Origin of the sequence: Sphingomonas sp. (assembly GCF_035910975.1) — a bacterium.
Classification (GTDB): domain Bacteria; phylum Pseudomonadota; class Alphaproteobacteria; order Sphingomonadales; family Sphingomonadaceae; genus Sphingomonas.
This window is the reverse complement of sequence record NZ_JAMHWM010000012.1, coordinates 1-110701: the sequence shown is the minus strand read 5'-3', so window position 1 is coordinate 110701 and position 110701 is coordinate 1. Positions and strand designations below refer to the sequence as shown.

General features: G+C 68.0%; 114 protein-coding genes and 1 tRNA gene (1 of these 115 cut by a window edge). 72 read left to right on the top strand and 43 right to left on the bottom strand.

The window, feature by feature from the left end; translation table 11 throughout:
- A protein-coding gene (gene putA / locus VYI76_RS03195; protein ID WP_326523324.1) for a trifunctional transcriptional regulator/proline dehydrogenase/L-glutamate gamma-semialdehyde dehydrogenase crosses the window boundary here: on the bottom strand, positions 1 to 3399 show its 5' portion. Its footprint begins 195 nt before the window's first position; 3399 of the gene's 3594 nt are visible here — the first part of the coding sequence; its start codon is at positions 3397 to 3399; its stop codon lies beyond the left edge, outside the window.
- 83 nt (positions 3400 to 3482) lie between these two features.
- Here putA and VYI76_RS03190 point away from each other — a divergent pair, with 83 nt between their 5' ends.
- Positions 3483 to 3962 (top strand): Lrp/AsnC family transcriptional regulator, encoded by a 480-nt coding sequence (locus tag VYI76_RS03190; protein WP_326523323.1) that lies wholly within the window; start codon positions 3483 to 3485, stop codon positions 3960 to 3962.
- A 127-nt stretch (positions 3963 to 4089) separates the two neighbouring features.
- On the opposite strand, the gene VYI76_RS03185 is transcribed toward VYI76_RS03190, so the two are convergent.
- From VYI76_RS03185 to VYI76_RS03170, 4 genes are all read right to left on the bottom strand, one after another.
- The gene (locus VYI76_RS03185; protein ID WP_326523322.1) at positions 4090 to 5019 is read right to left on the bottom strand and encodes an electron transfer flavoprotein subunit alpha/FixB family protein; all 930 of its coding nucleotides are present in this window, start codon (positions 5017 to 5019) and stop codon (positions 4090 to 4092) included.
- A gap of 97 nt (positions 5020 to 5116) precedes the next feature.
- Positions 5117 to 5866, bottom strand: coding sequence for an electron transfer flavoprotein subunit beta/FixA family protein (locus VYI76_RS03180; protein ID WP_326523321.1), 750 nt, complete (start codon positions 5864 to 5866; stop codon positions 5117 to 5119).
- A gap of 48 nt (positions 5867 to 5914) precedes the next feature.
- The gene (gene sucC, locus VYI76_RS03175) at positions 5915 to 7114 is read right to left on the bottom strand and encodes an ADP-forming succinate--CoA ligase subunit beta (protein WP_326523320.1); all 1200 of its coding nucleotides are present in this window, start codon (positions 7112 to 7114) and stop codon (positions 5915 to 5917) included.
- A 62-nt stretch (positions 7115 to 7176) separates the two neighbouring features.
- A complete protein-coding gene (locus VYI76_RS03170; protein WP_326523319.1) occupies positions 7177 to 7482 on the bottom strand; it encodes a hypothetical protein in 306 nt (101 codons plus the stop codon).
- A gap of 24 nt (positions 7483 to 7506) precedes the next feature.
- On the opposite strand from VYI76_RS03170, the gene VYI76_RS03165 reads away from it, so the two are divergent.
- From VYI76_RS03165 to VYI76_RS03150, 4 genes are all read left to right on the top strand, one after another.
- Positions 7507 to 8019, top strand: a complete 513-nt coding sequence (locus tag VYI76_RS03165; protein ID WP_326523318.1) for a sterol desaturase family protein — start codon at positions 7507 to 7509, stop codon at positions 8017 to 8019.
- Positions 8016 to 8399, top strand: a complete 384-nt coding sequence (locus tag VYI76_RS03160; RefSeq protein WP_326523317.1) for a hypothetical protein — start codon at positions 8016 to 8018, stop codon at positions 8397 to 8399. Before VYI76_RS03165 ends, VYI76_RS03160 begins: the two co-directional genes overlap by 4 nt.
- Entirely contained in the window at positions 8399 to 9157 is a 759-nt protein-coding gene (locus tag VYI76_RS03155; RefSeq protein WP_326523338.1) for a sulfite exporter TauE/SafE family protein, read from the top strand. The genes VYI76_RS03160 and VYI76_RS03155 overlap by 1 nt, the downstream gene beginning before the upstream one ends.
- 109 nt (positions 9158 to 9266) lie before the next feature.
- Complete coding sequence (locus VYI76_RS03150; RefSeq protein ID WP_326523316.1) at positions 9267 to 9536, top strand: PilZ domain-containing protein; 270 nt, start codon at positions 9267 to 9269, stop codon at positions 9534 to 9536.
- 3 nt (positions 9537 to 9539) lie between these two features.
- Here the strand turns inward: VYI76_RS03150 and VYI76_RS03145 are convergent, their stop codons facing one another.
- The gene (locus tag VYI76_RS03145) at positions 9540 to 9932 is read right to left on the bottom strand and encodes a hypothetical protein (protein WP_326523315.1); all 393 of its coding nucleotides are present in this window, start codon (positions 9930 to 9932) and stop codon (positions 9540 to 9542) included.
- A gap of 46 nt (positions 9933 to 9978) precedes the next feature.
- Entirely contained in the window at positions 9979 to 10206 is a 228-nt protein-coding gene (locus VYI76_RS03140; protein ID WP_326523314.1) for a hypothetical protein, read from the bottom strand.
- A gap of 96 nt (positions 10207 to 10302) precedes the next feature.
- On the opposite strand from VYI76_RS03140, the gene VYI76_RS03135 reads away from it, so the two are divergent.
- The gene (locus VYI76_RS03135; protein ID WP_326523313.1) at positions 10303 to 12123 is read left to right on the top strand and encodes an ABCB family ABC transporter ATP-binding protein/permease; all 1821 of its coding nucleotides are present in this window, start codon (positions 10303 to 10305) and stop codon (positions 12121 to 12123) included.
- Here the strand turns inward: VYI76_RS03135 and VYI76_RS03130 are convergent.
- Positions 12120 to 13025, bottom strand: a complete 906-nt coding sequence (locus VYI76_RS03130; RefSeq protein ID WP_326523312.1) for a hypothetical protein — start codon at positions 13023 to 13025, stop codon at positions 12120 to 12122. The genes VYI76_RS03135 and VYI76_RS03130 overlap by 4 nt on opposite strands.
- A gap of 88 nt (positions 13026 to 13113) precedes the next feature.
- Here VYI76_RS03130 and recQ point away from each other — a divergent pair, with 88 nt between their 5' ends.
- Genes recQ through VYI76_RS03115 form a run of 3 tightly spaced genes read left to right on the top strand, consistent with a single transcriptional unit; the run spans position 13114 to position 15738 of the window.
- Positions 13114 to 14883, top strand: a complete 1770-nt coding sequence (gene recQ, locus VYI76_RS03125; protein ID WP_443018892.1) for a DNA helicase RecQ — start codon at positions 13114 to 13116, stop codon at positions 14881 to 14883.
- The gene (locus VYI76_RS03120; RefSeq protein WP_326523311.1) at positions 14880 to 15311 is read left to right on the top strand and encodes a TIGR01244 family sulfur transferase; all 432 of its coding nucleotides are present in this window, start codon (positions 14880 to 14882) and stop codon (positions 15309 to 15311) included. The genes recQ and VYI76_RS03120 overlap by 4 nt, the downstream gene beginning before the upstream one ends.
- 7 nt (positions 15312 to 15318) lie before the next feature.
- Positions 15319 to 15738, top strand: a complete 420-nt coding sequence (locus VYI76_RS03115) for a hypothetical protein (RefSeq protein ID WP_326523310.1) — start codon at positions 15319 to 15321, stop codon at positions 15736 to 15738.
- Positions 15739 to 15744: 6 nt separating this feature from the next.
- Here VYI76_RS03115 and VYI76_RS03110 read toward each other — a convergent pair whose 3' ends face one another.
- Positions 15745 to 17067, bottom strand: coding sequence for an MFS transporter (locus tag VYI76_RS03110; protein WP_326523309.1), 1323 nt, complete (start codon positions 17065 to 17067; stop codon positions 15745 to 15747).
- A 155-nt stretch (positions 17068 to 17222) separates the two neighbouring features.
- Here VYI76_RS03110 and cyoA point away from each other — a divergent pair, with 155 nt between their 5' ends.
- The 7 genes from cyoA to VYI76_RS03075 are packed head-to-tail and all read left to right on the top strand — an operon-like array spanning position 17223 to position 23962.
- Complete coding sequence (gene cyoA, locus VYI76_RS03105) at positions 17223 to 18398, top strand: ubiquinol oxidase subunit II (RefSeq protein WP_326523308.1); 1176 nt, start codon at positions 17223 to 17225, stop codon at positions 18396 to 18398.
- A gap of 16 nt (positions 18399 to 18414) precedes the next feature.
- The gene (gene cyoB, locus VYI76_RS03100; RefSeq protein ID WP_326523307.1) at positions 18415 to 20430 is read left to right on the top strand and encodes a cytochrome o ubiquinol oxidase subunit I; all 2016 of its coding nucleotides are present in this window, start codon (positions 18415 to 18417) and stop codon (positions 20428 to 20430) included.
- A complete protein-coding gene (gene cyoC / locus VYI76_RS03095) occupies positions 20427 to 21056 on the top strand; it encodes a cytochrome o ubiquinol oxidase subunit III (RefSeq protein ID WP_326523306.1) in 630 nt (209 codons plus the stop codon). The genes cyoB and cyoC overlap by 4 nt, the downstream gene beginning before the upstream one ends.
- On the top strand, positions 21053 to 21430 hold the full coding sequence (gene cyoD / locus VYI76_RS03090) for a cytochrome o ubiquinol oxidase subunit IV (RefSeq protein ID WP_326523305.1): 378 nt from the start codon (positions 21053 to 21055) through the stop codon (positions 21428 to 21430). Before cyoC ends, cyoD begins: the two co-directional genes overlap by 4 nt.
- A 38-nt stretch (positions 21431 to 21468) precedes the next feature.
- Positions 21469 to 22146: an SURF1 family protein gene (locus VYI76_RS03085; protein WP_326523336.1), complete on the top strand. Its 678-nt coding sequence runs from the start codon at positions 21469 to 21471 to the stop codon at positions 22144 to 22146.
- On the top strand, positions 22146 to 23432 hold the full coding sequence (locus tag VYI76_RS03080; protein ID WP_326523304.1) for an ATP-binding protein: 1287 nt from the start codon (positions 22146 to 22148) through the stop codon (positions 23430 to 23432). The genes VYI76_RS03085 and VYI76_RS03080 overlap by 1 nt, the downstream gene beginning before the upstream one ends.
- The gene (locus VYI76_RS03075; protein WP_326523303.1) at positions 23429 to 23962 is read left to right on the top strand and encodes a response regulator transcription factor; all 534 of its coding nucleotides are present in this window, start codon (positions 23429 to 23431) and stop codon (positions 23960 to 23962) included. The genes VYI76_RS03080 and VYI76_RS03075 overlap by 4 nt, the downstream gene beginning before the upstream one ends.
- Before the next feature lie 7 nt (positions 23963 to 23969).
- Here the strand turns inward: VYI76_RS03075 and VYI76_RS03070 are convergent, their stop codons facing one another.
- On the bottom strand, positions 23970 to 24230 hold the full coding sequence (locus tag VYI76_RS03070; protein WP_326523302.1) for a DUF3297 family protein: 261 nt from the start codon (positions 24228 to 24230) through the stop codon (positions 23970 to 23972).
- A gap of 74 nt (positions 24231 to 24304) precedes the next feature.
- Entirely contained in the window at positions 24305 to 24673 is a 369-nt protein-coding gene (locus tag VYI76_RS03065; protein WP_326523301.1) for a hypothetical protein, read from the bottom strand.
- A 134-nt stretch (positions 24674 to 24807) separates the two neighbouring features.
- Between VYI76_RS03065 and VYI76_RS03060 the strand changes: the two genes are divergently transcribed.
- The 4 genes from VYI76_RS03060 (at position 24808) to amaB (ending at position 29986) form a co-directional block, all read left to right on the top strand.
- Complete coding sequence (locus VYI76_RS03060; protein WP_326523300.1) at positions 24808 to 25209, top strand: EVE domain-containing protein; 402 nt, start codon at positions 24808 to 24810, stop codon at positions 25207 to 25209.
- Positions 25209 to 27386, top strand: coding sequence for a thiamine pyrophosphate-dependent enzyme (locus tag VYI76_RS03055; RefSeq protein ID WP_326523299.1), 2178 nt, complete (start codon positions 25209 to 25211; stop codon positions 27384 to 27386). The genes VYI76_RS03060 and VYI76_RS03055 overlap by 1 nt, the downstream gene beginning before the upstream one ends.
- Before the next feature lie 120 nt (positions 27387 to 27506).
- Positions 27507 to 28508, top strand: a complete 1002-nt coding sequence (locus VYI76_RS03050; protein WP_326523298.1) for an ACP S-malonyltransferase — start codon at positions 27507 to 27509, stop codon at positions 28506 to 28508.
- Positions 28505 to 29986 (top strand): L-piperidine-6-carboxylate dehydrogenase, encoded by a 1482-nt coding sequence (gene amaB, locus VYI76_RS03045; RefSeq protein WP_326523297.1) that lies wholly within the window; start codon positions 28505 to 28507, stop codon positions 29984 to 29986. Before VYI76_RS03050 ends, amaB begins: the two co-directional genes overlap by 4 nt.
- Here the strand turns inward: amaB and VYI76_RS03040 are convergent, their stop codons facing one another.
- Positions 29987 to 30457, bottom strand: coding sequence for a MucR family transcriptional regulator (locus VYI76_RS03040; RefSeq protein ID WP_326523296.1), 471 nt, complete (start codon positions 30455 to 30457; stop codon positions 29987 to 29989). It abuts the gene before it with no gap.
- Between the two features lie 250 nt (positions 30458 to 30707).
- Between VYI76_RS03040 and plsY the strand changes: the two genes are divergently transcribed.
- From plsY to VYI76_RS03025, 3 genes are read left to right on the top strand one after another with little or no spacing between them, the layout of a single operon-like run.
- Positions 30708 to 31295, top strand: a complete 588-nt coding sequence (plsY, locus tag VYI76_RS03035) for a glycerol-3-phosphate 1-O-acyltransferase PlsY (protein ID WP_326523335.1) — start codon at positions 30708 to 30710, stop codon at positions 31293 to 31295.
- Positions 31288 to 32370, top strand: coding sequence for a DNA-processing protein DprA (gene dprA, locus VYI76_RS03030; protein WP_326523295.1), 1083 nt, complete (start codon positions 31288 to 31290; stop codon positions 32368 to 32370). Before plsY ends, dprA begins: the two co-directional genes overlap by 8 nt.
- Before the next feature lie 43 nt (positions 32371 to 32413).
- Positions 32414 to 33016 carry a hypothetical protein gene (locus tag VYI76_RS03025; RefSeq protein WP_326523294.1) on the top strand — a complete coding sequence of 201 codons (603 nt, stop codon included), beginning with the start codon at positions 32414 to 32416 and terminating at the stop codon, positions 33014 to 33016.
- On the opposite strand, the gene VYI76_RS03020 is transcribed toward VYI76_RS03025, so the two are convergent.
- Entirely contained in the window at positions 32983 to 34794 is a 1812-nt protein-coding gene (locus VYI76_RS03020; RefSeq protein WP_326523293.1) for an AcrB/AcrD/AcrF family protein, read from the bottom strand. The genes VYI76_RS03025 and VYI76_RS03020 overlap by 34 nt on opposite strands.
- Positions 34795 to 34945: 151 nt before the next feature.
- On the opposite strand from VYI76_RS03020, the gene VYI76_RS03015 reads away from it, so the two are divergent.
- Positions 34946 to 35362, top strand: coding sequence for a GtrA family protein (locus VYI76_RS03015; protein WP_326523292.1), 417 nt, complete (start codon positions 34946 to 34948; stop codon positions 35360 to 35362).
- Positions 35363 to 35372: 10 nt separating this feature from the next.
- Positions 35373 to 36101, top strand: coding sequence for a class I SAM-dependent methyltransferase (locus tag VYI76_RS03010; protein ID WP_326523291.1), 729 nt, complete (start codon positions 35373 to 35375; stop codon positions 36099 to 36101).
- 16 nt (positions 36102 to 36117) lie between these two features.
- Here the strand turns inward: VYI76_RS03010 and VYI76_RS03005 are convergent, their stop codons facing one another.
- Positions 36118 to 37158, bottom strand: coding sequence for a glycosyltransferase family 2 protein (locus VYI76_RS03005; protein WP_326523290.1), 1041 nt, complete (start codon positions 37156 to 37158; stop codon positions 36118 to 36120).
- A 155-nt stretch (positions 37159 to 37313) separates the two neighbouring features.
- Between VYI76_RS03005 and VYI76_RS03000 the strand changes: the two genes are divergently transcribed.
- The 3 genes from VYI76_RS03000 to tldD all read left to right on the top strand — a co-directional run bounded on the left by VYI76_RS03000 (position 37314) and on the right by tldD (position 42112).
- Positions 37314 to 39578 (top strand): TonB-dependent hemoglobin/transferrin/lactoferrin family receptor, encoded by a 2265-nt coding sequence (locus VYI76_RS03000; protein ID WP_326523289.1) that lies wholly within the window; start codon positions 37314 to 37316, stop codon positions 39576 to 39578.
- 13 nt (positions 39579 to 39591) lie between these two features.
- Entirely contained in the window at positions 39592 to 40572 is a 981-nt protein-coding gene (locus tag VYI76_RS02995; protein WP_326523288.1) for a DUF6607 family protein, read from the top strand.
- A gap of 115 nt (positions 40573 to 40687) precedes the next feature.
- Positions 40688 to 42112, top strand: a complete 1425-nt coding sequence (gene tldD / locus VYI76_RS02990; RefSeq protein WP_326523287.1) for a metalloprotease TldD — start codon at positions 40688 to 40690, stop codon at positions 42110 to 42112.
- 5 nt (positions 42113 to 42117) lie between these two features.
- On the opposite strand, the gene VYI76_RS02985 is transcribed toward tldD, so the two are convergent.
- Positions 42118 to 42414, bottom strand: a complete 297-nt coding sequence (locus VYI76_RS02985; protein ID WP_326523286.1) for a CcdB family protein — start codon at positions 42412 to 42414, stop codon at positions 42118 to 42120.
- Positions 42414 to 42659, bottom strand: a complete 246-nt coding sequence (locus VYI76_RS02980) for a type II toxin-antitoxin system CcdA family antitoxin (protein WP_326523285.1) — start codon at positions 42657 to 42659, stop codon at positions 42414 to 42416. The genes VYI76_RS02985 and VYI76_RS02980 overlap by 1 nt, the downstream gene beginning before the upstream one ends.
- Before the next feature lie 34 nt (positions 42660 to 42693).
- Between VYI76_RS02980 and VYI76_RS02975 the strand changes: the two genes are divergently transcribed.
- The 4 genes from VYI76_RS02975 to VYI76_RS02960 all read left to right on the top strand — a co-directional run bounded on the left by VYI76_RS02975 (position 42694) and on the right by VYI76_RS02960 (position 45239).
- On the top strand, positions 42694 to 43251 hold the full coding sequence (locus VYI76_RS02975; protein ID WP_326523334.1) for a pyridoxamine 5'-phosphate oxidase family protein: 558 nt from the start codon (positions 42694 to 42696) through the stop codon (positions 43249 to 43251).
- A complete protein-coding gene (locus tag VYI76_RS02970) occupies positions 43251 to 43451 on the top strand; it encodes a putative signal transducing protein (RefSeq protein ID WP_326523284.1) in 201 nt (66 codons plus the stop codon). The genes VYI76_RS02975 and VYI76_RS02970 overlap by 1 nt, the downstream gene beginning before the upstream one ends.
- A 142-nt stretch (positions 43452 to 43593) precedes the next feature.
- Entirely contained in the window at positions 43594 to 43932 is a 339-nt protein-coding gene (locus tag VYI76_RS02965; protein ID WP_326523283.1) for a P-II family nitrogen regulator, read from the top strand.
- Positions 43933 to 43946: 14 nt separating this feature from the next.
- A complete protein-coding gene (locus VYI76_RS02960; RefSeq protein ID WP_326523282.1) occupies positions 43947 to 45239 on the top strand; it encodes an ammonium transporter in 1293 nt (430 codons plus the stop codon).
- Between the two features lie 63 nt (positions 45240 to 45302).
- On the opposite strand, the gene VYI76_RS02955 is transcribed toward VYI76_RS02960, so the two are convergent.
- On the bottom strand, positions 45303 to 45743 hold the full coding sequence (locus tag VYI76_RS02955) for an MAPEG family protein (RefSeq protein WP_326523281.1): 441 nt from the start codon (positions 45741 to 45743) through the stop codon (positions 45303 to 45305).
- Positions 45744 to 45924: 181 nt separating this feature from the next.
- On the opposite strand from VYI76_RS02955, the gene rpmF reads away from it, so the two are divergent.
- The 5 genes from rpmF to VYI76_RS02930 all read left to right on the top strand — a co-directional run bounded on the left by rpmF (position 45925) and on the right by VYI76_RS02930 (position 48890).
- Positions 45925 to 46104, top strand: coding sequence for a 50S ribosomal protein L32 (gene rpmF / locus VYI76_RS02950; RefSeq protein ID WP_326523280.1), 180 nt, complete (start codon positions 45925 to 45927; stop codon positions 46102 to 46104).
- Between the two features lie 32 nt (positions 46105 to 46136).
- A complete protein-coding gene (gene plsX / locus VYI76_RS02945; RefSeq protein ID WP_326523279.1) occupies positions 46137 to 47171 on the top strand; it encodes a phosphate acyltransferase PlsX in 1035 nt (344 codons plus the stop codon).
- Positions 47168 to 48133 carry a beta-ketoacyl-ACP synthase III gene (locus tag VYI76_RS02940; protein WP_326523278.1) on the top strand — a complete coding sequence of 322 codons (966 nt, stop codon included), beginning with the start codon at positions 47168 to 47170 and terminating at the stop codon, positions 48131 to 48133. Before plsX ends, VYI76_RS02940 begins: the two co-directional genes overlap by 4 nt.
- Before the next feature lie 92 nt (positions 48134 to 48225).
- A complete protein-coding gene (locus VYI76_RS02935) occupies positions 48226 to 48525 on the top strand; it encodes an integration host factor subunit alpha (RefSeq protein WP_326523277.1) in 300 nt (99 codons plus the stop codon).
- Between the two features lie 11 nt (positions 48526 to 48536).
- Complete coding sequence (locus VYI76_RS02930) at positions 48537 to 48890, top strand: MerR family transcriptional regulator (protein ID WP_326523276.1); 354 nt, start codon at positions 48537 to 48539, stop codon at positions 48888 to 48890.
- A 181-nt stretch (positions 48891 to 49071) separates the two neighbouring features.
- On the opposite strand, the gene VYI76_RS02925 is transcribed toward VYI76_RS02930, so the two are convergent.
- The 4 genes from VYI76_RS02925 to VYI76_RS02910 all read right to left on the bottom strand — a co-directional run bounded on the left by VYI76_RS02925 (position 49072) and on the right by VYI76_RS02910 (position 55435).
- Entirely contained in the window at positions 49072 to 49611 is a 540-nt protein-coding gene (locus tag VYI76_RS02925; RefSeq protein ID WP_326523275.1) for a SixA phosphatase family protein, read from the bottom strand.
- Between the two features lie 137 nt (positions 49612 to 49748).
- Entirely contained in the window at positions 49749 to 51020 is a 1272-nt protein-coding gene (locus tag VYI76_RS02920; RefSeq protein WP_443018891.1) for a DUF445 domain-containing protein, read from the bottom strand.
- Between the two features lie 46 nt (positions 51021 to 51066).
- Positions 51067 to 54219 carry an efflux RND transporter permease subunit gene (locus VYI76_RS02915; RefSeq protein WP_326523273.1) on the bottom strand — a complete coding sequence of 1051 codons (3153 nt, stop codon included), beginning with the start codon at positions 54217 to 54219 and terminating at the stop codon, positions 51067 to 51069.
- Between the two features lie 25 nt (positions 54220 to 54244).
- Positions 54245 to 55435: an efflux RND transporter periplasmic adaptor subunit gene (locus tag VYI76_RS02910; RefSeq protein ID WP_326523272.1), complete on the bottom strand. Its 1191-nt coding sequence runs from the start codon at positions 55433 to 55435 to the stop codon at positions 54245 to 54247.
- Between the two features lie 226 nt (positions 55436 to 55661).
- On the opposite strand from VYI76_RS02910, the gene VYI76_RS02905 reads away from it, so the two are divergent.
- Together VYI76_RS02905 and VYI76_RS02900 are read left to right on the top strand one after the other, a co-directional pair.
- Positions 55662 to 55922, top strand: a complete 261-nt coding sequence (locus tag VYI76_RS02905) for a GlsB/YeaQ/YmgE family stress response membrane protein (RefSeq protein WP_326523271.1) — start codon at positions 55662 to 55664, stop codon at positions 55920 to 55922.
- 83 nt (positions 55923 to 56005) lie between these two features.
- Positions 56006 to 56728: an SIMPL domain-containing protein gene (locus VYI76_RS02900; protein ID WP_326523270.1), complete on the top strand. Its 723-nt coding sequence runs from the start codon at positions 56006 to 56008 to the stop codon at positions 56726 to 56728.
- Between the two features lie 35 nt (positions 56729 to 56763).
- On the opposite strand, the gene VYI76_RS02895 is transcribed toward VYI76_RS02900, so the two are convergent.
- The 8 genes from VYI76_RS02895 to VYI76_RS02860 form a co-directional block, all read right to left on the bottom strand.
- The gene (locus VYI76_RS02895; protein ID WP_326523269.1) at positions 56764 to 57516 is read right to left on the bottom strand and encodes a FliA/WhiG family RNA polymerase sigma factor; all 753 of its coding nucleotides are present in this window, start codon (positions 57514 to 57516) and stop codon (positions 56764 to 56766) included.
- Complete coding sequence (gene flhA / locus VYI76_RS02890) at positions 57513 to 59594, bottom strand: flagellar biosynthesis protein FlhA (RefSeq protein WP_326523333.1); 2082 nt, start codon at positions 59592 to 59594, stop codon at positions 57513 to 57515. The genes VYI76_RS02895 and flhA overlap by 4 nt, the downstream gene beginning before the upstream one ends.
- A 32-nt stretch (positions 59595 to 59626) precedes the next feature.
- On the bottom strand, positions 59627 to 60508 hold the full coding sequence (locus tag VYI76_RS02885) for a lytic transglycosylase domain-containing protein (RefSeq protein ID WP_443018890.1): 882 nt from the start codon (positions 60506 to 60508) through the stop codon (positions 59627 to 59629).
- A 168-nt stretch (positions 60509 to 60676) separates the two neighbouring features.
- Positions 60677 to 60991: a flagellar protein FlgN gene (locus VYI76_RS02880; protein WP_326523267.1), complete on the bottom strand. Its 315-nt coding sequence runs from the start codon at positions 60989 to 60991 to the stop codon at positions 60677 to 60679.
- Positions 60978 to 61274, bottom strand: coding sequence for a flagellar biosynthesis anti-sigma factor FlgM (gene flgM / locus VYI76_RS02875; protein WP_326523266.1), 297 nt, complete (start codon positions 61272 to 61274; stop codon positions 60978 to 60980). Before flgM ends, VYI76_RS02880 begins: the two co-directional genes overlap by 14 nt.
- An 84-nt stretch (positions 61275 to 61358) precedes the next feature.
- Entirely contained in the window at positions 61359 to 61901 is a 543-nt protein-coding gene (locus VYI76_RS02870; RefSeq protein ID WP_326523265.1) for a flagella basal body P-ring formation protein FlgA, read from the bottom strand.
- Positions 61898 to 62395, bottom strand: a complete 498-nt coding sequence (locus tag VYI76_RS02865) for a flagellar motor protein MotB (protein WP_326523264.1) — start codon at positions 62393 to 62395, stop codon at positions 61898 to 61900. Before VYI76_RS02865 ends, VYI76_RS02870 begins: the two co-directional genes overlap by 4 nt.
- Positions 62392 to 63048, bottom strand: coding sequence for a motility protein A (locus VYI76_RS02860; RefSeq protein WP_326523263.1), 657 nt, complete (start codon positions 63046 to 63048; stop codon positions 62392 to 62394). The genes VYI76_RS02865 and VYI76_RS02860 overlap by 4 nt, the downstream gene beginning before the upstream one ends.
- Positions 63049 to 63342: 294 nt before the next feature.
- On the opposite strand from VYI76_RS02860, the gene VYI76_RS02855 reads away from it, so the two are divergent.
- The 15 genes from VYI76_RS02855 to VYI76_RS02785 all read left to right on the top strand — a co-directional run bounded on the left by VYI76_RS02855 (position 63343) and on the right by VYI76_RS02785 (position 75155).
- Positions 63343 to 63690: a flagellar basal body rod protein FlgB gene (locus tag VYI76_RS02855; protein WP_443018889.1), complete on the top strand. Its 348-nt coding sequence runs from the start codon at positions 63343 to 63345 to the stop codon at positions 63688 to 63690.
- Between the two features lie 6 nt (positions 63691 to 63696).
- Entirely contained in the window at positions 63697 to 64107 is a 411-nt protein-coding gene (flgC, locus tag VYI76_RS02850) for a flagellar basal body rod protein FlgC (protein WP_326523262.1), read from the top strand.
- Positions 64108 to 64110: 3 nt separating this feature from the next.
- Entirely contained in the window at positions 64111 to 64791 is a 681-nt protein-coding gene (locus VYI76_RS02845) for a flagellar hook assembly protein FlgD (RefSeq protein ID WP_326523261.1), read from the top strand.
- A 33-nt stretch (positions 64792 to 64824) separates the two neighbouring features.
- Positions 64825 to 66126, top strand: a complete 1302-nt coding sequence (locus tag VYI76_RS02840; RefSeq protein WP_326523260.1) for a flagellar hook protein FlgE — start codon at positions 64825 to 64827, stop codon at positions 66124 to 66126.
- A 29-nt stretch (positions 66127 to 66155) separates the two neighbouring features.
- The gene (flgF, locus tag VYI76_RS02835) at positions 66156 to 66905 is read left to right on the top strand and encodes a flagellar basal-body rod protein FlgF (protein WP_326523259.1); all 750 of its coding nucleotides are present in this window, start codon (positions 66156 to 66158) and stop codon (positions 66903 to 66905) included.
- 22 nt (positions 66906 to 66927) lie between these two features.
- Positions 66928 to 67716: a flagellar basal-body rod protein FlgG gene (gene flgG / locus VYI76_RS02830; RefSeq protein ID WP_326523258.1), complete on the top strand. Its 789-nt coding sequence runs from the start codon at positions 66928 to 66930 to the stop codon at positions 67714 to 67716.
- Between the two features lie 113 nt (positions 67717 to 67829).
- Positions 67830 to 68474, top strand: a complete 645-nt coding sequence (locus tag VYI76_RS02825; RefSeq protein ID WP_326523257.1) for a flagellar basal body L-ring protein FlgH — start codon at positions 67830 to 67832, stop codon at positions 68472 to 68474.
- An 11-nt stretch (positions 68475 to 68485) separates the two neighbouring features.
- Positions 68486 to 69580, top strand: a complete 1095-nt coding sequence (locus VYI76_RS02820) for a flagellar basal body P-ring protein FlgI (protein WP_326523256.1) — start codon at positions 68486 to 68488, stop codon at positions 69578 to 69580.
- Positions 69577 to 69930, top strand: coding sequence for a rod-binding protein (locus VYI76_RS02815; RefSeq protein WP_326523255.1), 354 nt, complete (start codon positions 69577 to 69579; stop codon positions 69928 to 69930). The genes VYI76_RS02820 and VYI76_RS02815 overlap by 4 nt, the downstream gene beginning before the upstream one ends.
- Complete coding sequence (gene flgK, locus VYI76_RS02810; RefSeq protein WP_326523254.1) at positions 69927 to 71276, top strand: flagellar hook-associated protein FlgK; 1350 nt, start codon at positions 69927 to 69929, stop codon at positions 71274 to 71276. The genes VYI76_RS02815 and flgK overlap by 4 nt, the downstream gene beginning before the upstream one ends.
- Before the next feature lie 12 nt (positions 71277 to 71288).
- On the top strand, positions 71289 to 72197 hold the full coding sequence (gene flgL / locus VYI76_RS02805) for a flagellar hook-associated protein FlgL (RefSeq protein ID WP_326523253.1): 909 nt from the start codon (positions 71289 to 71291) through the stop codon (positions 72195 to 72197).
- A 136-nt stretch (positions 72198 to 72333) separates the two neighbouring features.
- A complete protein-coding gene (motA, locus tag VYI76_RS02800; protein ID WP_326523252.1) occupies positions 72334 to 73197 on the top strand; it encodes a flagellar motor stator protein MotA in 864 nt (287 codons plus the stop codon).
- Between the two features lie 178 nt (positions 73198 to 73375).
- On the top strand, positions 73376 to 74290 hold the full coding sequence (locus VYI76_RS02795) for a flagellar motor protein MotB (protein WP_326523251.1): 915 nt from the start codon (positions 73376 to 73378) through the stop codon (positions 74288 to 74290).
- 115 nt (positions 74291 to 74405) lie between these two features.
- Positions 74406 to 74900: a Dps family protein gene (locus VYI76_RS02790; RefSeq protein WP_326523331.1), complete on the top strand. Its 495-nt coding sequence runs from the start codon at positions 74406 to 74408 to the stop codon at positions 74898 to 74900.
- Positions 74901 to 74969: 69 nt separating this feature from the next.
- Positions 74970 to 75155 (top strand): DUF1328 family protein, encoded by a 186-nt coding sequence (locus VYI76_RS02785; protein WP_326523250.1) that lies wholly within the window; start codon positions 74970 to 74972, stop codon positions 75153 to 75155.
- Here the strand turns inward: VYI76_RS02785 and VYI76_RS02780 are convergent.
- Positions 75136 to 75978: a metallophosphoesterase gene (locus VYI76_RS02780; protein WP_326523249.1), complete on the bottom strand. Its 843-nt coding sequence runs from the start codon at positions 75976 to 75978 to the stop codon at positions 75136 to 75138. The genes VYI76_RS02785 and VYI76_RS02780 overlap by 20 nt on opposite strands.
- A gap of 209 nt (positions 75979 to 76187) precedes the next feature.
- Here VYI76_RS02780 and VYI76_RS02775 point away from each other — a divergent pair, with 209 nt between their 5' ends.
- From VYI76_RS02775 to VYI76_RS02760, 4 genes are all read left to right on the top strand, one after another.
- Positions 76188 to 77780, top strand: a complete 1593-nt coding sequence (locus tag VYI76_RS02775) for a cisplatin damage response ATP-dependent DNA ligase (protein ID WP_326523248.1) — start codon at positions 76188 to 76190, stop codon at positions 77778 to 77780.
- Positions 77781 to 77874: 94 nt separating this feature from the next.
- Positions 77875 to 80838 carry a M16 family metallopeptidase gene (locus tag VYI76_RS02770; RefSeq protein WP_326523247.1) on the top strand — a complete coding sequence of 988 codons (2964 nt, stop codon included), beginning with the start codon at positions 77875 to 77877 and terminating at the stop codon, positions 80836 to 80838.
- Positions 80835 to 81521, top strand: a complete 687-nt coding sequence (locus VYI76_RS02765) for a DJ-1/PfpI family protein (protein WP_326523246.1) — start codon at positions 80835 to 80837, stop codon at positions 81519 to 81521. The genes VYI76_RS02770 and VYI76_RS02765 overlap by 4 nt, the downstream gene beginning before the upstream one ends.
- Positions 81522 to 81624: 103 nt before the next feature.
- Positions 81625 to 82701, top strand: coding sequence for an alkene reductase (locus tag VYI76_RS02760; protein WP_326523245.1), 1077 nt, complete (start codon positions 81625 to 81627; stop codon positions 82699 to 82701).
- Here the strand turns inward: VYI76_RS02760 and VYI76_RS02755 are convergent.
- The 9 genes from VYI76_RS02755 to VYI76_RS02715 all read right to left on the bottom strand — a co-directional run bounded on the left by VYI76_RS02755 (position 82674) and on the right by VYI76_RS02715 (position 89241).
- Positions 82674 to 83099: a hypothetical protein gene (locus tag VYI76_RS02755; RefSeq protein ID WP_326523244.1), complete on the bottom strand. Its 426-nt coding sequence runs from the start codon at positions 83097 to 83099 to the stop codon at positions 82674 to 82676. The two genes, VYI76_RS02760 and VYI76_RS02755, sit on opposite strands and share 28 nt — an antisense overlap.
- A complete protein-coding gene (locus tag VYI76_RS02750; RefSeq protein ID WP_326523243.1) occupies positions 83096 to 83605 on the bottom strand; it encodes a GNAT family N-acetyltransferase in 510 nt (169 codons plus the stop codon). The genes VYI76_RS02755 and VYI76_RS02750 overlap by 4 nt, the downstream gene beginning before the upstream one ends.
- Positions 83606 to 83634: 29 nt before the next feature.
- Complete coding sequence (gene ribH / locus VYI76_RS02745) at positions 83635 to 84054, bottom strand: 6,7-dimethyl-8-ribityllumazine synthase (protein WP_326523242.1); 420 nt, start codon at positions 84052 to 84054, stop codon at positions 83635 to 83637.
- Between the two features lie 24 nt (positions 84055 to 84078).
- The gene (gene ribB / locus VYI76_RS02740) at positions 84079 to 85218 is read right to left on the bottom strand and encodes a 3,4-dihydroxy-2-butanone-4-phosphate synthase (protein ID WP_326523241.1); all 1140 of its coding nucleotides are present in this window, start codon (positions 85216 to 85218) and stop codon (positions 84079 to 84081) included.
- Positions 85202 to 85807 carry a riboflavin synthase gene (locus tag VYI76_RS02735; RefSeq protein WP_326523240.1) on the bottom strand — a complete coding sequence of 202 codons (606 nt, stop codon included), beginning with the start codon at positions 85805 to 85807 and terminating at the stop codon, positions 85202 to 85204. The genes ribB and VYI76_RS02735 overlap by 17 nt, the downstream gene beginning before the upstream one ends.
- Positions 85807 to 86748: a bifunctional diaminohydroxyphosphoribosylaminopyrimidine deaminase/5-amino-6-(5-phosphoribosylamino)uracil reductase RibD gene (ribD, locus tag VYI76_RS02730; protein ID WP_326523330.1), complete on the bottom strand. Its 942-nt coding sequence runs from the start codon at positions 86746 to 86748 to the stop codon at positions 85807 to 85809. The genes VYI76_RS02735 and ribD overlap by 1 nt, the downstream gene beginning before the upstream one ends.
- A gap of 14 nt (positions 86749 to 86762) precedes the next feature.
- Positions 86763 to 87149, bottom strand: coding sequence for a hypothetical protein (locus VYI76_RS02725; RefSeq protein ID WP_326523239.1), 387 nt, complete (start codon positions 87147 to 87149; stop codon positions 86763 to 86765).
- 17 nt (positions 87150 to 87166) lie between these two features.
- The gene (locus tag VYI76_RS02720; RefSeq protein ID WP_326523238.1) at positions 87167 to 87826 is read right to left on the bottom strand and encodes an energy transducer TonB; all 660 of its coding nucleotides are present in this window, start codon (positions 87824 to 87826) and stop codon (positions 87167 to 87169) included.
- A gap of 83 nt (positions 87827 to 87909) precedes the next feature.
- Positions 87910 to 89241 (bottom strand): glutamate--tRNA ligase, encoded by a 1332-nt coding sequence (locus tag VYI76_RS02715; RefSeq protein WP_326523237.1) that lies wholly within the window; start codon positions 89239 to 89241, stop codon positions 87910 to 87912.
- Between the two features lie 91 nt (positions 89242 to 89332).
- Here VYI76_RS02715 and VYI76_RS02710 point away from each other — a divergent pair, with 91 nt between their 5' ends.
- The 13 genes from VYI76_RS02710 to VYI76_RS02650 all read left to right on the top strand — a co-directional run bounded on the left by VYI76_RS02710 (position 89333) and on the right by VYI76_RS02650 (position 106263).
- Positions 89333 to 90268 (top strand): ribose-phosphate pyrophosphokinase, encoded by a 936-nt coding sequence (locus tag VYI76_RS02710; RefSeq protein WP_326523236.1) that lies wholly within the window; start codon positions 89333 to 89335, stop codon positions 90266 to 90268.
- 146 nt (positions 90269 to 90414) lie between these two features.
- The gene (locus VYI76_RS02705) at positions 90415 to 92598 is read left to right on the top strand and encodes a TonB-dependent receptor (RefSeq protein WP_326523235.1); all 2184 of its coding nucleotides are present in this window, start codon (positions 90415 to 90417) and stop codon (positions 92596 to 92598) included.
- A gap of 170 nt (positions 92599 to 92768) precedes the next feature.
- Positions 92769 to 94925, top strand: coding sequence for a sodium-translocating pyrophosphatase (locus tag VYI76_RS02700; protein ID WP_326523234.1), 2157 nt, complete (start codon positions 92769 to 92771; stop codon positions 94923 to 94925).
- A 245-nt stretch (positions 94926 to 95170) separates the two neighbouring features.
- Complete coding sequence (locus tag VYI76_RS02695; protein WP_326523233.1) at positions 95171 to 96898, top strand: DNA methyltransferase; 1728 nt, start codon at positions 95171 to 95173, stop codon at positions 96896 to 96898.
- Between the two features lie 19 nt (positions 96899 to 96917).
- Positions 96918 to 97325, top strand: coding sequence for a hypothetical protein (locus VYI76_RS02690; RefSeq protein WP_326523232.1), 408 nt, complete (start codon positions 96918 to 96920; stop codon positions 97323 to 97325).
- A 405-nt stretch (positions 97326 to 97730) separates the two neighbouring features.
- Complete coding sequence (locus tag VYI76_RS02685) at positions 97731 to 98972, top strand: dicarboxylate/amino acid:cation symporter (protein WP_443018893.1); 1242 nt, start codon at positions 97731 to 97733, stop codon at positions 98970 to 98972.
- Between the two features lie 68 nt (positions 98973 to 99040).
- Positions 99041 to 100153: an ABC transporter ATP-binding protein gene (locus VYI76_RS02680; protein ID WP_326523231.1), complete on the top strand. Its 1113-nt coding sequence runs from the start codon at positions 99041 to 99043 to the stop codon at positions 100151 to 100153.
- A gap of 91 nt (positions 100154 to 100244) precedes the next feature.
- Complete coding sequence (locus VYI76_RS02675) at positions 100245 to 101249, top strand: LacI family DNA-binding transcriptional regulator (RefSeq protein ID WP_326523230.1); 1005 nt, start codon at positions 100245 to 100247, stop codon at positions 101247 to 101249.
- Positions 101246 to 102517, top strand: coding sequence for a sugar ABC transporter substrate-binding protein (locus VYI76_RS02670; RefSeq protein ID WP_326523229.1), 1272 nt, complete (start codon positions 101246 to 101248; stop codon positions 102515 to 102517). The genes VYI76_RS02675 and VYI76_RS02670 overlap by 4 nt, the downstream gene beginning before the upstream one ends.
- Positions 102514 to 103392, top strand: coding sequence for a carbohydrate ABC transporter permease (locus tag VYI76_RS02665; protein WP_326523228.1), 879 nt, complete (start codon positions 102514 to 102516; stop codon positions 103390 to 103392). The genes VYI76_RS02670 and VYI76_RS02665 overlap by 4 nt, the downstream gene beginning before the upstream one ends.
- Positions 103389 to 104204 carry a carbohydrate ABC transporter permease gene (locus VYI76_RS02660; RefSeq protein WP_326523227.1) on the top strand — a complete coding sequence of 272 codons (816 nt, stop codon included), beginning with the start codon at positions 103389 to 103391 and terminating at the stop codon, positions 104202 to 104204. Before VYI76_RS02665 ends, VYI76_RS02660 begins: the two co-directional genes overlap by 4 nt.
- Entirely contained in the window at positions 104201 to 104920 is a 720-nt protein-coding gene (locus VYI76_RS02655) for an alpha/beta hydrolase-fold protein (RefSeq protein ID WP_326523226.1), read from the top strand. The genes VYI76_RS02660 and VYI76_RS02655 overlap by 4 nt, the downstream gene beginning before the upstream one ends.
- Entirely contained in the window at positions 104917 to 106263 is a 1347-nt protein-coding gene (locus VYI76_RS02650; RefSeq protein WP_326523225.1) for a GH1 family beta-glucosidase, read from the top strand. Before VYI76_RS02655 ends, VYI76_RS02650 begins: the two co-directional genes overlap by 4 nt.
- Before the next feature lie 114 nt (positions 106264 to 106377).
- On the opposite strand, the gene VYI76_RS02645 is transcribed toward VYI76_RS02650, so the two are convergent.
- On the bottom strand, positions 106378 to 107001 hold the full coding sequence (locus VYI76_RS02645) for an LON peptidase substrate-binding domain-containing protein (protein WP_326523224.1): 624 nt from the start codon (positions 106999 to 107001) through the stop codon (positions 106378 to 106380).
- Entirely contained in the window at positions 106998 to 107909 is a 912-nt protein-coding gene (locus tag VYI76_RS02640; protein ID WP_326523223.1) for a tetratricopeptide repeat protein, read from the bottom strand. Before VYI76_RS02640 ends, VYI76_RS02645 begins: the two co-directional genes overlap by 4 nt.
- A gap of 150 nt (positions 107910 to 108059) precedes the next feature.
- Between VYI76_RS02640 and VYI76_RS02635 the strand changes: the two genes are divergently transcribed.
- A tRNA-Gly gene (locus VYI76_RS02635) sits at positions 108060 to 108134 on the top strand.
- 144 nt (positions 108135 to 108278) lie between these two features.
- On the opposite strand, the gene VYI76_RS02630 is transcribed toward VYI76_RS02635, so the two are convergent.
- Both VYI76_RS02630 and VYI76_RS02625 read right to left on the bottom strand, forming a co-directional pair.
- Positions 108279 to 109751: a deaminase gene (locus VYI76_RS02630; RefSeq protein WP_326523222.1), complete on the bottom strand. Its 1473-nt coding sequence runs from the start codon at positions 109749 to 109751 to the stop codon at positions 108279 to 108281.
- Between the two features lie 765 nt (positions 109752 to 110516).
- Positions 110517 to 110701, bottom strand: a 185-nt coding sequence (locus VYI76_RS02625) for a transposase (protein ID WP_326523221.1), incomplete at its 5' end; no start/stop codon positions are given.

Here is a 110701-nt window from a genome sequence, read left to right as displayed (position 1 = left end):
GCCTTCGACCAGCGCGACGGCGGGTGCGGTTGTGGCGGGCGCGAGGCGCGCGGCGACGCTGGCGGGCAGGTCCGCGGGCAGCGCCATGTCATCCACCACAGCGCTGCACCCCGCCGCGAGCACGGCGGCGAGTTGCCGGTAGAGCCCCGTCGTCGTCGCCGGCCGCAGCAGCACGGCGCCCCGCGCGTGCAGGCTGTAGAGGTTGCGTTCGCCGACGGGGCCGGGCAGCGTCACCTCCATCCCCAACGCGCAGCCCTCGCCGCAGCGCCGCGCGGCCGCCGCGTCCGCGCTTGCCCCGCTCTCGTCGAGCCAGCGGGCGAAATCGGCCAGCGCCGGATCGGTCCGCGACCCGGCCGATGCGGCCGGCGCGGCCTGTACCAGCCGGCGCAGATAGAGCGGCCCGCCCGCCTTGGGCCCGGTACCCGACAGCCCCCGCCCGCCGAATGGCTGCACCCCCACTACCGCGCCGATGACGTTGCGGTTGACGTAGAGGTTGCCCGCCGTCACCCGCGAGGTGACGTGCGCGACCGTCTCGTCGAGCCGCGTGTGCAGGCCGAAGGTCAGGCCGTAGCCGGTGGCGTTGATCGCATCGATCAGCCGGTCGAGCGTCTCGCGGCGGTAGCGGATGACGTGCAGGACGGGCCCGAACACCTCGCGCTCCAGGTCGTCGATGCGGTCCAGTTCGATGATCGTCGGGGGGACGAAGGTGCCGTGCCGTGCCTCGTCGGGCATCGCGAGCTGTTCGACCGGTCGGCCTTTCGCGCGCATCGCGGCGATGTGCGTATTGATGGTTTCCCTGGCCTCGGCGGAGATGACCGGGCCGATGTCGATGGCCAGCCGATCGGTATTGCCGATGCGCAGTTCGTTGAGCGCGCCCTTCAGCATCGCCAGCGTGCGATCGGCCACCTCCTCCTGCAAACACAGGATGCGCAACGCCGAGCAGCGCTGGCCCGCGCTGTCGAAGGCGGAGGCGATCACGTCGCCCACCACCTGTTCGGCCAAGGCCGAAGAATCGACGATCATCGCGTTCTGCCCGCCGGTTTCCGCGATCAGCGGGATCGGCTTGCCATCGGGTGACAGGCGCCCGGCCAGCTGTTTCTGGATCAGCCGCGCAACCTCGGTCGAACCGGTGAACATCACCCCCGCCGTCTCCGGCGCGCCGACCAGCGCCGCGCCGATCCGCCCGTCGCCAGCGATCAGTTGCAGTGCGTCGGCCGGCACGCCGGCCGCGTGCAGGATACGCACGGCCTCGGCGGCGATCAGCGGGGTTTCCTCGGCCGGCTTGGCGAGTACGGGATTGCCCGCGACCAGCGCCGCGGCGACCTGGCCCGTGAAGATCGCCAGCGGGAAGTTCCAGGGCGAGATGCACACCACCGGCCCGAGCGGCCGCGCATCGCCCTGGGCGCGCGCCTGTTCGGCGTAGTAGCGCAGGAAATCCACCGCCTCACGCACCTCGGCGATGGCGTTGGTGATCGACTTGCCCGCCTCCCGCACGATCAGCCCGAGCAAGGTCGGCATTCGCGCCTCCATTGCATCGGCCGCCCGTTCGAGCATCGCGGCGCGCTCCGCGATCGGCGTCGTGGACCAGCGGGATCGCACCGCTCTGGCGACCGCCGCCGCTGCTTCCTGTTCCGAAACATCATGGACAGTGCCGACGACGTCGCGGTGGTCCGCGGGGTTCAGCACCTCGCGTGCCATGCCACCCTCGCCCGCCCTCCACGTCAGGCCGGCGCTTTCCTTCAGCGCCTCGGCCAGCGCCGCCAGCGCTGTTTCGTCGCTCAGGTCGATACCGGAAGAGTTTCGCCGCGCGCCGTACAGGTCGGACGGCAGCGCGATCGCATCGTGCCGGGTGCCCGGCACCGCCTCGGCGCGAACCGCATCGGCCGGATCGGCTATCAGGTCGTCGATCGACACGTCCGGATCGGCGATACGGTTGACGAACGACGAGTTCGCACCATTCTCCAGCAGGCGCCGGACGAGATAGGCGAGCAGGGTTTCGTGCGTCCCCACCGGCGCGTAGATGCGGCACGGCCGGTCCAGCTTGTCCGGACCGACTACCTCTTCATACAGCGGCTCGCCCATGCCGTGAAGGCACTGGAACTCCCAGTCCCCTGGCGCAAACTCCGGCCCGGCCATCTGGTGGATGGTCGCCAGCGTCTGCGCGTTGTGCGTTGCGAACTGTGGGAACACCGCATCGCGCGCGTCGAGCAGGCGGCGTGCGCAGGCGATGTACGACACGTCGGTGTGGACCTTGCGGGTGAACACCGGGAAGTCCGCCAGCCCATCGACTTGCGTGCGCTTGATCTCGGCGTCCCAATAGGCGCCCTTGACCAGCCGCACCATGATCTGCCGTCCGGCGCGCCGCGCCAGATCGACGATCCAGTCGATGACGAAGGGACAGCGTTTGCCATAGGCCTGGACGACGAAGCCCAGCCCGTTCCAGCCCGCCAGATCCCCATCGAGCGCCAGCGCCTCCAGCAGGTCGAGCGACAGTTCCAGCCGGTCGGCCTCCTCGGCATCGATGTTGAGCCCGATGTCATGGCGTTTCGCCAGCACCGCCAGCGATTTCACGCGCGGCAGCAGCTCGGCCATCACCCGTCCGGCCTGCGCGCGGCTGTAGCGGGGGTGGAGCGCCGACAATTTGATCGAGATGCCCGGCCCCGCATGGATGCCGCGCCCCGCCGAGGCGCGGCCGATCGCATGGATCGCGCTCTCGTAGTCGGCGAGGTAGCGTGCCGCGTCGGCCGCCGTCGTCGCCGCCTCGCCCAGCATGTCGTAGCTGTAGGAAAAGCCCCCAGCCTCCATACGGCGCGACCGCTTCAGCGCCTCGCCGATCGTCTCGCCGGTGACGAACTGCTCGCCCATCATCCGCATGGCGAGATCGACGCCGCGGCGGATCACCGGTTCGCCCGCGCGCGCGATCAGGCGCGTGAGCGCGGCGGTGAGGCCGCGATCGTCGGCGCTTTCGACCAGCTTGCCGGTCACCACCAGCCCCCAGGTCGCGGCATTGACGAACAGCGATCGCTCGCCGCCGACATGGCTTTTCCAGTCGCCGTCGGCGATCTTGTCGCGGATCAGCGCGTCGCGGGTCGCGTTGTCCGGAATGCGCAGCAGCGCCTCGGCCAGGCACATCAGCGCGACGCCTTCCTGGCTCGACAGCGCATATTCCTGCACCAGCCCCTCCACCCCGCCGCCACGCTTCTTGGCCCGGAGCGCGACGATCAGCGCGCGTGCCGTCTCGCGGGCGGCGGCGCGGATGTCGTCGGGCAGCGTCGCCGCCGCGATCAGCGGATCGAGTGCCTCGGGCTCCGCGCGGCGACAGGCGGCGGTGATCGCGCGGCGCAGTGCGGTCTGTTCGGCGATCGGTGGAGCGAAGCTGGCGAAGGGCGGGCGGGTCATGCTAGCGCCATAGCAGATACGCGCGCGGCGGTTCGTCTCAAGTTGGCGTTCTACCTTGCCGGATCACCCGGAGGATCGACAAGATGCAGGCGATCGGCACCATTAATCCCGATTTTCCGGTCGAACTGGATCGGTTCGACCGGCGCATCCTCGCGGTGCTCGCGGAGGACGGCCGGATCAGCGTGACCGACCTCGCGGCAAAGGTCGGCCTGTCGAAGACGCCTTGTCTGACACGGATGCGCCGCCTGATCGATACGGGCGTCATCATCGGCTTCCGCGCGAGGATCGACCCGGCGCGCCTGGGCCTGGAGCATGTCGCCTTCACCGAGGTGAAGCTGTCCGACACGCGCGAGGATGCGCTCCGCGCGTTCAACGCCGCCGTGCTGCGCATCCCGGAGGTGGAGGAGTGCCACATGATCGCGAGCAGCTTCGACTATCTGCTGAAGGTGCGCACCGCCGACATACGGCGCTATCGCACGGTGCTGGGCGAACAGATCTCGCAACTGCCGCACGTCGCCAGCACCTCGACCTTCGTCGCGATGGAAACCGTCACGGACAAATAGCCACCGCATGTGGCAACCCGATCCGCTCGCCCAGGCCGGCCTCCAAAAGCCAGCCCCGAATCAGCCCGGAATCATGCCGCCAGCCTTTGGCCACGAAGCTTTGCGCGCACAGGGCGCTTTTTGCTCCCTACAGCTTCGACGTCAGCTCCGGCACCACCTTGAAGAGGTCTCCGACGAGGCCGATGTCGGCGACCTGGAAGATGGGTGCGTCCTCGTCCTTGTTGATGGCGATGATGGTCTTGGAGTCCTTCATGCCGGCGAGGTGCTGGATCGCGCCGGAGATGCCGACCGCGATATAGACTTCGGGGGCGACGATCTTGCCGGTCTGGCCGACCTGATAGTCGTTGGGGACATAGCCCGCATCGACCGCCGCGCGGCTGGCGCCGACCGCGGCGCCCAGCTTGTCGGCGAGCGGCTCGATGATCTGGGCGAAGTTCTCGCCGTTCTGGAGCGCGCGACCGCCCGACACGATCACCTTGGCGCTGGTCAGTTCGGGGCGTTCGAGCTTGGCGATCTCCGCGCCCGTGAAGCTCGACACGCCGGCGTCGCCGGTCGATGCCACCGCTTCGACGGTGCCCGAACCACCTTCGGTCGCCGCCTTCTCGAACGCGGTGCCGCGCACCGTGACGACCAGCTTGGCGTCCTTCGTCTGCACCGTCGCGATCGCATTGCCGGCATAGATCGGCCGCGTGAAGCTGTCCGGTCCCTCGACCGACAATATGTCGCTGACCTGCATCACGTCGAGCAGGGCGGCGACGCGCGGCGCGATGTTCTTGCCGTTGGAGGTCGCCGGCGCGACGAAGGCGTCGTGGCCGTCCATCAGCGACTTGACCAGCGGCGCGACATTCTCGGCCAGCGCATGGGCATAGGCCGCGTCGTCGGCGACATGGACCTTGCCGACACCGGCGATCCTGGCCGCCGACTGCGCGACGCCGTCGACGCCTTGCCCTGCGACCAGCAGGTGCACTTCGCCAAGCTTCGACGCGGCAGTGACCGCGGCCAGCGTGGCATCCTTGACGGCCGCGCCGTCGTGTTCGACCCAAACCAGAGTCTTCATGATCTTATCCTCCAACCCGTTCGCCCTGAGCTTGTCGAAGGGCTGTACTTCTTGAGAAGAAAGGGCAGGGCTTCGACAAGCTCAGCCCGAACGGTGCCTAGTTCGCGACGCCCAGCGCCTTGAGCTTGCCGACCAGTTCATCGACGTCCGCGACCTTGACGCCGGCGGTACGCTTGGCCGGCTCGACCACCTTGAGCGTCGTCAGGCGCGGGCTCACGTCGACGCCGTAGTCGGCCGGGGTCTTCTGCGCGAGCGGCTTGGACTTGGCCTTCATGATGTTGGGCAGCGACGCATAGCGCGGCTCGTTCAGGCGCAGGTCGGTGGTCACCACCGCCGGCAGCTTCAGCGTGTCGGTTTCCAGGCCGCCGTCGACTTCGCGCGTCACCGCGACGCTGCCGTCCGACACCTCGACCTTGCTGGCGAACGTGCCCTGGCCCCAGCCGGTCAGCGCGGCCAGCATCTGCCCGGTCTGGCCGTTGTCGTCGTCGATCGCCTGCTTGCCCAGGATCACCAGGCCGGGCTGTTCCTCGTCGCAGATCGCCTTCAGCAGCTTGGCGACGCCCAGCGGCTCGACCTTCTCCTCCGAGGTGACCAGGATCGCGCGATCCGCACCCATCGCCAGCGCCGTGCGCAGCGTTTCCTGCGCCTTCGCCTCGCCGATCGAGATCGCCACGATCTCCGTCGCGACCCCCTTTTCCTTCAGGCGGATCGCTTCCTCGACCGCGATCTCGTCGAACGGGTTCATGCTCATCTTGACGTTGGCAAGATCGACACCCGAACCGTCCGCCTTCACGCGGGGCTTCACATTATAGTCAAGCACCCGCTTGACCGGAACCAACACCTTCATCGCATCACTCTCCAAACAGCTTCGAACGCTTCCCGGGGAGGGGCAGCTTCACGCCGCCTTCTTCACCTCGGCAACGATCTTCTGCGCGGCGTCGCCCAGGTCGTTCGCGGGAACGATCGCGAGCCCCGACGTGCGCAGGATTTCCTTGCCCTGTTCGACATTGGTGCCCTCCAGCCGAACGACCAGCGGCACGCTCAGGTTCACTTCCTTCGCCGCGGCCACGATGCCTTCCGCGATGATGTCGCAGCGCATGATGCCGCCGAAGATGTTGACCAGGATACCCTTCACGTTCGGATCGCCCAGGATGATCTTGAACGCCGCCGTCACCTTTTCCTTGTTGGCGCCGCCGCCGACGTCGAGGAAGTTGGCCGGGAACATGCCGTTCAGCTTGATGATGTCCATCGTCGCCATGGCGAGGCCGGCGCCGTTGACCATGCAGCCGATGTCGCCGTCGAGCTTGATGTAGGCGAGGTCGTACTTTGACGCCTCCAGCTCCATCGGGTCCTCTTCCGACTCGTCGCGCAGTTCGGCCAGGTCCTTGTGGCGGAACATCGCGTTCGAATCGAAGCCGACCTTGGCATCGAGGACGAGCAGGTTGCCCTGTTCGGTCAGTGCCAGCGGATTGATCTCGATCTGGCTGGCGTCGGTCGTCTCGAACGCCTTGTACAGCGACGCCGCGACCTTCGCCGCCTGCTTCGCCTGATCGCCCGACAGGTTCAGCGCGGCGGCGACCGCACGGCCGTGGTGCGGCATGAAGCCGGTCGCGGGATCGACGTCGAAGGTGTGGATCTTCTCCGGCGTCGAATGCGCGACTTCCTCGATGTCCATCCCGCCCTCGGTTGAAACGACGAAGGCGATGCGGCCGCTGGCGCGATCGACCAGCAGCGCGAGGTAGAATTCCTTCGCGATGTCGGCGCCGTCGGTAACGTACAGGCGGTTGACCTGCTTGCCGGCCTCGCCCGTCTGGATCGTCACCAGCGTATTGCCCAGCATGTCGGTGGCGTGGGCGCGCACCTCGTCGAGCGAGAAGGCGAGGCGGACGCCGCCCTTTGCATCGGGGCCGAGTTCCTTGAACTTGCCCTTGCCGCGCCCGCCGGCGTGGATCTGCGACTTCACGACATAGAGCGGCCCGGGCAGCTGCTTCGCGGCCTCGACGGCTTCCTCGACGGTGAAGGCGGCATGGCCCGCCGCGATCGGCGCGCCATATTTCGCCAGCAGTTCCTTGGCCTGATATTCGTGGATGTTCATGGGAAGCGCGCCGTCCTTGTCTGGTAAAGATCGGGGATCGAGGGGCCTAAAGCACAGCCCGCCTAGCGCGACAACCCCGAGGCGCAGAGCGCGGCGGAGCTGGTTGCAACCGATACGATTTCGGGGTCGCCCAGCGAGCGCAGCCGGTAGAGGAACTGCGAGACGGTCTGCGATCCCCCCACCTTGGGCAGGCCCGCCATCCGGCGCAACTGGAGCAGGCTCAGCCGGTCGACCATCCGTTCCGCCATGCACGCCGACAGCGGCCTCGACAGCCCGGCCGACTCGAGTCCCGTACGCAGCCGGGCCTCCGGCGCCGCGCAGGCGGCGAGTGGCAGACAGGCCAGCAGGATCAGGCGTCGCATAAGCATCACCGGATCGCTATATCGCGCAACATGCACTGGGCAACCGGCCTTTCCCTGTTCTTCGCAACCGTGATTTTCATGGAAGGCTTCGCCTATGTCATGCATCGCTGGGTGATGCACGGGCCGGGCTGGTTCCTGCACCGCAGCCATCATGTGCCGCGCAAGGGCAATTGGGAACTCAACGATCTTTACGCGGTGATCTTCGCGGTGCCGTCGTTCGTGTTGCTGCTGGGCGGGGTTCAGCTCGGCTGGTGGCCCGGCTGTACGTGGATCGGCGCGGGGATCGCGGCCTATGGTGCTATCTACTTCGGCTTCCACGACGTGATCGTCCATCGGCGCATCGCGACGCGATATCTGCCGAAGTCGGCGTATATGAAGCGGATCGTCCAGGCCCACCGGTTGCATCATGCCGTCGAGACCAAGGCGGGGACGGTCAGCTTCGGCTTCCTGTGGGCGCCGCGGCCCGAGTCGCTGAAGGCGGAACTCAAGCGTCGCGAGCATGCGGGCGTGCGGCGGCCGCGCGCGGCAGAGCCGGCTGAATGAGGCTGCTCGACTGGCTGGCGCATACCGCGATGCTGGCGCTGGCCGGGCTCGCCACTTTGTCGCTGATCGGATCGCTGGCGAGCGTCTCGAACAGCGCGCTGGGTGACGTGTTTCCCGGAAGGGTCGCGGCGGCGAACCACGAACAGCCGACCGCGGACATCGAAATCGTCGGCGCCGCGCTCCGCCGCGAACGACCGGAAGCGCAGCCGCCGGTCCTTCGCGAGATCGTCGCGGCCGCACCCGACGCCGCCACGGCTGGCGAGAGCGAGATCGCGCGCTGGCTGAAGGCGCTGACCTATGCCGTCGTCGCGCTCGCCGCGATCGCCGCCGCCGGGGTGATCGCGCTGGTCAGGATCGGCAGCCGGATCGCCTCGCGCTGATCGACGCATCGACCTTCGGCCCGGCCTTCTGGGCGCTGGCGATCCCGGCGGTCATCCTGCTCGGCCTGTCGAAGGGCGGGTTCGCCGGGATGGGCGCCTTGTCGCTGCCGATGATCGCGCTGGCGGTGTCCCCGGTGCGCGCGGCGGCGATCCTGCTGCCGATCCTGATCGTGCAGGATGTGGTGAGCGTGTGGGCGTTCCGTCGTGACTGGGACGGTCATGTCCTCGGCTGGATGTTGCCCGGCGCAGGTGCCGGCATCGCGCTTGGCTACTTCTTCGCGGCGTCGGTGGATGCCGATCTGGTGCTGGCGGCGGTGGGGGCGGTGTCGGTGGCGTTCGGCGCCTATCGTTTGTGGGCCGATCGCCGCGGCGCGAGCCGGGCCGCGCGCGGATCGCCGGGCTGGGTCGGCAGCCTGCTCGGCGTCGCATCGGGCTTTACCAGCCAGATCGCCCATGCCGGCGGTCCGCCGTTCCAGCTGTGGGTGTTGCCGCGCCGCCTGCCGCGCGACGTGCTGGTCGGGACGACCGCGATCTTCTTCGCGATCGTCAACTGGGTGAAGGTGCCCGCCTATCTCGCGCTCGGCCAGTTCACGGTCGCGAATCTGGCCACCGCCACCGCGCTCCTGCCGGTCGCGGTGGCCTCGACGATGGCGGGCGTGTGGCTCGTCCGCCGGGTCGATCCCGCGCGCTTCTATACCGCGATCTACTGGCTGATGATCGCGGTCGGCATGAAATTACTGTGGGACGGGCTCGGCTGACCGCTTGTCGTCAGCAATTCGTAAACCATTTTGCGGGCATGTGCTTGGCGTGGGTATCGGTCGTGCCTCGGCGCAGGCTCTGAATGGAGCCGATGCGGAAAATCGCGCCATGCTGCGGCGGGCGGTGCTGCTCGACGCGCGCGTGCGCGACAGGTCGGCGGCGCGTTTCTCGATTCGGGTGGTCGATCTGTCGATGACGGGGTTTCGCGCCGAAACCGCGTTTGGCGTGCGTCCTGGGACACTCATCTGGATCACGCTGCCCGGGCTTCAGGGCCTGGAGGCGGAGGTCGCCTGGCACCGCGGCGAATATATCGGCGCTGCCTTTCGCCAGCCACTGCACCCCGCAGTGTTCGATCACATCGTTTCGCTCACGCGCTGACGCTCACGCGGGGGGACGCGGCAGGTGCAGCGCCGCCCAGGCGCCCAGCGCCGGTGCCAGCACGGTCGACAGCTGCATCCACAGCGGCGCTGGAATCTGCAAGGCGTTGTAGATGCCCGCGCCTGCGATCAGGCCGCCGATCAGCCACGCCGCCGCCCGCCACCGCGTGATCGCTATCGCGGTCCATCCGCCGGTCAGCGCCCCGGCGAACCACGCCGCGACCACGAACAGCGCGGCGGCCGCCGGCATCGCGGCAATATAGTCAGCCACGGCGGCAGGATCATTCATCGCCATCCCCGACGGCGGTGGATAGACGCGGTGCCCGACGAACTCCACCAATGCCACCGTCAGCATCGCCACGATGATGCCGGCGAGGATTCCAAGAACCTTGCGCATCGCCCGTTCCCTTCGGCCGCGAGGCTACACTGTCTCGCGCGCGAAATCAGCCCCTGGGCGGGGCGCCGTTCTGGGCGTAGAACTCGCCGAGCTGCCGGCACACCGCCTGGATGACGGGGAATGACAGGTCGGCATGGCGCGGCAGGACGATCGGCAGTGCCGCCTGGCATTGCGTCGCCGTCGTGTAGCGGACCGGCTCGACGCGCGCCTGCTGACAGTCGATGCCGCTGTCGCCGCACCCCAGGATCGCAATGACGTAGTAGAGCGGTTCCATCGCAGTCCCTTTCCGCGCGTACCAACCCATGACGCGATGGGCCGGTTCCGCGCAGCGCCGGGTTGCGATGCGCCGGCTTGACCTTATCTGAACGTCATGCCCCCCGCCGCACCCGCGGGCGCCGACCGGCCGCTCGCCGCGACGCTCGCCCGTTTCCTTCCCTATCTCTGGCCCGCCGACGCGCCGGGGCTGCGCGTGCGCATCGTCGCCGCGATGGGCTTCATCCTGCTGTCGAAGCTGGTGCAGGTGTACGGCGCCCCCTTCGCGCTGCAGGGTGCCGTCGATCGCATGGCGTCGGGCGACCGCGGGCTCGCCACCTTCGTCGTGCTGCTGGTGATCGGCTATGCCGCCGCGCGCTTCGGCACCGTGGTGTTCGACAACCTGCGCAACGCGGTGTTCGAGCGGGTTGGGCAGGATGCGGCGCGGCGGCTGGCGGCGCAGGTGTTCCGCCACCTGCACAGCCTGTCGCTGAGCTTCCACCTCGAACGCCGCACGGGCGCGGTGACCAAGGTTGTCGAGCGCGGGACCAAGAGCATCGACACGATGCTCTATTTCCTGCTGTTCAACATCGCGCCGACCATCCTCGAACTCGCGCTGGTGCTCGGCATCTTCTGGACGCGGTTCGGCGTCTGGCTGGTCGTCGGCACGGTGGTGATGGTGGTCGTCTACATCGCCTTCACCCGCATCGTCACCGACTGGCGCGCCGCCCTTCGAGAACGCATGAACGACCTCGATACCGGCGCGGTCGCGCACGCGGTCGATTCGCTGCTGAACTTCGAGACGGTCAAATATTTCAATGCCGAGGATCGCGAGGCGAAGCGCTACGCCCGCGCCGTCTCCGCCTATGCCGACGCTGCGGTGAAATCGGAGAATTCGCTCGCCTGGCTCAATGTCGGGCAGGCGTTCATCACCAACCTGATGATGGCGGGCGGCATGGCGCTGGTCGCCTGGGGCTGGGCGTCGGGGCGCTTCTCGCCGGGCGACGTGGTGCTGGTCTCGACCCTGCTCGCCCAGCTGTTCCGCCCGCTCGACCTGCTCGGCATGGTGTATCGCACGGTGCGGCAGGGGGTGATCGACATGGGGTCGATGTTCGACCTGATCGATACCACCGCCGACGTCCAGGACGCGGCGGACGCCCGGCCGCTGGCGGTGGACCGTGCGCATGTGCGGTTGGAGGACGTGCGCTTCGGCTATGGCGACGGGCGCGAGATACTGAAGGGGATCGATCTCGACATCCCCGCCGGCCACACCGTTGCGGTGGTCGGCCCGTCGGGCGCGGGCAAGTCCACGCTCGCGCGGTTGCTCTATCGTTTCTGGGACGTCACCGGCGGCCGCATCACGATCGACGGACAGGACATCGCGGGCGTCACCCAGGAATCGCTGCGCGCGGCGATCGGCATCGTCCCGCAGGACACGGTGCTGTTCAACGACACGATCGGCTACAACATCGCCTACGGCCGCGAGGGTGCGACGCCGGGCGAGATCGACGCGGCGGCGCGGGGGGCCGCGATCGCGCCGTTCATCGCGCGCCTGCCCGACGGCTATGACACCCGCGTCGGCGAACGCGGTCTGAAGCTGTCGGGCGGCGAGAAGCAGCGCGTTGCGATCGCCCGCACGCTGGTGAAGAACCCCCCGGTCCTGATCCTCGACGAAGCGACCAGCGCGCTCGACAGCCGGACGGAGGCGGAGATCGTCGCCACTCTGGAGACGATCGAGCGCGGCCGCACGACGATCGTCATCGCGCACCGCCTGTCGACCGTCGTCCACGCCGATCGCATCGTCGTGCTCGACGCCGGTCGCGTGGCGGAAGAAGGCACCCACGCCGAACTGCTGCGCCGCGGCGGCCTCTATGCCGAGATGTGGGCGCGCCAGGCCGCCGAACAGGCTCGCGCGGAGGCGGCGGCCGAGACGGCCTAGGCGCAGCGCAGGCGGACGAGCTTCGTCCGCTTGTCGAAGGTGATCGACGAACAGCGTTCCAGCGCGTCGGCACCCACGGTGATGCGGTCGCGGCTGCGGTCGCGCTGGCCCTTGGCGGTCACCACCACTTCCTCGGGATCGGGCGCCGTGCCCTCGCCCGCGATGCCGTCGGCATTGCCGAAATCGGTGGTGCGCACGTCGATCTGCGTCAGCGACAGCGGGCCTATTGCCAGCGGGCGCCCCAGCGTCATGCGCCGCACCGGCCGCTCGACCCCGAAGGCGATCTCGGCGGGGCGCCGCGCTTCCGCCAGCGTGCCGGCGTTGGCCCGCGCCAGCGTGAGCGCTGTTCCCGCGCTGGTCATCGTGTCGCGGCGGCGCAGGTCGAAACGGATGCGTACCGGCGCACCGTCGATCTCGACCTGCGCGAACAGCCCCACCGCGCCGCCGAACACGCCGCCGCCATCGACCAGCGGCAGCGCGTGCTCGCGCTCTCCGGGCACGGCCGCGCGCAGCACGAAGCGGACGACATCGTCCTTCAGCCCGCCCGGTCCCACCGCGCCGTCGACGCCGGTGATATAGGGGCGCTCGGTCCAGCCGATCCGCTTCTTCTCGACGCCGCTGCCCAGATCGACGCGCACCACGGCGGTGCGCCCCGGCACGCGCACCGGGCCGATCAGCCACGCCATCGCGAACGGGCCGGGCCTGAGCTGCGCGCGTTTCGCCATCTCGCCGCTGACCATCACCAGCGACGGCGCGCCGGGATCGACCAGCAGTTGCGCGGGCAGCCCCGCGACGGTCGCGGGAACGATCGATCCGACGCGGATGACGCGCTCTGCCGGCGGCGCGGCGCCGATGGTGAGGATGAGCAGGACGGCGAGCGCGGCGCGGGCGGGGAGAGGCATCGCGCCACGCTCGCCGCTGACGATGTCGGGATCACGGCATTATTGCGGCCGGTTGTCGCCCGTGCCCGCGGTCCCTACAGCACCGCGCGTGACCGCCGCGCTCGACACCCTCCACACCATCTTCGGCTTCAACGATTTCCGCGGGGTGCAGGGCCGCGTGGTGAACCGCGTGCTCGCGGGCCAGTCGACGCTGGCGGTGATGCCGACCGGCGCGGGCAAGTCGCTGACCTATCAACTGCCGGCGGTGATGCTGGAGGGGACGTGCGTCGTCGTCTCGCCGCTGATCGCGCTGATGCACGACCAGTTGCGCGCGGCCGAGGCCGTCGGCATCCGCGCGGCGACGCTCACCTCGGTCGATCAGAACCGCGCCGAAACGCGTGGGCGCTTCCTCGATGGCGATCTCGACCTGCTCTACATCGCGCCCGAACGCGCCTCGACCCCCGATTTCCGCGAACTGCTCGATCGGGGCCGTGTCGCGCTGTTCGCGATCGACGAGGCGCATTGCGTCTCCGAATGGGGGCATGATTTCCGCCCCGACTATCGGCTGTTGCGCCCGCTGCTCGATCGCTTTCCGGATGTGCCCCGCCTCGCGCTCACCGCGACCGCCGACGCGCATACCCGCGCCGACATCCTCGACCAGCTCGGGATTTCCCATGATGGGCTGATCGTCGCCGGCTTCGACCGGCCCAACATCCGCTACCTCATCTCCCCGCGCGACAACACCACGCGCCAGATCGCCGACCTGATCGCCGGCTCGCCCGGCCCCGGCATCGTCTATGCCCAGACCCGCGCCGCGACCGAGAAGCTGGCCGAGGCGCTGGCGAAGACCGGGCGGCCGACCCGCGCCTATCACGCCGGGCTCGATCCCGACGTCCGCGCGCGCAACCAGGCCGATTTCGTCGCGTCGGAGGACATGGTGATCTGCGCCACCGTCGCGTTCGGCATGGGCATCGACAAGCCCGACGTCCGCTTCGTCGCCCATGCCGGCCTGCCCAAGTCGATCGAGGCCTATTACCAGGAAACCGGCCGCGCCGGCCGCGACGGCGATCCGTCGGTCGCGCACCTGTTCTGGGGCGCCGAGGATTTCGCTCGCGCCCGCCAGCGCCTTGGTGAGGTCGAGCCGCAGCGCCAGGCCGGTGAGCGCCAGCGACTTGCCGCGCTCGCGGGGCTGGTCGAGACGACCGGATGCCGCCGCGCGGTGCTGCTGCGTCATTTCGGAGAGCAGCCCGCCGACGCCTGCGGCAACTGCGACAATTGCCTGAACCCGCCGGCCGGCATCGACGCGACCGAGACCGCGCGCAAGTTCCTGTCCGCCGTATTCCGCACCGGCCAGATGTTCGGCACCGGCTATATCGAGAGCATCCTGACCGGCCAGTCGACCGAGCGCAGCCTGATGAACGGGCACGAGGACCTGAGTGTGTTCGGAATCGTGGATGCCGAGGAATCCGTGCTGCTGAAACCCGTCGCCCGCGCGCTCCAGGCGCGCGACGCGCTGCGTGCCAATCCGCACGGCGGACTGGAATTCGGCCCCGCCGCGAAGGCGCTTCTGAAGGGCGAGGCGGAGCTGTCGCTGGTCGTCCCGCCGAAGCGCGAGCGGCGGCGGCGCGGCGGCGGCACGGGTGGCGAGGCCAATCCGGTCGGCGATCCGCTGTTCGACGCGCTGCGCGAACGCCGCCGCACGCTGGCGAAGGACGGGGGAGTGCCGCCCTATGTCATCTTCCACGATTCGGTGCTGCGCGAGATGGCGGGCGCCCGCCCCGCCAGCCGCGACGCCCTGTCGCGCATCTCGGGCGTTGGCGCACGCAAGCTCGACGCCTATGGAGAGGCGTTTCTGTCGGTCATCAGGGAGTTCGCATGATCCGCCGTATCGACGACCATGTGAGCGTCGCCCCCCAGATCACCCCCGAGGAAGTCGCCGCGATCGCGCAGGCGGGCTTCGTCGAGATCGTCAACAACCGGCCTGATGACGAGGAGGGCGGCCAGCCCTCGGGCGCTGAGATCGCGGCGGCGGCGGCGGCGGCGGGCATCGCCTATCGCGCGATTCCGATCACGCATGCCGGCTTCTCGGGCGCCCAGGTCGAGGCGATGGCGTCGGCGCTGACCGCGGCGGCCGGGCCGGTGCTGGCCTATTGCCGGTCCGGCACGCGCAGCGCGCACCTCTGGGCGCTGGCCCGCGCGCGGATGGGCGACGCGCCGCAGGAGCTTACCGGCAAGGCCGCGGCGGCCGGCTACGACATCTCCGGCATCCGCGCGATGCTCGACGCGCTGGCCGCGGGCGGCCGGTGAGGCGGCGGTGACGCTGACCCAGCTCGCCGGGTCGCTCGTCGCGATCCTCGTGCTCGCCTGGATCGCGCGGTTGCTCAAGCTGGGGGAAAGCCGGATCACCGATCCCGCGCGCGCCGCCGAATTCGCGGAGGAGGCGCTGGCGGGGTTCCGCGCCGGCCGCGCGATCGTCGGCACCGACGGCGCCGCCGCGCTGGTCGCCGGCGATGCCGGGATCGCCCTGCTCAAACGTCATGGCGCGCGGATCGCCGTCCGCCGCCTCGTGCCCCCGCTCCACCTGCGCGTCGCGGTGGAAGGGGTGACGGTGGAAAGCGGCGAGCGGCTGTTCGGCGCGGCTATCCTGTTCGGCGTGACCGAGGGCGAGGTTCGCGCGCTGGAGGCCGATGCCGGTGCGGCGCGCCCGGTGGTGACCGTGCTGCGCCCGCACTGACGGCGCCTACTCGATCCGGCGACCCAGCTCGCGGTTGAGGGCAAGCGCCGCCAGCGTGCAGATCGCGCCCGACAACAGATATCCGCCCGCTGCCAGCAGCCCGAATTCATGCGACAGCCACAGCGCGACGGCGGGTGCGAAGCCCGCGCCGAACAGCCAGGCGAGATCGGACGTCAGCGCCGATCCGGTGTAGCGATGCGCCTGCGAGAAGCGCGACGACAGCGCGCCGGAGGACTGGCCGAACGACAGGCCGAGCAGCACGAAGCCGAGCAGCATGAATGCCGCCTCGCCGGCCTCGCCCGCGTCGAGAAGCTGGGGTGCGAAACCGCTGAACGCCGCGATCGCCGCCGCGGTCGCGCCCAGTACGCTGCGCCGGCCGAAACGATCGGCGAGCAAGCCAGACGCTATGATCGCGCCCACGCCCAGCGCCGCCGCCACCGCCTCGATCAGCAGGAACCGGGCCGGTGTCTCGTCGGTGAACAGGAACACCCACGACAGCGGGAACACCGTCACCATGTGGAACATCGCAAAGCTGGCGAGCGGGGCGAAGGCGCCGATCGCGATCACCCGCCACTCGCTGCGGATCGTCTCCAGGATCGGCGCCGGCTGCAGTTCGCGGTTCTCGAACAGGCGGGCATATTCGGGGGTCACCACGATGCGCAGCCGCGCGAACAGCGCGACGACGTTGATCGCGAAGGCGACGAAGAACGGGTAGCGCCAGCCCCACGACAGGAAGTCCTCGGCCGGCAGCACCGCCGTCAGGAAAGCGAACAACAGGCTGGCGACGATCAGGCCGAGCGGCGCGCCAAGCTGGGGGATCATCGCATACCAGCCGCGCCGCTTCTCCGGTGCGTTCAGCGCCAGCAGCGAGGCAAGCCCGTCCCACGATCCGCCCAGCGCGACGCCCTGCCCCATTCGGAACAGCGCCAGCAGCAGGACGGAAGCGATGCCGATCGAATTATAGCCGGGCAGGAAGGCGATCGCCGCAGTCGATCCGCCGAGCAGGAACAGCGCGACCGTCAGCTTCGCACCGCGACCATAGGCGCGGTCGATCGCGGAGAAGATCAGCGTCCCCACCGGCCGCGCCATGAAGGCGAGCGCGAAAACACCGAAGGAATAGAGCGTACCCGTCAGCGGATCGACGAAGGGGAAGACGAGCTGGGGAAACACCAGTACCGATGCGATCGCGTAGACGAAGAAGTCGAAGAACTCCGACGTCCGCCCGACGACCACGCCGATCGCGATTTCGCCGGGCGCGATGCGGTGGCCGTCGTCGTGCAGTTCGCGGGCGTCGCGTTCGGGCCGGGTTTCGGGAACACTATCCGTCATCGCCTTTTAAGACTCGCGCGTCCTTGCCCGTCGCTGGTGCCACCGGTCGAAAGCCGATATGCCGTTCCCGGCGCCTTTGCGCCACCTGACATGCGCAGGGGATTGGACAAAATGTCCTATGTGCAGTGCAGCACGCCGGGCGTAGCGCCGCGATCATGACCGGCCGACCGTCCCGCATTCCGTCCGCCGTCCGCACCCTCGGCGCTGGGCTCGCTCTCGCGAGCCTGTCTGGTTGCGGCATGGTCGTGCTCGATCCGGCGGGCGATGTCGCGCGGCAGCAGGGCAATCTGATCGTCGTGTCGACGGTGTTGATGCTGCTCATCATCGTGCCGGTCATGGCTCTGACCGTGTTCTTCGCCTGGCGCTACCGCGCGGCCAACAAGGAGGCGACGTACAAGCCTGACTGGGACCATTCGACGCAGCTCGAACTGGTGATCTGGGCGGCGCCGCTGCTCATCATCATCTGCCTGGGGGCGATCACATGGGTGGCGACCCATCTGCTCGATCCCTATCGCCCGCTGGCGCGCACCGCGCCTGGCGCCCCCGTCGCGGCCGCCACCCGCCCGCTGGAGGTGCAGGTGGTCGCACTCGACTGGAAATGGCTGTTCATCTACCCCGAACAGGGCATCGCGACGGTCAACGAATTCGTCGCGCCGGTCGACCGGCCGATCCGTTTCCGCATCTCCGCCTCGTCGGTGATGAACAGCTTCTACATCCCCGCGCTGGCCGGCCAGATCTATGCGATGCCGGGGATGGAGACCAAGCTGCACGGCGTGTTCAACCAGACCGGCGACTTCACCGGTTTTTCCGCCAACTACTCGGGCGCAGGCTTCTCCAACATGCGCTTCGCCGCGCGCAGCGTGACGGCGGGCGATTTCGCGGCCTGGGCGGCGGCGACGAAGGCGGGCGGCGAGACGCTCGACCGGATGGCCTATCTGAAGCTCGAGCGGCCAAGCGAGCGCGAGCCGGTGCGCCGCTTCGCCGCGGTCGAACCCGCGCTGTTCGATGCGGTCGTCAACCTGTGCGTCGATCCCGGCAAGATGTGCATGCACGACATGATGTCGATCGACGCCGCCGGGGGCCTGGGTGTCGCCGGAGCGTGGAACGTCCGCACGCTCGCCTATGACAAGTTCGCCGCGCGCGGCACCGGCGCGCTGCCCGAACGCCGCTATGTCGAGGCGGTGTGCACCGCGCCGCTGATGGCCAAAAGCGACGCGCCGGAACTTCCCGGAAGTCTTGCGCCGCTGACCGGCCTCGGCCTGTCGCGGCCGCAGCGCACGCCGCTCGCCACCGCTGCGATCGACCGGCCGGCCGGCCGGCCCGCTTCCTGATTTCCGAGATTTCGCGATGACGCCGCACCCCGCACCCGAAACCGGCCCGATCCTCGGCCGCCTTTCGCTCGATTCGCTGCCGCTGCACGAACCGATCCTCGTCGCGACCTTTGCGGTGGTCGTGCTGGGCGGCGTCGCGCTGCTCGGCGCGATCACCAAGTATCGGCTATGGGGCTGGCTGTGGCGCGACTGGTTCACCAGCGTGGATCACAAGAAGATCGGGATCATGTACATGATCCTGGGCCTCGTCATGTTCCTGCGCGGTTTCGCCGACGCGATCATGATGCGGCTGCAGCAGGCGATGGCGTTCGGCGGGTCCGAAGGTTATCTGAACGCGCACCATTACGACCAGATCTTCACGGCGCACGGCGTCATCATGATCTTTTTCGTGGCGATGCCGTTCATCACCGGCCTGATGAACTATATCGTCCCGCTCCAGATCGGCGCGCGCGACGTCAGCTTCCCGTTCCTCAACAATTTCAGCTTCTGGATGACGGCGGCGGGCGCAGCGCTGACGATGGTGTCGCTGTTCGTCGGCGAATTCGCGCAGACCGGCTGGCTCGCCTATCCGCCTTTGTCGGGCATCGCCTACTCACCCAGTGTCGGCGTCGATTACTATATTTGGGCGCTCCAGATCGCGGGCGTCGGGACGACCCTGTCGGGTATCAACCTGATCGTCACCATCCTGAAGCTGCGCGCGCCGGGCATGGGGCTGATGAAGATGCCGGTGTTCACCTGGACATCGCTGTGCGCGAACATCCTGATCGTCGCCAGCTTCCCGGTGCTGACGGCGGTGCTCGCGTTGCTCAGCCTCGATCGCTACGTCGGCATGAACTTCTTCACGAACGATTTCGGCGGTTCGCCGATGATGTACGTGAACCTGATCTGGATCTGGGGCCACCCCGAAGTCTACATCCTGATCCTGCCCTTGTTCGGCGTGTTCAGCGAAGTCACCTCGACTTTCTCCGGCAAGAAACTTTTCGGCTATACGTCGATGGTCTATGCGACGGTGGTCATCACCATCCTGTCCTACGTCGTCTGGCTACACCATTTCTTCACGATGGGGTCGGGCGCCAGCGTCAACAGCTTCTTCGGCATCACCACCATGGTGATCTCCATCCCGACCGGCGCCAAGCTCTTCAACTGGTTGTTCACCATGTACCGTGGGCGCATCCGTTTCGACCTGCCGATGATGTGGACGATCGCCTTCATGCTGACCTTCGTCGTCGGCGGGATGACGGGCGTGCTGCTGGCGGTGCCGCCGGCCGATTTCGTGCTGCACAACTCGCTGTTCCTGGTCGCGCATTTCCACAACGTCATCATCGGCGGCGTGCTGTTCGGGCTGTTCGCGGCGATCAACTACTGGTGGCCCAAGGCGTTCGGCTTCAAGCTCGACGTGTTCTGGGGCAAGGTCAGCTTCTGGTGCTGGGTGGTCGGTTTCTGGCTCGCCTTCATGCCGCTCTACATCCTCGGCCTGATGGGCGTGACGCGCCGGATGCGCGTGTTCGACGATCCGTCGTATCAGATCTGGTTCGTGATCGCCGGGATCGGCGCTGCGGTGATCGCGGTCGGCATCGCGGCGATGCTCGTCCAGTTCGCGGTCAGCATCTGGCGGCGCGACAGCCTGAAGGACGAGAGCGGCGATCCCTGGGGCGGTCGCACGCTGGAATGGGCGACCAGTTCGCCGCCGCCGGACTATAATTTCGCCTTCACGCCGGTGATCCACCAGCTCGACGCCTGGTACGACATGAAGAGCCGCAATGCCGGCCGTCCGGTCGACGGCTTCCGCGATATCCATATGCCTAGCAACACCGGGGCCGGTATCACCCTGGCCGGCATCAGCCTGGTGATGGGCTTTGCGCTCGTCTGGCACATCTGGTGGCTGGCGGCGGCAAGCTTCGTCGCGCTGATCGCCACCGCGATCGCCCACACGTTCAACTACAAGCGCGATTTCCACATTCCCGCCGCCACGGTGATCGAGATGGAAGGGCTGCGCACGCGCCAGCTCGCCGCACTTGAGGCGCGCGCATGACCGCCGCCGTCCTGCCCGCCGACGAGACGCCGCCGGCCTTCTACGACCTGGACGAACACGCGCACCCGCAAGGGCACAGCACGATGCTGGGCTTCTGGATCTACCTGATGAGCGACTGCCTCATCTTCGCGATCCTGTTCGCCTGCTATGCGGTGCTGGGCGGCAATTACGCCGCGGGGCCGGCGCCCAAGGATCTGTTCGACCTCAAGCTGATCGCGCTCAACACCGCGATGCTGCTGTTCTCGTCGCTCACCTACGGGCTGGCGATGCTGTCGATGCAGGCCAACCGGCTGCGCGCGACGCAGGGGTGGCTGCTGGTGACGGGCGCGTTCGGCCTCGCCTTCCTGGGCATCGAACTCTACGAATTCCACCACCTGATCGAGATCGGCGCGACGCCGCAGCGCAGCGCCTTCCTGTCCGCCTTCTTCACCCTGGTCGGCACCCACGGGCTGCACGTCACCTTCGGCATCATCTGGCTGGTGACATTGGTGGTCCAGCTCGGCCGCCACGGCCTGGTCGCCGCCAACCGCCGGCGGGTCGCCTGCCTCAGCCTGTTCTGGCACTTCCTCGACGTCATCTGGATCGGCGTCTTTACCTTCGTCTACCTGATGGGGATGCTGCGATGAGCGATGATCCGCATGCCGGCACCGACGGCGATCACGGAGGGATCGAGATTCCGCACGCGACGATGCGCGACTATGCGATCGGCTTCGCGCTGTCGGTGATCCTCACCGCGATTCCCTTCTGGCTGGTCATGGCGGGCCCGCTGTCGGCGGCGGCGACGGCGGCGATCATCATGGGCTTCGCGGTCGTCCAGATCGTCGTCCACATGGTTTTCTTCCTGCACATGAGCCCGAAGGCGGAAGGGGGATGGACGCTGACGTCTCTCGTCTTCACGATCATCGTCGTGGTCATCATGCTCGCGGGGTCGCTGTGGGTGATGCACCATCTGAACACCAACATGATGCCGATGCCCCACGACGTGCGCCAGATCCCGTGACCGTGCGCCGCCTCGTCCTCGCCGGCGTGCTGCTGGCGATGGCGGCGGGGCTGGTCGCGCTGGGGGTGTGGCAGGTCGAGCGGCGCGCTTGGAAACATGCGCTGGTGGCGGCGGTCGATGCGCGTATCCACCTGCGTCCGGTCGCCGCGCGTGGCCCGGCAGCATGGTCGGGGATCACGGCCGATCGCGACGCCTATACCCGCGTGCGCCTGACCGGCAGCTTTCGCCACGACCGCGAGACGCTGGTCCAGGCGGTGACCGAACGCGGCGGCGGATGGTGGGTGATGACCCCGCTGGAGACGCGCGGCTTTACCGTGCTGGTCAACCGCGGCTTCGTGTCCCCGGAACGGCGCATGATCGTAAGCCGGGTCGCCGGCAATCCGGCGGGGGAGACGACGGTCACCGGCCTGTTGCGCATCACCGAACCCGGCGGGGGCTTCCTGCGATCGAACGATCCCGCGGCCGGCCGCTGGTATTCACGCGACGTGGCGGCGATCGCGGCGGCGCGCGGGCTGGACACAACCGCGCCCTATTTCGTCGATGCCGATGCCGCGCCCAATCCCGGCGGCTGGCCGATCGGCGGGCTGACGGTGGTGCGCTTCGCCGACAATCACCTCGTCTATGCCCTCACATGGTTCGCGCTCGCGACCATGACGCTGTGGGCGGCGCTTCGCGTGTTGCGCGGGCGCGACGAACGCGAGAGATTGGGCGCCTGATGGCCGCGCCCCCGTCGATCCTTGCCGCCGCGCCGGAGGCCGATGCCGGCCGGCGCAACATGCTGTTGCTCACCCAGCTGCGCTGGCTGGCGGTCGGCGGACAACTGGCGACGGTAGCGGTAGTTCATGGCGTGTTGGGGATCGGACTGCCGCTGACGCAGCTGCTGATGTCGATCGCGACGCTCGGCGCGCTCAACATCGCCAGCCACCTGCTGATCGCCAGCGGCACCGCGTTCAGCAACGGCGCGCTCACCGCCGCACTGCTGTTCGACGTGCTCGCGCTCGGCGTCCAGCTCCAGCTGTCGGGCGGGGTCGCCAATCCATTCGCCTCGCTGTTCCTGCTCCACGTCGTGCTCGGCGCGATCCTGCTGCGGCCAGCGTCCGCCTGGGGCATCGTCGTCGCCACGCTGGTCGCGCTCGCGCTGGTTTCGATCGATCCGGTGCCGCTCGCGCTGACGCCCCGCCTCTATCTGGCGGGCAGCCTTGTGTGTTTCGTGCTGATCGCGGTGCTGGTGGTCGCGTTCGTTACCCGCATCGCGCGCAACCTGGCGGATCGCGACGCCGCACTGGCGGCAATCCGCCAGCAGGCGGCGGAGGAAGCACATATCGTGCGCATGGGCCTGCTCGCCTCGGGCGCCGCGCACGAATTGGGCACGCCGCTGGCGACGCTTTCGGTGCTGGTCGGCGACCTGCGCCGCATGCCGACGCTCGCCGACGCGCATGAGGCGCAGGACGATTTGGCCGACATGGATGCCGCGCTGCGCCGCTGCAAGACGATCGTCGGAGGTATCCTGATGTCCGCGGGGGAAGCGCGGGGCGAGGCGCCCGAGGTGACCGGCGTCCGCGCATTCCTGGCCGATATCGTCGCCGATGCGCGGGAACGGCGCGGGGCGGGCGAGGTTGCGTTTGCCGATGATTTCGGGCCCGATGTCGCGATCGTCTCCGATCCCGCGCTGCGCCAGGTGATCGGCACGGTGATCGACAATGCGGTGGAGGTGTCGCCGGGCTGGATCGGTGTCGCCGCGTCGCGTGCCGGCCGCGCGCTGGTGATCGAGATCGCCGATCGCGGCCCCGGCTTCGCGCCCGACATGCTGGCCGGCTTCGGCCAGCCCTATCGTTCGAGCAAGGGGCGGGCCGGCGGCGGGCTGGGGCTGTTCCTGCTGGTCAACGTCCTGCGCAAGCTGGGCGGCGAGGCGTCGGCGGCAAACCGCGCGGAAGGCGGTGCGGTGGTGCGCATCGCCATCCCGCTCGACGCTCTGGCGGGGCCCGAAGGCGCGGCGCGATGAACGCCGCGCCGCTGCTCGTCATCGTCGAGGACGACGCCGATTTCGCGCGCACCCTGTGCCGATCGTTCGAACGGCGCGGCTATGTCGTGCTGCATGCCGCCGGGCATGACGCGCTGGTCGACCTGCTGGCGCGGCACCGTCCCGGTTTTGCCGTGGTCGACCTGAAGCTCGGCGGCGCATCCGGCCTCGCCTGCGTCCAGACGCTGCGCGCGACCGACGCGGCCATGAAGATCGTGGTGCTGACCGGCTTCGCCAGCATCGCGACGGCGGTCGAGGCGATCAAGCTGGGCGCATCCCACTATCTCGCCAAGCCGTCAAACACCGACGATATCGAGGCGGCGTTCGCGCGGGCCGGCGGCGACATCGACGCGCCGGTCGACGGGCGCCATTCGTCGATCAAGACGGTCGAATGGGAACATATCCACCAGGTGCTGGTGGAGGTGGATTTCAATATCTCCGAAGCCGCGCGGCGGCTGGGCATGCACCGCCGCACGCTGGCGCGGAAGCTGGAGAAGCGCCAGCTGCGCTAGACTGGGCTCAGCCCTCCGCGTCGTCCTCGGCCGGGTTTTCGAACCACGCCTCGACCGGGCCGGTCAGCTTTATGGTCAGCGGCTGGCCGTGGCGATCGACCTTCTTGCCCAGCTGAACGCGGACCCAGCCTTCGGACACCGAATATTCCTCGACGTCGCGGCGTTCGGCGCCCTTGAAGCGGATGCCGATCCCGCGTCGCAGCGCCGCCTCGTCGAAATGGGGGCTGCGCGGGTTGTTCGAAAGCTGGTTTGGGGGCGTGTCGGTCATGGGCGGCGCCTTAGCCCGATCCGCGCCCAAAAGAAAAGCGGCGCCGGTCATCCCGGCGCCGCTCCCTGATCCGGTCAGCGGCAGTAACGCACGCGGACGCGGCGGTCGATGTATGGATCATAGACGGTGCGCGTCCGGCACCGCTCCCGCCCGCGATAATCATTGTAATAGTTGCGGGCGTAATAGCCGTCGTTCGGGAAATAGCCGCGACGGTCGTAATGGTCATAGTCATAGGCGTAGCGCCGGTCGTAGCGGTCGCCTGAAGACAGGGCCGCGCCGATCGCGAGCCCGGCGATGCCGGCGACGATCGCCGCGCCGGTCCGGTCATGACGGTCGTAGCGGTCGTAGTGACGATAGCGTTGCGCCTCTGCCGGGGCCGCCGCGACGAGAGTCGAGGCGCCCAGCGCGACCGCCAGCGCCGCCTTCCTGAACATATGGGCCATGTGTACCTCCTCAAGCTCGCAAGGTCCGGCACGAAAACGCCGATTCGACCGTGCTTGTTGCGTTTGTTACGGCTAGGCGGCTGAACTCGTCCGGAATGAGACGTGCAGCGGCTGTTCAGGAGGTGCTCGTTTCGATGGCGTATTGGTTGCTGCGGTCCGAACCCGATGCGTACAGCTGGCAGGATCTGGAGCGCGACGGCGCGACCGAATGGGACGGGGTGCGCAACGCGACGGCACGTATCCACCTTAAGGCGATGGGGCCGGGAGACCGGGCGATCTTCTACCATTCGAATACCGAGAAGGCGTGCGTCGGGGTGATGGAGATCACCCGCGCATGGCGGCCCGACGGCGCTGACGAAAAGTGGGCGTCGGTCGCGGTGAAGCCGGTGAAGGCTCTGCCGAAGCCGGTGCCGCTGGCCGACATAAAAGCCGAGCCGCGCCTCGCCGAGCTGATGATGCTCAAACAGTCGCGCCTGTCGTGCAGCAAGGTCGAGCCGGACCAGTGGGCCGTGCTGATGGAGATGGCGGGGGCTTGATGGACGCTGCCGAAGCCGTTCACGCCAAGCTGGTCGCCAGGCTCAGGTCGGGCGACCTGCCGCCCGCGACCCCCGCCGAAGGGCTGACGCGCGAGGACGTCGCGCAGATTTTCCACAGCCAGGTTTCGAGCCGCCAGCTCGACCGACTGTCCCGAAAGCTTCAGGCGCGGGGCGAGGGCTTCTATACGATCGGCAGTTCGGGGCATGAGGGCAATGCGGTGGTCGCGCGCGCCGCGCGGCTGACCGACATGGCGTTCCTCCATTACCGCTCCGCCGCGTTCCAGATCGAACGGTCGAAGCAGTTGGCGGGGCAGACGCCCGAATGGGACATGCTGCTGAGCTTCGCGGCGTCTTCCGAAGATCCGATCGCCGGCGGCCGGCACAAGGTGATCGGATCGAAGCCGCTTTATATCCCGCCGCAGACCAGCACGATCGCCTCGCACTTGCCCAAGGCGGTGGGCGCGGCGTTCAGCATCGGCATCGCGCGCCGGATCGGGCTGGAGGACACCGTGCTGCCGCCCGACGCGGTGATCCTGGCGAGCTTCGGCGACGCTTCCGCCAACCATTCGACGGCGCAAGGGGCTTTCAACACGGCGGGCTGGGCGGCGCACCAGGGCACGCCGATGCCGATCGTGTTCCTTTGCGAGGACAACGGCATCGGCATCTCGACGAGAACGCCGACCGGCTGGGTCGAGACCCAGTTCCGCCACCGTGCCGGGCTCCACTATATCCGGTGCGACGGCACCGACCTGGGCGATGCCTGGCGCGGTGCGCGCGAGGCGATCGACTTTGCGCGGCGCATGCGCCAGCCGGTGTTCCTCCATATGGCGACGGTGCGGCTCTATGGCCATGCCGGCAGCGACATCCAGAGCGTCTACCGTCCCAAGGCGGAGATCGAGGCTGAGGAGGATCGCGATCCGCTGGTGAAGACCGCGTCGCTGCTGGCCGAGATGGGCGTGCCGCCGGACGAGCTGCAGGCGACCTACGACGCGGCGGAGGCGCGGCTGGCGCGCGCCGCCGAACTGGCGATCGCGCGGCCCAAGCTGGCGACGCCCTCGGGAATCATGGCAAGCATCGTGCCGCCGAGGGTTCAGCCGCGCCGCTCCAACACGCCCGCTCCGGAGGATCGCGCCGCGATGTTCGCGCGCGATGCCGGGCAGATCGACAAGCCTCAGCATATGGCGCGGCTCATCAGCTGGACGCTGGCCGACGTGATGCTCGCGCATCCCGAGATCATCGTCGCGGGCGAGGATGTCGGGCCGAAGGGCGGCGTCTACAACTGTACCGCGCGGCTCCATGAGCGCTTCGGATCGTCGCGGGTCATCAACACGCTGCTCGACGAACAGGCGATCCTGGGCCTTGCGATCGGGGCAGGCCACAACGGCATGATCCCGATCCCCGAAATCCAGTTCCTCGCCTATGTCCACAATGCCGAGGACCAGATCAGGGGCGAGGCGGCGACATTGAGCTTCTTCTCGGGCGGGCAGTACACCAACCCGATGGTGATCCGCATCGCCGGGCTGCCGTACCAGAAGGGCTTCGGCGGGCATTTCCACAACGACAATTCGCTCGCCATCTTCCGTGACGTGCCGGGCGTGGTGCTGGCGGTGCCGTCGAACGGCGCCGACGCGGTCGGGATGCTGCGCGAATGCGTGCGGCTGGCGCGCGAGGAGCAGCGGGTCGTCGTCTTCGTCGAGCCGATCGCGCTCTACATGACGCGCGACCTTCATGCCGAGGGCGACGGGCTGATGACCGCGACCTATGCCGATGTGCCGCCGGTGCGGATCGGCGAGGTCGGCGTGCATGGCGACGGCGAAACCCTCGCGATCGTGACGTACGGCAACGGCGCTTTCCTGTCGCGGCAGGCGCAGCCGATGCTGGCGGCGGACGGCATCGCCGCGCGAGTGATCGACCTGCGCTGGCTCGCGCCGCTGGCCGAGGATGCGTTGCTGGCCGCGGTGGGGGATCGCCCGGTCCTGATCGTCGATGAATGCCGCACGACCGGATCGCAGAGCGAGGCGCTGATGGCGTTCTTTGCCGAGCGCGCGCCCGGCCGAAGGGTGGCGCGGATCGCGGCCGACGACAGCTTCATCCCGCTGGGCAAGGGCGCGACGCTGACGCTGCCGAGCCGGGATGGAATTGTCACGGCGGCCCGTAAGGTGGCGGCAAATGGATGACGTCTGCCCCAAACCGTTCGTGCTGAGCTTGTCGAAGCACCGTACTTCGTGCCGCGAGCAATCAACGGGCGTATCGCAGAACGGCCCTTCGACAAGCTCGGGGCGAACGGAGTTTGTTGCGTGACAGTTCGTCCCGCCGCCCTTGTCGTCGCCCCTGGACGTGGGAGTTACGGGAAAGATGAACTCGGCTCGCTCGCCCGCGCCGGCGTCGATCTGTCCGCCTACGACGCGATCCGTGCGGCTGCCGGCAAGCCCAGCCTCACCGATCTCGACGGTGCCGACCGCTTCTCGCCCGGTGTCCATCTCGCAGGCGAGAACGCCGCGCCGCTGATCTACGCGGCGTCGATGGCCGACCTGGCCGCGATCGACCGCGACAGGATCGATGTCGTCGCGGTCACCGGCAATTCGATGGGCTGGTACACCGCGCTCGCCGCCGCAGGCGCAGTGTCGGTCGAGCAGGGTTTTCGCGTCGCCGACGCGATGGGTGTCAACTCGGGGCGCCACGGCCCCGGCGGGCAACTGGTGCTGGGGCTGGGCGACGAGGACTGGCGCCCGGTGCCGGGCCTGCGGGACGTGGTGCTGGCGCTGGCGGACCAGACCGGCATGGCGATCTCGATCGACCTTGGCGGCACGCTGGTGCTGGCCGGGGGCGAGGACGCGGTGAAGGCGTTCGCCGCCGCCAGCCCGGTGCCGACGACGCGGCTTGCCGGCCACGGCCCGTTCCACACCGCGCTGATGGCGGACAGCAGCGCGGCGGCGATGGCGCAATTGCCGGCCGACGGCTTCGGCAATCCGGCGGTGCCGCTGATCGACGGGACGGGCCGCGTCTGGCAGCGCTGGGCGTCGCCGGCCGAGGCGCTGTGGCGCTACACCTTCGAGGCGCAGATTCTGACCACCTATGACTTCGCCCGCGCGGTGCAGGTCGCGGTGAGGGAGTTCGCCCCCGACCAGATCATCCTGCTCGGTCCCGGCGACGGGCTGGGCGGGGCAATCGCGCAGGCGCTGATCGGTATCGGATGGCTGGGCATCGCGTCGAAGGCCGATTTCGCCGCCCGCCAGAAGGCGGCGCCGTTCCTGATCTCTATGGCCCGGCCCGATCAACGAAAGCTCGTGACCCGATGACGCTCGCCCGTGAAACCACCGATCTGCTCGCCCGGCTGGGCGTGTCGTTGCCCGACGGGGGACTGGAGGCGCTGTCACCGATCGACGGGTCTGTGATCGGCTATGTCACCAAAACCGGCGATGCCGCCGGGGTCGTCGCGCAGGTGCAGGCCGCATTCGAGACGTGGCGCGCGGTACCCGCCCCGCGCCGCGGCGAACTCGTCCGCCGACTGGGCGAGGTGCTGCGCGAGCACAAGGACGATCTGGGCGCTCTCGTGTCGATCGAGGTCGGCAAGGTCACCTCGGAAGGGCTGGGCGAAGTGCAGGAGATGATCGACATCTGCGACTTCGCGGTCGGGCTGTCGCGGCAACTCCACGGCCTGACGATCGCCACGGAACGGCCCGATCACCGGATGATGGAGACGTGGCACCCGCTGGGCATCGTCGGCATCGTCACCGCGTTCAACTTCCCCGTCGCGGTATGGGCGTGGAACGCGGCGCTGGCGCTGGTGTGCGGCAACGCGCTGGTGTGGAAGCCGTCGGAAAAGGCGCCGCTGTGCGCGCTGGCGGTGCAGGCGCTGTTCGAGGAGGCGGCGCGGCGGTTTGGCGGGGAGGCGCCAGCCGGCCTGTCCGGGCTGGTGGTCGGCGGGCGCGAAGCCGGGCAGGCGATCGTCGACGATGCGCGTGTCGCGCTGGTTTCCGCGACCGGATCGATCCCAATGGGTCGCGCGGTGGGCCAGCGCGTGGCGGCGCGGTTCGGGCGGTCGCTGCTCGAACTCGGCGGCAACAACGCCGCGATCGTGCGCCCCTCGGCGGATCTCGATCTCGCCCTGCGCGGCGTCGCCTTCTCCGCGATGGGGACGGCGGGGCAGCGCTGCACGACATTGCGCCGCCTGTTCGTCGATGCCGCCATCTACGATGATTTCGTACCGCGATTGAAGGCGGCCTACGCCAGCGTGGCCGTCGGCGATCCGCGTGGTGAGGGCACATTGGTCGGCCCGCTGATCGACGAAGACGCGTTCGTCGCGATGCAGGCGGCGCTCGATACGGCCCGCGCGCTGGGCGGCGCGGTGACCGGCGGCATGCGCCTCGATCGCGCCGGCGTCTATGTCGGTCCCGCGCTGGTCGAGATGCCCGAGCATGCCGGACCGGTGCTTGAAGAAACCTTCGCGCCGATCCTCTATGTTCTGAAGGTATCGGACCTGTCGGACGCGATTGCCCTCAACAACGCGGTGCCGCAGGGTCTGTCGTCGGCGATCTTCACCAATGATCTGCGCGAGGCGGAAAGCTTTCTGGCCGCGTCCGACTGCGGCATCGCCAACGTCAACATCGGCACATCGGGCGCGGAGATCGGCGGCGCGTTCGGCGGCGAGAAGGAGACGGGGGGTGGGCGCGAAAGCGGTTCCGATGCGTGGCGCGCCTATATGCGGCGCGCCACCAACACCATCAATTACGGCCGCACCCTCCCGCTCGCGCAGGGGGTGCGGTTCGACCTGTAGTTAGTCGGCGGCCTTGCGCGGCGCCTTCTTGGCACCCCGCGTCATGCCGGGCTTGCGACCCAGGCCGATCTTCTTCGCCATTTCGCGGCGCGCGTTCGAATAGTTTTCGCTGACCATCGGATAGTCGGCCTTCAGCCCGAAACGCTCGCGGTACAGTTCCGGCGTCAGGCCGTGCCGGGCGAGGTGGCGGCGCAGCGTCTTGTACGGCTTGCCGTCGATCATCGAGATGATGTGATCCTTCGACGCCAGCGACTTGCGGACGGAAACCGCCGCCGCGGCAGGGGCTGGGGCGTTCTCGGTCGCCACAGGGTCGGCGCCGCCGCCTGCCAGCGCGCCGACGGCGTCATGCATGGTCTTGAGGAAGCTCGGCACCTCGTCCGCCGACGCCCGCGTATTGGGGTTCGACAGCCATGCGATCGTCAGTTCGGTGGCCAATTCGACAATATTCGATCCACCGGTTTCTTCGGTCATTACGCGACTCCTTTTCATTCGCGGATCAGTCAGCATCGCAAAAACACGACGCAGTCAACCCGATCAATTTGCACTTTGTGATCCAGATGCTGATCCACCAGAGACCAAGACAGAGCTTAATCGAGATTTGCCAGCACTTTCTGGCATTATGTGACCAACTGCACCAGATCGTCCATTGATGGAGATTGTTGCGCGGGCGTCGTCGACCCCCTAGTTTCCGCCCCGCATGGAAGCGACCCAGACCTTGTGGATGGCCCCGACGGGGGCGCTGTTGCTCGGCTATCTGCTCGGATCGATCCCGTTCGGGGTGATCCTGACGCGGGCGGCCGGCGCCGGCGATCTGCGCCAGATCGGATCGGGCAACATCGGCGCGACCAACGTGCTGCGCACCGGCCGCAAGGGGCTGGCGGCGGCGACGTTGGTGCTGGATGTGCTCAAGGGCTGGGCAGCGGTGATGCTGGTCGGCTGGCTGTTCCCCGGCAACGCGGCGCTCGCCGCGGCGGCGGTATTCCTCGGCCATTGCTATCCGGTGTGGCTGCGCTTTCGCGGCGGCAAGGGCGTCGCGACGTTGATGGGCGTGGTGCTGGCGCTGCACTGGCCGATCGGGCTCGTCTATGCCGCGACGTGGCTCGGGCTGCTCGCCGTCCTGCGCATCTCGTCGGTCAGCGGGATGGTCGCGGCGATCAGCGCGCCGGTGGCGGCCGCCGTGTTCGGCCGGTTCGACGATGTGTTCCTGCTGGTCGCGCTGGCGCTGATCGTGGTGTGGAAGCACCGCGAGAACATCGACCGGCTGATCTCCGGCACCGAACCCAGGGTGGGCGGCGGCCGGAGTGCATGACGCGGGCGCCGTCGCGCGGCTGCGGCTGATCCGCACGCCGGGCGTCGGGCCGGTCACCTATCGCCAGCTGATCGCGCGGTTCGGCGACGCGGGCGCCGCGATCGAAGCACTGCCGATGCTCGCGCGGCGCGGCGGCGGAGCGGCACCCCGCGTGGCCGACGCGGCGATCGTGCTGCGTGAGCTTGACCGGGTCGCGGCGCTCGGCGCCCGCCACCTGTTCCTCGACGATGCCGATTACCCGCCGCTGCTCGCCGAACTCGATACCGCGCCGCCTGCGATCATCGTGCGCGGCGATCCTGCACTCGGGCGGCGTAGCGTGGTGGCGATGGTCGGCGCGCGCAACGCATCCGCCGCCGCGTGCCGTTTTGCGCGCGGGCTGGCGAGCGAGCTCGGGCGGGCGGGAATCGTCGTCGCCTCCGGCCTCGCGCGCGGCATCGATACGCAGGCGCATGTCGCCAGTCTGGCAAGCGGCACGATCGGCGTCATCGCCAGCGGGATCGACATCGCCTTTCCGCCCGAGAACCGCGAGCTTCAGGAAGAAGTGGCGACGCGTGGCCTGCTGATCGCCGAACAGCCGCCGGGCGAGGAGCCGCGCGCGCGCAACTTCCCTAGCCGCAACCGAATCATCGCGGGGCTGGCGCTGGGAACGGTGGTGGTGGAGGCGGCACCGAAATCGGGCTCGCTCATCACCGCGCGGCTGGCGACCGAGGCGGGGCGCGAGGTGATGGCGGTGCCGGGCAGCCCGCTCGATCCGCGCGCGCAGGGCTGCAACCTGCTCATCCGCGAGGGTGCGACTTTGGTCCAGTCGGCCGAGGACATAGAGGAAGCGATCCGCCCGATCGACGCGCGCGCGCTGCGCTCGCCCGTCCGGCCCTTCGCCGGCCCGCCCGCGGACGACGCCAGCGACGCCGATCGCCGCCGCGTGACCGACCTGCTCGGCCCCGTGCCGGTCGGGATCGACGAACTGATCCGCCAGTCGGGCCGGCCCCCGGCCGTGGTGCAGACGGTGCTGCTCGAACTCGAACTCGCCGGCCGGCTCGATCGTCATGCGGGCGGGAGGGTCAGTGGCTGCTGAGGGTTTCGCCGGCCGGTGCTACGCTCGCACGGCGGGCTATGTCATGGCCGATCGCATCGTGTTCGCGGTGCTGGTCGGGGCGACGGCGCTGCCGCAGATCGCCGCCGACCTGTCTGCCGACGAAACGGCGATCAACCTTACCGCGCTGGTACTGTCGTTCGTGCAGATCTACGTCAATCTGCTGGTCACCTTTCGCGCGCTCGATCACGGTGGCGGTGCTCCGCCGGGCTATGTCCGCGCCGACCTGACCGAGGGGCGCTACGCCGGGGCTTTCGCCCTCGGTTTCGCTAGCGTCGCCGCGATCCTTGGGGGGCTCATCCTGCTGATCGTTCCCGGCGTTTTGCTGATGCTGTTGTGGAGCGTGTCGCTGCCGGCGCTCGCCGCGGAGCGGATCGGCGCGATCGATGCCCTGCGTCGCAGCTGGCGGCTGGCGCGGCCGGCCCTGCGGCCGCTCGCGTTGACCCTTTTGCCGATCGTGCTGGCATGGCTGGCGATCTTCGCTGGAGTGGCGGTGATGTTTTGTCGGCCCCAGATGATCGACGTTATCAGCGGGGTACTCAACGTCGCGATGTCGGCGCTGCTGCCGTTCTCGGCCGCCGTGTGGGCGTTCGCCTATCTCGAACTGCGTGACGCCGGGTCGGCATAGTCGATCCGCCACAGCCTGAGCGGCGAACCCTTGGGCAGCGGCACGGGAATCAGCCAGGCGGGCACCTTGCCCTTCGCCAGCTGGCCGTAGAAGCCGTCGCGTGCGCGGGCGCGGTAGACGGTCGATTCGGGGATGTTGGGGCAGGTGAGCAACAGGCGCGCGCCGTGCGCCTGCGCGATCCGCCGGAAATTCTCCGGGCTGCCGGTGAAGGCGTGGTGGACGTCCAGGATCGCGTCGCCGTTGCGGTGGTACGGCCCGGCGATGCCGTAATGATGCGTCAGCGTGATGAGCCGCGGTCCCAGATCGACATGGGTGAAGATCACGCTCGCCGGAATCCGGTCCAGCACCCGCATCGCCGGCAGCGAGGCGCAGCGGCCGTGGGCGCGGTTGATGATGTCGGTGCGCTTGTCGGGCCGGTCGATCGGCAGCCAGCGGATCGCCAGGCCGGCGAACAGGCCGGACACGACCATGAACGCCGCCACCGATCCCACCACGCGGACCAGCAGGAAACGGTGGCCGAGGCACCATGGCACCAGCACCCAGGCGAGCGCGGTGGCGCCGGGCACCGCCAGCAATTGCGCGGCCGGTCCCGCGCGGACCTGCCACAGCAGCATCGCGACGGCGAAGCCGGTGAACAGCGCGACCGGCGCCCACAGCGCGAACGCCGCCGTCCCGCGCGCGCGCCACGTCGCCACGATCGCCCCGATCAGCCCCATCACCGGCAGCGCCGCGATGGGCAGCGCGCTGCGCAGCGGATGCTTGTAGATCGGCTTGGCCTCGCGGACGTTGTTCAGCCAGGTGCGGGCCAGTTCGTCCGACACGCCTTCGGGCCGCGACAGGCATTGCGGGAAGATCAGCGCGAAGCCGATCGCGATAATGGCCCCGGCGACCGCGGCCATCGCCAGCCGCGCGGAGCGGGCCTGCGGATTGAGGCGCGCCATCACGAACAGCTTGGCGCCGGCCAGCACCAGTACCGACAGCCAGACAGGCGTCAGCGCGTCGCAGCGCATCGCCTGGTTGGCGTTTGACGCGAACACTGCGAAGCCCAGCGCCGATCCGCCGCCCAGCGTCAGCGCATAGGCCGCCAGCCGCCGCGCCTCGCCCGCATCCCACACCCAGCGCAAGGTCAGGATCGCGCCGGCCATCGCGCCGTAAGGCAGCATCTCCAGCCCGATCGACAGCGATGTCGCGGTCGCCAGCCCGACGATCGCACCGCCGCGCGCGCGCCGGCGGTCGGCCAGCCCCGCGACCGTCAGCGCCAGCATCGCCAGCTGCCAGCCATGGTGGTCGATGCGCATCGGCATGAACATCAGCATCGCCGCGGTCGCGCCGAGCATGATGATGATCGCCAGCGCATAGGCCGGCGTCGCGATCAGCCGCCGCACGGTGAAGGCGAACGCGCCCATCACCACCGCCAGCGGCAGCATCGGTGCGATGCCGCATGCCAGCCGTTCCGCCGATGCGGTGCCGACGAACGGCTTGAAGATCAGGATCAGCGCCGCGATCGGCAGATCGACGATGCGGGACCAGTGGATGTTGAAGCCGTGCGGCGGGTTCAGGCGGTATTGGGTCAGGTCGTACCAGCCCTGACCGGCGAGCAGCCCGCGCACCTGCATCAGCCGCATGTTGTCGTCGGTGTCGCCCAGCGCGAGCCAGTGGACCGCGCCCCAGCGGGTCACCATCCAGTAGATGGCGATCGTCAGCCACGCCGCCAGCGTGATGCGCAGCCAGTGGCGGTCGAGCAGCGTCTCGAAGCGCGAAGGCACCGTGTCGATCAATTCGCTTCCCCTGACGGCGCGTTGAGAATAGGGCGACGCCCCATCATCCGTTCGCCCTGAGCCTGTCGAAGGGCTGTCCTTCTTTCCCTGCGGGTTAGAAGAAAGTACAGTCCTTCGACAAGCTCAGGCCGAACGGCCCCAGGGTCAGCACGTGGTTTCCAAGGCACTCCATCACCTGAATTCGAACACCGTCCACGGCCAGCTCGTGCGCTATGCGATCTCGGGCGGGGCGGTGACGGCGATCGGTGGCGCGCTGTACCTTGCGCTCGTCCTGGCGACGACGATCGACGAACAGGTGGCAATGCTCGCCGCCTATCTGGTATGCGTCGCGATCGGCTATGTCATCCACAGCCGCTGGTCGTTCCGCGGCCACGGCAGCCGCGACAATCCGGGAAAGACGACCAGCCGTTTCTTCATCGCGAGCCTCATCAGCTATGCGCTCAACGCCGCGTTCACTTGGGCATTGGTACGCGGGATCGAGCTACCGCGCTGGACGCCGGTGCTGACCACCCTGTTCGTCACTCCCGTCATCATGTTCGTGGTAAACCGCCGCTGGGTTTTCGCGTAAGGCTCTCCTGATGGATCGCATCGTCTACGACCGCATGGCCGCGCATGATTCCACCCATTGGTGGTATCGCGCCCGCCGGGACATCCTGGCCGACTATGTGGCGCGCTATGCCGGCCTGCCAAAGGACGCGCGGGTGCTGGAGATCGGCTGCGGCACGGGCCACAACCTACCGATGCTGGCGAGCTTCGGCGAGGTAGACGCGATCGAGATCGACGAGGCCGCGCGGGAGATCGCCAGCCAGCGGCTGGGCAAGCCGGTCGGCTCCGCGCCGCTGCCGGAGCTGGAAGGCGTTCCCAAGGGCAGCTATGACATGATCGCGGTACTCGACGTGATCGAGCATATCGACGACGATGTCGCCGCGCTGAAGGCGATGGCCGAGGCGCTGAAGCCCGGCGGCAGGATCCTGATCGCGGTGCCGGCGCATGGATGGATGTGGAGCGCACACGACGTGGTGAACCACCACAAGCGCCGTTACTCAAAGTCGATGCTCGACGCGGCGATTCGCCAGGCGGGGCTGACGCACAACGGACTGCGCTGGTTCAACTCGCTGCTGTTCCCCGCCGCCGTCGCCGCGCGTTTCGCGGGCAGGTTGACCGGCAAGGACGACAGCGACGATTCGCCGCCGGCAAAGCCGATCAACGCGCTGTTCGAACGCATCTTCCGCATCGAGCGGCACCTTGTCGGCCGCGTGCCGATGACGCCGGGGCTGTCGATCATCACGCTCGCGTCGAAGCCGTAGGCCCCGCGGCGAGGCGTCACCCCTCGTCGTGCGGGGTCGCGGCGATCAGGCCTTCGGTCGGCTCGGGCCGGACGGGGCGCGGCCCGTCGCCGGCGCGGTAGCCGAGCGAGGCGCGGCCCTGCACCGGACCCGCCACGTCGGCGACGAGATAGAGCGGCCGGCGCTTCGATTCTACGTACAGCCGCCCCAGATATTCGCCGATCATCCCCAATACGAACATCTGCACGCTGCCCAGGAACAGCACGACCAGCATCGTCGAGGTCCAGCCGGCGACCGTGTTGCCCAGGAAGAAGCCGACGACGACGTAGAGCAGCAGCAGCGCCGTCGCCCCCGTCAGCGCGAGGCCGACATGGCTGGCGAAGCGCAGCGGCGCGGTCGAGAAGCCGGTCACCGCGTCGAGCGCGAAGCGGATCATCTTGGCCAGCGGATATTTGCTTTCGCCGGCCAGCCGCTCGTGCCGGTCGTATAGGAACGGCACCTGGCGGAAGCCGATCCACGCGACCATGCCGCGGATGAAGCGCGCCTGTTCGGGAAGTGACAGGAAGGCGTCGAGCGCGCGCCGGCTCATCAGACGGAAGTCGCCGGTGTCCAGCGGGATCGGCACGTCGGTGACGCGATCGAGTACGCGGTAGAAGGCCGCGGCGGTCAGTTTCTTGAACACGGTCTCGCCGTCGCGTTTGCGGCGCACGGCATAGACGACGTCGGCGTCCTGTTCGGCCATCGCCTGACGCATTTCGGCCAGCAGTTCGGGCGGGTCCTGAAGATCGGCGTCGATGATGAGGATCTGTTCGCCCGCGCACAGGTCCAGCCCGGCCGTCAGCGCGAGCTGGTGGCCGTGGTTGCGCGACAGGTTGATCGCGACGAGCCGCGGGTCGGTCGCCGCCAGTCGCTGCATGACCGCCCAGCTCGCGTCGCGTGATCCGTCGTTGATCAGCACGATCTCGTGATCGTCGCCGACCGCCGCCTTCGCCGCCGCCGAGACGCGGGCGTGCAACGCCTCGAGGCAGGCTTCCTCATTGTAGCAGGGAATGACGACGGAGAGGGCGGGGCGGTGCATCGTTCGGGCTTTAGCGCTAGCGAGCGGCGCCGTCACCGGGCTTTGACACGGTCGGGATGAAGGAGGTGCGGCGCGGGCTTGACCGGGGAAGGGGGAAGCGCCTATCGGGCGCTAATGCGAGTCACTCGCGTTATCATAAAGCAAGGGGAAATCAGGTGAAGTTCCGATCGAACGGCGTTCTCGCTGCTGCGCTGCTGCTTGCGGGGACCGCCATCGTGCCGGGTGCCCGTGCGGCGACACCGAACGACGCAGTCTCCGGCGATCCGGCGCAGGGCGGCGCGCAGGTGCGCGACGGACGCGAGATCGTGACGGTCACCGCCACCCGCCTGCCGATCGCGGTGCAGGACGCTCCGGCCACCGTCACGGTGATCGACGATCGTCGCATCGCCGACGAGATCGCGACCGACATCAAGGACCTCGTCCGCTTCGAACCCGGCATCAGCGTCGCGCGCCAGCCCGCGCGCTTCGGCGCGGCGCTGGGCACGACCGGGCGGGCCCAGAACGAGGGCTTCACGATCCGCGGGATCGGCGGCAACCGCGTGCTGATCCAGGTCGACGGCATCCGCGTGCCCGACGGCTTCACCTTCGGCGCGCAATCGGCCGGGCGTGGCGATTATGTCGACGTCGGGCTGGTCAAGTCGGTCGAAATCCTGCGCGGCCCGGCCTCGGCGCTCTATGGCAGCGACGGGCTGGCCGGCGCGGTCAGCTTCGTCACCAGCGACCCGGCCGACATCCTTCGCGATGGCCGCGGCATCGGCGGGCTGCTGCGCGCCAGCTGGTCGAGCGCGGACGACGAGTTCGCCGAAACTGCCATCCTGGCGGGCCGGAGCGGCAACTGGTCGGCGATGGCGGCCTATACCCGCCGCGATTACGGCCCGCTCGACAACATGGGCACCAACGAGGTGCTTGGCGCGGCGCGCACCACGCCCAACCCGCAGGATGGCCGATCGAACGCGGCGCTGGGGCGAATCGTGTACGAGAATGGCGGACACAAGCTGCGGCTGACCGGCGAGTATCTCGACACCCGGCTGGAGACGGATGTGTTGTCCGGCCTGACCCCGATCACCACGCCGCCCGCGGCGAGCAGCGTCGATTTGCTGCGTGGCCGCGATACCGGCAAGCGCGCCCGCGCCTCGGCCGACTGGACGTGGAACGGGGACGGCACGCTCCAGTTCGCGCGCCTGGCCGGATACTGGCAGGATGCGAAGGACGTGCAGTTCACCGACGAGGACCGCACGCCGCTCGCCGATCGCGAACGGCTCAACACGTTCGAGAACCGCGTATACGGCGCGGCGGGCGAGGTCCGGCTGGGCTTCGACACCGGCGGGATCGGCCACCGTGTGGTGCTGGGCGGTGACATCAGTTTTACCCGGCAACAGGGTCTGCGCGACGGCGTGACGCCGCCGGCGGGCGAAGTCTATCCGACTCGCGCCTTTCCGGTGACCGATTACATGCTCGCCGGCCTGTTCCTGTCGGACGAGATCACGCTCGGGCCGGTGTCGCTCTATCCGGCGCTGCGCTTCGACGCCTATGACCTGAAGCCGACCGACGATCCGTTGCTGCCGACGTTCCGCGAGGCCGCGCAATCGGGGTCGCGCCTGTCGCCCAAGCTGGGCGCGGTGGCGAAGCTGACCGACAGCGTGCGGCTGTTCGCCAACTATGCGCAGGGCTTCAAGGCGCCCGAGCCCGCCCAAGTCAACAATTTCTTCGAGAACCCGGCGCAGGGCTATGTCAGCATTCCGAACCCCAACCTGCGCCCCGAAAACAGCCGCAGCTTCGAAGGTGGCGCGCGTTTCGCCAATCGGTGGGTGTCGCTCGACCTGACGGGTTTCCACGGCAAGTACCGCGATTTCATCGAGCAGGTCGAGACGACCGGCCGCCTGTCGCCGACGCCGGCGGCCCCCTGGGTGTATCAATGGGTCAACCGCGGCCGGGTCGAGGTAAGCGGAGTCGAGGGCCGTATCGAGGTGCGGCCGGCGCGCGGCGTCACCGTCAGCGCCGCCGCCGCCTATGCCGATGGCGACGCGATCTCGCCCGCCGGCGTGCGCACCCCGCTCCAGTCGGTCGATCCGCTCAAGCTGGTCATGGGCCTCGGCTACGATGCCCCCGACCGGCGCTTCGGGGGGCGGCTGTCGACGACCTATGTCGCGCAGAAGGAGATCGCCGAGACGCGCGGCGCGGCCTGCGCGGGTGCGGCGGGCACCGGCTGTTTCCGGGGCCGCGAGGTCGCGGTGCTTGATCTGACCGCCTATGCGCGCGTGGGCGAGGCGATCACGCTGCGCGGCGGCCTGTTCAACATCACCGACATCAAATACTGGTCGTGGAGTGACATTCGCGGGCTTGCCGCGGCATCGGCCGTGCGTGACGCCTATTCGCAGCCGGGCCGCAACGGTAGCGTCTCGATCAGCTTCCGTTTCTGAGAAGGGCCATATCATGATCCTCCGCACTTCCCTGATCGCGCTGTCGCTGTCGCTGTTGACTGCGGCTCCGGCATTGGCCGACGGGCCCGTCGCGGTCCGCGCTGCCGATGCCGAGACCGCGTCGTTCGAGGCCGATCGTCGCGACATCCTGGCAATGGCCGGAAACTACCGCGTGAAGTTCGACATGCGCGAGACCACGTCATGGCGTGCCGACTATACCCCGTTCGCCGAAAAGGTTTCGGGCGGCAACGAAGCCGTGCGCGTGATCGAGGACACCGGGCGCAAGATCAGCCTGCAGCACCTGCTCGTCGTCGAGATGGGCGAGCACAAGATGATCATCAAGCACTGGCGCCAGGACTGGGAGTATGAGCCTGCGCGCGTGCTGGTCTATTCCGGCCCGGACGCCTGGACGTGGGAAGACGTGCCCGAGCGGATGCGCAAGGGCCGCTGGTCGCAGACCGTGTACCAGGTCGATGATTCGCCGCGCTATGGCGGCTGGGGCCAGTGGACTGCGGAAGGCGGCGTGCGGCGCTGGCGTTCGAGCTGGACGCTGCGCCCGCTCGCCCGGCGCGACGCGGTGCGCGGGCCGGTGTATGACCGCTATCTGGGGATCAACCGCCATTCGCCGACGCCGACCGGCTGGATCCACTGGCAGGACAATATCAAGCAGGGCGAGATCGACGGCAAGCTGGTGCCGATCGTGCAGGAGGACGTGCTCAACACCTACACCCGCTCCGACGCCTTCAACTTCAAGCTGGCCGACGATTACTGGGCGGCGACCAAGGGCTATTGGGCGACGATCCGCGCCGAATGGGCGCGCATCGGCCAGGCCAAGAACGGCATCCGCATCACCGAGGAAGCCGAACACGGCACCGTCATCTCGCGCCGCCTGCTCGAGATCGCCGGCGAGATTCAGGACGGCAAGACGACCGAGGCGAAGGCGATCGCAACCGCCAAGGCGCTGATCGACCAGGCGACGAAGGCTGCGAACTGACATCGGGCTGACCGGTTAAAGGGGGAGGCCGGAGGGGAGCGACGCCGTTCGCTGCCCTCCGGTCGTTTGCGCGAGGGGGCTTTGCCCCGCGGACTGCGCGCCTTATCTATCGCGCATGAACGCAGCCGCCGATCCCCGCCAGTTCCTTTATCGACCGGGGCTGGACCCCGATGCCGCGAAAGCGCTGACCGCCGACGCGCTGGCGCGTGCCGACGACGGCGAGCTGTACCTGCAATATCGCAGGTCCGAGGCGTTCGGCTTTGACGACGGGCGATTGAAGACCGCGAGCTACGACACCCATGCCGGCTTCGGCCTGCGCGCGGTATCGGGCGAGACCACCGCCTTCGCCCATGCCAACGAGCTGTCCGAGGCCGCGATCAAGCGCGCGGCGGAAACGATGGCGCTGATCGATCCGGCGACGGGGCCAAAGCCGGCGCCTCCGGCGCGGACCAACCGTCACCTCTACACCGATGCCGATCCGCTCGACCTGGTCCCCTTCGCCGACAAGGTGAATCTGTGTCAGGCGATCGACGCGGCCGCGCGCGCGCGCGATCCGCGCGTCGCCCAGGTTTCCGTCTCGCTGCTGGGATCATGGAGCGTTGTCGAGATCGTCCGCGCCGACGGCTTCGTCGCGACCGACGTGCGGCCGCTCGTTCGCCTCAATGTGTCGATCGTGGTCGAGTCGAACGGGCGGCGCGAGACCGGCAGCTTCGGCACCGGCGGGCGCACCACCTATGACCGGCTGCTGGAGGCGGCGACGTGGAACCGCGCGATCGACGAAGCCCTCGCCCAGGCGCTCGTAAATCTGGAGGCGGTTCCCGCGCCGGCCGGCGAGATGACCGTGCTGCTCGGCCCCGGCTGGCCCGGCGTGCTGCTGCACGAGGCGGTCGGCCACGGCCTGGAGGGCGATTTCAACCGTAAGGGCACCAGCGTCTTCTCCGGCCGGATCGGCGAGCGTGTCGCCGCGCCCGGCGTGACGGTGATCGACGACGGATCGATCCTCGACCGGCGCGGGTCGCTCAGCATCGACGACGAGGGCACGCCGACGCAGGAGAATATCCTGATCGAGGACGGCATCCTGAAGGGCTATATCCACGACCGGCTCAACGCGCGGCTGATGGGCGTCGCGCCGACCGGCAACGGCCGGCGAGAGAGCTTCGCGCACGCGCCGATGCCGCGGATGACCAACACCTTCATGCGCGGCGGGAACGACGACCCGGCCGAACTGCTGTCGCGCGTGAAGCGAGGCATCTTCGCCAAGTCGTTCGGCGGCGGATCGGTCGATATCGTGTCGGGCAAGTTCGTGTTCAGCTGTACCGAGGCGTATCTGATCGAAGACGGCCGGCTCGGCGCGCCGATCAAGGGCGCGACGCTGATCGGCGACGGCGCGTCGGCGCTGACCCGGGTGCGCGGCATCGGCAACGACATGGCGCTCGACGAAGGCATCGGCATGTGCGGCAAGGGCGGGCAGAGCGTGCCGGCCGGCGTGGGGCAGCCGACCTTGCTGGTCGAGGGGCTGACGGTCGGCGGGACGGGGTAAGGGCTTCAGGCCGTTCCGATCAGCACGTCGATCGCGCCGACGATCTGCAAGCGCTCCTGTTCCAGTGATCCCACGCGGTGCCGAAGTTCGCGAGCCCGCACCGATGTGGCGAACTGGGTGACCATGACGACATCTTCACCGGCGACCGAGAAGCGGGGATGGAGCCGCGTCATCATCACCATGTCTGGCGCATATGCGATCAGCGGCACGACGAGCCGGGTGTCATATCGATCGATCAAGTCGGACTGGCAGTCGAGCACCAGACTGCCGTCGCCGAGACGAAAGACGTCGAACTGCGCCATCAGAACAACCGATATTTTTCGAGCGGCAGCCCGTTTTCCTCGACCCAGTCGTTCCAGTAATCGAAGGCAGCGCGGTTTTCCTCCTTCCACCGCCGGTCCTGCTCGGCCTTGGTCGCCGCGCGCAAGGCCGCCTCGCTGACCTGCGAGATATTGATGCCGACATCGCGCGCGGCGGCGATCACCCCGCTATCGATGGACATGTTCACCGGGCGGCGCTTACCCTTCACGGTCGAATCATGTTTCATGCGCATAGCATGTGCGCAGTTCCTGGGGCAGGCAATGGCAGACTTCTTTCCCACGCTGACCGACGATCACATCGCCTTCATCGCGAGGCAGCCGATGTTCTTCGTCGCCACGGCGGCGGACGGGGCGCGGATCAACCTTAGCCCCAAGGGCTATGACGCGTTTCGCGTTATCGATCCACAGACCGTCGCCTATCTCGATCTCGGCGGGTCGGGCAACGAGACGCAGGCGCATCTGGCCGCCGACGGGCGTATCACGATCATGTTCTGCGCGTTCGACAATCCCGCGCTGATCCTGCGCATCTACGGGCGCGGCGTGGCGGTGCTGCCGCAGGACGAGGGGTTCACCGACCTCGCCGAACGCTTCCCGAAGCTAGCCGGTGTGCGGCAGGTGTTCGTCATCCGCGTCGAAAGCGTGCAGACTAGCTGCGGTTGGGGCGTCCCGCGGATGACGCTGGAACAGGAACGCCCGACCCTGAACAAATATCATGCCCAGCAAGACCCGGCGGCGCGGCTGGCGCGGATCGCCGACCGCACCCGCAGCATCGACGGCCTGCCGCAGCGCGTGCAGGCGTTCATCCCGCCCGCCGGCTGATGGCGCTGGTCGAGATCGCGCGGGTCGACCGCAATCTGGCGAACATCATCGTCGGACGGCTGGAAAGCGAAGGCATCCCCGCCGTGGCGTTCGACGGCGGCGCGAGCATCGCCGATGGCAGCTGGCTGTTGATCCCGGTGCGGGTGATGGTCGATGACGAGGATGCGGAACTGGCGCGAACCTTTCTCGACGCTGCCTGATTTTCAGGCAGCTTTTCGCGACTGCACAAAAATTAACGCGCGGTAACGATCCCGCGACCCACGCAAGTCACTGAAATCACGTGACTGTGACTCTGGCACGACGTTTGCGATGCAGCATCCCGGGACTTCGAAGGGGGCGCGCATGAAGCTTATCATCGCCATCATCAAGCCGTTCAAGCTGGACGAGGTCCGCGAAGCGCTGACCGAGATCGGCGTGGCGGGCATGACCGTGACCGAGGTGAAGGGGTTCGGCAGGCAGAAGGGCCAGACCGAAATCTACCGCGGCGCCGAATACAGCACCAACATGGTGCCCAAGATCAAGATCGAGGTGGTCTGCGCGACCGACGTCGCGCCGCGCGCGATCGAGGCGATCCAGGCCGCCGCCAACACCGGCGCGATCGGCGACGGCAAGATCTTTGTGCTCGACGTCGGCCAGGCGGTGCGCATCCGCACCGGCGAGACCGACCAGACCGCGCTGTGAGCAAGGGGGACACAATGAAGCGACTTATCAAGTTTGCCGCCGCTGGCGCGGGTCTGTTCGCCGCCGGCCCGGCCTTCGCTCAGGAAGCGACACCGACGCTGAGCAGCGGTGACACCGCGTGGATGATGGTATCGACCGTACTGGTACTGGCGATGATCGTGCCGGGCCTGGCGCTGTTCTATGGCGGGCTGGTGCGCACCAAGAACATGCTGTCGGTGCTGACCCATGTGCTGGCGGTCGCGTGCGTCGCGATGCTGGCCTGGGTGACCTGGGGCTATTCGCTGGCGTTCGACGAAGGCTCCGCGTTCATCGGCGGCACGTCGAAACTGCTGCTCGCGGGCATCACCCCCGACACGCTGTCGGGCACGATCCCTGAGTTCGTCTTCGTCAGTTTCCAGATGACGTTCGCGGCGATCACCTGCGCGCTGATCGTCGGCGCGCTGGCCGAACGCGTGAAGTTCACCGCGCTGATGATCTTTTCGCTGATCTGGCTGACGATCGTCTATTTTCCGCTGGCGCACATGGTCTGGGCGTCGGGCGGCTATTTCTTTGAAATGGGCGCGCTCGATTTCGCCGGCGGCACCGTGGTGCACATCAATGCGGGCGTGTCCGGCCTGGTCGGCTGCATCCTGCTGGGCAAGCGTATCGGCTATCAGAAGGAAGCGCTGGCGCCGCATTCGATGACGATGACGCTGATCGGCACCGGCCTGCTGTGGGTCGGCTGGTTCGGGTTCAACGCCGGTTCGGCGCTGGCCGCGAACGGCACCGCCGCGCTGGCGATGATCAACACCTTCACCGCTACGGCGGCGGGCGCTGTCGCCTGGCTGCTGGCGGAGCGGGTCGCCGGTCACAAGTCGTCGCTGCTGGGTGCCTGTTCCGGCGTGATCTCCGGCCTGGTCGCGGTGACACCGGCCGCCGGCAACGCCGGGCCGTTCGGCGCGATCGTGCTGGGGGCGGTCGCTTCGATCGCGGCCTTCTGGTTCGTGACGTCGCTCAAGCCCAGGCTCGGCTTTGACGATACGGCCGACGTGTTCGGCATCCACGGCGTCGCCGGGATCGTCGGATCGATCCTGACCGCGGTCACCTATGCACCCGCCTTCGGCGGACCTGGCGATGCGGATTATGCGATCGGTGGCCAGATGGTGACCCAGATCTTCGCGACCGGCGTCGCGGTGGTGTGGGCGGCCGTCGGCTCCGCGATCGCCTTTGGCGCGGTCAAGGCGGTGATCGGCCTGCGCGTCGCCGAAGAGGTCGAGCGCGAAGGACTCGATCTCGGCGAACATGGCGAGCGCGCCTATAATTATTGACGAGGTTCCTCCTGCGGACGACTGGGCCGGCAGCCTACAAGCTGCCGGCCCCTTTTTTGCGTGTCAGGCGGCGGGCACCGGCGCCAGGGTGAGCACCGGGCTGGTGTGTACCGGCTGCGCGGCATAGGCGGTCCAGGCCGCTTCGCCGGCGAGCAGCAGCAGGACGAGCATCGTCAGGCCCACCCCGATCGCGCGGCCCGGCTTCCACGTGTCCATTCCGAACCCGTGACAGACGCGAGCGAGGACGAACACGAAGCCATAGCCCCAAGCATAGAGCGACGGTCCTTTTGCGAGTTCGAGCAGCCCCAGCAGGATCAGCACGAAGGGCGCGTATTCGACGAAATTGGCGTGGGCGCGCATCCGGGCGATCACCGCCATATTGTCACCGTCACCCACCGATACCCTGTGCAGCCGGCGCATCTGGCCGACCCGCACCGCCAGCCAGATGTTGAGCAGGCCGCATGCGGCGGCGGTCGCGAGTGTCGCGGGCAGGACGATCGTCATGGTCATATTCCCCCTTTGTTGAAGTGCCTCAGCCTCGCATCCGGCCATTCCGGTTGCAACAGCGCGCAGAATCGCTATAGGCGCGCCTTCGCTTTGCGGCCGTTCGAGCGCTTGCCCCGTCGGGGCGGGCGCTGTAGCGCGTCCTGCGACATACGAATCTGCGTTTGAGAAGGTTGCCGAAATGGCCGTCCCCAAGAGAAAGACCTCGCCGTCGCGGCGTGGCATGCGCCGGGCGCACGATGCGCTGTCGGTCGAAGCGTTCCAGGAATGCCCGAACTGCGGCGAGCTGAAGCGTCCGCACAACCTGTGCAACGCGTGCGGCCACTATAACGGCCGCGAAGTCGTCTCGGTCGAAGGCTGATCCAGCCCACTCTCGGAGCACAGAGCACCGCAATGTCCCCCGATGCGCGGATCGCCGTCGATGCGATGGGCGGTGACGAGGGGCTTGCGGTGATGCTCGCGGGCGTCGCGCATGCGCGACGCCGGTTCGACGGCATGCGATTCTTCCTGGTCGGCGACGAGGAACGGATTCGCGCCGGCCTGGCGAATCACCCCAATCTGACGGCGGCGTCGGAGATCGTCCACGCGCCCGATGTCGTCGCGTCCGATGCCAAGCCCAGCCAGGCGCTGCGCCGCGCCAAGACCACGTCGATGGGCGTCGCGATCGACCTGGTGAAACAGGGTCGCGCCGCCGCCGCCGTATCCTCCGGCAACACCGGCGCGCTGATGGCGATGGCCAAGCTGTCGCTGCGCACCATGCCCGGTATCGACCGCCCGGCGCTCGCCGCGATGCTGCCGAGCCTGGGCGAGACCGACACGGTGATGCTCGATCTGGGCGCCAACACCGAGTGCGATGCGAAGAACCTCGTCCAGTTCGCGGTGATGGGTGCAGCCTGGGCGCGCACCACGCTCGACCTTGCCAGCCCCCGCGTCGCGCTGCTCAACATCGGCACCGAGGACATGAAGGGCACCGACATCATCCGCGAAGCCGCCGCCCTGCTGCGCGCCGCCGATCACCTGCCGCTGACCTTCGCCGGCTTCATCGAGGGCGACCGCATCTCTCGCGGGCATGTCGACGTGGTGGTGTGCGACGGCTTTTCGGGCAACATCGCGCTCAAGACGGCGGAGGGCACCGCGCGCTTCGTCGCCGACCTTCTGAAACGCGCGTTCAGCAGCTCGATCCGTTCCAAGGTCGGCTTCCTGATCTCGAAGCCCGCGACGCAGCTGCTGCGCGATCATCTCGACCCCAACAACCATAATGGTGCGGTGTTCCTGGGCCTCAACGGACTGGTGGTGAAGAGCCACGGCGGCGCGACAGAGGTCGGGGTGGCGCATGCGATCGGCGTCGCCGCCAAGATGGTGCGCGACGATCTGACGCGCCGCATCACCGACGATCTCGCGCATTTCGAACGACAGGCGGCGGCATGAACGGCGTGCGATCGGTGATCCTGGGAACCGGATCGGCGCTGCCCGCGCGGCGCGTGTCGAACGCGGAACTGGCGCAGCAGATCGATACCAGCGACGAATGGATCGTCGAGCGCACCGGCATCCGCTTCCGCCACATCGCTGGCCCGGACGAGACCACCTCCACGCTCGCCGCCGATGCCGCCCGGGCCGCGATCGCGGCGGCCGGGATAGAGGCGCGCGACATCGACCTGATCGTGCTGGCGACCGCCACGCCCGACCAGACCTTTCCGGCCAGCGCCACCAAGGTTCAGGCGTTGCTGGGCATCGAGGATTGCGTCGCGTTCGACGTGGCGGCGGTATGTTCGGGCTTTCTCTACGCGCTCCAGGTGGCGGACAGCATGATCCGCGCCGGCGCCTACGCCCGCGCGCTGGTGATCGGCGCGGAGACGTTCAGCCGCATCCTCGACTGGGAAGACCGCGGCACCTGCGTGCTGTTCGGCGACGGCGCAGGGGCGATCGTGCTCGCGGCGGAGGAAGACAGCGAGCGCGGCATCCTGGCGACGAAGCTGCACGCCGATGGCCGCCACAATGACCTGCTCTACGTCGATGGCGGTCCGTCGACCACCGGCACCGTCGGCAAGGTGCGGATGAAGGGGCGCGAGGTGTTTCGCCACGCCGTCGTCAACCTGGCGGCCGTGATGGGCGAATCGCTGGGCGCGGCGGGGCTGACCGCCGCCGACGTCGACTGGGTGGTGCCGCACCAGGCCAACGCCCGCATCCTCGACGCGACCGCCAAGAAGCTCGGCCTCGCGCCCGAGAAGGTGGTGGTTACCGTGGACCAGCACGCCAACACCTCGGCAGCATCGGTGCCGCTCGCGCTCGACACCGCAGTGCGCGACGGACGCGTCAGGCGCGGCGACCTGCTGGTGCTCGAGGCGATGGGCGGCGGCTTCACCTGGGGCGCCGCCGTCGTTCGATATTGAGATTCGTGACGAAGCCGTAATAAAAGGCGTCTTTGCGCGACTCGCGGGCCTGTGCTAGCTTCGCGTTTCGCAAGGGGGGACGAGACGCGACCATGCCAGATGCCGGAACGCTGACCCGTGCCGATCTTGCCGAGGCGCTGCATACGCAGGTCGGCCTGTCGCGCGCGGATTCCGCGAAGTTCGTAGAGCAGATTCTCGCCCACATGTGCGAGGCGCTGTCGAACGGCGAGAACGTCAAGATTTCCGGTTTCGGCAGCTTCATCTTGCGCGACAAGGGCGAACGGATCGGCCGCAATCCCAAGACCGGGGTGGAAGTGCCGATCGCACCGCGCCGCGTGCTCACCTTCCGCGCCAGCCAGATGATGCGCGACCGCATCGTGGCGGCCGGGTAGGGATTGAGGGCATGGCCGCGCCGGACAAGGCGGCGGACGCCTTCCGGACGATAGGGGAACTGTCTCGCGAGACGGGCATCCCCCAGCATATCCTGCGCTATTGGGAAACGCGTTTCCCCCAGCTCAAGCCGCTGCAACGCGCGGGCAACCGTCGCTATTACCGGCCCGAGGACGCCGCGCTGGTGCGCCGCATCCAGACGCTGCTCGACCAGGAAGGCTATACGATCCGCGGCGTCCAGAAGCTGCTGGGCAGTGAGGGACCGGCCAAGCCGGCGGGCGGCGGTAGCGGAGGCGGCGGACGCCGCAGGACCGCGCTGCTCGAAATCCGCGATGCGCTGGCGGCGGCGCTGGAGGATGATCGCTGACGCCCCGGCCGGCGGAACCGATCGACGTCACTTACATGGCTGCAAGCAGGGCGGGCCCGGCGGCGGCCGCGCGCCATCGACGGCGACTGCCGTAGCGCGCCGCGCGTCGAACGAGGGATCGGCGCGAGACCCACCCGTCGGCGCTTTCCTTCGGGAACGGGGAGTTGAAACTCGGTTCCGCCTAGTCGTCCGGTCCGAGCGCGGCGTCAAGATCGCGCGGGCGGACGAATTCGATCAGCGTGCCGCCGCCCATCGCGACATCGGCCCAGCGATCAACCGCGAAACGCATCACGGCGACGCTGGCGGTGGGAAACTTGTCCTCGACATCGCCGCGCCGGGGGCTGGCGGGGCCGGGCGGCACCAGCGCGAGTACCAGCTCCTCCAGCCCCGGATTGTGACCGACCAGCAGCAGGCGGCCGACACCGTCGTCCTGTTCGTGCACGACATCGACCAGCGACGCCACCGACGCCAGATACAGCCGCCGGTCCCATTCCGGTGTGAACGCCGCGCCATAGCCGCGCCCGACGTGATCCAGCGTCTCCACGACGCGCACGGCGGGCGAAGCGACGACGCGATCGAACACCAGGTCCATCGCGCGCAGATTGCGTCCCACGACCTGCGCGGCGCGCTGTCCCTTGGCGTTCAGCGGTCGGTCGAAATCGCGCAGCGCGGGGTCGTCCCAGCCCGATTTCGCATGGCGCAGCAGCGTGAGGCTCTTCATGGTCGCGGCATCACCATCCGGTCTTGGCACAGCAGGATCGGACGCGACGAGCCGCCGGCCCCCGCATCCCGCCCGACTGATGCCACGCCGCGCGCGGCGCGTCCAATCCGATGCGCGGGGATCGCGCTGGATCGCTCCTAGGACAACAGCACGCCGACCGCGTGGATGCTGATGCCGACCAGCCCGCCCACCAGGGTGCCGTTGATGCGGATATACTGGAGGTCGCGGCCGACCGCGTTCTCCAGCCGGCCGGTGATGGTCTGTGCGTCCCAGCCGCGGATCGTGTCGCTGACCAGCCGGACGATGCCGTCGCCGTAATCCGACGCGGCACCCACCGCCGCGCGGCGGACGAAACGGTTGATCGTGTGGGCAAGCGCGGGATCGCGCTGCAGCGTCTCGCCAAGCTGGCGCAGCGCCTCGCCGAACTTACCGGCCATCAGGCTGTCGGGGTCGCGCGCGGCGCGCAGCATCGCGGTGCGCGCCTGGTCCCACACCCCCTGCCACCACTGCGTCAGGGCGGGATTGTCGAGCATGTCGTTCTTGAACGCCTCGACCTTGGCGCGCGCCGCGGAATCGCGCTGCAGGTCCATCGCCAGCGTCGCAAGGCCTTCCTCCGCCTTCGCGCGCAACGGATGATCGGGGTCTTCCGCCATCTCGAGCAGCAGATTGTACAGCCCGTCGAGGATCGCATTGGCCAAGGTCTCGTCGAGCCCGGTCCAGCGCAGAATGGTGCCGGCCTTGGACGAGATCATCTCGCGCAGGATCGGCTCGTTCGCCTCGATCGTCTTGCCGGCCCAGCGCACCACCGAATCGATCAGCGGCTGGTGGCGGTTCTGAACGATCGCTGCCTGGAGCGCCTTGCCGAGCAGCGGCGATATCTCGATCTGGCGCAATTGCCCGGCGATCGCGGCGCGCACCATCCCGCCCAGCCGCTCCTGATCGAGCGATTCGAGCATGTCGGAGGCGAGGCGCGATGCGCCGCGGCGTAGCCGCCCCTGGCCCAGGCCGCTCGCGTCGCTCAGCCAGCGTCCGGCCGCGCCGGCCACGTCGATCCGCTGCATCCGCCGCGCGACGACGCGCGGTATCAGGAAATTCTCGCGCAGGAACTGGGCGAGTGTCGTCGCGATGCGATCCTTGTTGCGCGGCACGATCGCCGTATGGGGAATCGGCAGGCCGAGCGGGTGGCGGAACAGCGCGGTCACCGCGAACCAGTCGGCCAGGCCGCCGACCATCGCGGCCTCGGCGAAGGCGCGGACGAAGGCGATCGCGGGATGCACATCCTCGTTGGTGCGCGCGACAATGTAGACACACGCCATCAGCACCAGCAGGCCGGTGGCGAGGATGCGCATCCGGCGGAGCGCGGGGGGAACGGCGCCCCCTGGTCGCAAGGGCACGGATATGGCGGCCATCGCCGAAACAATCCCCGAAACCGGGGATTGTTCAAGGGGCAAACGGTTATTCGGCAGGATGCGGCTCGTCACCACGGCGATCGGAGATCCGCGCGGGCGGGCGACCGAGACGCGGCTCGTCGGGCGACGGCCCGTCGATCACCGGACTGCCGTCGTCGCCGGGGCGATAGGTCAGCAGGCGCCGGCTCAGTCGCGGCCCGATCCAGCGTTCCAGGCCCACCGCCAGGCTGAAGCTGGCCGGCACGATCAGCAGCGTCAGGATCGTCGACAGGATCAGGCCGCCGATCACCACCACGCCCATCGGCTGGCGGAACGATCCGTCGCCCGACAGCGACAGCGCGGTCGGCACCATGCCGGCGACCATCGCCACCGTCGTCATCACGATCGGCTGCGCACGCTTGTGCCCGGCATCGATGATCGCCGACATCTTGTCGACGCCCTTGTCCATCTCCTCCAGTGCGAAATCGATCAGCAGGATCGAGTTCTTGGCGACGATGCCGAGCAGCATCAGCATGCCGATGTAGACCGAGAGCGAGACCGGCATGCCGCACAGCCACAACCCGATCAGTCCGCCGAGGGGGGCGAGCATCAGCGACCCCATGTTGACGAACGGGGCCATCACGCGGCGGTAGAGCAGCACCAGGACCGAGAAGACCAGGAAGATGCCGGCGAGCACCGCGCCGACGAAATTCTGGATCATCTCCGCCTGCTGCTTCGATTCGCCCAGCTTCAGCTCGTTCACGCCGATCGGAAGGTCGCTCATCGCGGGCAGCGCGCGAATCTTCTTCATCGCCTCGCCGGAAACTTCGCCCGGCGCCAGATCCGCGCCGATGGTGATGCGGCGCTGCTGCGCGGTGCGGTCGATGCGCGTCGGGCCGGCGCCGAAGCCGATGTCGGCCACCACCTTCAGCGGTACCGATCCACCGGTCGAGGTCTGCACCGGCAGGTTCTCGATCGTCGACAGCCGCTGGCGCGCGTTCTGGTTGAGCGCGACACGGATCGGAATCTGGCGATCGGACAGCGAAAAACGCGCCGAATTCTGGTCGATGTCGCCCAGCGTCGCGATGCGGATCGCGCTCGACAGCGCCGCCGTCGTCACGCCCAGGCTGGCGGCCAGGTCGAGCCGCGGCCGGATGGTGATCTCCGGCCGTTGCAGATCGCCGGTGATGAGCGGGTTGCGAACGGTGGGCAGGCCGCGCATCTGTTCGACGATCGCGACGGCCGCCGCGTTCAGGGCCACCGGATCGCTGCCGCCCAGCGTGATGGTCAGCGCACGGCCCGATCCGCCGCCCCAGCCGCCCGCCCGGAAGGAAACGCGCGCATCGGGGATTTCCGCAAGCTGCGGGCCGACCTGGCGCTGGAACTGGAAGCTCTTGAGCTTGCGGTCTTCCTTCAGCTTGGCGGTGACGCGGCCCTGGCCGACGAACGCACGGGTATAGACCTGTTCGACGTCGGGCTGTGCCTTCAGGATCGCGGCGGTACGCTGGACGATCGCGTCGGTCTGGAGCAGCGTCGATCCGGGCACCAGCTCGACGATCGCGGTGACGGAATCATTGTCCTCCTCGGGCAGGAAGGTGTTGGGCAGCACCATGAACATACCGACGGTCGCCAACAGCGCGGCGACCCCGCCGACGATTGCCGACCAGCGGTGCAGCAGCGTCCAGCGCAGCACCTTCATATACTGGTCCATCATCCAGCCCTCGCCGTGGCTGGCATGGCCCTTGGCCTTCAGGAAATAGGCCGCGATCATCGGCGTGAGCAGGCGCGCGACCGCCAGCGACATGAGCACGGCGGCGACGACGGTCAGGCCGAAATTCTTGAAGAACTGGCCCGACACGCCCGGCATCAGGCCGACCGGCAGGAACACCGCGACGATCGACATGGTGGTGGCGAGCACCGCTACGCCGATCTCGTCCGCCGCGTCGATCGATGCCTGATACGCCGATTTGCCCATGCGCATGTGGCGGACGATGTTCTCGATCTCGACGATCGCGTCATCGACCAGCACGCCGGCGACAAGGCTCAAGGCGAGCAACGTCATCTGGTTGAGATCGAAGCCGAGCAGTTCCATGAACCAGAAGCTGGGGATCGCCGACAGCGGGATGGCGAGCGCGGAGATGAACGTCGCCCGCCAGTCGCGCAGGAACAGGAAGACGACGAGTACCGCGAGCACCGCGCCCTCGCCCATCGCCCACATCGCGACCTTGTACTGGCTCTCGGCATATTTGGAGTAGTTGAACAGCAGGTCGAACTGCACTTCCGGGTTGCGCTTCTGGAGATCCTCCAGCTTCTTCTGCGCCGCCTTGAACACGGTGACGTCGGACGCGCCCTTGGCGCGCTGGAAGTCGAAGCTGAGGATCTGGCGGCCGTCGGCGGTAGCGAGCGAGCGCTGCTCGGCATAGAGATCGCGGACCTCGCCGATGTCGGCGAGGCGGACCGAGCGACCGCCGACCGAAATCTGGGTCTGGCCCAGCGCATAGGCGTCGCGCGCATTGCCCAGCACGCGGACCGACTGTTCGGATCCGGCGATCTCCGCCCGGCCGCCCGCCGCGTTCAAATTGACCTGGCGCAGCGCCTGGTTCACCTGGCTCGCCGTCAGCCCCTGCGCCTGGAGCCTCAGCGGATCGAGGATCACGCGGATCTCGCGGTTGACGCCGCCGTTGCGATCGACCGCCGCCATGCCGGGTACCGACAGCAATTCCTTCGACACGGTGTTGTCGATGTACCAGCTGAGCTGTTCGAGCGTCATCGACGACGTCGATGCGGTGAAGCTGGCGACGTCGTTGCCGGACGTGTTGATGCGGCCGATCTGCGGCTCCAGGATGCCGTCGGGCAGGTCGCCGCGGATCTGCTGTACCGCATCGCGGATGTCGTTGACCGTGCGGTCGATCGGTGTGCCGATGTCGAGTTGGACGACGGTCTGCGAATTACCCTCGGTCACCGTCGAGTTGATCTCGTCGATGCCCTGGAGCGAGCGCACCGCCGCCTCGACGCGCTGGGTCACCTGGGTTTCCAGCTCTGTCGGCGCCGCGCCCGGCTGGCTGATCGAGATGAACGCGACCGGGAAATCGATGTCGGGCTGGTTGTTCACGTCCATGCGGCTGAAGCTGACCAGCCCCATGATCGTCAGGAACAGGAACAGGACGATGGGCGGCACCGGATTTCGGATCGCCCAGGCGGAGATGTTGCGGAAACCCATCGTCGTCGTTCCTTCGGTTCCGGCCTCAGCGCGAGGCCTGGAGCTGCGGCTTGACCGTCTGGCCCGGGTTGAGGAACGCGCCGGCCGACAGCACCACCCGCTCAGTCCCGGTCAGGCCGCTGGCGATCGACACGCCCGCGTCGGACACTTCGCCCACCCGTACGTCGCGGCGCTGCGCCTTGTTCTGGGCATCGACGATATAGACGAAATTGCCCTTGCCGTCGCTCATCACCGCCGATTCGGGCAGCATCGGTGCCTCGACGCCGCCCACCGCGATGCTGGCGCTGGCGAAACCGCCCGGGCGCAGTGCCGGATTGTAGCTGAGCGCGATGCGCGCGATGCCCTGGCGGGTCTGCGGGTCGATGATCGGCGACACCTGCCACACCTGGCCGGCGAATGCCTCGGTCGAGCCGACCGGCGTCACCTGGCCGGTCATGCCGGCGCGGACGCGGGCGAGATCGGTTTCGGCGAGCTGCGCGCGCATTTCCATCTGCCCGCCCGATGCGATGCGGAACAGCTGGCCCGAGCCCGAGCTGACGATCTGGCCGGGCTCGACGCCGCGCGTCAGCACCAGCCCGTCGGCGGGGCTGCGGATGTCGAGCCGGCGGTTGCGCGCGCGCGTTTCCGCCAGCTGGGCGTCGGCGACGCGGACGCGCGCGGCGGCCTGGTCGCGCGCGGCTTCCTTGCGCTGCAGATCCGCCTTTGACACGAAGCCGCGATCGACCAGGCTCTTCGCGCGATCGAGCTCGGACTGGGCGAGCGCGGCGTCGGCGCGGGCGACGCGGGTCTGTGCCTCCAGGCTGGCGGCGGTCTGCGCCTGCACCGACCGGTCGATCGTCGCGAGCACCTGGCCGGCGCTCACCCAGCTGCCGGGTTCGACCAGCACGCGCGTCACCATCCCGCCTTCGCCGGCGATGCCGACCGGCATTTCGCGGCGCGCGGCGATGGTGCCGGTGCCGGTGACCGCGGTCGCCACCGCGGAACGGCCGGGCACCGCGACCGTCACGGTCGGCACCTGTTGCGCGCCCTTCTTGGCCGCCGCCGTATCTCCGCCGCTGCCGCCCCCGCGCAGGAAATATCCCCCGGCAAGCAGCGCGACCACCAGCGCGATCATCGCGCCGATCATGATCCACCGCCGGCTGCCGCCGGGGCGGGCGTTCTCGTCGGTCAGCGCGTAATGCGTGTCGTTACCCGTCATGCTGCTCTCGTAATTCATCTGCCGCACCCCTGGCCCGCGTTCCACGCGGGGAACGTCGCCAAGTGCTGTATTATCTGAATAAGTCACCAAGCTCAAGCCGGGTGCTAAAAGTGTCGGCGCGGCTAGCGGAAAAGGGGCCGGTCCGCCAGCGCCGCGAACGTTCCGTCAAAGAAATGCTTGCGTCGCTGCGGCGTCGGCGCAACGCTGGGGACCAGGCGCGGAAACGGCGCCGATGGAGGGATCGATGGCGGAGCGCACGTTCCTGGGCTGGCTGCTGATCGGGCTCGTGGCCGGGCTGCTCGCGAAGCTGCTGGTGCCGGGGCGCGACCCCGGCGGGTTCGTCGTCACCGTGCTGATCGGCATCGCCGGCGCGCTGCTCGCCGGATTCGTCGCCGAAGGCGCCGGAGTGGCGATCGCCGATGGCTGGACCAGCTATGGCGCGGCGACGCTCGGCGCGATCGTCCTGCTGCTGCTCTACCGGGTGGTGATCGCGCGGCGACGCTGAACGGCGGCGAACAGGATCGTTCATCGCGCGTTGCCGCGCCGCCGCTAGGTGCGGCCTCGACGAACAACAGGAGGTTTCCCCACATGACGAAGATCGCTCTCGCCACTCTCGCCGCCGCTGCCGCCGCCGCGGCGTCTCCCGCCGTGGCACAGGTCGCGGCGCAGCCGGTGGCGATGATCGACGGCACGCTGCTCGATGTCGCGGCGACCGGCAAGACGAGCCGGGTGCCCGATATCGCGACGATTCGCGCCGGCGTGGTGACGCAGAGCGCGACCGCGGCGCAGGCGCTGGCCGACAATGCCCAGCGCATGGACCGCGTGCTGGCGGCGCTCAAGTCGGCGGGCGTCGCCGATCGCGACGTCCAGACCTCGCAGATCGCGCTCCAGCCGCAATATCGCTACGCCCAGAACGAGGCGCCGGTCATCACCGGATATCAAGCGGCGAACAACGTGTCGGTGCGGTTCCGCGACATCGCCAGGAGCGGCGCGATCCTGGATGCGCTGGTCAAGCAGGGCGCCAACCAGATCGACGGCCCAAACCTGTCGATCGACAAGCCCGAGGCGGCCCAGGACGAAGCGCGGACCGACGCCGTCGCCACGGCGCGCGCGCGGGCCGAACTCTATGCCAGGGCCGCCGGGCTGCGCGTCGATCGCATTCTGTCGATCAGCGAGACGGGCGACTATGTCGCGTCGCCGCCCCCGATGCTGATGGCGCGGGCCAGCATGTCCGACGCCGCCGAGAGCAAGATCGCCGCCGGCGAACAGGATGTGACGATAACGGTCAACGTCCGCTTCCTGCTGAAATAGGCCGGGGCCGCAAACCCCAGTAACAGGTCCTGACCCTAGCCGGGTCGGCGCTGCAGCGCCTTCTTCAGCCGGTCGTGCGCCGATTTCTTGATCTGGCACACGCGCGCGGCGCCGACCTCCAGCACCTGGCCGATCTCCTCGAGGTTGAGCTCCTCGACATAATAGAGCTGGATCACCAGCTGCTCGCGTTCGGGTAGCGAGGCGATGGCGGCGATCAGCGTGTCGCGCTGGTCCGATTCGGCGAGCAGGTCGAAAGGTGATGGATCGTCGGACGCGAACCACGGCCCGTCGTCGGTGTAGACGTCGTCGACATTCTCGAAGCGGACCGGTTCGGCGGTGGCGTAATCGGTGCGCAGCTTCTCCAGCGTCACCCCCAGCTTCTCGGCGACGTCGAGATCGTCGGGCCGGCGACCGCTCGCGTCCGTCATCGATGCGATCGTATCGTGGTACAGCTTGCGGCGCTTCATCGCGCCGCGGGTCAGCGTCGCCTGGCGGCGCAGTTCGTCGATCATGCTGCCGCGCACGCGGGTCAGCAGATACTGCTCGAACGTCACCTGCCCGCGATCCTCGAAGCTGGCCTGCGCCTCGACCAGCGCAACCAGGCCGATCTGGACGAGATCCTCGACATCGACCGCCGACGACATGCTGCCGTGGACGTGCCACGCGACGCGGCGGACCATCGGCAGGTGCTTGCGCACCAGCGCGTCCATGTCCGCGCCGGCGCGCGGGCGCGGCGAATAGGTCAGCGGCGTGCCGGCCGCGGGCACGATGCGGCTGTGAAAGCTCATGCGGGCACCATCTGGGGGTTGCCGGCCAGCGCCGGGGCGGGTTCGGGCGCGCCGATCACGGCGACGACCTCGACCGACTTGTCCTCGGGGACTTCGAAGAAGCTCATGACGGGGGTATCCGGCAGGATGGATCGGATCAGCTTGCGCATGGCGACGCGGATCGCGGGCTGGACGACCAGCGCGAACGGCTTGGCCTCCGCGACCAGGGGCTGCGCGGCGCGCTGCATCGCGTCGGCGATGCGGCGGCCCAGGTCGGGCTCGATCGCGTGGCGGCGCGCGGGATCGTTGCGCACCGCCTGGCCGAGCAGCGCCTCGAGCTGCCCCTCCAGCGTCATCACGCGCAACGGCTCGCGCACGCCGCACAGCTTCTGGACGATCAGCGCGCCCAGATCGGGCCGGATCAGCTCGACCAGTTCCTCGGCATCGCCGGTCTTCTGCGCCGCGGTGGCGAGGGCGGCGGCGATGCGGCGGAATTCCTTCAGCGGCACGCCTTCGGCGAGCAGCGCGCGCAACACCTGCGTCAGCACGGTCAGCGGCATCGGTTGCGGGCACAGCGCGGCGACCAGGCTGGCCGAGCGTTCCTTCAGCCCGTCGAGCAGCGCCTGCACCTCGTCCGGGCCGAGCAGGTCCGATGCGTTGGTCAGCAACTGCTGGTTGAGGTGGGTGGCGATCACCGTGCCGGCATCGACCACCAGATAGCCCGCGCCGGTGGCGGCATCGGCGTCGGCGGCGGAGATCCACACCGCGTCCAGCCCGAAGGTGGGATCCTTGGCCTGCTTGCCCGACAGGTGGCCAACCGCCTGGCCGGTGTCGAGCGCCAGCATCTCGTCGGGCGAAACCTGATCCTCGCCGACGACGACCCCGCCGATGACGATGCGATAGGTATAGGGCGGCAGGTTGATGTCGTCGCGCACGCGCACCTGCGGCACGACGAACCCCAGTTCCTTGCTGAGCTGGCGGCGTACGCCGGTGATGCGGCCCATCAGCGGGCTGCCCTTGCGTTCATCGACCAGCGGCACCAGCCCGTAGCCGATGTCGAGCATGACGTGGCAGCCGTCGGTCACCTCGTCCCAGCCGATCTTCGACAGGTCCTGCGCCTCGGCGGCGATTTCCTCGACCGGCGCCGGGCGGTCGGCGGCCTTTTTCAGTTGCCACGCGGCATAGCCGGCGACCGCGGCCATCGGCAGGATGATGAGCGACGGCATGCCCGGCACCACGCCCAGCACCGCCAACGCGGCGGCGACGGGAATCCAGGTGCGGTGGCTGGCGAACTGGCTGCCGATCTGGCCGGCCAAATCCTGCGACGAGGTGACGCGGGTGACGATCGCGGCGGCGGCGATCGACAGCATCAGGCCCGGCAGCTGGGCGACCAGCGCGTCGCCGACCGCGAGCACGATATAGGTCTGCGCGGCTTCCTTAAGCCCCAGCCCGTGCGAAACGGTGCCGAGGATCAGGCCGCCGATGATGTTGACCGCCAGGATCAGCAGGCCCGCGATCGCGTCGCCCTTCACGAATTTCGACGAACCGTCCATCGACCCGTAGAAATCGGCCTCGGTCGCGACCTCGACACGGCGCGCGCGCGCTTCGTCGGGGGTGATGAGGCCGGCATTCAGATCGGCGTCGATCGCCATCTGTTTGCCGGGCAGGGCGTCCAGGGTGAAGCGCGCCGACACTTCGGACACGCGGCCCGCGCCCTTGGTCACCACGATCAGGTTGATGATGACCAGGATCGAGAACACGAAGAGGCCGACGACATAGTCGCCGCCGATCAGGAAGGTGCCGAATGCCTCGATGACGTGGCCGGCCGCCGCCTCACCCTCATGCCCCTTGCCCAGCACGACGCGCGTCGAGGCGACGTTGAGCGCGAGGCGGAACAGCGTGGCGAAGAGGAGGACGGTGGGAAAGGACGAGAAGTCGAGCGGCTTCTGCGCGTTGAGCGCGACCATCAGCACCGCGAGGCTGATGACGATATTGGTGATGAAGAACACGTCGAGCAGGAAGGCCGGGATCGGCACGACCATCAGCACGACCAGCAGCAGCATCGACGCCGGCAGCGCGACGCTGCGCAGCGCCGGCATCGCATTGCCCGGCAGGAACGGTGCCGACGCCATCAGACGTTACCCCCGAGCTGCGCGAGCATCAGATATGCCAGGCGCGCATTCTCGGGGTTGGGACGCATCAGGTTGATCGCGGTGGCCGATGCCGCCTGGGTGCGGCCGCCGCCGGCGAACTGTTCGAGGGTGGAGGCGAGCCACTGGCGGTCGCCGGCTTCCGCCTCGCTGCCCAGCACCACCTCCATGCCCGGTTCGAGCCGGAAAGCATCGACAGCACCGCTGGCCAGGCCGGTCGCGCCGGAGGCCGCCGCGCCCTTATCGAGCTTGTTGGCGAAGCGGCTGTAGACCTCGGTCAGCGAGCGCGGGATGCCGTTCCGGTCGTAGAACACGTTGCGGTTGGCACCGGCGGCAGCGGGAAACAGCGACGCGGCGCTGCGGCCGGGGCTGGAGTCCATCGCCGACAGGAACTTCTTCGCCCCGCCGATGCCCAGGAAATGCGCCATGTACAGGTCGGTGCCGGTCACGTCGCGGCCCAGGCTGGTCGCCAGCGCGTCCTTGTTGTCCGAAGCATGTTCGGCCGCCATCAGCGATGCGGCGGTGGGATCGTTGCGCAGGTTCAGGATCGACTGGCGGACGGCCGGGTCACTGACGACGAACTTGCCCGATGCCGTCTGGCGGATCGCGTCGGATGCCCAGCCCATGCCGTGGGTGCCGCCGTGCTGTTTGACGACGCCCAGCCAGCTCTGTTCGATGAACTGGTACAGGCCGCGCGCCGACGACGTCGTCGCGCGTGCGCCGGCGTTCAGGCCGCTTTCGACCTGCGCCTGCCCCAGCAGATAGTTGAAATCGATTCCGGTGCGCTGGCTGGCGAGCTGGATGGCGTTCTGCACGCCGGCCTTCCCTGCCGTATTCAGTCGCGAAAGTGTCGGAACGGTCATCGAACGCTTGCCTGAAACCCCTGGTCAGGGTCATTTCAGCAAGAGGCGTGCCAGAACGGGATTTTTCTCAATACCGTTCGCCCCGAGACTGTCGAAGGGCCGTCCTTCCAAGGGCCGGGGACGCTGGCGGAGAGAAAGAAGGGCAGGGCTCAGCCCGAACGGACTATGTCAGGCGTAGGCCGCAGCCCCCTGAGCGCGGTAGGCGGGGGTGTCCGAACCGGCAAGAACCTGCAGGCGGCGGCGGACATTTGCCGCCATCAGGTTGACGTAGACCCGGCAGGTCTCGTTCAGCCGGTTCGCCTCGCGGGCCAGTTCCTCGATATCGCCCGACGGCGCTTCGTCGCCGCACGCGGCGACCTGGTCGATGTGGCGCAGCTTGCGCGCGGTCGCGGTTTCCAGCCCCGCGATGTCGTTGGTCTTCAGCGCGTCGATCTCGGCGTGGAGCGCCTCGATCACGCCGATCAGCGCGTCACGCCGGCTCATTGGGGTTCCATTCGAGCTTCAGCGCGAGCAGCCGGTCGGCGATCGTCGACGGGATCAGCGGGAAGCTGCCGTCCTGGATCGCCTTCTTGATCTTGGCGACGCGCTCGACGTCCACCGGCGGCGCGGAGGCTGCGGGCTTGGTCAGCGCCTGCAGGCTCGACGGGGCGGCCTGCGCCTGGACCTGCTGGGTCGCGGGCTGCGGGACCTGCACCGCCGACGCCGGGGCCACGGCCGCCAGGGGGCGGCTCGCGCTGACTGTCTTGATACCGACCGGATCCACCATGGTTTCCGTCCTCGAATTCCTGCTTCGTCGACTGCAAGAACGACCCCTGAACGAAAAGCTTTAGAAAAAATTTTGTGAGCGCGGTTAACGGTCCCAGCCGGGCAGGGTGGCGCGGCCGGTGTCCAGCGCCACCGCCTGGATCGGCGGCTTGGCGGGATCGATGCGCACCATCAGCCGCTCTCCGGGCGCGGCATCGCCCATCGCCACGCCGTCGCGGGTGATAGAAAAGCCGCCGTTGCCGGCCTCCACGGTGATCGGGTCGCCGCGCTTGATGACCGGTGCCGCCCTGGCGGCGGGCACCACCGGCGCGACGGCTGCCGCCGCGACGACGGTGGGGCGCGCGGCCAGGGGGGGCATCTTCACCGGAACGAAGATGCGCCAGCGCGGGGCCTCGCACGTCACCACCACGGCATCCTGCGTCGCCGCGCGCCAGTCGAGCTGGGGCAAGGGGCAGGCGGCAAGCTTCAGCCGGGCGTCGACCGCGGTGCGCGCGCCGCCCTCGGCGCCGATCGGCTGGCCGGTGAAGGCCTGCACCGCGACGTCGATCGCGGTCGTGTCCTGATAGCGGATCTGCGCCGTGGCTGTGGCGGGCGCCAGCGCGGCGAGGATGAGGAGCGGACGGATCATGGTGTTTCCCCTGCGAAACCTAGGGTGAGCTGGACGGCGCGGCCGGCGCCGGGTCGGGTCTCTATCGCGATGCGGGCGCCGGGTGCCTCCGCGGCGATCCGCGCGGCGACGGCACGGGCGCGGTCGGCGGCGAGGATCACGGCAGATCCGGTGGCGGGATCGACATCGGCGGGCGAGCCGTCGGTGCCGCCGGCCACGCGGATTTCGGTGCGCGGATCCTGCACGGTCGCGCGCACCCAGCCGCCGATATCGGCGGGGGGCAGCGCGGCGGAGCCGGGGGCGAAGCCGCTCACCACATTGGCGTCGACCGCCATCGGCGCCTCGGCCGCCATGCCGAAGCCCTCGCGCATCGCGCCCGCGATCTGGGTCGCGTCGAATTTGGTATTGGCCTGGAGGAACACGAAGAAGCCGACCAGCAGCAGCATCACATCGGCGAGCGTGATGAGCCAGATCGGCCGCTTCGCCTCGTCCTCCAGAAGCTGGTCGGGCGTCATGCCGCGGTCCTCTGCGTCTGCGGCAGTTCGCGGTCGGCCAGCGCGGCGAGCGGGGCGGCGAGCCGGCCGCGCTCGATATATTCCGCGCGCGCGAGGCGCTTCAGCCGCGTCGCGACCGGCAGGCAGACGAGGTTGCCGATCAGCGCGCCATAGAGTGTCGCCAGCACCGCGATCGCCATCGCATGGCCGATCACGGCCGGATCGGTCATCGAGGTGAACAGGCGGACCAGCCCGATCAGCGTGCCGACCATGCCCATCGCGGGTGCCAGCTCGGCGGCGCCGGCCCACATGTCGGCGGCGGCGCGCTGGCGTTCGAAGCGGGCGGTGCGGCGGTCGTCGATGATATGGGCCACCTTCGCGCCGTCGGCGCCATCGACGATCGCGTGGATCGCGGCCTCGACGTCGGCGTCGCGGATCACCGAACGGTCGAGCTGCATCACGCCGTGGCGGGCGGTGATGCGCGTCAGCGCGTCGACCTGCGTCACCAGGGCACCGGCGTCGAACGGCTTGCGCGCGAGACAGCCGATCGCGGCGATCCCGCGAAAGAGGTCGCGCGACGGCGTGCGCAGCAGCGTCGCGGCGACGGTGCCGCCCCCGACGATCGCGAAGGCGAGCGGATCGAGAAACGGCGCGAGGGCGGAAGCGAGTGTCATCGCGCTCGCATGTGCAAGGGGCGTGCCACCCCGGTCCGGTCGCCTTGAGCCTGTCGAAGGGCCGTCCCTCTGGATGCCGCTCGTCCTGCGCCCGGAAGAATGGGCTGGGCTTCGACAGGCTCAGCCCGAACGGATTTGGATCGAACCCCCCGGCAATCCCCTGCCGAAACCGGCAATCCCTTGCCGCTTCCCTCTGCCGCCGGCGGCAAGCGGGGGCAAAAGCCGCATTTGGCACGGTCCCTGCAAAGCATCGTTCGTAATCGCGGGTCCGCCCGCTTCGCAAAGGGCCACATCATGGCTGAGGACAGACTTTTCGGGGTGCATGGCGCGGCGCTCGCGGTGCGCTCGCAGCGCATGGGCGTGCTGGCGTCGAACATCGCGAACGCCTCGACGCCGGGCTACAAGGCGAAGGACATCGATTTCTCCGCCGCGCTCAAATCGGCGGCGGCGGGATCGGTCGACGCCGGCATCGCGGCCAGCACCCGATACCGCATCCCGACGCAGATGAGCATGGACGGCAACACCGTCGAGCTCGCGACCGAGCAGACCGCCTTCGCGGAAAACGCCATCGCCTATCAGACCACGCTCGCGTTCCTGAACGGCCGCATCGGCACGCTCACCCGCGCGTTGAAGGGGGAGTAAGCCCGCATGGCCGACAATCCCATGAACATCTTCCAGGTCGCCGGGCGCGCGATGTCCGCGCAGCTGGTGCGGATGAACACCACCGCGTCGAACCTCGCCAACGCGGGCGGCGTCGCGACCACTGCCGATGCCGCCTATCGCAGCATCAAGCCGGTGTTCCGCACCCAGTTCGACGCGGTCAGCGGCATGTCGACGGTCAACGTCGAGCGTGTCGTCACCGCCGGCGAGGAACCGACCAAGCGCTACGATCCCGGCAATCCGCTGGCCGATGCCGAGGGCAATGTCTGGGAGAACGCGGTCGACGAGACGCGCGAGCTGGTCGACATGCTGGAAAGCGCGCGCACCTACCAGAACAACGTCGAGGTCATGCAGACCGCCAAGACGCTGATCGCCGACACCCTCAAGCTGGGACGCTGATAGATGGCGACTTCCTTTGATACCACGATGGCCAAGCTGGGCATCAGCCGCACCGGCGCGAACGCCAACGGCCCAAGCCGCGGCCTGGGCGACATGAACCAGGCCGATTTCATCGCGCTGATGACGGCGCAGATGAAGAACCAGGATCCGTTCGAGCCGGTCGACAACACCCAGATGGTCGCCCAGCTCGCGCAATTCTCGTCGCTGGCGGGCATCAGCGAAATGGGAACCACGCTCAAATCGATCGCCGAGAAGCTGAACAAGACGGGTGCGTCGGAGGCCCTCGCCTATGTCGGCAAGACCGTGCTGACCGAAGGCAAGACCGCCTATCCGCGCACGATCGGCGGCTTTGCCGGTGCGGTCGAGCTCGATGCCGCGGCGACCAACGTCCACCTGAGCATTGCCACAGCCAACGGCGAGGTGGTGCGCACCGTCGATCTCGGCAGCCACGCCGCCGGCACGATGGAATTCGACTGGGACGGCACCGACAATGCCGGTGAGCCGGTCGAGGGTGGCCCCTTCACCATCACCGCGATGGCAAAGGACGGTGCCGCGACCGTCGGCAGCCGCACCCTCGTCTGGGCACCGGTCACCTCCGTCTCGATGCCAAGCGGCTCGGACCCCGTCCTCACCCTGGCCGGCGTCGGCCAGATCAAACCCTCGGCGGTCCGCCAGGTCGCCTGATCCCCTTCACGATATCACCCAAGGAGCAGCCCCATGTCGTTCTACACCTCGCTTTCCGGTCTCCAGGCCTCGCAGACCGAGATGTCGACCATCTCGCACAACCTCGCGAACGTCTCGACCAACGGCTTCAAGAAGAGCCGCACCGAATTCGCCGACGTGATGGCGTCGAGCGTCAGCATGTCGCCGACCCAGATGATCGGTTCGGGCACGGTCGTGAAGGCGATCCGCCAGCAGTTCGGCCAGGGCGCCTCGCAGCAGTCGACCAATGCGCTCGACATGATGATCTCTGGCGAGGGCTTCTTCGCGGTCAAGCCCGACCCCAATTCGGCCAAGGTCGCGTTCACCCGCAACGGCGGTTTCTCCGTCGATGCCAACCGCTTCGTCACCGATTCGAACGGCGGCCACCTTCAGGTCTATCCGGTCGACGGGTCGGGCACGGTCGTTGCGACCGGCCTCGATTCGACGATCAACCTGCGCCTGCCGCCGACCAGTGGCACGCCCAAGCCAACCGAGGTCGTCAGCCTCGCGGTGAACATGTCGGCCAACGCGTCGGTGCCGAAGGACAACGCGATCTTCAACACCACGACCAATCCCTACGCGTTCGACCGCTTCAATCCGGCGACCTACAACAACTCGTCGCAGACGACGGTCTATGACGCGGTCGGCAACGCGACGACGATGACCAACTATTACGTCCGCGACACCGTTTCGACCGGCTCCGGCTCGTCGAGCAACTGGAACGTCTATACCTTCATCGGCGACCAGCAGATGACGGTGGCCGGCTCCTCCAATCCCACGGTGCTGACCTTCGACAGCTCGGGCGCGATGACCGCGCCGTCGAGCGCCATCGGGTTCGACGCCTATACGCCCGCCGGAACGACGACGCCGCAGCAGGTCACGCTCGACTTCGGCACCGCGACGACCCAGCTCGGCCAGCCCTTCGCCAAGCTCGCCGAGACGCAGGACGGCCGCGCGGTCGGCCAGCTCGAAGGCGTCAGCGTCGGCGAGGACGGCATCGTCCGGGCCAGCTTCTCGAACGGCGACACCCAGGCGCTGGGCAAGGTCGTGCTGGCGAACTTCGCCAACCCGTCAGGCCTGCGCCAGCTTGGCAACAGCTACTGGACCTCGACCGGCGTGTCGGGCGAGGCCCGCCTGGGCGAGGCCGGCGCCAACGGCTTCGGCAGCCTGATGTCGGGCGCGATCGAACGGTCGAACGTCGACATCACGGAGGAACTGGTCGGCCTGATCGCCGCGCAGCGCAACTTCCAGGCGAACGCCAAGAGCCTCGAGACCTCCAGCCAGATCTCGCAGACCATGCTCAACATGCGCAACTGATCGCTGAACGGACGTAGGAGGCACGCGCGATGGACCGGATGGTCTACACCGCCCTCAGCGGGCTCAAGGGGCAGATGGCCGCCCAGGCGTCGATCGCGAACAACATCGCGAACGCGTCGACCACCGGCTTCCGCGCCGACCGGGTCGCCTTCCAGCAGATGATGCTGAAGGGCGGCGAGGGCCACGCGTCGCGCGCGCCGACTGCCGAAGAGGTGCTCGACGCCGATCGCCGCGCCGGCACGATCATGTCCACCGGCCGCGATCTCGATATCGCCATCCCCGGCACGGCCTGGATGGCGGTGCAGGCGACCGACGGACAGGAAGCCTATACCCGCCGCGGTGACCTGAGGATCACCGAATCGGGCGTGCTGGAAACCGGCGACGGTTTCCCGGTGATGGGGTCGGGGGGCCCCATCACCGTGCCGCCCGCGCAGAAGGTGATGATCGCCGACGACGGCACGATCTCGATCCTCGCGATGGGCGCCGAACCCGGCAGCGCGCCGCAGGAAATCGACCGTATCAAGTTCGCCAGCCCGGACGGGTCACAGACCGTGAAGGGCCTCGACAACCTGCTTCACGTGCGCGGCGGCGGGGTGCTGCCCGACGACATGGACGCCAAGATCCAGGTCGGCGCGCTCGAAGGGTCGAACGTCAACCTGACGCAGGCGCTGGTCGACATGATCGAGAACCAGCGCAGCTACGAGGTGCAGGCCAGCCTGCTGAAGGAAGCCAAGTCGATGGACGAAAGCTCCGCCTCGCTCATGCGGCTTCCGGGCTGATAGAATTTCAAGGAGATAACAGATGGGTTCCGCCGCTCTCCATATCGCCCGCACCGGGCTCGACGCACAGGACACGCGGATGCGCGTGATCTCGAACAACCTGGCCAACGTGAACACGACCGGGTTCAAGAAGGATCGCGCCTCGTTCGAGACGCTGGCCTATCAGGTCGTCACCGCGCCCGGTTCCAGCAGCACGCAGGAAACGCGCTACGCAACCGGGCTCAACCTCGGCACCGGCGTGCGTGTGCAGGGAACGATGCGCATCGAGACACAGGGCGCGCTCCAGACGACGGGCAACTCGCTCGACATGGCGCTCGACGGCGACGGCTATTTCCAGGTCCAGTTGCCCGGCGGCCAGCTCGGCTATACCCGCGCCGGCAATTTCACCCGTTCGCCCGAGGGGATGGTGGTGACCAGCGAGGGCTATCAGCTGATGCCCGGCATCACCGTGCCCGAAGGGACGACCGCGATCACCGTCGGCACCGACGGCACCGTCTCCGCGACGGTGCCCGGCCAGACGGACGCGACGCAGATCGGCCAGGTCCAGATCGCCAGCTTCGCCAACCCGGCCGGGTTGCAGGCGCTGGGCGACAATTACCTGATGGAAACCGGCGCCAGCGGGGCCGCGAACCTGGGCATCGCCGGCCAGGACGGCCGCGGCAAGATCCGCCAGGGCATGCTCGAGGGGTCGAACGTCAACGTCGTCGCCGAACTGGTCGACATGATCGAGACGCAGCGCGCCTACGAGGTCAATTCGAAGATGATCTCGGCGACCGACGAGATGCTCAAATACATCAACAACAACCTGTGAGGCGGACGGTGACGCTTTTCCCGCATCGTTCCCCGGCGCAGACCGGGGCCCAGTACCGGACCGGTCGCAACTGGACCCCGGCTTTCGCCGGGGCACTGGCTTGCGTCGCCGTCTTGGCCGCAGGCCCGGCGCATGCCGGCGTGTCCGGCAAGAAGAAGGCCGCGCCGCCGCCCGAATACCGCACCGTCTATGCGGCGCCCGCGGCTCCTGTCGCGGTGCCCGCCAACGGTGCGATCTTCCAGGCGTCGCAGGGCTATGGCGGCCTGTACGAGGGCGCTCGCGCCCGCGCCGTCGGCGATCCGCTGACGATCGTGCTGGTGGAGCGGACGCAGGCGTCGAAATCCTCCGGCAGCAAGCTCGATTCGGGCGGCGGCTTCGGCATCACGCCGCCGTCGACCGGCAATCTTTCGCTGTTCAAGCCGAGCGATGCGTCGATCAGTGGCAACCGCAACTTCGCCGGGGCCGGCACCGCCGACCAGGCCAACGCGCTGTCGGGAGAGATCAGCGTGACGGTGGCGGAGGTGCTGCCCAATGGCACGATGATCGTCCAGGGCCAGAAGACGGTTACGCTCAACCGCGGCGACGAGTTCGTCCAGGTGCGCGGCGTCGTGCGGGCGGCCGACATCGACGCCAACAACCGCATCCTGTCGACCCGCGTGGCCGACGCGAAGATCGCCTACACCGGCCGCGGCGACGTCGCCCGCGCCGGACGCCAGGGGTGGCTCAGCCGCTTCTTCCAGGTCGTCAGCCCGTTCTGAGGATATCCAGCATGATCCGTTTCCTCCTCACCGCGCTCGCCGCCCTGCTCGTCGCCGGCCCCGCGCATGCCGATCGCATCAAGGATCTGGGCAATTTCCAGGGCATCCGTACCAACCAGCTGACCGGCTACGGCGTGGTCGTGGGCCTGCCCGGCACGGGCGATGACAATCTGGAATATACCGTCCAGTCGATGAAGGGCGTCACCTCGCGGCTGGGGCTCCAGCTGCCGCCGGGCGTCAATCCGGGGCTGAAGAACGCCGCCGTCGTGATGGTCACGGCCGAGCTGCCCGCCTTCGCCAAGCCGGGGCAGAGGCTCGACATCACCGTGTCCTCGATGGGCAAGGCTAAGTCGCTGCGTGGCGGCACGCTGATCCTGACCCCGCTCTACGGCGCGGACAGCCAGATCTATGCGATGGCGCAGGGCAATCTGGCGGTCGGCGGCCTTGGCGCACAGGGCGCGGACGGGTCGAAGATCGTCGTCAACATCCCCTCGTCGGGCCGCATCCCGGAAGGGGCCACGGTCGAGCGCGCGGTCGATACCGGCTTCGCGACCGCGCCGACGCTGACTTTCAACCTCGCGCGCGCGGATTTCACCACGGCGCAGAATGTCGCGGGCGCGATCAACGCGCGCTACGGTGCCGGCGTCGCGCGGGCGACCGATGCGGTGTCGATCGCCGTCACCGCGCCGGCCGGGGCCGACGTGCGCGCCCAGCTGATGAGCGCGATCGAGAACCTGGAAGTGACCTCGGCGGAGGCGCCGGCGAAAGTAATCGTAAATGCGCGCACCGGAACGGTCGTTATCAACAGCGCGGTGCGCGTCAGCCCCGCGGCGGTAACACATGGTAAACTTACCGTTCGTATTGATGAATCCCAGCGCGTGGTGCAGCCCGCGCCGCTCTCGAAGGGCGAGACGGCGTTGGAGCGGCAGAGCACGCTGAGTGTCGAGGAAGAGAAGCGCCCGATGTTCCTGCTCGAGCCCGGACCCCGGCTGGCCGATGTCGTCAAGGCGGTGAACGCGATCGGCGCGTCGCCGGCCGACCTCGTCGCCATCCTGGAAGCGCTCAAGCAGGCCGGCGCGCTGAAGGCGGAGCTGATCGTCCTGTGACGCGGATTCCCGCCTCCAGCCTGCCCGTCACGGGCCTCGCCGGTGCGGCCGGCGGCGTGTCGACCGACACGTCGCGGCTGACGTCGCGCGAGAATCTGGACAAGGCGGGCGAACGCTTCGAGGCGATCTTCACCGGCATGATGCTGAAATCGATGCGTCAGGCCAAGCTGGGCGACAGCCTGTTCGACAGCAAGGCGGGGCAGCAGTTCCGCGACATGTTCGACACCCGCCTGGCCGAAAGCATGGCGACCAGCGCGCCGATGGGCATCGGCCGCGCCGTCACCGAATTCCTCGCCCGATCGCAGGAAAATCTGGCGGAAACGCCCGCTGACGGGAACGCGAAGCCATGAGCGACCTGCTGAACATCGGCGCGAGCGGCGTGCGATCGTACCAGACCGCGCTCGGCACGACGTCCGAGAATATCGCCAACGCCAACACCCCCGGCTACTCGCGGCGCACCGCGAGGATCGAGGAGGTGGGGCGGACCAATTCGATCGCCATCGGCCAGACGATCAAATTGTCGGGCAGTGGATCGCACGTCACCGGCGTCGTCCGCGCGAGCGATAATTTCCGCCAGGCGGAGGTGCGCTCGACCGGGTCGGACTTCGCCCGGACCGCGACGGGGGTGGCATGGATCGACCGGATCGAGGGCGCGCTCGTCGGCAACCAGCTCAGCGACCGGCTGACCCAGTTCTTCACCTCGGCCAAGACCGTCGCCGCCGATCCCGCCGCCACCGCGCCGCGCACAGTGTGGCTGGAGGATGCCGCGTCGCTCGCCGCCGGGTTCGCCAGCACCGGCCGCGCGCTGGGGGCGGCGGCGGTCGAGGTCGACCAGCAGGGCAAGGACGCCGCGCAACGGCTTACCGACCTGTCGGCGTCGCTCGTCCGCGTCAACCAGGGGCTGTCGCGTGCCGCCAATGGCTCCGCCCCGCAGGCGCAGCTGCTCGACGAACGCGATCGCGTGATCGAGGAGATGAGCCAGCTCGTCGACGTCGCGGTGGCGATCGATTCCTATGGCCGCGCGACGGTGCGTGCCGGCGGCAACACCGGGCCGGTGATCGCCGACGTCGAAGGCTCGGCGATCGTCGGCTTCACCAGCAACGCCTCCGGGGCGGTATCGATCTACGCCTACCGCAATTCGACGACCTCTTCGATCGCACCGCAGGGCGGGATGCTTGCCGGGCTGGTGGACGGCGCCGGCCGGATCGCGGCGGCGCGTGACCGGCTGGATGCGATCGCGACCGATTTCGTTTCCCAGATCAACGATTTCCAGGCGCAGGGCCGCACGCTGACGGGCGTGGCGGGGGCGCCGATGTTCGCCGTCGGAACGTCGCCGACCGACATCTCCGTCGCGCTGACCGACGCGCGCGGCATCGCCGCCGCGGCGGTGGGCGAGGGCACGCGCGGCAACGGCAACATGACCGCGCTGGCCGAACTCCGTGTCGATGCCGGCTGGGAATCGTCGTTCGACGACATGACGACCGAGAACGCCGCGCTGCTCGCCACGCGCCGTGCGGTGCAGACGGCGCAGGGATCGATCCATTCGGCGGCGCTGGCCGCGCGCGATTCGGTGACCGGCGTCGATCTGGACGAGGAAGCGGTGAACCTGATCCGCTTCCAGCAGGCGTACCAGGCGTCGAGCCGCGTGATCCAGGTCGCGCGCGACATCCTCCAGACCATCATCGATATCCGGTAAAAGGCCGCTCGCATGTCCCTTCGCGTCGCCACCTCGCTGCAATATGACCGTCTCCGCGACCGGATGGGGGCGCTCAGCGTTCGCGCCGACACGCTCAACAACCAGCTCGCCACCAACAAGCGCATCCAGGCGCCGTCGGACGACGCGGCGGGCTATCGCGCGCTCACCGCGCTCAAGCGCGCCGGTGCGGAAGCCAAAGCCGAACTGTCGAACATCGATCTCGCCAATTCCGTGCTCGACGCGACCTCGACCGCGCTCGGCAGCATCGAGGCGCAGCTGACCCGCGTGCGCGAAATCGCGATCAACGCCGGCAGCGCGACGTTGAGCCCCGACCAGAAACAGGCGCTCGCGGTTGAGCTCGACGTGATCGTCGAGGATCTGCTGCGTATCGCCAACACCTCCGATTCGCGCGGCAATCCGCTGTTCTCGGGTGCCAACATCGAACGCCCCTATGTGCGGCAGGGCGACGGCACGATCAGCTTCACCGGTGGCGGCGAGGCAGGTGCGATCCCGATCGGCGACGGTCGCACGATCGTGGCGCACACCACCGGCTCGGCGATCTTCGACAATGTCACCGTCTCGGGCGGCGGCACCAGCGACATGTTCGCGATCGTCCAGGCGATGTCGACCGCGCTGAAGAACAATGCCGATATCGGCAACGCCAGCGGCGACGTGCAGTCGGCGATGACGCAGGTGACCAACGCCCGCGCATCGGTCGGCGCGCGCAGCGCCCGGCTGGAGCTCGAGCAGACCCGCCTGACCGATCTGGGCATCACGCGCGAAGCGGCGCGATCGGCGATCGAGGATACCGACGTCACCGCGACGATCACCGAGCTGCAGAAGACGCTGACGGTGCTGCAGGCGACCCAGGCGAGCTTCAGCAAGCTCACCTCGCTGTCGCTGTTCAACTATCTGCGCTGAGCCGACTGGTTCATTCCCGGTAAAATCGGGGCTTTTCGGTCGACCGCGTTAACCAAATCCCCACCCTCCGCCGTCACAAAGGATGGCAAATCGGCCGTTTACCGTGCCGCGTTTCGAACGGGGGTAGTCCTACGTCATGTTTCCAGCGATCGGCCTTGTCGTCCTGCTCGCGATGGTGTTCGGCGGCTTCGCGCTGACCGGCGGCGCGCTCGGCCCCGTCATGCACGCCGTCCCGCACGAAATGCTCATCATCGGCGGCGCCGCGGTGGGCGCGCTCATCATCGGCAATTCGGGCAAGGAATTGAAGGCGCTGGGCGGCGGCGTCATGAAGGTGCTGAAGGGGCCGAAGTACCGGAAGCAGGATTATCTCGACACCATCTTCCTCGTCAGCAAGCTGATGAAGATGCTGCGCGTCGATGGTCCGATCGCGCTGGAACCGCATGTCGAGGACCCCAAGTCCTCCGCCGTCTTCGCCGAATATCCCCGCCTGCTCGCCGACCACACGCTGGTGAACCTGATCGCCGATACGCTGCGCCTCGTCGTCGTCTCGTCGGGCACGCTCGATGTGCACGCGGTCGAGGAGGTGATGGATAACGCGATCAAGACCCATCACCACGAGGTGGAAGGGCCGCAGCACTCGCTCCAAGGTCTCGCCGACGCGCTGCCCGCGCTCGGCATCGTCGCCGCCGTGCTCGGCGTGGTGAAGACGATGGGGTCGATCGATCAGCCGCCGTCGATCCTGGGCGGGATGATCGGATCGGCGCTGGTCGGCACCTTCCTGGGCGTGCTGCTGGCCTACGGCATCGTCGGCCCGCTGGCCAATCGCCTCAAGCAGGTGATCGAGGCAGATGCCGCCATCTATCACGTTGTCAAGCAGATCATCATCGCCTCGCTCCACGGTCACCCGCAGCCGCTGGTGATCGAGGCGGCGCGTTCCGGTATCGCCCACAGCAACCAGCCGGGCTTCGGCGAGGTGTTCGACGGGCTGCGCGGGCGGTGATTGCGCAACCCACCCAATTTCCGTTCGTGCTGAGCCTGTCGAAGCACTGCTCTTCTCCTTCTAGCCGCAGCACCGCAGGCACGAAGAAGGGCAGCCCTTCGGCCAGGGTTCCATCGAAGTATTACTTCGATGGGTGCCCGACAAGCTCAGGGCGAACGATCGCTGTAAAGGCAGGCTGATGGCGGCCGCGCGCGCACCCCATGGCAACAACCAGCCGCCCAAGATCATCATCGTCAAGAAGATCATCGACGGCGGGCACGGCGGCCATCACGGCGGCGCCTGGAAGGTCGCCTATGCCGATTTCGTGACCGCGATGATGGCGTTCTTTCTGCTGCTGTGGATTCTCGGCGCGACGACCGAGAAGCAGCGCAAGTCGATCGCCGACTATTTCACCCCGACGTTGGTCGATCTGAAGGATAATTCGGCCGGTTCGAACGGACTGTTCGGCGGATCGTCGATCACCGACAAGGACAATTATCCCCACAAGGCGCAGCAGACCGGCACGCGATCGATGACGATCCCGTCGGGCGCGACCGGCGGCAACAAGGAAGGCAGTGGCGACAAGGGGTCGCTGCGCAAGGGCAGCGCCGCGACCGCGGCCGAGGACCAGGCCAATTTCCAGCGCATGCGCCGCCGGGTGCAGATGGAGATGGCGTCCAACGCCAAGCTCGCCAAGCTTGCCAAGCACGTGCGCTTCGTGATGACGCGCGAGGGCATGCGCATCGACCTGATCGACGACGCCAACTATTCGATGTTCGCGCTCGGCACGACCGCGCTGGTGCCGGAGGCATCGCAGCTGGTCGGGCTGGTGGCGGACGCGATCAAGGCGACCGGCAATCCGATCATGATCCGCGGCCACACCGACAGCCTGAAGTTCGGTGATCCGCGCGCGATGAACAACTGGATGCTGTCGTCGGGCCGCGCAGAGGCGACGCGCCGCCGCCTCGCGCTGGGCGGCGTGCCCGAGGCGAGCTTCGAGCGGATCGAGGGCGTCGCCGATCGTGAGCCGATGATCGTCGAAGCGCCCACCGATCCGCGCAACCGCCGCGTGGCGATCACCCTTCTCTATCGCGGCAGCAGGTCCGGCGCCTGATCGCCGCGGGCGATGGGTGTGATGGAGAATTCCCGGTTCACCCGTCGGGAGCCATTCGCTAGCGAGATCGTTGCCGCAGCGTAATCGATCCCGCCGAATGGAGACTCTCGCGACCATGGCCAATCCCGCCCCGCTTGCCACCCCGACCGATCTCAACCGCAACGATACGAAGACCGTTGCGGAAGCGCTCAACTCGGCGCTCGCCGATTGCTACGCGCTGTACCTCAAGACCAAGAATTTCCACTGGCACGTGTCGGGGCCGCATTTTCGCGACTATCACCTGCTGCTCGACGATCAGGCCGCGCAGATCCTCGGCGTGACCGACGCCATCGCCGAGCGGGTGAGGAAGACCGGCAACCTGACGCTGCGGTCGATCGGCGATATCGCGCGGCGCCAGACACTGAAGGACAACGACGCCGATTTCGTCTCCGCGCCCGACATGCTGGCCGAGCTGCGCGAGGACAATCTCAAGCTGGTCGAGAGCTTCCGTGCGGTGAAGGAGGCCGCGGAGGACGCCAAGGACAATGCGACCAGCGGCGTCGTCGACGAATGGACCGACCAGGCCGAGGAACGCGCCTGGTTCCTGTTCGAGGCGAGCCGCAAGGGCTGACGGCGGAAACTAAAGCTTCATCCGTCGTTTCAGCATCGTCACGGTTTCATTCGCTGAAAGGACGTCGCGATGCTGAAATGGGCTCTTATCTTCCTGGTCGCCGGGTTGGTGCTGGGTGCGCTGGGCTTTGGCGGAATTGGCGGCGCGTTCGTCGGCATCGCCAAGATTCTGTTCTTCGTCGCCATCGCGGTGTTCGTCGTGCTGCTGGTGCTCGGCCTGATGGCCGGGCGCGGAATCAAGAACGCGCTCGACTGACCCCGGTCAGCGTCAGCAGCCACAGGTCCGGCGGCGCGCCGATGCGGACCGGCAGCACGCTGGTGCCGAGTCCGGCGGTGACGATCGTCGCCCGCCCGGCCTCGCGGATGATCCCGCACAGATAGCGGCGCCCATGGTTCGACGGCACCACCGGCGGGCCGTAGAACGGGATCACGATCTGGCCGCAATGCGTGTGGCTGGCGACCACCAGCGGCGCGTCGGCGGGCATATCGGGGACGATATCGGGCCCGTGGCTCAGCACCAGACGTGGTCCACCCAGCCGCCGGGCCGCCGCCATCGCCGGACCGATACGGTCGTTGCGGGTGTGGCGGTCGTCGATGCCCACGACGGTGAGCGGGCCATAGCGCCGCGCCGCATTGTCCAGCACGTCGATCCCCGCCCCGTCCAGAGCCGCGCGAACCGGCGCGGCCCCCGTCCAGTGATCGTGATTGCCCATCACCGCCACCCGGCCCAGCGGCGCGACGAGGCCGCGTAGCGGCGTAACCAGGGCAGGCGCACGCCGTTCCGACAGGCCGGGATCATGCCCGGCGATGAAATCCCCGGCGATCAGCACCAGATCGGGCCGCAGCGCGTTGACCCGTGACACGATGCGCGCAAGCTGGCCCACGTCCATCGTCGCGCTGCCGATATGGATGTCGCCGATCACCACGACCCGCATCGGTGCCGCATCGCGCGGCCATTCCCGAAGCTCTACCGTCGCGTGGCGGACGACGGGCATGCGGCGCGCCTCGCGATAGCCCCAGCCGGCGACGATCGCGGCGACCACCGCGCCGAAGATGAAGAGGCGGACCACCAGGCGCATCCTGTCGCCCTTAGCGGACCCTGCCGTCGCCGCCTATGCCAGCGAAAGCACCCGCGCGTCGCGCCCGCCGGCGGCTGCCGTGGTTCGAGCCCGCTCAATCGATGCGACTGAACGGGCGGCGGATAGAGATTGCTCCTCAGTTCTCGACGCCCGCTCGCAACACTGTCGGGCTCGACGGAACCACTGCCGCCGGTCCATGTTTGCTCGCCATGCGCGCTTTCGCCGACCTGCTCGACAGCCTGATCTACACGCGGTCGCGCAATGCCAAGCTCAAGCTGATCGGCGACTATCTGCGCGCCACCCCGGACCCCGATCGCGGCTGGGCGATGGCGGCGCTGACCGGCGATCTCGACCTGCCGGGCGTCAAGCCGGCGGTGCTGCGCGCGATGGTCGATGCGCGGGTCGATCCGGTGCTGTTCCGCATGAGCCGCGACTTCGTCGGTGATTCGGCCGAGACGATCGCGTTGATCTGGCCCGAACCGGCGGCGCCGGCGACGCTCCCGCCAGACGATCTGCGGCTTGCGATGGTGGTCGATCGCCTCGCCACCCTGTCGAAATCCGACGCGCCGGCAGTGCTTTCCGCGATGCTCGACGCGATGGAGGCCGACGAACGCTATGCGCTGCTCAAGCTCGCCACCGGCGGTCTGCGCGTCGGCGTCTCCGCCCGGCTCGCCAAGACCGCGCTGGCGGAAGGTTTCGGGGTCGATGTCGATGCGGTGGAGGAGGTGTGGCACGGCCTCGCCCCGCCCTATGCCGCGCTGTTCGACTGGGCGGAGGGGCGCGGCGAGCAGCCGAGCGCCGCCGACCTGCCCGTGTTCCGTCCGTTCATGCTCGCCCATCCGCTCGAGGAAACGGTGGTCGATCTCGCCGACTATGCCGCCGAATGGAAATGGGACGGCATCCGCGTCCAGCTCGTCCATGTCGCGGGCGAGACCCGGCTGTACAGCCGCGCGGGCGACGACATCACCGCCAGCTTCCCCGAGGTGGCGGCGGCGTTCCGCATCCCCGGCGTGCTCGACGGCGAACTGCTGGTGCGGGGGCAGGAACAGGGCGCGGGCCGCGACGACGCCACCGCCAGTTTCAACGCGCTCCAGCAAAGGCTCGGGCGCAAGCAGGTGTCGGCCCGGATGCTCGCCGACTATCCCGCCTTCGTCCGTCTCTATGACATGTTGTTCGACAGCGCGGAGGATTTGCGCGGCCTCGCCTGGACCGATCGCCGCGCGCGGCTGGAGGCGTTCGTTGGACGGCTGCCGGCGGAAAGCTTCGACCTGTCGGCGCTGATCGACGCCCGCGACTTCGCCCAGCTGGGTGAAATCCGCGCCGGCAGCCGCGACGCCGCGATCGAGGGGGTGATGCTCAAGCGGCGCACATCCGCCTATGTCACCGGCCGTCGCGCCGGCCTGTGGTACAAGTGGAAGCGCGATCCGCTGACCGCCGACTGCGTGATGATGTATGCCCAGCGCGGCAGCGGCAAGCGATCGTCCTTCTATTCCGACTATACGTTTGGCTGCTGGACGGAAGGTGGCGAGCTGCTGCCCGTCGGCAAGGCCTATTCGGGCTTCACCGACGATGAGCTGAAATGGCTCGACCGTTTCGTGCGGACCAGCACCGTCAACCGCTTCGGCCCCGTCCGCGAGGTGGAGAAGACATTGGTGCTGGAAGTCGCGTTCGATTCGATCCACGTATCGAAGCGCCACAAGTCGGGCGTCGCCATGCGCTTCCCGCGCATCGCCCGCATCCGCCGCGACAAGCCGGCGGCCGAAGCCGATACCATCGCCGCGCTGGAGCGGCTGATCACCTGATCGGGCGTGCCTCCCCGCCCGGTTCATGGCATGTCGCGGGCGGCTCGCAGCCGGGTGCTGGTCTGGCGTCGCGCAACGGGCTAAACGCAGCGTGATGCTCCCGTTCCTCCGCGTTGCCCGCCTCGCGCTCGTCGCGATCCCGCTCGTCCTCGCTTCGACTGCGCCCGCGCAACAGGCGCCGGCTCCCGCGCCCTCCGCCGCCCAGCCTCAGATCCAGGTCGACAGGTCCGCCTGGCTCTACAAGGGCAGCGACATCAAGCACGACCCCGACTGGCGGTTCGGCACGCTGCCCAACGGTCTGCGCTACGCCGTGCGCCGCAACGGGGTGCCGCCGGGGCAGGTGGCGATCCGGGTGCGGATGGACGTCGGATCGCTGATGGAGCGGGAGTCGGAGCGCGGTTTCGCCCATCTGATCGAGCACCTGTCGTTCCGCGGGTCCGAGCATGTTCCCGACGGAGAGGCGAAGCGCATCTGGCAGCGGATGGGCGTCACTTTCGGCGCGGATACCAACGCGTCGACCAGCTTCACCCAGACGGTCTACAAGCTCGATCTGCCGATGGCGGACGCAGCGAGCCTGGGCGAGAGCCTGAAGATCCTGGAGGGCATGATGTCCGGCCCCGGCCTGACCCAGGCCGCGCTCGACGCCGAGCGCCCGGTGGTGATGTCGGAGGCGCGCGAACAGCCCGGGCCCCAGGTGCGCTGGGGCGATGTATCGCGCGAGACCTTCTTTGCCGGCCAGCCGCTCGCCGAACGCTCGCCGATCGGCACGCCGGAGACGCTGGCGGGTGCAACGGCGGCGAGCGTGGCGGCGTTCCACCAGCGCTGGTATCGGCCCGAACGCGCGGTCGTCGTCATTTCGGGCGACATGGATCCGGCGCTGCTCGAACAGGCGATCATCGCGAATTTCGCGGGGTGGAAGGGCAATGGCCCGGCGCCGGCCAGTCCCGATTTCGGCAGCCCGCAGCCGGGCAAGACCGAAACCGCCGCACTGATCGAACCGTCGCTGCCGCCGATCGTCAGTCTCGCCTGGCTGCGGCCCTGGACGGTCGGCGACGACACGATCATCTTCAACCAGAAGCGGATGGTCGACATGGTGGCGATCCGCATCGTCAATCGCCGGCTCGAATCGCGCGCGCGCGGTGGCGGCAGCTTCATCTCGGCGGGCGCCAACCTGGAGGACGTGTCGCGATCGGCCAACGCCACCTTCGTCACGATCCTGCCGGTCGGTGATGACTGGCAGGCAGCCCTCGCCGACGTGCGCGCGGGGATCGCCGATGCGGTCGCGACGCCCCCCAGCCAGGCCGAGATCGACCGCGAGCTGACCGAGATCGATGCCGCGATGAAGGCCTCGGTCGCGACCGCGCGGGTCGAGGCTGGCGCGAAGAAGGCCGATGATCTGGTCGAGGCGGTCGATATCAAGGAGACCACCACGACCGCGCAGACCAGCAGCGATATCTTCCAGGGCGCGGTGACGGCGAAGATGTTCACCCCCGCCGCCGTCCAGGCGTCCGCGAAGGCGGTGTTCTCGGGCGTCGCGCTGCGCGGCGTCGTCAATTCGCGCGTGCCGGGCGACAACATCCCGGCGGTGCTGGCGAGCGCGCTGAGGACCGAGGTGAGGGGCACCGCCGCCGCATCGGGCACGGCCGCCAAGGTCAGCTTCGCGTCGCTGCCGAAGCTGGGCGCGCCGGGCAAGGTCGTGTCGCGCGCCGTCGCGGTCGCGGATCCGAAGATCGAGAAGATCGTCTACGCCAACGGCGTCAACCTGCTGCTGTTCGAAAATCCGTCGGAGGCGAGCCGCGTCTACGTCCGCGTGCGCTTCGGGCGCGGGCTGGCGCAGTTGCCGGGCGATCGCCAGACCGCGGCCTATGCCGCCGATCTGGCGCTGGTCGCCAGCGGCATCGGCAAGCTGGGGCAGGAGGAGATCGACCGGCTGACCGGCGGGCGGCGGATCGGGCTGGGCTTCACCACCGATGACGACGCCTTCGTGTTCGGCGCGACCACCTCGGCCGAGGATCTGGCAGACCAGCTGCGCCTGATCGCCGCAAAGCTCAACACACCTGGCTGGGACCCCAATCCCATTGCGCGTGCCCGCGCGGTGATGCTGACCGGCTATGCCGCGCTCGAATCCTCGCCGGACGGCGTGCTGTCTCGCGATCTCGATCGGCTGCTCCATGATGGCGACCCGCGCTGGGGCACGCCTTCGCGCGAGGCGGTCGAGGCGCTGGACGCGAAGAGCTTCCGCGCGCTGTGGGAACCGATCCTGGCGAGCGGGCCGATCGAGGTGCAGATCTTCGGCGACGTGAAGGCCGATCCGGCGATCGCCGCCGTCGCCGCGACGCTCGGCGCGCTCAGGCCGCGCGCGCCCGCGCCTGCGCTGGCGCCCTCCGCACGCTTCCCGGCGCCGGTAACCACCCCGGTCGCGCGCACCCACAATGGCCAGCCGACCCAGGCCGCCGCCGTCATCGCGTGGCCGACGGGCGGTGGCAGCGACGGCATCGCCCAGGGCCGCAAGCTGGAAGTGCTGGCGGCGGTGTTCCGCGACCGGCTGCTCGACAAGCTGCGCTCGTCGGCGGGGATCAGCTACACCCCCAACGTGGCCTCGAACTGGCCGGAGGGGATGCCTGGCGGCGGCCGCGTGATGGCGATCGGCATGGTGCCGCCCGACAAGACCGGTTTCTTCTTCGATCTCGCACGCGGGATCGCGGCCGATCTGGCGGCGAAGCCGGTCGAGACCGACGAACTGCGCCGCGCGCTGGTGCCCGTCGTCCAGCTCGTCGCGCGCATGTCGACCGGCAACATGTTCTGGCTGTCGCTGACCGAGGGGGGCAGCTTCGATCCGAAGCGGCTGGCGGCGGTCGATACCATCGCCAGCGACCTTACCTCGATCACCCCGCAGGAATTGCAGGCGCTCGCCGCCCGCTATCTCCAGCCGGGCAAGGAATGGTCGATGACGGTGCTGCCCGACGCGCCGGTGGTGGCCTCCACCCCCGCCGCCACGCCAGCGGCGCCCGCGACTGTTCCGGCGCCGCGCCCCACCGCGCCGACCGGGGGGCGATGAGCGACATCCGCGTCGCCTTCCTGCTGTTCCCCCAGGTCACCCAGCTCGACCTGGCCGGGCCGGCGCAACTGCTGTCGCGGCTGAAGGGCGCGCGGATCGATCTGGTCGCGGCGACGCGCGATCCGGTGGCGACCGATTCGGGCTTCGCGATCCTGCCGACCGCGACGTTCGACGATGTGACTGCCGCCGATATCCTGTGCATCCCAGGCGGGTTCGGCACCGGCGCGGCGATGGCCGATCCCGCCACGCGCGACTGGGTACGCCGCGTGGGCGAGGGCGCGCAGTGGGTCACCAGCGTGTGCACCGGCGCTCTGATCCTCGGCGCGGCGGGGCTGCTCGACGGCTATCGCGCGACGACCCACTGGGCCTCGCATGAGTATCTCGAGCTGTTCGGCGCGATTCCCGTCGCCGATCGCGTGGTGTTCGATCGCAACCGCGTGACCGGCGGCGGGGTGACGGCGGGCATCGATTTCGCGCTCGCGCTGATCGCGGCGATCCAGGGCGAGGACCATGCGCGCTTCGTCCAGCTCAGCGTCGAATATGATCCCGCGCCGCCGTTCGATGCGGGCACCCCGGCGCGCGCCGGCACGGAAGCCATCGCCCGCTACCGCGACCTCGCCGCGCGGATGAACCCCGATCGCGATGCCCGGATGCGCGGGCTGGCGGCGGAATTGCGGGGGTAGGGGCCAACGCTTTTGCTTCTTTGTCTGACAGCAGGTCTTTCGTTGCGGATCGAAACCGACATACCATCTGCGGGCTGAACGAAACCACCGAAGAGAGCCAACCATGCCCACCCTGTTCGACGCGATCGATTTCGGCGCGATCCGCGCGCCCAACCGCATGGTCATGGCGCCGCTCACGCGCGGCCGGGCGACCACGGACCATGTGCCGACGCCGTTGATGATCGACTATTACCGCCAGCGCGCCGGCGCGGGGCTGATCGTCACCGAAGGCACGGGCATCAGCCGCGAGGGGCTGGGCTGGCCCAACGCGCCGGGGCTCTGGTCCGACGCGCAGGTGGAGGCGTGGAAGCCGGTCGTCGCGGCGGTCCACGCCGCAGGCGGGCGGATCGTCCCCCAGCTCTGGCACCTCGGTCGGCTCGCGCGGGCGGACGTGTCGGGCACGCAGCCGTTGTCGTCCTCGGCCACCACCGCGCCCGCGCGGCCAGGTGTCAGCGCGAACCCGAATGTCGAGGCGCGGCCGATGACAGCGGACGACATCGCCCGCACGCTCGACGATTATTCGCGCGCTGCCCGCAACGCGATCCGCGCTGGCTTCGACGGCGTCGCGCTGCACGCCGCCAACGGCTATCTGATCGACCAGTTCATGCGCGACGGCACGAACTTCCGCGATGACGATTACGGCGGCCCGGTCGACAACCGCCTGCGGCTGCTGCGCCAGGTGATGGAACGGCTGGTGGCCGAAGCAGGCGCGGACCGCACCGGCGTGCGCTTCTCGCCCAACGGCGAGGTGCAGGGCTGCGACGATTCGAACCCGGAAGCCGTATTCGTCCCCGCCGCGGCGCACCTCCAGTCGCTTGGCATCGCGTTCCTCGAACTGCGCGAATCTGGGCCGAACGATACCTTCCTGCGCAGCGACGTACCGAAGCTGGGTGCGAAGATTCGCCAGGCCTTCACCGGTCCGCTGATCCTCAACCAGGATTATGACGCGGTGCGCGCGCAGGCCGATCTCGACAGCGGCCTGGCCGACGCGATCAGCTTCGGCCGCCCGTTCATCGCCAATCCCGATCTGGTTGATCGCGTCCGGCAGGGGGCGCCGCTCAACGCGCCGAACCCGAAGACCTTCTATACGCCGGGTTCGGAGGGCTACACCGACTATCCGGCGCTGGAGCCCGCGTCGTAACGGTCGAGCCATTCGGTGGTGGCGGCGCGGATACGTCGTCGCACCTCCCCATGCAGCAGCACGATCGGCAGCAGCAGCAGCCAGGGGAAGAACACCACGAGCACCGCGTAGAACACCGCGGCGCCGATCGCCGCGCTGCGCAGCTTCTCGATCATTCCGGTCGCGCCGTCGTCGAGCGTCAGGGTGCGCGGCGCCTTGTCGTCGTAGAACGCGCGCGTGACGAGCGTCGATCGTCCGTCGAACGCGATCCGTTCCGGCCCGAGCGCGGCGGGCTTGGACTCTGGCGACGCTTTAGCAGGTCGCCGCGCCGCGGGTTGGCCGGTGTGCGTATCGATGACGACCAGCCGCCGCCCCTTTTCCACCACGCGGTAGCGCGACGGGGGCGGTTGCATCGTCATGCCGCCTGCCGCCGCGCGCGCCACCGGTCGGCGGACTGGCCCCACGCATCGACGCGGAAGGCGGAGAGCGGATCAGGCAGCGTCACCGGCCCGCCGTTCTCCGACCCCAGCCGCGCGGCCAGCCGGATCGACGGTGCGTTGTCGGGGTGGATCGTGTGGATGATGTGCGTCCAGCCGAGCACATCGACCGCATAGTCCATCGCCGCCGCCGCAGCCTCGTGCGCATAGCCGCGCCCGGCGTATTCGCGCGCGACGCCCCAGCCCACTTCGGTGCCCGGCCAGCCCTCGGGCTGCCACGGCCCGATCCGGCCGATCCATAGCCCGCTGTCGCGCTCGATTACCGAGAACATCGAAAAACCGTGCGTCTGCCACGCGCCCGCGCGCATCGCCATGTCGCGCCACGCCGCCGCGCGGGACTGCGCGCCGCCCAGGAACCGCATCTGTTCGGGATCGGCGCAGAATTCGGCCCAGGCGTCGAAATCGCGCCTTTCGGGCAGCCGCAGCACCAGGCGCGGCGTGAAGAGTACCGGCCCGGTCAGGCGAACCGGGTCCTGAGGTCGAGCATCGCGATCGCCGCCTTCGCCGCCTCGCCGCCCTTGTCCTTTTCGGACTTGCGCGCGCGGGTCAGCGCCTGCGCCTCGTTCTCGGTGGTCAGGATGCCGTTGCCGATGGCGAGACCATCCATGCTCAGCGCCATCAGCCCGCGCGCGCTTTCGCCCGCGACGATCTCGAAATGCCAGGTCTCGCCGCGGATCACCACGCCCAGCGCGACATAGGCGTCGTACCGCCCGCTCTCGCTCGCCAGCGCCACCGCGCCGGGGATTTCGAGCGCGCCCGGCACGGTGACCGTCTCGTGGCTGTGTCCAGCCGCCTCGATCGCGCTACGGGCGCCTTCGAGCAGCAGGTCGTTCAGATGGTCGTAGAAGCGCGCTTCGACGATGAGAATGTTAGCCATTACGGTCGCTCCGCTCCGGGGCCATCAGTCGCTTTCGGGGATGGGTCGCTCGCCGACGATCCTCAGGCCATAGCCTTCGAGTCCGACGAGCGTGTGGTGGGTATTGGTCAGCAGCAGCATGTCTCGCACGCCCAGCTCGGTCAGGATGGTGGCACCGGCGCCGTAATCGCGCAGTTCCTCCATGTCCGACGGGTTGCGCTCTCCTGCCTTGATCTGGAGAGCCATGGTGAAGGCGTCGGCGCGCGCACGCGGCAGGATGACGATCACACCCGCGCCCTCCGCGCCGATGATCTCCATCGATCGGCGGAGCAGCCCGGACCGCTTCGTCGTTTCGCCCAGCAGGTCGGCGAAGGGCGACAGGGCGTGCATGCGGACCAGGGTCGGCTTGTCCGGCGTGACGCGGCCCTTGGTCAGCACCATCTGCTCGGTTTCGGTCGCCTTGTTCCAATAGGTCAGCGCGGACCACTCGCCGCCCCAATCGGACTGGAAGCGCACCTCCGCCTTCTTCTCGACCAGATGGTCGTAGCGCCGGCGATAGGCGATCAGGTCGCGGATCGTGCCGATCCTGAGGTTGTGGAGCTGGGCGAAGCCGACGAGGTCGTCCATCCGCGCCATCGTGCCGTCCTCGTTCATGATCTCGCAGATCACGCCCGAGGGGTTGAGCCCGGCCAGTCGCGCGACATCGACCGCCGCCTCGGTATGGCCGGTGCGCACCAGCACGCCGCCGTCGCGCGCGACCAGCGGAAAGACATGGCCCGGCGTCACGATCTCTTGCCGGCCCTTCGCCGCGTCGATCGCGACCGCCACGGTGCGGGCGCGGTCGGCCGCGGAGATGCCGGTCGTCACCCCTTCGCGTGCCTCGATCGAGACGGTGAAGGCGGTTTCGTGCCGCGTGCCGTTGTTGCGGCTCATCAGTTCCAACCCGAGCTGGTCGACGCGGTCCTTGGTCATCGCCAGGCAGATCAGGCCGCGGCCATAGCGCGCCATGAAGTTGATGGCGTCGGGTGTCGCCATCTGCGCCGGGATCACCAGGTCGCCCTCATTCTCCCGGTCCTCGTCGTCGACCAGGATGAACATGCGCCCGTTGCGCGCCTCGTCGATGATCTCCTCGGGCGAGGACAGGAAGGCGTGCCGCAGGCGCGCGAGTTCAGCCGGCTTTGGCACGATAGCTCTCCATGCGTTGCAGATAGCGCGCGAGGACGTCGATCTCGATGTTGACCGTATCGCCACGGTCGAACATCGCCGTCACCTCGGCCGTGTGCGGGATGATGTTCACACCAAAATACGTCCCGTCGTCCCGATCCTCGACTTCATTCACGGTTAGCGAGACGCCGTTGATCGTGATCGAGCCCTTTTCCGCGATATATGGCGCCAGCCGTTCCGGCGCCTTGATCGAGAAGCGCAGCGATCCACCTTCGATATCGCCCCGCGACACGAAACCCAGTCCGTCGACATGGCCGGTGACGATATGGCCGCCCAGCTCGTCGCCCAGCTTCAGCGCGCGCTCCAGGTTAAGGCGGCGGCCGACGGTCCACATGCCGCGCGCGGTTCGCCCCGTGGTCTCCGCCGACACATCGACGTCGAACCATCCGGGGCCGGTGCCGACGACGGTCAGGCACACGCCCGAACACGCGATCGACGCGCCGAGATCCACGGTGCCCGTGTCATAGGCGGTGTCGACCCGCACGCGCAGGTCGCCGCGATCCTCGACCGAGACGATGGTGCCGACGTCGCTGACGATTCCGGTGAACATCAGCTGCGCCCGTAGACCTCCAGCCGGTCGCTGCCAAGCTGCCGGGTATCGTCGAGACGCCAGCGGCCGTGGGCTGCCGCCAAATCGGTCAACCCGATGTCGCCCAGTGCGGGCACGCCACCGCCGATCAGGATCGGCGCGCGGTAGAGCAGCAGGCGATCGACCAGCCCGGCGCGCAGGAAGGCGGCGGCCGTCCGCGCACCTCCTTCGACCAGCAATTCGTTGACATGGTGCAACCCGGCGATGTCGGCTGGCGCGCGCACGGCTTCCCAGCCCTCGGGAGCCGGCCCGCTGGTCAGCATCACCCGGTGCGGGCTGCGATCCTCCAGACCGGGCAGGCGCACGTCGAGGCGTGGCGCATCGGCGTCGTAGGTGCCGCGCCCGATCAGGATCGCGTCGTGGCGGGCGCGCTCGACATGGGCATGCGCGCGCGCTTGCGGCCCGGTGATCCAGCGACTCTCGCCGCCTGCCCGCGCGATGCAGCCGTCAAGCGAGGTGGCGAGCTTCAGCGTGACGAACGGGCGACCTTCGCGCTGGCGCATCAGGAACCCGGCCATCGCGTGCTCGGCCCCGGCCGCGCCGATGCCGGTCACCACCGGAATGCCTGCCGCCTCCAGCCGCGCGAAGCCACGCCCGTCGACGGTGGGGAACGGATCGCGCACCGCCGCCACGACACGGCCGATCCCGGCCTCGATCAGCATTTCGGCACATGCCGGGCCACGTCCCGGCGCCGCGCACGGCTCCAGCGAGACATAGGCGGTCGCCCCCCGCGTCGCCGCGCCGGCCTGGTCCACTGCCATCGCCTCGGCATGGGGGCGGCCGCCCGGCTGGGTCCAGCCGCGCCCCACCACGCGGCCTCCGGCGACGATGACGCAGCCGACGCACGGGTTGGGCGCGGTCCGCCCGCGCCCGCGTCCGCTCAGCGCGATCGCCGCCGCCATCCAGCGATCGTCGCTCACAGCCCCATCGAGGTCAGCTTGTCGTCCACGCGCTTGAACGCCGCCTTGCGATCGGCCAGCGCCTTTTCGCGGGTCACGTCCAGCTTGGTCTTGATCGCCATGTCGCGCAGTTGCGCCGCGCGGATCTGCTCGCGGCTACGATCGGCATTCCAGCTTTCGAAATACTGGATCTCGCGCTTGTACGGCTTCTCCATCCGCGAATCGACAAGGAAGCCGAGGATCAGCAGCGACGTGAGGACGATCGACAGGAACAGGAAGCCGATCTCGTACGGATGGCGCTGTGCGAGATAGCGTCGCAGGTCGTTGACCGCGCGAAACGGAGAGAAGCGGGCAAAATACTGCATCGTGCCGCCCAGATAGGCGCGGGGGCGGTGCGAAGCCACCCCCGAAGTCCTGATCCTCAGCCCTCCAGAACGAAACGAACCGTCATCGTCCGCCAGCTTTCCTGCGGCACCCCGTCGCGCGTCGCCGGGGTGAAGCGCCAGCGCGACAGCGCGTAGCGGCGGGTCGCCTGGAAGAAGGCGTCGCTGGTGGCGGAAACCTGCTCGACCGCCTTCACCCGCCCGTCGGCGCCGACCAGGACGCGCACCGTGACGCGGCCGTCATTGCCGTCGCGCCGCTCGCTCGGCGGATAATCGGGCTGGAAGCTGACGCCGCGTGCGGGCGCCGCGTCGATCAGTACCGGGGCGGGCGCCGGCGGATCGACCGTCACCCCGGTGCCGCCGCCGGTCGAGGGTGGGCCGAGGTCGACCGGGGGGCCGGGGTCGATCGTGCCGGTGGTATGGTTGTCGGTCGGCACCGTCACGTCCACGTCGGGGCGCGGCGTGACGATCACCGGATCGCGCGTCTCGACCCGGCGGTCGGTCGGCGGCTGCGGCTGGTCCTCAGGGGGCGGGGGCGGCGCAATCGGGATGTTCGTGCCGATGATCGTCGGGATCACCACCTCGCGAATGTCGGGCGAGGAGAGCAGCAGCGCGGCGACCAGCCCGCCGTTGATGCCGATCGCGGCGGCCAGGCTGACGGGGTTGGGCTTCGCACGTACGGTCCGGTCGGCATACATCTCGCGTCTCCTTCGCATCTCCCGCCGGTGCATCCGGCTGTCGCGTTATGTTACACCATTACATATATTGCGCAAACGGAAATTCATCCGCCCGCCGCGCGCAACCTGTCGATTGCCCGTTCGCGCCCGATCAGCGGCAGCAGCGCCGCCATGTCGGGGCCGTGGTCGCGCCCGGTCAGCGCGCGGCGCAGCGGCAGGAACAGCGGCTTGCCCTTGCGCCCCGTCGTCTCCTTCAATGCGCCGGTCAGCGCGTGCCATGGGTCGGCCGCCCATTCGATCGCCGCCGCCGCATCCGCCGCCTGGGCCAGATAGGCGCGATCCTCGGCGTCGACCTGCGCGTCGACCGGTCCCTCGACGACCGACCACCAGTCGGCGGCCTCCGCGACGGTCGCCAGGTTTGGCCGGATCGCATCCCATCCCGTCGCGTCGATTCCCGCCGGCAGCCGGTCGCGCACCGCCTCGAACGGCAGTTGATGGACGATCCTGGCGTTGACGCCCGCCAGTTCGGCCTCGTCGAACCGAGCCGGCGCGCGCCCGAAGCGCGCGAAATCGAACGCGGCGACCAGCGGCGTCGGATCGGCCAGCGGTTCGACCGGGTCGCTCGTGCCGATGCGCGCCAGCAGCGATACCAGCGCCTGAGGTTCGATGCCCGCCTCGCGGAAATGCGCGACGCCCAATGATCCGAGTCGCTTGGACAGCTTGCCCTCGCTCCCCGTCAGCAAGGCCTCGTGCGCGAAGGCCGGCGGCGTCGCCTCCAGGGCCTCGAACATCTGTACCTGCGCGGCGGTGTTGGACACATGATCCTCGCCGCGCACGACGTGGGTGATCCCCATGTCGATGTCGTCGATGACGCTGGGCAGCAGGTACAGCCACGATCCGTCGGCGCGGCGCACCACGGGATCGCTCATCGTCGCGGGATCGAACCGCTGCGGCCCGCGGATCATGTCGTCCCACGCGATCGGCGCGGCGTCGAGCCGGAAGCGCCAGTGCGGTCGCCGCCCCTCGCCCTCGAACGCCGCGACCTGTGCCTCGGTCAGCGTCAGCGCCGCGCGGTCGTAGATCGGCGGCAATCCCCGCCCCAGCAGGACCTTGCGCTTGAGGTCGAGTTCCTGTGCGCTTTCATAGGCCGGATAGACCCGGCCCGCCGCGACCAGCCCGGCGAAGCGCCGCTCGTACAGGTCGAACCGCGCCGACTGGCGCGCCTCGCCATCGGGTGTCAGCCCCATCCAGTCCAGGTCGGCGCGGATCCCCTCGACGAAGCGTTCCTCGCTGCGCTCGGCATCGGTGTCGTCGATCCGCAGCAGGAAGCGCCCGCCGTGCTTCACGGCCCACATCCAGTTGTGCAGCGCCGTGCGCAGATTCCCGACGTGGAGGTTTCCCGTGGGCGAGGGGGCGAAGCGGGTGACGATGGTCATCCGCATGCCTCTACGGTTCCGGTCGCTACGGGGCTAGCCGTCACCGAACCGTCATTCTAAGGGGACGCGACTCTGGCAGCGGGACGCCTTCATGAAACTGATCGCCGGCAATTCGAACGCTCCGCTCGCCCAGGCGATCGCCGATTATTGCGAGTTGCCGCTGACGAAGGCCAACGTCCGCCGCTTCGCCGACGAGGAAATCTTCGTCGAAGTGCTGGAGAACGTCCGCGGCGAGGACGTGTTCGTGCTCCAGTCGACATCCTATCCGGTCAACGACAATCTGATGGAGCTGCTCATCATCGTCGATGCGCTGAAGCGCGCGTCGGCGAAGCGGATCACCGCCGTCCTCCCCTATTTCGGCTATGCCCGGCAGGATCGGAAGCCCGGGCCGCGCACGCCCATCTCGGCCAAGCTCGTCGCCAACCTCATCACGACGGCGGGGGCGGACCGGGTGTTGTCGGTCGATCTCCACGCCGGGCAGATCCAGGGCTTCTTCGACATCCCGACAGACAATCTGTTCGCCGCCCCCGTCATGTCGGCGGACATTCGCAGCCGCTATCCGGACGCCAACTGGATGGTCGTCTCGCCCGACGTCGGCGGTGTCGTCCGCGCCCGCTCGCTCGCCAAGCGGCTCGACAACGCGCCGCTGGCGATCGTCGACAAGCGCCGCGAGCGCGCCGGTGAATCGGAGGTGATGAACATCATCGGCGACGTGCAGGGGCGCTTCTGCATCCTGATCGACGACATCGTCGATTCGGCCGGCACCCTGTGCAACGCAGCTGCGGCGCTCAAGGCGGCGGGCGCCGAGGATGTCGTCGCCTATGTGACGCACGGCGTGCTGTCGGGCGGCGCGGTGGCGCGGGTCGACGGATCGGCGCTGGCTGAGCTCGTCATCACCGATTCGATCGGCAACCACGAGGTGGTCGGCCAGTCGGCCAAGGTCCGCCACCTGACGATTGCCCCGCTGTTGGCGGAAGCGATCCGCCGCATCGCCGATGAAAGCTCGGTCTCCAGCCTGTTCGACTGACCGGCCCCGGTCGGGGGGCGGCCGCGCGCGATCCGCGATAGGCGAACCGGACGAGGTGCACGCCTCGTGCCATGAAACACCATATCCTTATCTTGATATGTTACATCATGCCCGTTAGGCGGTCGGCGAACGGTTTCGGAGTAGCCATGTCACGCCTTTTCCTCGCCGCGAGCGCTCTTGCGATTGCCACCGCCGGCACCGCCGCCGCGCAGGTCCCGGACGCCCGCCGCACCCAGCCGCAGCCCGCCCCGGCGCCCGAGGGCGAGATCGTCATCACCGCGCCCTACCTCCAGTCGGAGGAGGATGTGCTGCAGGGCACCTCGGTCGTCACCGGCGCCGAACTCGCCCGCGAACTGCGTCCGACGATCGGCGAGACGCTGGCGCGCCAGCCCGGCGTGTCGGCCACCTCGTTCGGCCCGTCGGCCTCGCGCCCCGTCCTGCGCGGCCTGCAGGGCGAGCGCGTCCGCGTGCTGACCGATGGCATCGGCGCGATCGACGTCAGCAACACCTCGGTCGATCATGCGGTCGTCATCGATCCGCTGCTCGCCGAACGGGTCGAGGTGCTGCGCGGCCCCTCCGCCCTTTTGTTCGGATCGTCGGCGATCGGCGGGGTCGTCAACGTCATCGATTCGCGCATCCCGCGCGAGGTGCCGGAGGGTGGTTATCGCATCCGCGCGACGGGCGGCTACGGGTCGGCCGCGAACGAACGCACGGTCGGCGCCGCCGCCGATGTCGCGCTGGGCAAGTTCGTGATCAACGCCAACGGGTCCTACATGAAGTCGGGGGACCTGCGCATCGGCGGCTTTGCCCTGTCCCCGCGCGCGCGCGCTGAGGCGCTGAGCCAGGTCGGCCTGCCGCAGGATGACGACCACGGCCACGACCACGACCACGACCACGATCACGATCATGGCGATGACGATCACCATCATCACGAACCGGTCGATTTCGCCGCCAATGCCGCGCTGAGGGATCGGCTGCCCAACACCGCCGCGCGCACCTGGACGGCGGGGGCGGGGGTGTCGATCGTCACCGACACCGGTCATCTCGGTATCGCCTACAGCCGCTACGACAGCTTCTATGGCGTCCCCGTCCGCTACGCGACACTGGTCGGGCAGGAACAGCATGCGCCGCAGCTCGACATCAAGCAGGACCGGTTCGACCTGCGCGGTGAGGTCGAGACCGGCGGCGGCTTCCTCGATCGCATCCGCCTGCGTGCCGGCCACGCGACCTACCGCCATTTCGAGGTCGAGGACGGCGCGATCGGCACGTCCTTCTTCAGCAACGGCCTCGAAGGGCGGCTGGAACTGATCCAGGCGAACCACGGCGGCTGGCGCGGCGCATCGGGCGTGCAATATTTCGACCGCCAGTTCGACGTGGTCGGCGATGAGGCGTTCCTGCCGCGCAACGAGACGCAGCAGATCGGGCTGTTCACCCTCCAGCAGGTCGATCTCGGCCGGTTCCGCGCCGAGGGCGGCCTGCGCTACGAATGGAGCGACCTGACGGCCCGGCCGGTCGGCGGCACGCGCTATTTCAGCGGCACCCGCGACTTCAGGGCGCTGTCGGCCTCGCTCGGCGCGTCGGTCGAGGTCACCGACGGCGTCCGCGTCGGCATCAACGCCTCGCATACCGAACGCGCGCCGTCGGCCGAGGAGCTGTTCGCCAACGGCGAGCACGCCGGAACCCAGGCCTATGAGCTGGGCAACCCGAATTTCGTCAAGGAACGGTCGCGCGGGCTGGAGGCGACGCTGCACGCGCACAGCGGTCCGCTCAGCTTCGACGCCTCGGCCTATTACAACCGCTTCCGCAACTTCATCTACGAAGCGGAACGCGACGAGGACGTGTGCGAGGCGGCGGCGGGCGACCATGTCGACGTGCCCTGCTTCCAGCATCATCAGGCCGGCGCCACGCTCTACGGGTTCGAGGCGGACCTGTCCCTGCGGCTGGGCCAGGTCGGCGGCTATGCGATCAACCTCGACGGGATCGCCGACTATACCCGCGCGACGGTCCGAGGCGGCGGGCCGGTGCCGCGCATCCCGGCGCTGCGCCTGCTCGGCGGACTGGAAGCACAGGGCGCCAGCCTGACCGCGCGAGCCGAGGTCGAGCACGTCTTCGATCAGGATCGCGTCGCCACTTTCGAGACGCCGACCAGCGGCTACACGATGGTCAACGCCAGCGTGTCGTGGCGACCGTTCGGCGATGATCGCACCACGCTGCTGCTCAGCGCGAACAACCTGTTCGACGTGACCGCGCGGCGCCACGCCAGCTTCCTCAAGGATTTCGCGCCGCTCGCCGGCCGTGATCTGCGCGCGACGCTCCGCTTCGGCTTCTGAACCGGCGATCCTCCCATGCCGGTTCGGGCCGCAAGCCGCCCCCGTTACCGGGGCGGCTTGCGCAGCCGCGCGCCGCCCTATAGGCCATGGCCGTCCACGGACCCGTTCGCACGAGAAACGGGCCGCCTTCTCGATAGCCAAGTCTTTGAGGAAATGGGGGAAGATAGCCTATGACGATCGTCTATCTGGCCATCGCGTGCGGCCTGTTGGCCGTGCTCTACGGTGTGCTGACGAGTATGCAGGTGCTTCGCGCGCCCGCCGGTGACGCGAAAATGCAGGATATTGCGTCCGCAATCGCTGAAGGGGCGAAAGCCTATCTCGGCCGCCAGTATCGTACCATCGGCATCGTCGGCGTCGTCGTGGCCTTGCTGGTCGGATATTTTCTGGGGCCGATCTCGGCCGCCGGCTTCGCGCTGGGCGCGATCCTGTCCGGCGTCACGGGGTTCATCGGCATGAGCGTGTCGGTAAAGGCCAACGTCCGCACCGCGGAGGCTTCGCGCACCTCGCTCCAGGGTGGGCTGACGATGGCCTTCCGGTCGGGCGCGATCACCGGCATGCTGGTGGCGGGTCTGGGCCTGCTGGCGATCTCGCTGATGTTCTGGGGCTTGATCGAGGTCGGCCACAAGGATCTGACCGTGGGCGAGGATCGCCGCGTCGTCATCGATGCGCTGGTCGCGCTGGCGTTCGGCGCGTCGCTCATCTCGATCTTCGCCCGTCTGGGCGGCGGCATCTTCACCAAGGCCGCCGACGTCGGCGCCGACCTGGTTGGCAAGGTCGAGGCGGGCATCCCCGAGGATGATCCCCGCAATCCTGCGACGATCGCCGACAACGTTGGCGACAACGTCGGCGACTGCGCCGGCATGGCCGCCGACCTGTTCGAGACCTATGTCGTCACGATCGGCGTGACCATGGCGTCGATCGCGCTGCTGCTGCCGAACGCCGATCATCTGTTTCAGTTGATGACGCTGCCGCTGCTGGTCGGTGGCGTGTGCGTCGTCACCTCGATTATCGGCACCTACATGGTCCGCCTGGGCGGCGGATCGATCATGGGGGCGCTGTACAAGGGCTTCTGGACCACCGTCGTGCTGTCCATCCCGGCGATCTATTTCGCCACCCAATATGTGCTGGGTGACATGTCGGCGACGATCGGCGGATCGACCGCGCTGGGCGACGCCGCCTTCCTGACGCCCGAAGCGGCGGCGGACACGACCGCGCTGACCTTCACCGGCATGAAATTGTTCTGGTGCATGATGATCGGCCTGGCGCTGACCGGCGTGCTGGTCTGGATCACCGAATATTACACCGGCACCAATTATCGCCCGGTCAAGAGCATCGCCAAGGCGTCGGAGACCGGCCACGGCACCAACGTGATCCAGGGCCTGGCCGTCAGCCTGGAAAGCCCGGCCCTGCCGACGATCGTCATCTCGATCGCGGTCGTCGCCTGTTACCAGCTGGGCGGCATCATCGGCATCGCGTTCGGCGCGACGTCGATGCTGGCGCTGGCCGGAATGGTCGTCGCGCTCGACGCTTACGGCCCGGTCACCGACAACGCCGGCGGCATCGCCGAAATGGCGGGCCTGCCCGATGACGTCCGGCACCGCACCGACGCTCTCGACGCGGTCGGCAACACGACGAAGGCGGTGACCAAGGGTTATGCGATCGGATCGGCCGCTCTCGCAGCGCTGGTGCTGTTCGGGGCGTACACCACCGACCTGAGCATCTATTTCCCCGATGTGGTGGTGAACTTCTCGCTTTCGAACCCCTATGTCATCGTCGGGCTTCTGCTCGGCGCGCTGCTGCCGTTCAGCTTCGGCGCGTTCGGCATGACCGCGGTCGGCCGCGCCGCCGGCTCGGTGGTGGAGGACGTCCGCGCGCAGTTCCGCGACAACCCCGGCATCATGGAAGGGACCAGTCGTCCCAACTATGCGCGCACGGTCGACCTGGTGACCAAGGCGGCGATCAAGGAGATGATCGTCCCGTCGCTGCTGCCGGTGCTCGCACCGATCGCGGTCTATTTCATCATCCTGGCCGTGGCCGACCAGGCGAGCGCATTCGCGGCACTGGGCGCGCTGCTGCTCGGCGTGATCGTCTCCGGCCTGTTCGTCGCCATCTCGATGACTTCGGGCGGTGGCGCGTGGGACAATGCCAAGAAGTATATCGAGGACGGCAACCACGGCGGCAAGGGTAGCGAGGCCCACAAGGCCGCCGTCACCGGCGACACCGTGGGCGATCCGTACAAGGATACGGCGGGCCCCGCGGTCAACCCGATGATCAAGATCACCAACATCGTCGCACTGCTGTTGCTCGCTGCCTTGGCAGCCGGTTAAGCGCGCTTAACCGGCGTCGCGGGCAGAGCACCGGACGGTGGACGGGCGGGGTGGAAGGCCCCGCCCGATCTGACCGACGACACCGGCCTTGCCGGGTCGCCAACCCGAAGACCCGCCGGAAGCGATTCCGGCGGGTCTTTCATTTCTGATCCGAAACGGATGCGCATCGTTGCTGAGCCGCCGGAACGCTCCATTGTCGAGGTGATCCGGCTTCCGTTCCCCGCCCCGTCCGCCACACTCCGACCATGAGCAACCGACCGGCCGGCACACTCTATTACGGCGACAACCTGGCCGTCCTGCGTGACCATATCCCGGCCGAGAGCGTCGACCTGATCTACCTCGACCCGCCGTTCAATTCGAACGCGGGCTACAACGTGCTGTTCAAATCCGCGAGCGGCGCCGGTGCGGATGCCAGCATCGAGGCTTTCGATGATACCTGGACCTGGGGTACGGCGTCGAAGAACGCGCTGCTCGACATCGACAGCGGCACCAACAGGCCTTTGCAGGTGATGATGCGCGCGATGCACGACGCGCTCGGCGACAGCCCGCTGATGGCCTATCTGTCGATGATGGCGGTGCGCCTGGTGGAACTCCACCGCGTGCTCAAGGGCACCGGCAGCCTCTACCTTCACTGCGATCCCACGGCGAGCCATTATCTCAAGCTGGTTCTTGATGCGGTTTTTGGGGCGGAGAACTGGCTCAACGAGATTATCTGGCGACGAACCGGCTCGCATAATAACGCCAAGCGCTTTGGTCCAATCCACGACGTTATCCACTTTTATCGCAAATCGGATGCCTATCGTCACAAGCCAATCTTTCGCCCTTACACCAAGGGACATGTCGATACGTTCTTCAAGCGATCAGATGAACGAGGGAGGTATTGGACCAATTCGATCCATGGAGCCGGCGTCCGAAATGGTGAATCAGGTAAGGTCTGGCGAGGATATGATCCTACGGTCGCCCGGCGTCACTGGGCGGTACCTTCGGAACTCGTAATGGCACTTGGGATAGACCCGGATCTTCCACAGCATGACAAGCTCGACCGGCTTGCCGATCTTGGGATGATCGACTTTCCAGGACCAAGTAGCGGTGGCCTGCCTACGTATCGCCAGTATCTGGATCGCAGCCCGGGTCTGCTGTTGCAAGATCTCTGGACGTATCAACCGCATACGAAGGGCGACCTCCATGCTTCGGATGAGGGGATCGATGAAGACGTGCGCTGGATCAGCGCCAGAGATAAGAGGCAGCGTCTAGGATATCCGACGCAAAAACCGATCGGGCTTCTTGAACGGATCATTTCTGCATCGAGCGGGCTGGACGGCGTGGTGCTCGACCCGTTTTGCGGCTGCGGCACCGCGGTCGATGCCGCGCACAAACTCGGGCGGCAGTGGATCGGTATCGACGTGACGCACATTGCGATCGGCATGATCGAGGACAGGATGCGGCAGGGCTATCCCGGCATCGCGTTCGAGACGATCGGCGTGCCGAAGGATCTGGCCAGCGCCAAGCGGCTCGCCGCGGACGATCCGCACCAGTTTCAGCAATGGGTCAGCTGGCAGGTCGGCGGATTCCCACGCGACAAGAAAGGCGGCGACAAGGGGATCGACGGCTGGTTCAACTATCTCGCCGAAAGCGGGCGGATCGAGACCGGCGTCATCTCGGTCAAGGCCGGCGACAACGTGAATCCCAATATGGTTCGTGATCTGGGCCGCGTCATGGAGCGAGACAAGTACCGGTTCGGCATGTTCATCATGAAGTCGCCGCCGACCAAGGGCATGCGTGAGGAGGCCGCCAGTCACCCGACCATCGAGACCGAATTTGGCCGCTTCCCCGCTCTCCAGATCTTCACTCTCGCCGAACTGATGATGGGCCGGCGCCCGAAGCTGCCACCCCTCATCAGCCCGGTGAAAAAGGCTACGCGCGTCGAAACGCGGGTCAGTCATCAGAAGGGCTCGCAGGGGAGCCTCCTTTAGGAACCGGCGCTTGGCGAAAATGGATTATCTGATCGACGGCATCGCCTGGTACGCGTTGCAGCGTGCGGCAGAGATCATCGGAACGACGCCTGCAAAGGTGAAGCAGATGATGGGGGCGGGGCTGCTCGAATGGCGGCCTGCCCGCGCCGGCTCGATCAAGTTTCTGGTGCGCCGTGACCAGGTGGTGCGGCTGGCGCTGGAGCGGAAGGCGGCTGACCGTGCCGCCTCGCGCGCGGCGGCGGCCAAGCCGCGCGCCAAACGTCATAGCAAGGCGGTGCCGCATGATATCGTGCCGACGGCGCCGCCGTTGGTGATCGACCCGTTCAATTTCCGCGCGCGGGAACAAACTGTGCTGCCGTGGACAACGGACCGCCCTGGGTTTGTCCGCGCCGGGCCGTTCCCGGAGGACAGCGATGTGACGGAGTAGAACGGAGACCCCGAACGGACCGAGCGCGCTGGTTCCTAACCCGACCGGTTGCCTTTTCTCCGGATCGCCGCGTCTTCGCACGCGACATGACGCGGCGCGCAGCGGCTTCGTATGCCCATCGATCTCGTCAAGAGTGCAGTCGTCGTCGTGGCGCTGGCAGCGCGTATCGCGCGATTTGATCGGTTCGCGGCCGGATAGGGCGTTTCATCCGCCTGCTCGATCCCCTGGTTGACTACTTGTCCCGCTGTCGCTGGTTTGGGTAGGGAAAGCGTTTGCGAGTGGCTCCGTCCTTCGGCGGCACAAAACCATACCCTGCATCGTTACCCTGTCGTGACGACCGCCGCCGAACCCGTTTCGCCCGACGCGCCGCCGCCTCCGGCCAGCCGTTTCCCGCTCCACATGCAGATGGCGGCGGGGCTCGCGCTCGGCCTTGTCCTGGGCTTGATCGCCAATGTCGCGGCGGACGGCGCGGGGTGGGTGGCGTGGGTCACCACCTATGTCACCGGCCCGATCGGCCAAGTCTTCCTGCGCCTGCTGTTCATGCTCGTCATCCCGCTGCTGTTCGCCGCGCTGGTGACGGGGGTGGCGGAAATGGGGGACATCGCCGCGCTGCGCCGCGTCGGCATCCGCACGCTGGTGTATACCCTGTTGCTGTCGACCATCTCGGTTGTCATCGCGCTCGTCATCGTCAACCTCGTCCGGCCGGGTGACGGCGTCGATCCCGCGCTGGCGCAGGCGATGCTCGATCAGGCGCGGTCGGGTGCAGCGGCGATCGTCAACACCTCGCGCGAGACGCCGTCGGGACTCGACTCACTGATCGCCATGATCCCGTCCAACGTCGTCACCGCGATGGCGGAGAACGACATTCTCGCGGTGATGGTCTTCGCGCTGATCTTCGGCATCGGGCTGGTGCTGGTGCAGACGCCGCGGACGGAGACGCTGCAACAGGCGATCGAGGGGCTGCTCGACGTCGCGATGACGCTGATCGGCCTCGTCATCCGTATGGCCCCGGTCGCCGTCGCCTGTTTCATGTTCAATCTCGCCGCGCTGTTCGGCGTCGACCTGCTGGTGCGCCTCGGCGTCTATGTCGCGACCGTGATCGGCGCGCTCGCGGCGCAGATGCTGCTCGTCTATCCGCTGCTCGTCTGGCTGATGTCGGGGCGCACGCCGCTGTCCTTCTTCCGCGACGTGCAGGAGGCGATGGTGATGGCCTTCTCCACCGCATCGTCGAACGCCACGCTGCCGACGGCGCTGCGGGTGGCGGAAACCACGCTTCGGTTGCCGCGCCAGATCGCCCGCTTCGTCCTCACCATCGGCGCGACCGCCAACCAGAACGGCACCGCGATGTTCGAGGGGGTGACCGTCATCTTCCTGGCCCAGTTCTTCGGCGTCGAACTGGGGCTGGAACAGCAGTTGACGGTGATGCTGATCTGCATCCTGGGCGGCATCGGCACGGCGGGCGTGCCGGCGGGCTCGCTGCCGGTCGTCGCGATCATCCTGGCGATGGTCGGCGTGCCGCCGGAGGCGATCGGCATCGTGCTGGGCGTCGATCGCCTGCTCGACATGTGCCGGACGACGCTGAACGTGACGGGTGATCTGGCGATTGCGACGATGGTGGCGGGTCAGGCGGCGGACCGGCCACGCTGATCGGCGTCTCGGCGCGACGCGCCCTACAGGACTTGCCGATCGCCCGCGTCGGCGTAAGCTGCACCGCCATGACCGTCGTCAGCCTGACCTCCGCCCGCAAGTCCTTCGGCGATACCGAGGTGCTCAAGGGCATCGACCTCGCCACGGAAGACGGCGAGTTCCTCGTGCTGGTCGGCCCGTCGGGCTGCGGCAAGTCCACGCTGCTGCGCGCCATCGCGGGGCTGGAGGATCTGACGTCGGGCGACATCGCGATCGGCGGCGTGCGGGTCAACGACGCCGCGCCCAGCGATCGCGGCATCGCCATGGTGTTCCAGTCCTACGCGCTCTACCCGCACATGACGGTGGCGGAGAACATGGGCTTCGCGCTGAAGCTTGCCGGCATGAAGCGCGCGGAGATCGACGCGGCGGTGGCGGCGGCGGCGGAGACGCTGGGCATCACCCAACTGCTCGCCCGCAAACCCGCCGCGCTGTCGGGCGGCCAGCGCCAGCGCGTCGCGATCGGCCGCGCGATCGTGCGCAAGCCCGCCGTGTTCCTGTTCGATGAACCGTTGTCGAACCTCGACGCCGGGCTGCGCGTGAAGATGCGCTTCGAATTCGCCGCGCTGCACCGCACGCTGGGCACGACGATGATCTATGTCACCCACGACCAGGCGGAGGCGATGACGCTGGCCGACCGCATCGTCGTGCTCAACGCCGGCAGGATCGAGCAGATCGGGCGCCCGATGGACCTGTACGATCATCCCGCGAACCTGTTCGTCGCTGAATTCATCGGCTCGCCACGCATCAACACCCTGGCGGGAACGCTGGTTTCCGCCTCCGCGACGGGCGCCGTGATCGATGTCGGCGGCGTGGCGATGCACGCGGCGGTCGATGCCTCCGCCGCGCAGCCGGGTGCGTCGGTGACGCTGGGCATCCGCCCCGAGCATCTCGCGACCGGTGGCGGCACCAACGCGCTCGACGTGCGCGTCCGCTTCGTCGAGGCGCTGGGCAGCGCCAGCTTCGTCCACTTCGCCCGCGACGGCATCGACGGCACGCTGATCCGTCAGGCCCCCGGTCATTCCGCCGCCGGAGTGGGTGACGCGGCGTCGATCGTGCTGCCGGGCGAACACCTCCACCTGTTCGCCGCCGATGGCCGGGCGTTTCCGCGCCTGGCGACGCCGCCGGTGCGGAACGCGGCCTGATGGCCCGTCCGGTGAATTTGCTTGGCAAGCTATGCTGTAACCGGTTACAGAAGTAGCCGGGGGCCGCTCAACGGGCCGGCGAGGGGGACGGGTGAAGAAGGCGACCGCCACGATCCGCGATGTGGCGCGTGAGGCCGGGGTTTCGGTCGCGTCGGCCAGCCGCGCGCTCAACGGCCACGCCAACGTCACCCCGGCGACGCGTGATCGCGTGATCGCCGCGGCGGACAAGCTGTCCTATGTCCCCCATCTCGGCGCGCGCAGCCTGACTATGGCGCGGACCAACACGATCGGCGTCGTCCTGCCCGACCTGTTCGGCGAGTTCTTTTCCGAGATCATCCGCGGCATCGATCGCGCGGCGCACGCGCGCGGGCTGCAACTGCTGCTCGCCAACATGCACGGCGACGCCAGCGAAACCGTGCAGGCGATCCGGGCGATGCGCGGGCGCGTCGACGGGCTGCTGGTGATGTCCCCGACGGTCGATGCGGCGTTCCTCGACCGGCACCTGCCCGGCGGGCTGCCGACGGTGGTGCTCAACGGCCATATCAGCGGCGTCGGCCACGCCTCGCTGTCGATCGACAATGAAGGTGGCGCGCGCGCGATGGTCGCGCACCTCGCCGGCACCGGCCGCCGCCGCATCGCGATGATCACCGGCCCCGAAGGCAATTCGGACGCCGACGAACGCCTCGCGGGTTTCCGCGCCGCTGTGGCGGATCTGCTCGGCGATGCCGCGCCGCCCGTTTTCGCCGGTGATTTCAGCGAGGCGGCTGGCGAGACCGCCGCGACGGCGATCCTTGCGGCCGATCCCCTGATCGACGCCGTGTTCGCCGCCAACGACGTGATGGCGATCGGGTGCCTGCGCGCGCTGGCGGATGCGGGCATCGACGTGCCGGGCCGCATCGCGGTGGCGGGTTTCGACGATGTGCCGGTCTCGCGCTTCGTGCGCCCAACGCTGACGACGATGCGCGTCCATATCGCCGATCTCGGCACCCGCGCGTTCGACACGCTGGCCGGACTGATCGCCGCCCCAGACGGCGATCCGCCGGCCGAGGTGACGCTGACGCCCGAACTCGTCGTTCGCCAGTCGACGACGCGATGACCGCGATGTTTTCCCGGCGTGGGGCACTGGCGATGGCGGCGGCCGCGCCGCTCGCGCTGGGCGGGTGCGGCGCGGTCGATGCGCCCGGCACCATCCGTTTCTGGGCGATGGGCAATGAAGCCGCGCATGTGCCGAAGCTGCTGTCGGGCTTCACCGCAGCGCACCCCGGCATCGACGTGCGGCTTCAGGCGCTGCCCTGGACAGCCGCGCACGAGAAGTTGCTGACCGGCTTCGCCGGCGGATCGCTGCCCGACGTCGCCCAGATCGGCAACACCTGGCTGGCCGAGCTTGCCGCGATCGGGGCGATCCGGCCGCTGGCGGGTGATGCCGCGCCACTGGTCGCCGATCAGTTCCCGGCGGTGCTCGACACCAACCGCATCGACGGGCGGCTGATGGCGGTGCCGTGGTATGTCGATGCGCGGCTGCAATTCTATCGCACCGACCTGCTCGCGAAGGCCGGATACGCCGCACTGCCGCAGGACTGGGCGGGCTGGAAGGCGGCGCTGCACCGGCTGAAGCGGGCGAGCGGCGAGGGCAATTACGCGATCCTGCTGCCGGTCAACGAGTTCGAGCAATTGCTGACCTTCGCGCTCCAGCAGCCCGAGCCGTTGCTGCGCGATGACGGCACGCGCGGCAATTTCCGCAGCGACGGGTTCAGGGCTGCGTTGGCCTTCTACAAATCGCTGTTCGACGAAGGCCTCGCGCCGCTGGCGTCCTCCACGCAGATCTCGAACGTCTGGAACGAGTTCCAGCGCGGCTTCTTCAGCGTCTATCTGTCGGGGCCGTGGACGGTCGGTGACCTGAAATCGCGGCTCGGCCCCGACTTCGAAGGTAAATGGGCGACCGCCGCGATGCCAGGTCCATCGGGGCCCGGCGCGGCGGCGCCCGGCGGGTCGAGCCTCGTCGTCTTCAGCACCGCGCGCGATCCGCAGGCGGCCGGCGCGCTCGTCCGCTATTTGTCCGATCCCGTCGTGCAGGCGCGCTTCAACGCGATTTCGGGCGATCTGCCCGCGCGTCCCAGCGCCTGGGCGGCGGCGGGGCTTTCCGGTGACCGGCTGATGGCGCCGTTCGGTGAACAGCTCGGTCGCGCTCGCGCGGTGCCCAAGGTGCCCGAATGGGAACGCATCGTCAGCGAGATGCAGATCGTCGCCGAACAGGCGGTGCGCGGCAAGATGACCGTCGACGCCGCCGCGACGGAGATCGACGCCCGCGCCGACCGTCTGCTCGAGAAACGCCGCTGGATGGTCGAAAAGGGGCGGGCGGCATGAGCGCGGAAACCCGCGCCGGCTGGACGATGACCGGCCCCGCGCTCGCCGCGATCACGTTGTTCTTCGCCATCCCGGCGGCGGCGTCGCTGTTCCTCAGCTTCACCGATTTCGACATCTACGCGCTGGCCGACCTCGCCAACCTGCGCTTCGTCGGGCTCGACAATTACGCGCGCCTGCTCGGCAATCCCCTGTTCTGGCGGGCGTTGGGCAACACGCTCTGGTTCGTCGTGTTCGGTGTGCCCTTGACGGTCGCGCTGTCGCTCGCCGCGGCGATCCTGCTCGATGCGAAGACGCTCCGCTGGAAACCGGTGTGGCGCGTCGCGCTGTTCGCACCCTATGTGACGACGCTGGTCGCCACCGCCGTCGTGTGGCGCTACCTGCTCCACACCCGCTACGGCCTCGTCAACTACGCGCTCGGCTGGTTCGGGATCGCACCCGTCGACTGGCTGGGCAGCCCCAATGCGTCGCTGCCCGCGATCCTGATCTTCGTCGCGTGGAAGACGTTCGGCTACAATATGGTGATCTTCCTCGCCGCGCTGCAGACGGTGCCGCAGGAGTTGCACGAGGCTGCGAGGATCGACGGGGCGGGCCCGTTCACCCGTTTCCGCCACGTCACCCTGCCCGCGATCGCGCCGACGGTGCTGCTCGTCTCGATCCTGTCGATCGCCGGCTTCTTCCAGCTCTTCGCCGAACCCTATGTGATGACACAGGGCGGGCCGGCGCAATCGACCGTCACGATCCTCTATTTCATGTACGAGGAAGGCTTCAAATGGTGGAATCTGGGAACGGGATCGGCGGTCGCCTTCATCCTGTTCCTGTGCATCCTGGCCATCACGCTCCTCCAGCTTGCCATCGCGAAAAGGCTGGCGCGATGAGGGCCGGCGCGATCCTGACCAACGTCGGCGCGGCGCTGTTCGCGGTCGTCGTGCTGCTGCCGCTCGTCTGGATGGTCGCGGTGTCGTTCATGGCGCCGGGGGAAGCCGCGGCCTTCCCGCCGCCGCTAGTCCCCGCCGAACCCACGCTCGCCAACTATCGCGCGCTGTTCGAGACCTACGGCATCGGCCGCTACCTCGCCAACAGCGCGTTCGTGTCATTGTGCGCGACGGGCCTCGCGCTGCTCTTCACCGTCCCGGCCGGCTATGCCTTCGCCAAGCTGCGCTTCAAGGGGCGCGACCGGGTGTTCCAGATTCTCGTCGCCGCGCTCGTCGTGCCGGGGCAGATCGGAATGCTGCCGCTGTTCCTCGAACTGAAGGCGATGGGGCTGGTCAACAGCTACGCAGGCGTACTGGTACCGTGGCTGGCGGGTATCTTCGGCATCTTCCTGGTTCGCCAATATTGCCTGTCGATCCCGACCGAACTGCTGGAAGCGGCGCGGATCGATGGCGCGGGCGAATGGCGCATCCTGCGCACCATCGTGCTGCCCGCGCTCCAGCCGATCCTCGTCACCCTCGCCCTGTTCGTGTTCCTCGGCAGCTGGAACGACTTCATGTGGCCGCTCATCATCCTGAGCGACGATCGCCTCTACACCCTGCCCGTCGCGCTCGCTGCGCTAAGCCGCGAACATGTGCAGGACAATGAACTGATGATGGCCGGATCGGTGGTGACGACGGTGCCGGTGCTGCTGCTGTTCCTCGCGCTGCAACGCTTCTACATGCGCGGGCTGCTTTCCGGGAGTGTGAAGGGATGATCCGTGTTTTCCTTGCCCTGTTGCTGTTCGTGACCGGAGGCGCCGCCGCGATGGCCCAGCAGTCCCCGCAAGAGCCTGTCGCCAAGGGCGGCTACCAGTATCAGCTCTACGTCCCCGCCGATCACGACGCGGATGCCGCGCGCCGCTGGCCGGTGATCGTCTTCCTCCACGGATCGGGTGAGCGCGGCGACGACGTGACGCGCGTCAAGGTGCACGGCATTCCCAAGGTGGTCGAACGGCCGGGCGAAACCCACCCCTATATCGCGGTGTCGCCATTGCTGCCCGCCGACGAGGACTGGGATTTCGCCAGGCTGGGCGCGATCCTGGATCATGTGCAGCGCCGTTTCCGCACCGATCCCGATCGCGTCTATCTGACCGGGCTGAGCCGCGGCGGGCGCGGCGCGTGGCGCTGGGCGGCGGCGGAGCCGGGGCGTTTCGCGGCGATCGCGCCGGTTTCCGGCGGCGGCGATCTCGCGAAGTCCTGCGCGCTGAAGGCCATGCCGATCTGGGCGTTCCACGGCGACCGCGACAACATCGTGCCGGTGCGCGAGACGTTCGAGAGCGTCGAGGCCGTCCGCGCGTGCGGCGGCACGCCCCGCCTGACCATCTATCCCGACACCGGCCACGACGGCTGGACGCCGACCTACGACAATCCCGAACTCTACACCTGGCTGCTCGCGCAACGGCGGGCCGCCCCGGACCAGGACCAGAAATGACCCGAGTACGCTTTCCCGACAATTTTCTGTGGGGCGCCGCGACCGCGGCCTATCAGATCGAAGGCTCGCCGCTCGCCGACGGCGCCGGCCCCAGCATCTGGCAGCGGTTCAGCCACGATCCGCGCCTGATGGCGAACAAGGGCGACACCGGCGATGTCGCCTGCGACCATTACAACCGCATGGAAAGCGACGTCGCGCTGATGAAGGCGCTGGGCCTCAAGGCGTACCGCTTCTCGGTCAACTGGGGCCGCGTGCTGCCCGAGGGGACGGGGCGGGTGAACGAGGCGGGCCTGGCCTTCTACGAACGGCTGGTCGATACGCTGCTGGCCAACGGTATCGAGCCGCTGTGTACCCTGTTCCACTGGGATCTGCCCGCCGCGCTCGACGATCGCGGCGGCTGGCTCAATCGCGACAGCGCCGACTGGTTCGCCGATTACGCCCGCGTGATGTTCGAACGGCTGGACGGGCGCGTGAAGAAGTGGGTGACGCTCAACGAGCCGTGGGTGGTCACCGACGGCGGCTATCTCCACGGCGCACTGGCACCCGGCCACCGCAACATGTTCGAGGCGCCGATCGCCAGCCACAATCTGATGCGCGCGCACGGGGCGGCGGTGAAGGTGTACCGCGAGGTCGGCGCGCACGAGATCGGCCTGGTCGTCAACATCGAACCCAAATATCCCGCGACCGACAGCGATGCGGACAGGGCCGCCACCGCCCGCGCCGACGCCTATATGAACCGCCAGTATCTCGATCCGGCGATGCTCGGTTCCTATCCGGCGGAACTGAAGGACATCTTCGGTGAGGCGTGGCCCGACTGGCCGGCGGAGGACATGGCGCTGATCCGCCAGCCGCTCGATTTCGTCGGGATCAACTATTACACGCGCAACGTCGTCACGGCGGACGGCAGCTGGCCGCTGAACGCCGGCCCGGTGAGGCAGAACGCGACCTACACCGAAACCGGATGGGAAGTGTTTCCCCAGGGGCTGACCGACCTGCTCGTCTGGTTCAGGGATCGGTACGGCGATACCCCGCTCTATATCACGGAAAACGGCGCGGCCTTCTACGATCCGCCTCAGGCCGAGGACGGGCGCGTGCAGGACCCGTTGCGCGTGTCCTATCTGAAGAAGCATTTCGCCGCGATCAGCGACGCGATCGCCAGGGGCGTGGACGTGCGCGGCTATATGCTGTGGTCGCTGTTCGACAATCTCGAATGGTCGCTGGGCTATTCGAAGCGGTTCGGCATGGTCCACGTCGATTACGCGACGCTGGAACGCACGCCCAAGGACAGCGCGCGTTTCTATACCACCGTGATCGAAAGCAACGGCGCGGTGCTCAACGAGTAGCAGAGCGCCGTTCTGGCCGGGCCTGTCGAAGCCTTGCCCTTCCTTTGTGACACTCGAGCAGTGGGCACGAAGAAGGACAGCCCTTCGACAGGCTCAGGGCGAACGGGTTCGGGCCTATTGCAGCGTGCCGGTGTCGTCGTCGTCGTGGCGGCTGAAGAACGCCATGAGCTGGACGATCAGCTCGACGCGCTCCGACAGCGTATGCGCCTCGATCAGCGCCTGTTTGGATGCCGGATCGAACGGCGCGATCTGGGCGATGCCGTTGACCAATGTCTCGTCGTCGAGCCGGTTCACCCCTTCCCAGTCGACCGCATAGCCCTGGGCATCGGCGAAACGCCGCGATTCGGCCTCCAGCGACGCGCGCTCGCCCAGGCTCAGCACCTCCGCCTCGCCGGCGGGCAGCAGTTCGGCCTCGACCTGGCGGAACAGCGTCGTCACGTCGAGTTCGCGGACGACGCGGAACCGTGCCAGCCCTTCCAGCACGATATTGAACCGTCCGTCGTCCAGCGCCTCGACGTCGGTGATCTTGCCCACGCAGCCGATGTCGAACAGCGGGGGCGCATCGCCGGCCGCGCGCGGCTGGATCATCCCGATCCGGCGGTCGCGCGCCAGGGCATCGGTCACCAGCGCGCGATAACGCGGTTCGAAGATGTGCAGCGGCAGGTGCATGCGCGGGAACAGGATCGCGCCCGGCAGCGGAAAGATCGACAAGCGGTTGGGAACGGCGGCCTCGCTCACCCGAACAGGATCGCCGACAGCTTGCGGCGCTGCGCCGACACCCAGGAATCTTCCAGCCCGACCGCTTCGAACAGCTTGAGCAGCTGCTGGCGCGCGGCGCCCTCGTTCCAGTCCTTGTCGGTGGCGATCGACGCCAGCAGGGTCGCCGCCGCCGCATCGCGGTCGCCCGCCGCCATCTGGCCTCCGGCCAGTTCCATCGCGGCGGCGTGGTCGTCGGGGTTCGCGGCGACCCGCGCGGCCAGGCCCGATAGATCCTCGACCGGGGTCGCGCTCTTCGCCAAATCGATCGCCGAGCGTGCGCGGGCTACCTCCGGGGCCTTGGCGGCATCCTCGGGCAGGGTTGCGATCGCGGCCTCCGCCTCGTCCAGCCGCCCGTCGGCGACCAGCGCGCGGGCGCGGCCTGCGGCAACGGCGGGATGATCGGGCGCCATTTCGGCCAGCTGGTCGAAGATCGCCAGCGCGCGCGCCGCGTCGCCCTCGCCCAGCACCTGCTCGCCCATCGCGATCAGCGGTTCGAGCTCGGCTTCCTTTGCGGTCTCGTCGCTCTGGATCGGCAACTGGCGCAGCAGCTGGTCGAGCATCGCCTTCAGCTGCGATTCGGTCCGGGCCTGCGTCAGGTCGGCGGCAAGCTGCCCCTGAAACATCGCATAGACGGTCGGGATCGAGCGGACCTGGAACTGCGCCGCGATGAATTTGTTGGCATCGACGTCGATCTTGGCGAGCTTCACGCCCTTGGACGCATAGTCGGCCGCGACCTTTTCCAGCACCGGCGCAAGCTGCTTGCACGGGCCGCACCAGTCCGCCCAGAAATCGATGATGACCAGATTGGTCATCGACGGCTCGACGACGTCGCGGCGGAACTGCTCGACGGCCTCCTTGTCGGCGGGGGAAAGTCCTAGCGTGGCCAAGCGCGCGCTCCTTGATGCGATCGGGTCGGCGCCCATGTGGGCCCTCGCCGCACGCACGCCAAGTGTTTTCGGGGGTTGCGGCCTTCCGAAACCGTTGCTAATGGCCCGCCTCCACCCGCCCGGAAGCGCTGTTTTCCGGGCCACGCCAGAGCGGGCGTAGCTCAGGGGTAGAGCACAACCTTGCCAAGGTTGGGGTCGAGGGTTCGAATCCCTTCGCCCGCTCCAGGTTCACTAGCAGATAAAAGCGCTTAAAACCTGGCCGCCGGGGCGGATCGGGGCTTCTCGCACGCTCGGGTAACGCAGGGGTAACTCAGGGTGATGCGCTAGGCTTTGGCTGATTGGCAAAATTCGCCTTAGCTACCTTCGATGTCAGCTCGCGTCGGTTGCACCCGAAGGCGAAATGGGAATGCCCAGATTTTCGGTGATCTGCTTAAGTGCGACCTGCTCCAGGTTCAGGTACTCGGTGGTTGAGAGATTAATGGGCCGAGCTGTGTCGTGCGCCCATGGTATGGCTCTACCAGTTTTGTCCTTCCGCCTGCGCTTCGAAAAGACGGTCTGGAAGGCGATCGGGGTGACCCCGGCATAGCTTGCAAAAAGGACTTTGCCGGTAGGTGCGTCGGTGCCGTCATCGAAACCTATGGAATCTGGGTAAAGTTCGCGGGCTAAACTTTTGTGATATGGCTCAAGATAGACAACCCTCTCGATGCCCGCGGCAACAATGTGCCGAGAGCACATGTGGCATGGGAAAGTTGTGCAGTACAAGGTGGAGCCGGAAGTTCGACGGCCGAAACGGCTCGCGTCGCAGATCGCGTTCATCTCAGCGTGGATTACCCTACCGAATTCCAAAATGTCATTGATCATGGCGTTGTCTAATTCGTTGCCGTCGATCTCGCGCGTCGGAGGTGACCAACCTGCATCGATGAGATGTTGAACGGTGTCTCGGATCATATCGGTTTTAAGGCGGGAATTGCTGTCCTGACCGATCTGAAAATCCCGAGCGTCGTTTGGATCGTCGGTCCAGTAAGTTCCTCCTCCAAATTTCGGCACTTCGTTGCACCCCAGAGCGACGATCTCCCCGGTAGGTTGAAAAATGGCTGCGCCAACCTGGCGAGACAGATCGGCGGATCTGAGCGACGCAGAATACGCGAGGTATGCGCCATATTCGTCGTGATTTGGACTGATGAAGGGATAACCGAAAAACGCCTCGACAAATCGATCCATTGTTCGAGTGAGAGCCTGCGGTGTCGAGCAATCGACGACGAAATCGCCTTTCGCGTAGGTTTCTAAGAGGCGCTGGCCGTTAGGGTCGTCAGCCTCATGTTCGTCCTTCGAGATAAGCTCGAGCGCGCGGGCCTCGTGCAGTGTCCGGCTGCTCGACCTGGACTCGGACGCAAACTTGTCAGCGAAATACTTCACGCGAACCGCACGGGGGGCGTAGCACGAAAGGAAGAGGATATTCGTGCCGTACACAGACCGAAGAAGATCAACCTCCTCTGTCCGCTTCAGCTGTCGCACGACCGTTACGCGCCGGTCGCTTGTCGATCGACCGTCTTTAGACCGGTTGCGAACAATCTCCTGAATCGCTAGGTATAAGAACACATCAGGAACAGAATCAGATCTGAGCTTATTTCCAGCTTGGATCAGATCGCTGTAGGTTTCGAAGAGACTGGCGTTTGGAGGAGTCGGAGACAGGCGGCTGGTTAGGTGAACTAACTCACTACAATAGCTGACCGTGTGGAGTGCCCTGTCCAAGGCGTGCGCAACCGCTCCGAGGTCCACACCGAGCGGAGCGATCAAGCCGATGAAGAGTTCGTTGTTGGTGACGGTTTCGTCGGTGGGCACAGTTTATGCTCCGTTTGGCGCAAAGGAGTTTACGGTTGACCCAGTTCCGAATAGCAAAGCGAGTGCGCCTTGCGTCGACGGGGGAAAATGCATGAGCCACGCACTTGTCTGGGATCGGGAGATTCTGCGAGCCGCGCTGTCTGCGGCTTCAAAACTCCCGCGAGAGGTGTCAGATCGCCCGCTTAGCAAGGCTGGTCAGGATGAACGACCCCGACCCATCGATAGCGTTCCCGTGAATCAGTAATGCAGGACGCTCGCTGTTTCGGTGCAGCTGAGGCGGTGTATTTTGGGACCGCAACTGGGTATTTTCATCCCTCGCATTCCTTCGAGCCTCGGCTCGCAATGTCTCTACGGTAAGCCGGGTATTTTCCCACACCAAGCATGTACCGCATGGCCGCCAAGCTCTTCCGAGCCAGGATGTCTGCAAGAGCCCGGCACCTCTCCAAAGGTGTTAGGGCTCTTTGCGTTTTGAGCCTCCTGACTGGAGCCTCGGCTTTAACGCTGTCCCGATTCGCGCAGTAACGCAAGAGGGTGAAGCACGTGGAACCACAACGGTTCGTTGCTAAAATGAGTCGGCTCGTAGAGTCATGACACGCGCGACGCGCGGACTTTCCTAGGGTTTGCCAAACACAATAGAGTTTGGCCGCGCGAAAAATATTTTGCCGTGGCAAACCAAATTGGGTGCCCGCGCTGGAAATAGTGGCCAGGTGAAGCTCTCAGGCTAAGCTTCACTTTCCCTAAGACGGATCTTAGAGCGGTTTTCGATCAGTCTGCATCATAGCCGCAGGCGGCGAAGTAATTGGCGCACTCCTGCGGCGAGTAGAGATCGAGGATGCGGCCGATGGCATTCCACAAGCCGTGGATGGTGCGTTCGGCGGCCTTTCGCAGATGGGCTTTCAGCTTGGAGAAGGCCTGCTCGATCGGGTTGAAGTCCGGGCTGTAGGGCGGGA

What these genes read in the sequence shown, in the direction of transcription:
- VYI76_RS03160 (WP_326523317.1), top strand. Translation starts at nt 8,016, where the DNA reads ATGAGGCTGCTCGACTGGCTGGCGCATACCGCGATGCTGGCGCTGGCC.
- VYI76_RS02700 (WP_326523234.1), top strand. Translation starts at nt 92,769, where the DNA reads ATGACGATCGTCTATCTGGCCATCGCGTGCGGCCTGTTGGCCGTGCTC.
- tldD (WP_326523287.1), top strand. Translation starts at nt 40,688, where the DNA reads ATGAACGCAGCCGCCGATCCCCGCCAGTTCCTTTATCGACCGGGGCTG.
- VYI76_RS03145 (WP_326523315.1), bottom strand. Translation starts at nt 9,932, where the DNA reads ATGCGCAAGGTTCTTGGAATCCTCGCCGGCATCATCGTGGCGATGCTG.
- VYI76_RS03185 (WP_326523322.1), bottom strand. Translation starts at nt 5,019, where the DNA reads ATGAAGACTCTGGTTTGGGTCGAACACGACGGCGCGGCCGTCAAGGAT.
- ribD (WP_326523330.1), bottom strand. Translation starts at nt 86,748, where the DNA reads ATGGCGGCGGCGATCGCGCTGAGCGGACGCGGGCGCGGGCGGACCGCG.
- VYI76_RS02880 (WP_326523267.1), bottom strand. Translation starts at nt 60,991, where the DNA reads ATGAGCCGGCGTGACGCGCTGATCGGCGTGATCGAGGCGCTCCACGCC.
- flgK (WP_326523254.1), top strand. Translation starts at nt 69,927, where the DNA reads ATGAGCGACCTGCTGAACATCGGCGCGAGCGGCGTGCGATCGTACCAG.
- VYI76_RS02785 (WP_326523250.1), top strand. Translation starts at nt 74,970, where the DNA reads ATGCTGAAATGGGCTCTTATCTTCCTGGTCGCCGGGTTGGTGCTGGGT.
- VYI76_RS02910 (WP_326523272.1), bottom strand. Translation starts at nt 55,435, where the DNA reads ATGAATTACGAGAGCAGCATGACGGGTAACGACACGCATTACGCGCTG.
- VYI76_RS03025 (WP_326523294.1), top strand. Translation starts at nt 32,414, where the DNA reads ATGGCCGATCGCATCGTGTTCGCGGTGCTGGTCGGGGCGACGGCGCTG.
- flgF (WP_326523259.1), top strand. Translation starts at nt 66,156, where the DNA reads ATGGACCGGATGGTCTACACCGCCCTCAGCGGGCTCAAGGGGCAGATG.
- VYI76_RS03070 (WP_326523302.1), bottom strand. Translation starts at nt 24,230, where the DNA reads ATGACCGACACGCCCCCAAACCAGCTTTCGAACAACCCGCGCAGCCCC.
- VYI76_RS02720 (WP_326523238.1), bottom strand. Translation starts at nt 87,826, where the DNA reads ATGTATGCCGACCGGACCGTACGTGCGAAGCCCAACCCCGTCAGCCTG.
- VYI76_RS03140 (WP_326523314.1), bottom strand. Translation starts at nt 10,206, where the DNA reads ATGGAACCGCTCTACTACGTCATTGCGATCCTGGGGTGCGGCGACAGC.
- VYI76_RS02790 (WP_326523331.1), top strand. Translation starts at nt 74,406, where the DNA reads ATGGCCAATCCCGCCCCGCTTGCCACCCCGACCGATCTCAACCGCAAC.
- cyoB (WP_326523307.1), top strand. Translation starts at nt 18,415, where the DNA reads ATGACGCCGCACCCCGCACCCGAAACCGGCCCGATCCTCGGCCGCCTT.
- VYI76_RS02660 (WP_326523227.1), top strand. Translation starts at nt 103,389, where the DNA reads ATGAGGGCCGGCGCGATCCTGACCAACGTCGGCGCGGCGCTGTTCGCG.
- flgL (WP_326523253.1), top strand. Translation starts at nt 71,289, where the DNA reads ATGTCCCTTCGCGTCGCCACCTCGCTGCAATATGACCGTCTCCGCGAC.
- VYI76_RS02775 (WP_326523248.1), top strand. Translation starts at nt 76,188, where the DNA reads ATGCGCGCTTTCGCCGACCTGCTCGACAGCCTGATCTACACGCGGTCG.
- rpmF (WP_326523280.1), top strand. Translation starts at nt 45,925, where the DNA reads ATGGCCGTCCCCAAGAGAAAGACCTCGCCGTCGCGGCGTGGCATGCGC.
- VYI76_RS02715 (WP_326523237.1), bottom strand. Translation starts at nt 89,241, where the DNA reads ATGACCATCGTCACCCGCTTCGCCCCCTCGCCCACGGGAAACCTCCAC.
- VYI76_RS03110 (WP_326523309.1), bottom strand. Translation starts at nt 17,067, where the DNA reads ATGACGGATAGTGTTCCCGAAACCCGGCCCGAACGCGACGCCCGCGAA.
- VYI76_RS02650 (WP_326523225.1), top strand. Translation starts at nt 104,917, where the DNA reads ATGACCCGAGTACGCTTTCCCGACAATTTTCTGTGGGGCGCCGCGACC.
- sucC (WP_326523320.1), bottom strand. Translation starts at nt 7,114, where the DNA reads ATGAACATCCACGAATATCAGGCCAAGGAACTGCTGGCGAAATATGGC.
- VYI76_RS02960 (WP_326523282.1), top strand. Translation starts at nt 43,947, where the DNA reads ATGAAGCGACTTATCAAGTTTGCCGCCGCTGGCGCGGGTCTGTTCGCC.
- VYI76_RS02840 (WP_326523260.1), top strand. Translation starts at nt 64,825, where the DNA reads ATGTCGTTCTACACCTCGCTTTCCGGTCTCCAGGCCTCGCAGACCGAG.
- VYI76_RS02900 (WP_326523270.1), top strand. Translation starts at nt 56,006, where the DNA reads ATGACGAAGATCGCTCTCGCCACTCTCGCCGCCGCTGCCGCCGCCGCG.
- VYI76_RS02935 (WP_326523277.1), top strand. Translation starts at nt 48,226, where the DNA reads ATGCCAGATGCCGGAACGCTGACCCGTGCCGATCTTGCCGAGGCGCTG.
- VYI76_RS03065 (WP_326523301.1), bottom strand. Translation starts at nt 24,673, where the DNA reads ATGGCCCATATGTTCAGGAAGGCGGCGCTGGCGGTCGCGCTGGGCGCC.
- VYI76_RS02735 (WP_326523240.1), bottom strand. Translation starts at nt 85,807, where the DNA reads ATGTTCACCGGAATCGTCAGCGACGTCGGCACCATCGTCTCGGTCGAG.
- ribH (WP_326523242.1), bottom strand. Translation starts at nt 84,054, where the DNA reads ATGGCTAACATTCTCATCGTCGAAGCGCGCTTCTACGACCATCTGAAC.
- VYI76_RS02820 (WP_326523256.1), top strand. Translation starts at nt 68,486, where the DNA reads ATGATCCGTTTCCTCCTCACCGCGCTCGCCGCCCTGCTCGTCGCCGGC.
- VYI76_RS02855 (WP_443018889.1), top strand. Translation starts at nt 63,343, where the DNA reads ATGGCTGAGGACAGACTTTTCGGGGTGCATGGCGCGGCGCTCGCGGTG.
- VYI76_RS03165 (WP_326523318.1), top strand. Translation starts at nt 7,507, where the DNA reads ATGCACTGGGCAACCGGCCTTTCCCTGTTCTTCGCAACCGTGATTTTC.
- VYI76_RS02980 (WP_326523285.1), bottom strand. Translation starts at nt 42,659, where the DNA reads ATGAAACATGATTCGACCGTGAAGGGTAAGCGCCGCCCGGTGAACATG.
- VYI76_RS02885 (WP_443018890.1), bottom strand. Translation starts at nt 60,508, where the DNA reads ATGACCGTTCCGACACTTTCGCGACTGAATACGGCAGGGAAGGCCGGC.
- VYI76_RS02905 (WP_326523271.1), top strand. Translation starts at nt 55,662, where the DNA reads ATGGCGGAGCGCACGTTCCTGGGCTGGCTGCTGATCGGGCTCGTGGCC.
- VYI76_RS03170 (WP_326523319.1), bottom strand. Translation starts at nt 7,482, where the DNA reads ATGCTTATGCGACGCCTGATCCTGCTGGCCTGTCTGCCACTCGCCGCC.
- VYI76_RS02795 (WP_326523251.1), top strand. Translation starts at nt 73,376, where the DNA reads ATGGCGGCCGCGCGCGCACCCCATGGCAACAACCAGCCGCCCAAGATC.
- VYI76_RS02930 (WP_326523276.1), top strand. Translation starts at nt 48,537, where the DNA reads ATGGCCGCGCCGGACAAGGCGGCGGACGCCTTCCGGACGATAGGGGAA.
- flgC (WP_326523262.1), top strand. Translation starts at nt 63,697, where the DNA reads ATGGCCGACAATCCCATGAACATCTTCCAGGTCGCCGGGCGCGCGATG.
- VYI76_RS02865 (WP_326523264.1), bottom strand. Translation starts at nt 62,395, where the DNA reads ATGACGCCCGACCAGCTTCTGGAGGACGAGGCGAAGCGGCCGATCTGG.
- VYI76_RS03085 (WP_326523336.1), top strand. Translation starts at nt 21,469, where the DNA reads ATGGCGGCGGGGCTGGTCGCGCTGGGGGTGTGGCAGGTCGAGCGGCGC.
- VYI76_RS02860 (WP_326523263.1), bottom strand. Translation starts at nt 63,048, where the DNA reads ATGACACTCGCTTCCGCCCTCGCGCCGTTTCTCGATCCGCTCGCCTTC.
- VYI76_RS03055 (WP_326523299.1), top strand. Translation starts at nt 25,209, where the DNA reads ATGGACGCTGCCGAAGCCGTTCACGCCAAGCTGGTCGCCAGGCTCAGG.
- VYI76_RS02940 (WP_326523278.1), top strand. Translation starts at nt 47,168, where the DNA reads ATGAACGGCGTGCGATCGGTGATCCTGGGAACCGGATCGGCGCTGCCC.
- VYI76_RS03075 (WP_326523303.1), top strand. Translation starts at nt 23,429, where the DNA reads ATGAACGCCGCGCCGCTGCTCGTCATCGTCGAGGACGACGCCGATTTC.
- VYI76_RS02690 (WP_326523232.1), top strand. Translation starts at nt 96,918, where the DNA reads ATGGATTATCTGATCGACGGCATCGCCTGGTACGCGTTGCAGCGTGCG.
- VYI76_RS03060 (WP_326523300.1), top strand. Translation starts at nt 24,808, where the DNA reads ATGGCGTATTGGTTGCTGCGGTCCGAACCCGATGCGTACAGCTGGCAG.
- VYI76_RS02985 (WP_326523286.1), bottom strand. Translation starts at nt 42,414, where the DNA reads ATGGCGCAGTTCGACGTCTTTCGTCTCGGCGACGGCAGTCTGGTGCTC.
- VYI76_RS02965 (WP_326523283.1), top strand. Translation starts at nt 43,594, where the DNA reads ATGAAGCTTATCATCGCCATCATCAAGCCGTTCAAGCTGGACGAGGTC.
- VYI76_RS02665 (WP_326523228.1), top strand. Translation starts at nt 102,514, where the DNA reads ATGAGCGCGGAAACCCGCGCCGGCTGGACGATGACCGGCCCCGCGCTC.
- VYI76_RS02705 (WP_326523235.1), top strand. Translation starts at nt 90,415, where the DNA reads ATGTCACGCCTTTTCCTCGCCGCGAGCGCTCTTGCGATTGCCACCGCC.
- VYI76_RS03130 (WP_326523312.1), bottom strand. Translation starts at nt 13,025, where the DNA reads ATGCCTCTCCCCGCCCGCGCCGCGCTCGCCGTCCTGCTCATCCTCACC.
- VYI76_RS02970 (WP_326523284.1), top strand. Translation starts at nt 43,251, where the DNA reads ATGGCGCTGGTCGAGATCGCGCGGGTCGACCGCAATCTGGCGAACATC.
- VYI76_RS03120 (WP_326523311.1), top strand. Translation starts at nt 14,880, where the DNA reads ATGATCCGCCGTATCGACGACCATGTGAGCGTCGCCCCCCAGATCACC.
- VYI76_RS02765 (WP_326523246.1), top strand. Translation starts at nt 80,835, where the DNA reads ATGAGCGACATCCGCGTCGCCTTCCTGCTGTTCCCCCAGGTCACCCAG.
- VYI76_RS02760 (WP_326523245.1), top strand. Translation starts at nt 81,625, where the DNA reads ATGCCCACCCTGTTCGACGCGATCGATTTCGGCGCGATCCGCGCGCCC.
- motA (WP_326523252.1), top strand. Translation starts at nt 72,334, where the DNA reads ATGTTTCCAGCGATCGGCCTTGTCGTCCTGCTCGCGATGGTGTTCGGC.
- VYI76_RS02685 (WP_443018893.1), top strand. Translation starts at nt 97,731, where the DNA reads ATGGCGGCGGGGCTCGCGCTCGGCCTTGTCCTGGGCTTGATCGCCAAT.
- VYI76_RS03180 (WP_326523321.1), bottom strand. Translation starts at nt 5,866, where the DNA reads ATGAAGGTGTTGGTTCCGGTCAAGCGGGTGCTTGACTATAATGTGAAG.
- VYI76_RS02695 (WP_326523233.1), top strand. Translation starts at nt 95,171, where the DNA reads ATGAGCAACCGACCGGCCGGCACACTCTATTACGGCGACAACCTGGCC.
- VYI76_RS02845 (WP_326523261.1), top strand. Translation starts at nt 64,111, where the DNA reads ATGGCGACTTCCTTTGATACCACGATGGCCAAGCTGGGCATCAGCCGC.
- VYI76_RS02780 (WP_326523249.1), bottom strand. Translation starts at nt 75,978, where the DNA reads ATGCGCCTGGTGGTCCGCCTCTTCATCTTCGGCGCGGTGGTCGCCGCG.
- VYI76_RS02680 (WP_326523231.1), top strand. Translation starts at nt 99,041, where the DNA reads ATGACCGTCGTCAGCCTGACCTCCGCCCGCAAGTCCTTCGGCGATACC.
- VYI76_RS03005 (WP_326523290.1), bottom strand. Translation starts at nt 37,158, where the DNA reads ATGCACCGCCCCGCCCTCTCCGTCGTCATTCCCTGCTACAATGAGGAA.
- VYI76_RS02915 (WP_326523273.1), bottom strand. Translation starts at nt 54,219, where the DNA reads ATGGGTTTCCGCAACATCTCCGCCTGGGCGATCCGAAATCCGGTGCCG.
- amaB (WP_326523297.1), top strand. Translation starts at nt 28,505, where the DNA reads ATGACGCTCGCCCGTGAAACCACCGATCTGCTCGCCCGGCTGGGCGTG.
- cyoA (WP_326523308.1), top strand. Translation starts at nt 17,223, where the DNA reads ATGACCGGCCGACCGTCCCGCATTCCGTCCGCCGTCCGCACCCTCGGC.
- VYI76_RS02770 (WP_326523247.1), top strand. Translation starts at nt 77,875, where the DNA reads ATGCTCCCGTTCCTCCGCGTTGCCCGCCTCGCGCTCGTCGCGATCCCG.
- VYI76_RS03010 (WP_326523291.1), top strand. Translation starts at nt 35,373, where the DNA reads ATGGATCGCATCGTCTACGACCGCATGGCCGCGCATGATTCCACCCAT.
- flgM (WP_326523266.1), bottom strand. Translation starts at nt 61,274, where the DNA reads ATGGTGGATCCGGTCGGTATCAAGACAGTCAGCGCGAGCCGCCCCCTG.
- flhA (WP_326523333.1), bottom strand. Translation starts at nt 59,594, where the DNA reads ATGCCGGCGCTGCGCAGCGTCGCGCTGCCGGCGTCGATGCTGCTGCTG.
- VYI76_RS02655 (WP_326523226.1), top strand. Translation starts at nt 104,201, where the DNA reads ATGATCCGTGTTTTCCTTGCCCTGTTGCTGTTCGTGACCGGAGGCGCC.
- VYI76_RS03080 (WP_326523304.1), top strand. Translation starts at nt 22,146, where the DNA reads ATGGCCGCGCCCCCGTCGATCCTTGCCGCCGCGCCGGAGGCCGATGCC.
- VYI76_RS03135 (WP_326523313.1), top strand. Translation starts at nt 10,303, where the DNA reads ATGCCCCCCGCCGCACCCGCGGGCGCCGACCGGCCGCTCGCCGCGACG.
- VYI76_RS03150 (WP_326523316.1), top strand. Translation starts at nt 9,267, where the DNA reads ATGCTGCGGCGGGCGGTGCTGCTCGACGCGCGCGTGCGCGACAGGTCG.
- VYI76_RS02925 (WP_326523275.1), bottom strand. Translation starts at nt 49,611, where the DNA reads ATGAAGAGCCTCACGCTGCTGCGCCATGCGAAATCGGGCTGGGACGAC.
- flgG (WP_326523258.1), top strand. Translation starts at nt 66,928, where the DNA reads ATGGGTTCCGCCGCTCTCCATATCGCCCGCACCGGGCTCGACGCACAG.
- VYI76_RS02955 (WP_326523281.1), bottom strand. Translation starts at nt 45,743, where the DNA reads ATGACGATCGTCCTGCCCGCGACACTCGCGACCGCCGCCGCATGCGGC.
- VYI76_RS02870 (WP_326523265.1), bottom strand. Translation starts at nt 61,901, where the DNA reads ATGATCCGTCCGCTCCTCATCCTCGCCGCGCTGGCGCCCGCCACAGCC.
- VYI76_RS02710 (WP_326523236.1), top strand. Translation starts at nt 89,333, where the DNA reads ATGAAACTGATCGCCGGCAATTCGAACGCTCCGCTCGCCCAGGCGATC.
- cyoD (WP_326523305.1), top strand. Translation starts at nt 21,053, where the DNA reads ATGAGCGATGATCCGCATGCCGGCACCGACGGCGATCACGGAGGGATC.
- VYI76_RS02975 (WP_326523334.1), top strand. Translation starts at nt 42,694, where the DNA reads ATGGCAGACTTCTTTCCCACGCTGACCGACGATCACATCGCCTTCATC.
- VYI76_RS02920 (WP_443018891.1), bottom strand. Translation starts at nt 51,020, where the DNA reads ATGGCCGCCATATCCGTGCCCTTGCGACCAGGGGGCGCCGTTCCCCCC.
- VYI76_RS03040 (WP_326523296.1), bottom strand. Translation starts at nt 30,457, where the DNA reads ATGACCGAAGAAACCGGTGGATCGAATATTGTCGAATTGGCCACCGAA.
- cyoC (WP_326523306.1), top strand. Translation starts at nt 20,427, where the DNA reads ATGACCGCCGCCGTCCTGCCCGCCGACGAGACGCCGCCGGCCTTCTAC.
- VYI76_RS03190 (WP_326523323.1), top strand. Translation starts at nt 3,483, where the DNA reads ATGCAGGCGATCGGCACCATTAATCCCGATTTTCCGGTCGAACTGGAT.
- VYI76_RS02670 (WP_326523229.1), top strand. Translation starts at nt 101,246, where the DNA reads ATGACCGCGATGTTTTCCCGGCGTGGGGCACTGGCGATGGCGGCGGCC.
- VYI76_RS02755 (WP_326523244.1), bottom strand. Translation starts at nt 83,099, where the DNA reads ATGACGATGCAACCGCCCCCGTCGCGCTACCGCGTGGTGGAAAAGGGG.
- VYI76_RS02895 (WP_326523269.1), bottom strand. Translation starts at nt 57,516, where the DNA reads ATGAGCTTTCACAGCCGCATCGTGCCCGCGGCCGGCACGCCGCTGACC.
- plsY (WP_326523335.1), top strand. Translation starts at nt 30,708, where the DNA reads ATGGCCCCGACGGGGGCGCTGTTGCTCGGCTATCTGCTCGGATCGATC.
- VYI76_RS02995 (WP_326523288.1), top strand. Translation starts at nt 39,592, where the DNA reads ATGATCCTCCGCACTTCCCTGATCGCGCTGTCGCTGTCGCTGTTGACT.
- plsX (WP_326523279.1), top strand. Translation starts at nt 46,137, where the DNA reads ATGTCCCCCGATGCGCGGATCGCCGTCGATGCGATGGGCGGTGACGAG.